Origin of the sequence: Nonomuraea angiospora, from assembly GCF_014873145.1 — a bacterium.
GTDB lineage: Bacteria > Actinomycetota > Actinomycetes > Streptosporangiales > Streptosporangiaceae > Nonomuraea > Nonomuraea angiospora.
On sequence record NZ_JADBEK010000001.1, the window covers coordinates 11,397,384 to 11,512,726 of the forward strand.

Below are 115,343 nucleotides of genomic sequence, written 5' to 3' on the forward strand. Positions count from 1 at the left end.
CCGCGGGATCGGCGCCCGCCGACCAGGTCAACCCGGTCGCGGTAGAGGCGATGCACGAGGTCGGCATCGACATCACCGCCGCCCATCCAAGGTCCTCACCGTCGATGCGGTCGAAGCCTCCGACGTGGTCATCACCATGGGCTGCGGCGACGCCTGCCCGATCTTCCCCGGCAAGCGATACGAAGACTGGAAGCTCGACGACCCCGCAGGCCAGGGCATCGAGGCGGTCCGCCCGATCCGCGACGAGATCAAGAAGCGGGTCGAGAACGACCTCGCGGACCTGCTGCCTGCCTGATGCCCGCCATAGTTGCCACTGTGCCGCCAGGGCTCCTCATGCGTGGGGACGTCGGGGTTGAGACTGGCATGAGTCGTTGATCAAGTGGTCTGTATTCGAGCCGATTCCCCTGACGTCGGCCACTCTGAATGGTCGGTCGGTGCGTAGTAGTTTCAAGCTCCGCCTGCGCCGGCGGCGACTCTGCTGATGGTCTCATCGTGGAAGCTGAAACCTCTGGCGATGACCGCTGCAGGGACCTGGAGGCGTGCGTGGAGTGCGATCTTCCCGGGGATGAGCGGGTCCCGGGTCGGGTATATGCGATCATGTCCCGAAATGGACGCTCGTTTCCTTGGTATTGCTGATCTGGTCGAAGTCCCGCCCGTGGCAATCGTTATCTTGGTTTTCAAGCGTTCTCGCTGGCCAGCTGCTTGAAAGGCTGCCAGGCATGTAAGGCAAGCAGGTGGCCGCCGCCCGGCTGCTCGCCGACCGCAGGCGCGGGCCGGTGTTCCTGGCCGACCGGCGCGCTCCCACGTCCGGACGCCGCGCGCCGAACACCTCCGCCGAGCTCGACCCGCACGCCAGGGCTGGACGCTGCACCAGCTCTGCCGCAGCGCGCTGACCCACCTGGCCGCCACCGGCCGCACCGCCCGGGAGCTCCAGGTCAAGTCCCGCCACCAGCACCGGGCCAGCCTCGGCCGCTACATCCGCTCGGCGAGGACACCTCGGCACACATCACCGCCGAGCACGACTCGGCAGCACGCCGACGCTCCCGCTAAGGACCTCTCGGTTCTGTCTGCAAACGGGACGCTAAGCAGGGCTAACTACCCTCGCGTGTACTTCATGCCACCCGCGTTAGCGGCAGGCCAGGAAATAACCATCGTCCCGATCACCGTACAAAAGGCACCTAATGCATCAATGCGCGTCGGGCATTTTTACGAAGTCCGTTATCCGGGCTTCCGCACGCGTACGCTGGCCACGACCTGAACCCGCGGTTCCCGGACCCGTCTGGAGGGGTCATGACCGTGCACGATGCGCAGTCTCCCGACCTGCGGGGCGTTCCGTCGGGCACCACCTTGCGTTTCCTCGTCCTGGTACTGGCCATGGCGGTCGCCAGCGTCCCCCTCCTCGACGCGGTCCTCTTCCCGGCCGAGCTCAGCCGCAAGCTCGCCGACTGCTGGCTGAAGAGAGGGTTCGACTTCACCGATGCCAGCGGCAACCTCATCGTTGAGGTCGCCGCGCTCTCCGACACCGGCTGCGCGACGACAGAGGCGGGGATTCCCTACTGGCGCGGCCTGCTCGCCATGGCGGCGGTGCTGCCGGCGGCGTTCGCCCTGTACTGGTGGCTGCCGCGATGGCGCAGCCGGCGCGGGCGCATGGTGGAGCTGTCGGCGGTGGACGAGAACGGCGTGATCCGGGACCGGCTGCGGCTCCTCGTGGAGCGGTCAGGGCTGTCCGCCGCGCCGGCTTTCATGGTGGACACCACGAGTTTCGGCGTGAACGCCGTCGTGATCGGGCGGCCCAAGGCGCGCATCGTCAGCCTGCACGCCGGGCTGCTGCCGCTGTGCGCGCGGGCGCCGGAGCGGTTCGACGCGGTGGTGCTGCACGAGCTGGCGCATATCAGGAGCCGCGACGCCGACATCGCCTATGCCGTCGTGGCGTTGTGGCGGACGTTCCTGGCGCTGGTCGTGGCGCCGTACCTGATCCTGGACGCGGTGCCGACGCTGGTGACGTGGCTCCGGGTGTCCGGGGAACTGGGCGAGATGCGGACCATGACGCTGTCGTGGACCGTGACGGAGGTGGCCATGGTCCTCTTCCTGGTCCTGCTGGTCCACCTGGCTCAGGCCGGCACACTGCGGCACCGCGAGCTGTCCGCCGACGCGGAGGCCGTCGCCGCCGGCGCCGAGTGCCGCGTGTGGGCGGACGCCGCTGCGGCCGAGAGCAGGACGCCGGCGCTGACCAGGCTGTGGCGGGCGCACCCCACCTGGCGGCGGCGCCACGCGGCGCTGGACCGGCCTGAAGTGCTGTTCAGGCCGAGCCCCACGCAGCTGTTCCTGCTCGGGTGGACGGCGACCGTGCTGGGGGTCCCGCTCACGCGGTTCGGGGACGGGACGCTGACGGTCTGGCTGGTTGCGGTGCCGATCGCCCTGATCATCGTCTTCGCCGTGTGGCGGTCCCTGCTCCACGCGGGTCCCGGGAAGGAGCACGGACCGGGGTGGCTGCCGTCGGGGCTGGCCTTCGGCGCGGGACTGGCGGCCGGGGACCTGCTGGCCGGCCGGCTCGGCGTGGGCGAATGGGTTCCGCCGCAGTGGCCGGTGCTGCTGGTGCTGTTGCCCGCCGCCGCGATGTATGTGCGCTGGGTCGAACTGTGCGCCACGCTCCAGCTACGGCTGGGATGGCGGAGGAGACGGGCGCTCTGGCTGCCGGCTCTGGGCGCGAGCCTGCTCGCGGTGGCGGCCGTGCGGTGGTGGACGCTCGTCGGCGCGACCTACGCGCGCGACATGGACTTCGCGTCGGGCACTCTCGCCGAGACGATGGCGGCCGACGCTCCAGAGACGTGGAGCGGGCACCGGGCCGAGCTGATGGTCCTCGCCCACACGAGGATGCTCTTCCTCTCCGCGGGGTTCACCGCCGTCGATCTCGCCGCGGCCGTGGTGTTCCTGGCGCTGCCCCTGGCGTTGTGGGCGTGGCGGCGGGGGACCGGGCGGTGGACCATCGCCGTGGCGGGGACGGCGGGCGGTCTGGCGATCGTCGCGGCGGTCCTCGGCGTGCTGGTCCACCTGCGCTCCTGGGACTGGCCGGCGAGCGAGAACGGCCTGCCTCCCATCCTGATCCATCAGTCGAGCGCCTCGCTGGTCGCCTGGGTGGGCCTCGTGGTGCTGGCGGTGGTCGTGACGGCGGCCGCCCGGACGGACCGGCTCCTCACGGTGCTGCTCGCAACCGGTCTCGCGCAGCTCGTCGTGGTCGCGGGGTATTTCGCGTTCCTGGTGGCCGGCGGCTGCTTCGGGCTGGCGGGCGGTGCCGGCGTCGGCTGCCCGCCCGGGTTCGGCTGGAGTCTGCTCGGGCAGTTCGCGCGGGCCGTCGCGCCCGCCGCGTACGGGGCCGTGATGGTGGCGGTCCTGCTGGGGCCGCTCGCCGCCCGGGTACGCCGCGCCGATCCACGGCCGTGGGCCAGCCGGATCGTCTCCGCGGCGGCCGTGGCGGCGGCCGCGGGGATGGTGGCGGTGGCGGCCAGGGCGGTGTTCGGCGGGCCGCCCGCCGGCGTGGCGGCGCCATCGGCGCCTTCACCGGCCGCGAGCGTCTCCGAGCAGGAGTTCGCCTGGTGGTCGGCCGGCGCCAAGACCGCGCATGCCGCGCTGGTGGCCGATTACCGGCGGTACTTCGCCGTGCGTCCGGCCATGGCGCGCTTCGATGAGCTGAAGCGGGCGGAGAGCGCCGAGCTGCGCTCGTTGTGCGAGTCCCTCGGGCCCGACGCGGATCGGGCCAGGAACGCCGGCCCGTACCCCGAACCGGTACTCCGGCGGTCGCTGAGCGCGGCGCTGGACCAGGCCACGGCCGCCGCGCAAGCCTGCCTGGACTGGCTGGCCGCGCCGCCGAACAGCTATGTCCTGGCCAAGCAGGCGCTCAACGCCCTCGACCAGGGCGCGCAGAGCCTGACCCCGGTCCTGACGGCGATCCTGGAACGCCAGAACGCGCCGGAGAAATCGCCGACGGGCCGCATGCCCTCGCCGTCGCCGCATTAGCCTGAAAACCATGACACCTGTCTCGCTGCGCGCGGTGGTGATGGACGTGGTAGCCGAGGTGGCGCCCGAAGAGGTGCCCGTCGTCAAGTCCCTGGAGGGGCTCGGCTACGACGAGGCGATCAAGCGGCTGCGCCGCAGGAAGGCCGGCCGGGAACCGCTGGGCTTCGGCCTGGAAGAGATCAACGTCCTGATCTCGGGCGTGGTCTGGATCGCCCTCGACGAGATGGTCCGCAACGGGGCGACCAGGGTCTCCGACGGCGTGTTCGGCCGCCTGCGCGGCCGACTGTCGAAGAAGCCCGAGATCACCGCCCCTGAACCGGTGTTCACGATGCCGGACAAGGCACAGCGGCAGGCCATCCACGAGTACGTCGAGCACTACGCCCTCGCCGAGGGCCTGCCGGCGAAGCGGGCCGCGTCCCTTGCCGACGCGGTCGTCGCACGGCTGTCCCTCGACGGCCAGGAGGCGTCGTAGCGGTCCAGCTGTCCATCCACCATTCGGTGCATTCGCCGATCCACCCCATCCACCGCACACCATGACTTAGACGCCTTGCGTGGTGTCACGGAGGTATCGACTCGTGGTTGGCGCGTCAGGCCCCGCGCCGTCACGAGCGTAGGTTTCCCGTCGGAAAACGCGAACTCTCGACGGTGTGATAGCTGCGGCGCGTGGAGTGAGGCTCAGAGGGCGCCTTCCACGCTACTGTCTCGTTAACCCGGCATGACGCCTCCCGCGCTCATTGCCCCGGCTGAGCTCGCCGCACCCGTGCCGGCCGAGTTCTTCTCCACCGCCGCCCAAGTCATCCCCGTCGTAGTGGTCCTGCTCGTGGTCGAGGAACGCCGCGGCTGGTTACGGCCGAGCACCTCGGCGCCCAGCCTGACCGGCCGGACCGTCACCCTGGTTGCCGCGTTCTTGGCCGAGAGTTGGCTCTGGCCGCTCTTGGGCTCGGCTCCGCGCCGCGGGCCTACCCAGCTTTCCCCTACGCTGCCGGCGCCATCGGCGCCCTGATGGCGTGCATGGTGTTTCCCCTGGCCTTCGCCCTGGTGCGTACGCAGTGGCAGGAGGCATCCCCGCATGCTCGACGGGTGGCGTCCATGGGCATATTCGGCACAGTGATCGGTGCGCCCTACCTCGTTGTGTTCGGGATCGCCATCGCGATCAGCGGTTCCTTGCGTGACTCCATCATTTTCGGGTGCGGCTTCCTGCTCCTTGGCGCTGCCATCGTGGCCTGGTGGCCGCCTTCGCCGCAGAAGATTTCCTCCCATGACGAGCAGCCCGAGGGGAGCCCCCCGTGCGGTCCGGGGATTGAGGAACATCGCTGCGGACTCGTGTGCTCAAGGCGAACCTTGGCTCTGGGTCTACCCACGCATGGATGACGAACGTCCGACTGGTGCGCGCATGGTCGTGGTAGGGGCCCAGAGGTTGTGACCTATGACGGCCGTTCTTCGCGACGGCGAGGGCTTGCCGGTCCTGCTCGGACAGATCCTGCAGGAGGACGGCCGCCGCTCGATCACCTCCATCGTAGCCTCGGGCGTGATGGCGTCGTTGTCGCTGAGGTCGAGTTGGATGACGACGTCGGTGAGGGCAGAGCGTGTCGCTGAACCTCGGACAGGCCCGCGGGCGCAGTGGACACGACGGCCTCCTCCTGCTCAGCCTGCTCACGGGGGTACGGCAGCGCGCCGTGACGAAGGCGCCAGATCACGGGCGGCGCTGGCGGGCGTCGCCAACGGAAGGGGCGGTGCAGGCCGTGACCCCGCTGCACCGCCCCGTCTCGTGCCGTTGGCCGTCAGGCGGCCGAAGCTAGCTCAGCGGCGTGGTCGGCCGCCCACTGCGCGAGCGTGCGGCCCCGTCGATGGGGTGCGGCGGCCCAAGGGCGACCACCAGGTGCCGGGCACTGGGCCTACCGGTCGACTCGCAAAGCGGGTACAGCTATCAAGGCGGAAGATGACCGAAGGCGAGGACCTGCGCATGCACCGTGCCGACGACGTTCCCGCCGACGACGCAGCAGCAGCGGCGGCAGCGGCTGGCAGCAGCGGCGGCAGCGGCTGAGCGCATGGACCAGGCGGCCTCTTTGCTGCCGGCCCAGACCAGCGCTGCCGTGTCGGCGCTCCACCGGCAGCTGGAGCGGCTACACCGCCTGGCGGCCGGGCAAGACCGGCGTGCTCGGGCTCACGGCGCCGAGACGGAGGCACCGGGCCGGGATACGCCCTGAGACCTGTGGCGGCGGACGCCGGCCGCGCCAGGCTTCGAGCGCCAGGAACGCGCCCGCTCGGCAAGGCAGCGTGTGAGTCGATATTTAGCCGCCGAAGAGCGGGGTAGAGGGGATCGCTGAAGTGGCTGCGGCGGCCGGGCCAGGTGTCCATCGCCGCAGCACGGGGCGGGCTTTCTGCCCCGAGTCGACCCCCATCCGAAAGGCATGACACAGTTAACGATCACTATCAAGCAGCGTCCTCGCTTCGCCCTCCTGGGGTTGGAGGGAGAGCTGGATCGCCAGACCCAGCCCGCCCTGCTGCACGCGCTGGATCCGCTGTTGACCGCTTCCCGGCCGCGCATCGTGGTCGATACCGCGCAGCTGGAGTTTTGTGACTCCCATGGTCTGTGGGTCCTCATCGACGCTCAGCGCCGGGCCGAGAAACGTGGCGGGGCGCTGCGGCTGATCGGCGTGCACGGCAGCCTGGCCCGGCTGCTCACGATCACCCAGCTGGTAAGTCTGTTTCCGCCCTACAGCGATCTGGCGCACGCCTCGGCCTGGCCGGCTCGCGATTGACACACTAGGGGCCGCGAGCTCACCCGCCGCCGACCGCAGCACCGCCCATGGCAACACCTCTGACGGCAGCGCGGCCCACGGCAGCGCGTCAGGCGATGCGGGGAAGGCGCCGGGTGAAACGCAGGCGCAGGCGGCATCCGCCCTCGGGATGGTCGATGAGGACCTGGTCGGATAACCGGGCGATCACCCACAGCCCGTAACCATGGGCGGCGATCGGTGGAGGCACCACGGTGCGCTGCTGGAAACGCTCAAGGGTCAACGTGCCGGCAGGGTCGATGACCTCAATCCAGACACCCTCGGCGTCCGCGTGGGCCACCACGATGCCAGAGCCGCCGCCGTGCTCCAGCACGTTGTCCGCCGCCTCGTTGACCGCCAGCACGACATCGCGCAACCGCATGCCGGCAAAGCCCGCCGCTGCCACGAAGGACCGCACCTGCTGCCGCAACAGCCCCAGATCCGCGGTGATCGGGCAGCGAAGCGTGGTCAACTCGCCCATGCCCGCCCTCCAGCACCTTCATCAACCGGCCACCGACTTCCCCCGGCAGGCTAGTTCACGCCTTCCGTCCCGAACCAGGACGTCACTTCCCGCAGGATCATTCTCGGCGCCAACGGCTGTTCCTGCACGTGCTGCGGCATCTTGCGCCTCCCAGCTCTATCAGCAGGGCATGGACCTCATCGCCATCCAGCAGCTGCTTGGCCACGCGTGGATCGCGACCACGATGAAGTACGTGCACGTCACTGGCACTCACATCGAGGACGCCTGGGCCGCGGGCCAGCAGCGCGCCGCCGCCCGGCTGGAAGGACTACGGCGATGAGATGGAACCTGCGGCTGGCCGCCGCTAACCGCGGCATCTGGAAAGCCTCTGAGCTGCAGCGGATGCCCGCCGAGCACGGCCTGACGATCAGTGCCGGAAAGATGTCCGGCCTGTGGCCGGGCGAGCCGGCCAGCATCAAGCTCGACGACCTCAACGTCATCTGCGCCGTGCTGGGCTGCGGGGTCGAAGAGCTCCTCATTCCCGAGCCCGACAAGGTCAGACGCGTCGATGACGGCCAGGACCAGCAGGTAACGGCAGCAGTCGCGGGTGGCCCACCCGTGGTTTCCCAAGCGGAAGAACGGTCGTTGTCTGCCGCCTGCGTGACATGCCGCCGCGACGGGTTCTGCATGGTCCACACAGCTGCATGGACTGCCTGGCCCGGGGAGTCCTCGGCGCTCGCCGATGCTCGTCCTGCACTGTGCTTCGACACTGTTACCCGGGCAGCGAGGGCGAATGCGCCGGGTGCGGGCGGACGGTCGCGCTGAAACGGGGTTACTGCAGGTTGTGCTGGCAGCAGGCCGCCTACGAGTCGAAGGCGGCAGGCGGCCTGCCCCGCGGCGCGGTCTCGGTCCTGGAGTCCGGGCAAAGACTGCCGTTCCAGCAGCTGTTCTTCGACCGGATGAAAGGACGCCGCCCCGAAAGTCCAGTCCATGAACGGGGATGGCGGTCGCGGCCCAAGCCGCCCCCGCCGCCCGCGGTCCGGCCCGCCGAGCGGTGGATCCAGCTGAGGCTGTTCGAAGCACGCCGGGACTTCCCTCGGTTCGACGAGAGCGCCGATGTCGATCGTGCCAACCCGTGGCTGATCTGGGCGCTCTATCTCGCCTATCGGCGGGGCGAGGCGCGCGGGTGGCGACGTGGTGTTCGATTCGCCGTCCGGCGCGCTCTGGTCATCGTGTTGTCCCGGCATACCTGATTCGACGTCGTCTACTACTCGGAGGTGTTCCCCGCGCTGCGCGCGCTGGGCATCACCGTCGAGCTGACCCTCGAGGTGCTCCAGGAGATGGGGGTGTTCGTCGATGACCGGCTGCCTGCCTTTGACAGGTGGTTGGAAGCCAAGCTCGAAGGGCTCGCCCCAGGCATCCGCGACGATGTCGAGGCCTGGGCGCGGGCGCTGCGCGACGGCGCCCCCCGGATCAAGCCCCGCAACATCAAGTCGGTCTGGATCCAGGTGAACCGGCTGCGTCCCACGCTGCTGCACTGGTCGGACCGATACGGACACCTGCGGGAAGTCACCCGGGAAGCCGCCACGACCCCAGCCGCCCGGCTCGTGCTCATGCTCGCCGCCGTTCACGCCGCCCGCACCGGCGCCATCCGCTCCCTGCTCCTCGATGACGTCGACCTCGGCAACCGACGGCTCACCATCGCCGGACGCACCCGCCCCATCGACGAGTTCACCGATCAGATCCTGCTCGAATGGCTCGATTACCGACGCACCCGCTCCGAACAGCCAATCCTCACCTGTTGATCAATCAGCTGAGTGCCCTCGGCGCCGATCCGGTCTCCAAGATCTACTTCGCCAAGAAGCTCCGCGGTCAGGCTGCGACGCTCGAACGCCTTCGCGTTGATCGGCAGCTTGAAGAAGCCCTCACGCACGGTCCGGACCCGCTCCACCTCGCCGCTGTGTTCGGCCTCGACCCCAAGGCCACCATCCGCTGTGCCGAGAACGCCCGCGTCCTGCTGGCCACCGCAGCCGAAGAGCAAGACCCCGCCAGTCGTGACGAACCCAAGGGTCGAAACGGTCCATGAGGGCTGAAGACCCTTCGGTTCAGTGTGATGAACCTTCAGTTCGCATGAACTCTGGGACTTCCTTGGGGTTGAGGAACCTGCGGACAGCCGTTGGCGCTGAGAAGAATCTTGCTAAGTCGGGGCACCTACCCGACACGTCGCTTGAAACACGCCCCCCCGTCTCCGGTACGGAGACGGGGGGCGTGTTTGGAACGCGCGGTGGAGTGATCGCGTCAGTTGGGCATCAGCATCTAACTCCAGACGAGGTACGACTGCGTCAACTTCCTGACAGGACCCTGCTTCCCCGAATGAATTATCGCGGTTGCGTTGGTGAAACATTCAACGTCCGAGTAGAAACTCACCGTGGCGCTTGTGTTGTTGACCACGGTCATCTCTGGTGCCCAAAGCTTGTGGCAGCCTTTCGGAGGGTTGAGGACGGAATCCTGGCCGCTGAAGTGCAGCCACCCAACGGCAGCCTGCGCTTCAACCGGGCCGCCGAACGTGATGGCCGCCGCTACGCCGGCAGCCGCTGCCCCAGCCTGGATCCGACGCCACATTGTCTGCATACTGCCTCCCTTTGCTTTGCCGTAGACCGCATGAAGCGGTGTCGGCAGAACGGCGAACACACTGCGCAGCCTGACCGGAACCGGTCATCCCGCCCCTCACTCAACGGTCACCGGGCCGGGCGCATAAGCCGCGCTGGCGGAGTTCATCCGCTCTTGTGCTGGTTGACGTGTGCCGAGGCTCCCCGTGCGGAGTCAGCACGTCCTTTCGGCAGATGACTCCGGGATGCGGGCCGTGCACCGTCTTGAGAGCCAGTAAAGCCACGTGGTGGAGGTGTCCAACAGGGCTGCGGACAGACTGGGCCAGATGCGTCCACGCGGTGGCCAAGCTCGGACGGAAAGCCGCTTGGCCCTTAGCAAGATCCCACCCGCGTTCGACCCCGCCCGCGCCGACAGCGGGCGCGGCTGGCTGGCGACGGCACGCCTCCCATGACCTCGCTGACAAACGGCGTGCCCGCCATCGAGATCGCGGCCCGGACCGGGGCCGTTCCGATGACTACCTTCCCCGGGCAACCATGGCCAGGAGGTCGAACGTGAGGCCGGCGGCGGCCAGCGCGGTGATCTGAGCGTGGTCGTAGGCGGGTGAGACCTCGACGACATCCGCACCGACGATGTCGAGGTCCGCGAGGGAGTACAGCAGCAGCTGAAGCTCCCGGGTGCTCAGCCCGCCGGGCTCAGGGGTGCCGGTCGCGGGCGCATGGGCGGGATCGAGCACGTCGATGTCGATGCTGATGTAGACCGGCCGATCAGCCACTCTCTCCCGGAGCCGGTCGGCGGCGTGCTCGATGCCGCGCCGCGCGACGTCGAGTGTGGAGATCGTCGCGAATCCCAGCTCCCTGTCGTCCTCCAGATCCTTGGCGGCCGGGGTTGTGTGGCGGATGCCCACATGGGCGCAGTGGTTCACCGCCAGCAGTCGCTCCTCGGTGGCCCGGCGGAACGGAGTGCCGTGAGTGAGCCGCGCACCGAACATGTTGTCCCAGGTGTCGAGATGGGCGTCGAAGTGGATGAGTGCCACGGGGCCGTGGTGCCGATGGGCGGCTCGCAGCATCGGGAGGGCGACGGTGTGGTCGCCGCCCAGAGTGATGATCCGGTCAGCACTTCGATAGAGCCGCTGAGCGGCCGACTCGATCTGACTCACCGCCTCGGCGATGTCGAAGGGAGTCACGCCGACGTCACCGGCGTCGGCGATCTGCAACCTCGACCACGGCTCGATCTCGAGCCCGAGGTGGTAGGGCCTCAGGAGTTTGGAGCCGGCGCGAATGGCCTCCGGGCCGAATCGTGCGCCTGGCCGGTAGGTGGTACCGGCATCGAACGGCACGCCGAAGATCGCGACGTCGGCCCGGGAGACCTCGTCGAGCCGCGGCAGGCGGGCGAACGTGGAGGGCCCCGCGAAACGCGGGAGCTGCCTGATGGAATCGGGCGGTCCGACGATCCCTGTGTCGCCGGACTCCGCGAGCTCGTCCTTCTCAACGCTCGACAACGCGATTCTCCTCCCAAGGTGACCGGCCCCCGTCTTCTGGGCCTCACAGTAGTCAGAGCTCTCTCCCGGGCATTCGGTCGATCGCACGAGGGATTCGCGCCGCTTCCGGCCTTCGGCACAATGCGCCGATACCTGGTGAGGACAATGATGCGAAGGTCGGCATAACACCCACGAGTGAGGATTCCGCTTGCCTGAGAATGCATCGGATGCGTATGCGTCCTCGACTCCAGACCTGCTCGGCGCCTTGGACGGAGAGCGCCGGCGATTGGGCATCCCGGGTGCCGTCGTCCACGTGAGCGGTCCGTCGTACGGCAGTTGGACCCGTGCGCTCGGCGTCTGCGATCTGGCCACCGGGGTGCGGCTCACCGCCGGCAGCCGCATGAGGATCGGGAGCCTCACGAAGACCATCGTGGCGCTGATCGTCCTGCGCCTGGTGGAAGCCGGAGACCTCTCCCTGGACGATGAGATACAGGCCCATCTGGCAGAGCCGCAGATCCCGCGAGGAGTCACCGTTCGCCGTCTCCTCGACATGACCTCGGGCCTGCCCGACTACACCTCGGAGGAGTTCGTCGCCGGTCTGCTCCTCGAGCCCGACCGGCTCTGGACTCCCTCCGAGCTGCTCAAAGTCGCCCTGCGGAACCCGCAACAGTTCGAGCCCGGCACCTCCTGGGCGTACTGCAACGCCGGCTACATCATGCTGGGAATGCTCATCGAGCACGTAACCGGCGCACGAGTCGAGGACGTCGCGCGCCGGCTGGTCTTCGACCCCCTCGGCATGCGGGAGACCGAGCTCCCGCCGCTGACGCACGACGCCGCCGCCCTGCCGGATCCTCGGCTGCGTGGGTACCACCGCCGGGACGGCGAACTCGTCGACGCGACGCGCGTCAACCCGTCCTGGGCGTGGACCGCCGGTAACGCGGTGTCCACCGTGGGCGACTTGAGACTGCTCGTCGAGGCGTCGGTGCACGGCGACCTCCTCCAGGAGCAGACCCGGCGTGAACTCATGCGCACCCACCCGGTGCCCGACAGCACCTTCACCTACGGCCTCGGCATCGCGAACTTCGACGGCATGTGGGGCCACAACGGCGAACTGCCCGGATTCCAATCGTTCGCCGGCCACGATCCTGCGACCGCGACGACCGTCGTCGTCCTCACCAACCTCGACGACCACTCCGCGGACCTGCTCGCCGCGTTCCTGCGCACCCGGCTCGCGAACGCTGCCGGCTCATGAGGAAAAAGCCGACACCCGAGGATTCCACCGGGCCGGAGGTGTCCGGGAACCTGTCGCTCCTCCTCGAGGATCTGAGCAGACTCGTTCGTACCGAGTCGCCGTCGACGGACCTGGACGCGGTCGGCCGCTCCGCGCGGGTGGTCGCGGACTTGGTTCATGAGCGCTTGGGGCGTCGGCCAGAGATCCTGTGCGTCGACGGAGTCGACCATGTCCTGCTGCGCGGGGCCGATCCGAAGGTCATGCTCCTCGGGCACCACGACACCGTCTGGCCGCTCGGCACGTTGGACGAGCTGCCCTACACCGAAACTGCCGGCGTCGTCAGTGGCCCGGGCTGCTTCGACATGAAACTCGGCCTCGTCCAGGCGATCCACGCTCTCGCGTGGCTGCGGCGATGCCGCGGCACCGGCGTCCTCGATCAGGTGACCCTTCTCATCACGGGCGATGAGGAGCTGGGGTCCACGACATCACGGGCACTGATCGAGCAGGAAGCAGGCCGCTGCCGGGCAGCCCTCGTGCTGGAGGCGGCCGGCCCGGGCGGCGCACTGAAGACGGGGCGCAAAGGCGTGTCCCTCTACCGTATCGAAGTGCTCGGTCGTGCCGCGCACAGCGGTCTCGATCCGGAGAAGGGCGTGAACGCGACCATCGCGATCGCCGAGGTGGTGCTGGCGATCGCCCAGCTCGCTGACCCGGCGGCCGGTACGACCGTCACCCCGACGGTGATGAGCTCGGGCACGACGCCCAACACCGTGCCCGCGACGGCCACTGTGGCTGTCGACGTCCGGGCCGGCACCGCCGAGGAGCAGCACCGCGTGGACCGGGCGATCCGCGAGGTCGCGCCGGTTCTCGTCCCGGCGGAGATCCGGGTGCGGGGCGGAATCAACCGGCCGCCCATGGAACGGAGCGCGGCGGCGGCGCTGTTCAGCCAGGCACAACGAATCGCACGCCGCCTCGGCCATCCTCCGCTGGAGGAGATGACGGTCGGCGGCGCATCGGACGGGAACTTCACCGCGGGTATGGGAGTGCCCACCCTGGACGGGCTCGGTGCCGTCGGCGGCGGCGCCCACGCCCGCGACGAGCACGCGGAGATCGCGTGGATCCTCCCGCGTACGCGACTGCTCACCACCCTCATCGAGGAACTCGCAGAGTTCTAACGGCGGGCGGAGAGCACCTGACGCGCGCGCTCGCTGCTCGCCGCGAGTTCGTACAGGACTGTGATGAATCCGAGGAGATCCGCCGACGCCGTGAGGACTGTCGACACCGTCCGGTCGGCCGTCCGGGCGCAGCCGGGGATGCAGGCGGCGAGCTCGGCGGCCACCGGCGAGGGCAAGTCGACCTCGACCTCGAACGACGGGGGCGGCGGCGGACAGCTCAGTGCCGACGCGCGGGCCACGGCATCGGCGGCCCCTTCCCGCACCAGGTTCCTCGCCACGCTCGGCGCGACGGAGTCCGTGGCCGAGAATCCGTGTGTCTTCTTCACGGTCACGATCGTGGCCTCGGGGAAGATCTCGGTCGCGATCGCGCCGATGACGTCATCCCCGGTGACCAGGCCCACCGGGACACCGAGCGATGCCGCGTACAGGGCATTGACCTCGGCCTCCGACACCGGTGATCCGTTGACTCTGACCTCACCGAAGTAGGCGGAGAAGGTGTGCGCCAAGAGCCCGGGCGTGCCGGCCGGCGCGTGGTAGCCCACGAAGAGCGCCACGGCGCAGTCCTCGGTCAGGCCCTCGGCCATGCACTGGGCCTTGGGCTGCCCGAAGACCAGCCGTGCCCTCGGGTCGAGGCGCTCGTGGATCAGGTTGTCCATCGTCCCGTGGGAGTCGTTCACGAGCACGCTCGTCGCTCCGCCGTCGAAGGCGCCCGCGATCGCGGCATTGGCCTCCTCGGTCATGAGCTCCTGGGCTCGTGGGTAGCCGTACCCGCCGCGCACGATCTGGTCGAGGGTCGCGATGCCGGCGACGCCCTCCATGTCGACGGAGATGTACGCCTTCATCGCTGAGCTGCTCCTTCGTCGGTGCCACGCGTCACTCTCATTGTTGTCGCGGCTTTCGCGCCAACAATGGGTCGATCGACCGAATCAAATCGGACACAGATGTACGATCACACAATGCAAGGCGGTACGAGCAGTCCAGCGGACCTGGGGCGAGTGGTCGAGCGGCTCGGCTCGACGCTGCTGACCATCAAGGCGGGGCCACGTCAGCCGGCTCGTGCCGTGACGACCGTCATCCTTCACGATCCTCTGGACCAACCCGACGTCCCGCCGGACGCACTGGTGCTGGGCGTCGGCGTGGCGGCTGACGACAGCTTGGTCACCCTGGTCAGAGCGCTGGGCGAAGCCGGGGCCACGGCCCTCGTGGTCCGGGAGCCGCTGGCCGTCGACGAGGAGGTCGCCCGCGAGGCGGAGCGCGGCAAGGTGTCCGTCTTCGGCCTGGTGCAGGGCGCATCGTGGATCCAGGTGGCGACGTTGCTGAGCGGCGCTCTGCATCTCGGTGCCGATGGGGCGCCCGCTGTCGGCGGCGATGCGGACCGAGACCTGTTCGCCCTGGCGAACTCGCTGTCAGCTCTCCTCGACGCCCCGGTCACGATCGAGGATCTGTCGTCGCGGGTGGTCGCCTTCTCGGCTGACCAGGCCGGCGCCGACGAGCCGCGCCGCCTGACGATCCTCGGCCTCCGGGTGCCGCAGATCTACAGCGAATACCAGAGAGAACAGGGCATGTTCCGCCGCGTGTACGCCTCGGAGCGACCGGTGTTCATGCAGAACCCCGCCCCCGGCACCCGTCCTCGGGCGGCGATGAGGGTCCAGGCGGGCAATGAGCTTCTCGGCTCCATCTGGGCCGCCGTGGCAGGGCCGCTCACCCCCGAGCGGGAGGCGGCCATGATCGAGGCAGCACGGGTGATCGCGCTCGAGATGCTGCGTGCCCGCGTCAGCGCCGATGCCTCCCAACGACTCGGAGTCGCCCTGCTGTCCATGCTCCTTGAGGGAGGGACCCGCGCGCACGAAGCCGCGCAGCAGCTGGCCTTCGGTTCGTCGCCGGCATGCGTCCTGGTCCTGGGGCCGCTGCAGTCCGACGACGAGGTCCGCACGGCGGCCGACATCCAGCGAACGGCCTCCGCATTTCGGACGCACCTCAGGCCCACCTATCCGCGGGCCATCGTCGCCCAACTCGGCGGCGCGGTCTACGCCGTCGTCCCCGTGCGTGCCGCGGCCGCCCCGGCGCTGGCCGCCATGAAGGACCTGGCCGCCGAGTTCATCGCCCGTCTGGACACCACCACCGAGTTCTGCGCCGGACTCGGCGGCATCGTCGAGGACGTCAGCGAACTCGGCTCATCCCGGCGCGATGCCGATGCGGCGATGCGGGTGCTGAGCTCCCATCCGCGCGCGGGCAGACGCGTCGCGTCACTGGCGGACGTGGCGATCGAGTTCCTCCTGCTCCGCCTCGGCGACCTGATGGCAGCCGACCGCATCGAACTGACCGGCCCGCTCGCCGACCTGGAGGACTACGACACCGAACACGACACCCAGCTGGTGCCGACACTCCAGAGCTGGCTCGAGCACTTCGGGGACGTCGCCGCCGCGGCACGAGCCGTCCACGTGCACAAGAACACGTTCCGATACCGGCTCGGCCGGATCGAGACGATCGGCGGCGTGGATCTGGCCGACCCCGACGAACGATTCGCTCTGATGCTGCAACTCCGCCTCGGCCCCGGCCGGCGATCGCCGCGGCCACCCGCGTAGCGACCGGGACCGCATCAGCCGGTCCCGGGTTGGTCGATCGTCCAAGGTCCGCGCACGCAGATCAGGCGGACGTACGATGCGCCTCTCCGACCAGGCGGGTGAGTCTTGGTGTTCGACGTCACACCCCGACTCGGACCTTAAGGCGGGCCTGCCATGAATCGACGCGCCGCTGCTTTCGCAGCCCTCCTCATCGCTCTGCCGGCTCTTGCGGCTTGCGGCGGCTCGGGCTCGGGCTCGGGCTCGGACGGGGGCCAGGCGGGCTTCGCGACGGACGGCACGTTCGCGTTCGCGATCGACTCCGACCCAGGCGACCTGAATCCGCTCGTCACCAACCTCGTCAACGCGCAGATCGTCGGAATGTACTCCTACGACACGCTGATGTTCCTCGACCCCGAGACGGCCAAGCCCGCGCCCTTCCTGGCCAAGAGCTGGACCGAAAGCCCGACCAAGGTCACCTACACCCTGAACGACGCCATCACCTGCGCCGACGGCACGCCGTTCACCGCGCAGACCGCCGCTGACAACCTCAACTGGATCGTCGACCCCGCCAACAAGTCGCCGCGCCTGGAATCCGTCGTGCCGGCAGATGCCAAGGTGAGCGCGAAGGGGAACGTTCTCACCGTCACCACCTCCAAGCCGCGGCCCTTCATGCTGTACGACATCGGCGCGCAGCAGCTGGTGTGCGAGCGCGGCCTGAAGGACCCCAAGAGCCTCTCCGCGGGGAGCGACGGCACCGGCCCGTTCGCCATCGATCGCGTCGTGGCCGGAGACTCGATCACGATGACCCGCCGAGAGGGCTACACGTGGGGCCCCAAGAACAGCACCTCGAACACGCCGGGGATGCCGAAGACCGTGACGACCAAGATCGTGCCGAGCCCGTCGACCAGAGCGAACCTGCTGCTGTCCGGTCAGCTCAACGCGGCCATAGTGAGCGGCAAGGACGAGGAACGCCTCGCCGCTCTCAAGTCGCAGCCGACGCCGACCATGTCCGGGATGATCGTCTACAACCACCATCAAGGTCTCCCGACCGCTGAGGCCGCCGTACGGCGCGCACTGACCCAGGCGATCGACCTCGACACCCTCACGAAGATTCTGACCGGCGGCAAGGGCGAACGGGCGAAATCGCTGCTCTCCGAAAACCCGAGCCTGTGCGCCTACGACACCGTCCAGGGCAACCTGCCTTCCCACGACCCGAACGCCGCCGGCCAGGCCCTGCGCGCGGTGGGCAAGCCGGTCGACATCACACTTGTCTACGACAACTCCACGGACACGGGCAGCGCCGCCGCGGAATACGTCGCGAAGCAGTGGGAGACCGCCGGCGCCGCCGTGAAGCTCGACGGTGGTGACGAGAACTACGTCATCAGCCGGACCTTCGCGGCCAAAGACCCGTCGGGCTGGACGGCATCGCTGGGGCTCAACCTCCAGACGGGCACACCGGCCATCTTCCCGCAGTACCTCTCCGGACCTGCCGCCCCTGCGGGGACGAACTTCGCCTCCATCGACAACAAGGACTACAACCGCAGCGTCGCCGCGGCCGCCGGCCGGACCGGTGACGATGCCTGCAAGGCCTGGGCCGAGGCGGAGAAGACCCTGATGACAAGCGCTGACCTCATACCGGTGTCCGTCACGCCGTACAAGATGTACTTCAATGGCGCGACGGCGCTCTACCTGCCCGTCGGCGGGCAGCTGCCCGGCTCCGCGATCCGCGTGCTGAAGTGACCACGGAACCGACCGTCACCCTGCTGACGGGAACCGGGGCGGGACCGGATTCCGCGACCGGAACGTTCCGGGGCAGAGGTGGGCGACTGGGGGCCTTCATCGTGCGGCGGCTGGTGCGGCTCGCGTATTCGCTGGTCACCCTGGTGACCGTCGTCTTCCTGATGGTCCGGCTGATCCCAGGAGACCCGGTCCGCAATGCCCTCGGAATCAACGCGACGGCCGCGGTCGTGGAGGCACAACGCGAAAGCCTGGGACTGAACGACCCGCTGTGGACGCAGTACCTGAACTTCTGGAAGGGGCTGCTCACGTGGGATCTCGGAGACTCTTTCTCCCTTCACCTGCCGGTGACCACGATCATCGAGCAGCGCCTGCCGGCGACCCTGGAACTCGCGTTCCTGTCGCTGGCGCTGGTGCTCCTGGTGTCGATCCCGCTCGGCATCGTCGTCGCCGCGCTCACCCGAGGCGGCCGCAGACCCACCGTCGACCTGGCCTACACCTCGGCGAGCGGCCTGTTCGCCGTCATCCCCGAGTTCCTCATGGGAGTCGCTCTGGTGTACTTCTTCGCCGTTCAGAGCCACCTGCTGCCCGTGGCGGGCCGAACCGATCCGAGCTCGTACGTGCTGCCCGTCCTGGCACTGTCGATCGCGGTCGCCGCGGGCGTCTCGAGGATCGTCCGGGTCGAGGCGCTCACCGTGTTCGAGCAGGACTACATCCGGACGGCGCGGGCGAAGCGCATGTCGAGGTGGCGCCTGTACTTCCGCCACGCTCTGCCGAACCTGGTGACCTCCTCGCTCACCGTCGCCGGAATCGTGCTCGGCTCCCTCGTCGCGGGCACGGTGCTGATCGAGACCATCTTTTCGTGGCCCGGACTCGGGCTCACGATCGTGGACGCGGTGCGGAGCAAGGACTTTCCACTCGCGCAGGGGATCGTCATCGTCTACGGCTTGATCGTCCTCGTTTCCAACCTCTTGATCGACATCGTCCTGGTCTGCCTTGACCCGCGTTCAGCGCTGAAAGACACGTGATGGCGGTGACAAGCATGTCCTCTCCCGACTCCGCGCTGGCGGGGCCGGCCGCCGCGACGGCGGTGGGCGAGCCGATGCCCATGGCGGTCTCGTCTCGCCGCAGGTTCCTGACTATCCTGCGTTCTCCCCTCGGCATCGGCGCGCTGGCCGCCCTGATGGTGGTCGCGTTCTTCGCGGTGTTCGGACCGGTGCTGTGGGGCGAGGCCGCGCGGCAGGCCGATCTGACCCAACTGTCCGCGAAGCCCAGCGCGGACCACCTCCTCGGCACCGACGCGGGTGGCCGGGACGTTCTCGCGCGGGTGCTGACCGCGACCCGGCTCTCGATCGTCACCGCCGTCCTGTCGGCCGCCCTCGGCGTGTTCGTCGGTGTGGTCATCGGCCTGCTGCCGACGATCGCGCCCCGGCGGCTGGGGCGGTTGGTCAACAGCGCCATCGGCGTGGCACTCGCCTTTCCGGCTCTCCTGCTCGCCATCGTCGTGTCGATCACCCTCGATGTGGGCGCCACCAGTGTCACACTGGCGATCGGCCTGGCCATGGCGCCGTCCTACGCCCGGCTCACTCAGACCCTCGGTGCGTCGGTGACCGGGCGCGACTTCGTGGCCGCCGCTCGCATCCTCGGCGTCAGCCGAGCGCGGATCCTGGTACGGCACGTCCTGCCCAACGTGCGAGACCCGCTCATCGTCAACGCCAGCATCGGCGCCGGCACCGCGCTGGTCGCGGCGACGGGACTGTCCTTCCTGGGCCTCGGCGTACAGGCGCCGGACTACGACTGGGGCCGCATGCTCAACGAGAGCATGGGAGCCATCTACGTAAACCCCGCTCCGTCTCTGGGGCTGGGCGCCGCCATCGTGTTCGCCGGCGTGACGTTCGCGCTCGCCGGCGAGGTGCTCGCCCGGGCATTCGGGCTGCACCGGCCCTCCGGCCGCCGCCGGCGGCGGAAGACCACCGGCTCGACGGCGGCGGCACCGGTCCCGCAGGTCGCGGAGGACCCCGTGCTCCGCGTACGCGGCCTGCGAGTGGAGGCGCCCCGGGGGGATGGATGGGCGACGCCGGTTCGTGGCGTCAGCTTCGACATCGATCGAGGGGAGATCGTCGGCATCGTCGGTGAGTCGGGCTCGGGGAAGTCACTGACCTGCATGGCGGTCGCGTCACTCCTGGAAGAGCCACTTCACGTGACGGCGTCATCGGTCCGGTTCGACGGCACGGAACTGGTCGTCAGGGGCAAGGTGCCCGGCAGACCGCGCTCCAAGTCGCTGGCCCAACAGCTCGGCACGCGGCTGGCATTCGTCTTCCAAGATCCCTCGACCTCGCTCAACCCCGCCCTTCACGTCGGTACGCAGGTCGCGGAGGTCGGTCTGCTGCACGGCGGCCTCAGCCGGCGCGAGGCACGCCGGCGTGCGGTCGACCGGCTTGCCGCGGTACGGCTCTCCGACCCGGCTCGCCGCGCCCGCCAGTATCCCCACGAGTTCTCGGGTGGCATGCGGCAACGAGCCACGATCGCGATGGGGCTCATGGGCGAACCGGCGCTGGTCATAGCCGACGAGCCGACGACGGCCCTCGACGTCACGGTGCAGCGGGAGGTCCTGGCGCTCTTGCGGAAGGTGAACCGTGAGCATGGGACGGCCGTCATGTTCGTCTCGCACGACATTTCGCTGGTCTCGTCATTCTGCACGCGGGTCCTGGTCATGTACCGGGGAGCCATCGTGGAGAGCCTGAGCACCGAGGATCTCGCGAGCGGACGCGCGGCGCATCCCTACACCCGGGCGCTGGTGGCGGCGGTGCCGCACATGGACGCCGCCCCGGGCACCGAGTTCGCCACGATCACCGAGGATGCCGAGTTTCCCCTCGACGCCGTAAGGGAGGGGTCGGCGTGAGCGACCTCGCCTTCGAGAACGTGGGAGTCAGGTACGGGCACGGACCCGCCGCCCACCAGGCGGTCCGTGGGGTGAGTCTCCACGTGCCGAGCGGCCGGACGGTCGGGCTGGTGGGTGAGTCAGGTTCGGGCAAGTCGACGCTGGCTCGTGCCGTCGTCGGCCTGCACGAGGCTCATACGGGCCGCATCCTGGTCGACGGCACCGATGTCGTCGGTGCCCGGGGGAGTGCCGCGTCCGTTCGCCGCACCGTGCAAATGGTTTTCCAGGACGCCAACTCCTGCCTGAACCCGAGGATGTCCATCGGCGCCTCGATCGAGGAGGCGCTCGCCGTACGTGGACGATCCGCGCGACGCGATCGCGCTCACCGGCGCGGCGAGGTGGCCGCGCTTCTCGAGATGGTCGAGCTCGACCCGGCCCGTGCCGGCGATCTGCCCATGCAGTTGTCGGGGGGTCAACGTCAACGCGTCGCGATCGCGCGGGCGCTGGCCGCCGAGCCCCGGGTGCTGCTCGCTGACGAGATCACTTCGGCGCTGGATGTCTCGGTGCAGGGGACCGTGCTGAATCTGCTGATGCGCGTCCAGCGGGACCTCGATCTGACGGTTCTCTTCATCAGCCACAACCTCGCTGTGGTCAGGCAGTTGTGCGACGACGTCGCGGTCATGAAGGACGGGCAGGTCGTCGAGGTCGGATCGGCGACCGAGGTGATCGACCACCCCGAACATCCCTACACACGTGAGCTGGTCCGTGCCGTCCCCCGGATCGGCACCCCTCTCTTCGGCAAAGGAACCACTCTATGAACTCTCGCCTGTTCAGTCTCGATGACGTCCGTCAGGTCGTCACCGTTCCCGAGACTGCGATCACGGCGGATGGAAGAACGGTCGTCTTCACGCGGCGCCAGGCGGCAGACCACCGCACGGAGACCTCGCTGTGGGCGGTTTCCCGCGACTCTCAGCCACAGCCGCTGACCCACGGGCCGACGGATCGAGCACCTCGCATCGTCCCAACGGGGATCATGTTCCTGCGCGATGTCGACGGATTCCCGCAGTTGCATCTCCTGCCGCACATGGGTGAGCCGACGCGGTTGACCGAGCTGCCGCTGGGGGCCGGGGCCGCGGCCGTCAGCCGGGACGGTCGCCGGGTCGCGTTCTCCGCACCCGTGAACCGCGCGCCCGGCGACGCCGCTGCGCCCATCGTCATCGACACGCTCGACCAGAAGGCGGACGGGATCGGCTGGATCGGCAGTGTCCGCCGCCACATCTTCGTGATGGACCTGGGATCCAGGCAGATCAGACAGGTCACCGACGGCGACTACGACGCGGACGGCCCGGCATGGTCGCCCGACGGCGACCGCCTCGCATTCACGGCCTCCATGGCCCACCGCGCGGACGTCGAGCTCGAACGCCGCGCCTACGCGGTCGAGGTCGACGACCCGCTCGCTCCGGTGCAGGTGCTCGGACAGGCCACCGGAGTGACCGGTCCGGTCATGTGGGCTCGCGACGGCGCGTCGCTGCTCGCCGTGGGATCACCCGCGATGGTGGCAGGTCATGCCCGGCTTCTCCGGCTGTACGGCGACGGCAGGCCCGACACCGACATCACGGCTGGGCTGGATCGCAATGTGCTGCCGGGCGCGACGGGCTACCCAGGTGGCCACCCGGCGCAAAGCCACGACGGCAGCGAGATCGTCTTCTGCCTGCGTGACCGTGGCTGGACCCATCTGTACGGGGTCGGTCCGGATGGCGGAGAGGGCAGGCCGATCGTCGCGGAGCCGCATCAGGTCGTCTCCGCGCTCTCGGTGGCCGCCGAGGCACCCCGTGCCGCGATCGTCCTGACCACTCCTGAGTCGTTCGCCGAGGTCGCGATCGTCGACCTCGCCACCGGCGAAGCCGAGGTCCTCACCTCGCTGATGGAAGAGAGCCTCCCCGGGGTCCAGCTCTGTCGACCGGAGCCACGAGAGTTCACGATCAGCGATGGCGTCGTCGTCCACGGGTGGCTGATGGCGGCACCGGACACGACCGGAACCGCTCCGCTCCTGCTCGACATCCACGGTGGGCCGCACAACGCCTGGGCCGGTGTGGCCGACGAGATCCATCTGTACCAACAGCTCCTCGCCGCACGCGGGTGGCGTGTCCTCACGCTCAACCCCCGTGGATCCGACGGGTACGGCGAGGAGTTCTACCGAGCCGTCGACGGCGGCTGGGGACGAGCTGATCTGGCGGACTTCATCGAGCCGATCGACCAGTTGATCGCCGAGGGGATCGCCGACCCCGAGCGACTCGCTGTCGCCGGCTACAGCTACGGCGGCGTCGCGACCTGTGCCCTCACCGCCCACACCGACCGGTTCGCGGCCGCGGTGGCCGGCGGCCTGATCTGCGACTTCGCCTCCATCGCCGGTCAGCGACTGCTGCCGGAAGGCTTCTTCGCCTCGGCGACCGCAGGTGCCGCGCCGACAGACGTGGTCCGGCTCATCGAGAGCTCTCCGATCGCACGCGTCGAGCAGGTGAAGACACCCACGCTCGTGCTGCACGGCGAGAACGACAACACCTGCCCGATCGGACAGGCGCAGCAGTGGTTCTCGGCACTGCGGATCCAGGGTGTGCCGACTCGCCTGGTGGTCTATCCAGGAGGCAGCCACCTCTTCATCGCCGACGGCGAGGTCGATCACCGCGTCGACTACCACGCCCGGGTCGTGGAATGGGTCGAGCTGCACACCCGCGCCGCCGCACGGCCGGCCGCGCTGTCGCCGGCCCCACGTGGGGAGCACTACTGGCGCCGCCGTCTGGACCTCCTCCGAGAACGGCACGGAGTCGTCGGGGCGCAACTCGGCATCGTGCAGCTCGATCGGAGCGGAACTGTCTTCGACCGCATCACGGTCAGCTCCGGGGTCCTGAACGTCTCGACCCGGGAACCCGTCATCGACGACGCCGTCTTTCAGATCGGGTCGATCACGAAGGTCTGGACGACGATGCTCGTCATGCAGCTCGTCGACGAGGGGCTGCTCGATCTCGACGCTCCCGTGCGCGAAATCCTGCCGGACTTCAGGCTGGCCGATGACGAGTCGCCCTCGGTGACGGTACGGGCGTTGCTCAACCACACCAGCGGCATCGACGGGGACGTCTTCACCGACACCGGGAGGGGAGACGACTGCGTCGCGCGGTACGTGGAGCACCTCGCCGCCGTCTCCCACATCCACCCGCTCGGAGAGAGGTTCTCCTACTGCAATGCCGGCTTCGTCGTCGCGGGCCGCATCGTCGAGGTGCTCCGCGACATGACGTGGGACGAGGCGCTGCTCCACTATTTGATCAAGCCGATGGGCCTGCGGCACACCATCACCCTGAGCGAGGACGCACCCAGGTTCGCCACGGCGACCGGCCACGTCGGCTTCGGTGACGAGTCGGCCCCGGTGCCCCAGTGGTCGATCACCCGATCCATGGGACCCGCGGGCCTGATCGTGGCGAGCGTCGGCGACCTGCTGACGTTCGCGGAGATGTCACTGCGCGGAGGGGTGACCCGGGAAGGCGTTCGTCTGCTGTCAGCCGGCAGCGCTCGCCTGATGACCATCGAGCATGTCGATCTGAGACAGAGCGTCGCCACCGTCCAAGGCTGGGGACTGGGCTGGTTTCTCGAGGACTGGCGGGGAACCTTCGTATACGGCCATGACGGCGGCACGATCGGCCAACGTTCATACCTGCGCTTGATCCCCGGTACGAACTACGCGGTGGCGTTGCTGACCAGCGGTGGTCAACCGGATGGTCTCTTCTACGAGCTGTTCGCGGACGTCACGTCGTCGATCGACGGCAGTCTGCCCCCGGTCCGGGTCCGGGCCGACATGACACGTCCGCCCGAACCGCTGGAGGGCGCCTGGGAGTGCGCGGGCTATCGCGCGGAGGTGGCCCCCGACGCGGACGGTCTCACACTGACACTGTGGGAGCGGAAGGGGCACCTGCGCGACGGCACGGCAGCAGAGCCGGAGTCCGTCGCGCTGCATGCCTCGAACATCCCGGGCGTCTACGCCTACACCCCCGCTGAGCTCGCGGGGGAGAAGCAGTTCCGGCCCGTCGCCGGCGGCGTCTACAACGGAAGCCGCTTCCTGCGGCAGGAGTGCTCATGACGACCCAGGCGCCGAGCTCGACCTCCATGGAGTTGCGGCTGCTTCACCGCCCGGAGGAGATGTCTGCCGCCTCCGAGCTCGTGGCGCAGATCTGGAAGGTCCAGAACACCCAGTCGCATGTCAGCCCGGAGCTCCTCACGGCGTTCGCGCACGCGGGCAACTACGTCGCCGGTGGTTTCCGCGGCCATGAGCTCATGGCGGTCTGCGTCGGGTTCTTCTACCCGCCCCGGGAGAATGCCCTGCACTCCCACATCGCCGGCGTGCGACCAGACGCGGCGGGCACAGGATGGGGCAGAGCCCTCAAGCACCACCAGCGCGACTGGTGCCTGGCCCGCGGTGTCACTCGCGTGACGTGGACCTATGACCCCCTGGTGGCCCGGAACGCGTACTTCAACCTCCACAAGCTCGGCTGTGAGGTCGAGGTCTACCTGCCCGACTTCTACGGACCGATGGGTGACGGGCTCAACCAGGGCCAGCACAGCGACCGGATCATGGTGGCCTGGCACATCGGGCAGGCCACGGCGCCCTCACGAGCCGAGAAGAAGCACGGCCCCGCCGTGCTGAGGTCCGTGGACCGGCGACCCCAGCTCGACCTCGGCAGGGCGGAGTCTCTGACCCGATGCGTCGTGGAGATCCCCTCGGACATCGAGGCTCTACGGCGCCACGAACCCGAGCTCGCGATCTCATGGCGGCTCGCGCTACGACGGGCGCTGGGTGGGCTGCTGGAAGAAGGCTGGGTCGTCGTCGATTTCGACCGCCGGGGTCACTACTGCCTCACGAGGAGCACCTGAGAATGCACATCGAGCGTGTCGAGCTCATCACGGTCCGGATGCCGCTGATCCACCCGTTCACCACCTCGTTCTCCACCCAGACGGAGCGCCTTCCGCTCCTGATCCGGGTCACGGCCTCAGACCACGGCGGCACCGTGACAGGGTGGGGTGAGTGCGTCGCCCTCGCCGAGCCGTTCTACTCGCCGGAATACCTTGAGGGAGCACGAGAGGTCCTGCGGCGATTCCTCGTGCCCGCGCTGTTCGAGTGGCAGGCCGCGGGTCACGCCGTGTCGGCGTCGACGGTCGGCGCGGCACTTGAGCACGTGGTCGGCCACCGCATGGCCAAGGGCGCTCTGGAGATGGCGATCCTGGATGCCCAGCTGCGGCTTCGGAACATGTCGTTCGCAGCGCAGCTCGGTGTGACCCGCGTCTCGGTGCCGTCGGGGGTCAGCGTCGGCATCGAGAAGTCGATTCCCGACCTGCTCGGCCGGGTGGGCGACTTCGTCGACCAGGGCTACGCGCGCATCAAACTCAAGATCCAGCCCGGGTGGGACCTCGAGCCGGTCAAGGCGGTGCGCGAGCGGTTCGGCGACATCGCGCTGCAGGTTGACGCGAACACCGCCTACCGGCTCTCCGACGCCCAGCGGCTGCGCGGACTCGACCCCTTCGATCTGCTGCTGATCGAACAGCCGCTGGGCGAGGAGGACCTGCGGCAACACGCTCTGCTCGCGGGCCTGCTCACCACGCCGATCTGCCTGGACGAGTCGATCGTCGACGCGCGGTCGGCCGCCGACGCGATCGCGCTGGGGGCGGCGAGTGTCATCAACATCAAGCCAGGAAGAGTGGGGGGATACCTCGAGGCGGCACGCATCCACGACCTCGCGCTGGCGCACGGCGTCGCGGTCTGGTGCGGCGGCATGCTCGAAACCGGCATCGGCCGAGCCGCCAACGCGGCGCTGGCCGGGCTCCCGGGCTTCACGCTGCCCGGCGACATCTCGGGCTCGGATCGGTTCTACGCCCAGGACATCACCGAGCCGATCGTCATGAAGGACGGCGCGGTGTCGATCCCCGGCGGACCCGGGTTCGGCGTCGAGCCCCTTCCCGCGGCACTCGGCGAGATGACCGTTCACACGCTCGACCTCACCGCCTAGCGACGAGACCAAGGATCAGGCCAGATGGGATCAGCAGGCAGCTACGACACCATCGTCGTCGGAGCGGGCTCGTCCGGCTCGGCACTCGCGGCACGGCTCACCGACGCGGGACAGCGGGTGCTGCTGCTCGAGGCCGGCCGGGACTACGCGGCCTCGCAGCTTCCGGAGGCATGGAGGTCGCCGAATCCGTTGAACGCGATCCTGAACTCCGACTACAACGCGTTCTTGTGGGACGGGCATCTGGCCACCAGGACCGAAGCCCAGGAGCCCTACCTGTACTGGCGAGGCAAGGGCCTCGGCGGAAGCTCGACGGTGAACGGGCAGATCGCGATCCGGCCGCCCATCGAGGACTTCGACGAGTGGGCGGCCTCCGGTTGCACCGGATGGTCGTCCGCGGAGGTCATGGCGGACTTCGTCGCCCTGGAGTCCGACGCCGGCTTCGGCGACGAGGACTACCACGGCACCGCCGGCCCGATCCCCGTCTACCGGGCCCCGGTCGACACGTGGGGATCGGTCGACCAGGCGCTCCGCGCGGCAGCGCTCGCCTCGGGTTTCGGGTGGGCCCCGGACGTCAACGCGCCCGGCGCGACCGGCGTCTCTCCCTACCCCATCAACTCGATCGACCGTCGACGGGTCTCGTGCCACGACGCCTACCTGGAGCCACGTCGCGACAACCCGGGCCTCACCATCCGCGGCGACAGCCTGGTCGACGTGGTTCTCTTCGAACGTGCTCGGGCAGTCGGCGTCCGGCTGGCCAACGGATCGGCCTTCCACGCGAACCAGGTCGTGCTCAGCGCGGGCGCCACGGCCTCGCCCTCGATCCTCATGCGCTCGGGCATCGGCCCCGCCGATGACCTCCGACGGCTGGGCATCGAGGTCCGTGCCGATCTGCCGGTGGGCCGTGGGCTCCAGGACCATCCGATGGCCCTGATCGGCATCCCGCTCACCGAAGCGGCCTCGGCCGGGCCCGCCGACCGGCACACGAACTGCTGCGTGCGCTACAGCAGCGGCACCGTGCCCGGCGGGAACGACATGATGCTGGCCGCCCTCAACCAGAACGCGCTGGCCATGGCGGCGGCCGAAGTGCGCGCCGGCGCCGGCGCCGTCGGGGTGTTCGTCAACCGGACCTACTCGCGCGGAACGCTGAAGCTTCGAAGCGCCGACCCGAGCACGCAGCCCCGGGTGGCGCTGAACATGTTGTCGGACGAGCGCGACATCGACCGCCTGGAAGCGGGCATCAGGCTCCTCGGCGACCTGGTGGCCCACTCCAGCTTCGCGGAGATCGCCGACGGCGATCTCTGGCGGGTCAATTCGTCGCTGCGCGATGCCCTGGACACACCAGGGCGACTGCGCGACTACCTGCGCGCCAGCGTGGTCGACACGCAGCACGCGACGAGCACGTGCCGGATGGGAGATCCGAACGCGCCGGAGACGGTCGTCGACCCCCGGTGCGAGGTCCTCGGTTTCGAGGGTCTCCGAGTCGTCGATGCCTCCGTCTTCCCCTTCGTCCCACGCGCCAACACCCATCTCACCTGCGTGATGTTCGGCGAGCACATGGCCCGCAGGCTCCACTGAAGCCGGCTTCGATCCAGAAAGAACGAGCAGATGAAGCGCCTGAGCAACATCATCGACGGCACCCCGGTCGAAGCCGCGGACCCGGAACTCCGCAGCGTCGTCAACCCGGCCACCGAACAGGTCGTCGCACTGATTCCGGCCGGATCGGCCGCCGACGCCGCGGCGGCGGTGGAGTCGGCGCAGGCCGCGCACGCGGGCTGGGCGAGGCTCGACCTCGAGGACCGCCTCGGCCGGCTGAGCCGCACCGCCGACCTCCTCGAACGGCATGTGCGCGAGCTGGCGGAACTCGAGAACCGGGAGATGGGCAAGCCTGTCCCGCTCGCCGAGCAGTTCATCGCGGGCGGAATCGCCTCGTTCCGGCTCGGCATCGAGCGGGCGCGGTCCTATCCGTTCGTCGCCGACGTCACAGCTCCGGGCGAGTCCGGACGGACAGTGGTCATCCGTGAGCCGCTGGGCGTGCTGGCACTCATCGTGCCCTGGAACTTCACGGTGACCTCGATCCTGGGAGCCCTCGGCCCCCTGCTCGCCGCCGGCAACACAGTGGTGATCAAGCCCTCGGAGAAGGCGCCGCTGTCCGCGGCCCGGCTCGTCGAGCTGTGCGACCTTCCGGCAGGCGTGGTGAACCTTCTCCTGGGCGACGCGCGCGCCGGCAAGCCCTTGGCCGAGCACGAGGCGGTCAAGCTGGTGCACTTCACCGGGTCTGTCGAGGCGGGCCGCAGCGTCGCCGTCGCCGCGGCCAAGCGCCTTCAGCGAACGATCCTGGAACTGGGAGGGAACGACCCCGTCCTCGTCGACGCCGACGTCGACGTGGCCGCCACCGCCAAGGCGGTCGCGACGTCGACGTTCCTCAACAGCGGACAGATCTGCACGTCGTCGGAGCGGATCTACGTGCACCGCGCGGTCGCGGACGAGTTCATCGCCGCCCTCGTGGCCGAAGCCGAAGGCTGGACGATGAGCGACGACCCCTACTCCCCGGGCCTGGGACCACTGGTCGACGACACCCAGAGGAGGATCGTGCACGACCACGTCCACGAAGCCGTCGACCGCGGGGCGACGCTGCTCTGCGGTGGCGGGCGACCAGACCGGCCCGGATACTTCTACCCCGCGACGGTGCTGACCGAGGTCACCTCGGACATGCGCATCATGAAAGAGGAGACCTTCGGGCCGGTCGCCCCCGTCACCGTGGTCGACTCCTTCGCCGAAGCCATCGACCTGGCCAACACCACAAGCTTCGGACTCGCGGCGACGGTCTATTCCTCGACCCCCGAGAACCTGCGGCGCTGCAGGGAGATCAACGCCGCTCTCGTGTGGATCAACGAGTGGCAACACGGTGGCGTCAACATGGTCCACGAGCCGTGGGGGGTCAGCGGGATGGGTGCGACCGGGGCAGCGGCGTCGTTCGACGCCGCCACCCGCCCGGTGTCGATGCTCTACTCGCCGTCCACGAACCACGGGTAGTACGGGGCCGTGCTCCCGGCGGGGGTCGCGCCGGTCGTGGCGGCCTGAGCAAGGGCCCACTCCGGAGAGCCGGATATGAGTAGGGGCTACTCATGTCCGGCGGTGGGCCGCGGGACAGGATGCGATCACGGGGCTGGGAGTGCCCGCCCGCGATCCGTTCCTTGATCTCTCCCGGGGGAAGAACATGCTCACACGTTCCGGCAGGCTCGCGGCGATGACCGCGTCGGGATGCCTGGCGATGTCGGTGCTCGGGGTTACGGGGGCCGGCGCCGAGACCGCGTTCGCCCCTGACACCTGCGCCAGCGGGTACGTCTGGCGCGGCGCGCGGTCCAGCGACCACGTCTGCGTGGACCCGGCCGTACGCGACCGGACGCGGTCGGAGAACGCCTCCGGGGTCTGGCACGCGTGCACGACCGGGTTCGTCTGGCGGGAGGCGTACACCGGTGACTACCGGTGCGTGGTCCCCAGCTCCCGCTCCCAGGCGCGGCAGGACAACGGCAGCGCGGCCCGCAGGCTCGCCTGGGTCGTCATGATGAAGCGCAACCACGCCGGTAACGGGCCCTCGTGCGACGGTGAAACCTGCTCCACCACCAACGAGGGGCCGTACCAGACCGTGGGCGTCCGCGGCTATTACCTGACGCCGGGCACCCAGGTCGCCGTCCAGGTCAGGCGCGCCTCGGATGACCGGGTGCTGTGGCAGGGCCGGGCCACGGCGCAGTCGGGCGGTAACGGACCGGCGGGCAGCTACTCGGTCGACACGGGGCGGGTCCTGTGCGGTGGCAGCTCGTTCGCGGCGCCGCTCACCGCGTACGTGGTGGTGCGCGGCGACGGCGGGCAGTGGTCGCCGCGCGTGCCGATCGCCTGGCGGTCCTGCGGACTGGTGTGATCAGCGTGCCGGGGGCTCCGGCCGGGGCCCGGTGAGGATCCTCGCGTTGAGCACCGTGGTGACCTTGAGGGCCCATTCGCTGCCGTAGCGCAGCCCGTTGTCGTCCGTCCAGGCGATCACCGGCCGGCCCTGGCCGTCCAGGGTCATGGCCAGGCCGGCGCCGGGGCCGTACCGGATCCTGCCCACGGCGGCGCTCTCGCACCGGCCGTCCGAGCAGGCGGCCAGCATGATCCGGTGGGCGGCGAGGTCCTGGTAGGCCACCAGCGTCCGCCCGGCCGCGTCTGTAACCACTGCGGGAAGCGTGCTGTGGGACGGGCCCGCCAGCGCGACCGGGTCGATCCGGGCGCAGCCACGGTCACGGCAGTCGAGCAGGCTGACCGAGCCGTCCCGCATGTCGCGGTGGACGATGACCGGGCGACCGTCGGCACGCATGGCCATGGACACACCCCCGCGCACGCGGCTCTCGTACGAAGGTTCCGTGTCCCGGCCGTCCCGGGCCGTCGTCACGCGCGGCGTCGTGCAGTCCGCGTCGGCGCAGGTGATCACGGACAGGGCGCCGTTCCTGGAGTTGAGCCGCGCGGCCACGGGACGGTCGTCCGCGCCGACCGCCACCGCCAGGCTGCGATAACCGCTGTCATCGAAGCGCGACTCCAGTTCGGCGGCCATCTTCCGCTCGGGCCGGGAACAGGCCGGATCGTCGCAGAACGTGAACAGGACCGTCTCCGACCCGGGCTCGGACGGAGGCCGGCCCGCCGGCCTCTCGTTCCGGCGTGTCTCCACGACGACCAGGCCGCCGTCCGGGCGTACGGCGAGGGCCACGGAGCTGCCTTCCGGGTAAAAGGTGGGCTCGGACAGCGGCTTGCCGCCCGCCGGGGGCACGCACCCTTTGCCGTCGCAGATCAGCAGGCCGAGCCGGACGGCGTTCCCCAGGCGGCCCCGAACCTGGGGGTCCGCGTTCCAGGCGGTCAGGACCAGGCGGCCGTCGGCCAGCCGGGCGCTGGCACCGACGGGTCCCGTCTTGGTGCGCTCCTGCCTGGCCCACGCGAACGAGGTGTCCCGGCAGGCGGCGTCCACGCAGGTGAGCAGCCTGGTCGAGCTGTACACGCTGTCCATGACCATGGTCAGCGGCAGGTCCGTGCCGGGGTACACGGCACGCAGGTCGACGGCGGACAGCGAGGGACCGCCGGTGCCGCCCGAGCCCCTTGACCTGAGTGTCCATCCCTCGGTCACGTTCGTCTCGGAGACCTCCACCCAGCCGAGCGGGTTGGTCAGGGCGACGCCGCCGTACAGCAGACCCGGCAGCGCCAGCGCCGCGACCACCCGGACGGGCCTGGCGGAAACGGGCGGTCCGTCGGGGAGCAGGCGCAGGACCTCCTCGGACACCCTCTTCTCCCCGCTCTCGTACGGCAGGAACAAGAACATCCTGGCCAGCACGACCCCCTGGAAGGCAGTGGCCAGCACGCCCACCAGGCCGTACCCCACACCTGTGACGGCCGCCGCGATCGAGTCGGGCAACAGCGGCATGAGCCGGACCAGCCCCTGCCAGGCCAGCGCGGGCACCCCCAGCACGCCCACGAGTAGCGCGACCCCGGCGTGCGCCAGCCGATCGCCGGCCAGGCGGTAGCCGCGGCCGAGCGCCCGCCATCCCGAACGCCCTTCCAGGATCACGGCCGGCACGGCCAGCAGGAACGGCGCCGCGAGCACCGCGAGCCCCACCATGACGAAGATCGACAGCCAGGACTGAGCGGTCGCCCACGCCACGCCGAGCCCGGCGGCCACGATCGCCGCCCATCCGAGCAGCATGATCGCACCGGCCGCGAGCATGGCGGGCGCGCGCCGCAGCGCGGTCCGCAGCGCGGCGGACGGCGACACGGAGCGGTCGAGCATCAGCCCCGCCGCCATCAGCACAGTCGCGGGCAGCACCACGGCGTGCGCGAGCATCGAGACGACCCCCATCGCGACCGTCCAGCCCACCAACGGTCCAGGGAGCGCGGACAGCAGTGCGAACTGCCCGTTGACCAGGCCGCCCGCATCCCCGACCAGCGGCATGGCCGCCAGGTACACCACGATGGCCGCCGGTAACGACGCGATGAGGGCGGGCCCCGCCAGGCGGGCCAGGTGCCGTCCCGTCCACCGGGCGCTCTGCAACAGGACACTGGTGCGCCATATATGACCGACGTTGTCGGGGATTGTCATCCTGGAGATTCTGCCACGGAGATCTTCGCCCGGCTGCGGGGCGCGTTATGCGATGCGGGCAAGGCCGCGCATGTGGATCGGGTACGCCGGAGGCAGCCCCTTGGCGTACCGCTCGAGTTCGTCGAGGGCGGTCTCGGCGAGGCGATGGACCTCCGTGCCCATGGCGCCGGCGATGTGCGGCGTGAGCTGCACGTTGGGCAGCCCGAACAGCGGTGAGTCGACCGGCAGCGGTTCGGGGTCGGTGACGTCGAGGATCGCGCTGAGCCGCCCGCTCACGCATTCGGCGGTGAGCGCGCCGGTGTCGATCAGGCTGCCTCGGGCGGTGTTGATGACCGTGGCGTGGTCGGGAAGCAGCGCGAGGCGGTCGGCGTTCAGCAGGTTCCGGGTCTCGGGCAGCGACGGCGCGTGCAGGGTCACGATGTCGCTGCGGCGCAGCAGGTCGGGCAGCGGAACGAGGGCCGTGCCGAGGGCCTGGGCGTCCGCCTCGGTGGCGTAGGGGTCGCTCGCGAGCACGGTGAGGTCGAAGGACCGCAGCAGGTGTGCCACCCGCCGGCCGGTGTGCGACAGGCCGACGATGCCGACGACGCGACCGTAGCTGGACCGACCACCCCCCACAACTGCTTGGCTGCGACGCAGGTCAGAGACGGGTTCGTTGTTTTTTCCGCGATTGCTACCGGGACCCCGATCAAGTCGGGCGTGTCCCGCCCGCCAACGCTTCCATCCAGCACTTCTCTTGGAGGTCGTGCGGGTCTGGCCTTACGGTTCGACCAAGGGTGGCCGGCACCACCTATCCGGTACGGGTGGCGGCGGCGGTCACGCTGCCGGTGAACGCCGATGTGGAGGTGACCTCCGACAACGACGCCGACTTCCCGGGTGACCCGACGGCGGCGTACATGATGGCCGGCACCAGGACCGGCGGGTTCAAGCACCGGGTGCATCTGAAGTTCGACACCCCGAACCTGACCGGCTCCACCGTCACCGACGCCAAGCTGTCGATGAACACCATCGACGCCCAGAGCTGCGGCGCCGCGCTCGCCAACGGCATCCAGGTCGCCCGCCTCACCGGCGCCTGGGACCCCGGCAACGTGTACTGGGCCAACAAGCCCGCCTTCACCACCGAGGACGCCTCGACCAACTTCAAGGGCGTCAGCATGGACTGCGCCACCTGGCCGGACAGCATGGAGTGGAACGTCACCGGCATCGCCCAGGACTGGGCCGCCGGTGCCGCCGACCACGGCCTGGTGCTCAAGTCCCCCGGCGAGGCCAACGTCAACAACTACCGCGTCTTCACCTCGGCGGAGAACACCGACGAGTTCGGCAGCCCGCCGAAGCTGACCCTCATCACCAGCGGGCCGGCGTCCGTGCCGACCGTTTCCGCCCCGGCGATCAGCCCGGCGCAGACCGTGAACGGCGCGACGGTGACGACCTCGCTCACCCCGCAACTCGCGGCGATCGTCGCCGACACCGCCGGCGGCAGCCTCACGGGCGAGTTCGAGGTCGAGCACGACCCGGCCGCGGCCGGGCAGGGCAGCGGCCAGATCTGGACCGGCGCCTCGCACGCGGTCACCTCCGGCGGCCAGGCCACCGTCGGCGTCCCCGCAGGGAAGCTGGCCGACGGCTGGAAGATCCGCTGGCGGGCCCGCGCGGCCAACGCCGCCGCCTCCACCACGTCGGCCTGGTCGGACTGGCAGACGGCCACCGTGGACGTGCCGAACCCCACGGTCGGTGCTTTCCAGGTCACCCCCTCCCAGATGGTGGACGGTGGCACCGTGGCCACCAGCCTGACCCCGGCCCTGCGCGCCACGGTCACCGACCCGGCCGCCCAGCCGCTGCGGGCCGAGTTCGAGGTCGAGCACGACCCGCCCGCGACCGGTCAGGGCACCGGACAGATCTGGACCGCCGCTCTCGACAACGTCGCCTCCGGCACCTAGGCGTCGGCCACCATCCCCGACGGGAAGCTGACCGACGGATGGAAGGTGCGCTGGCGCGTCCGTGCGGTGAATGCCGCCACCACGGTCGGCTCGCCGTGGTCGGACTGGCAGTCTCCGACCCGGCCGTCGGCGCGCTGCAGGTCACCCCGTCCGAGCAGGTGAACGGCACCACTGTCACACCTACGCGCACCCCGTCGCTGCTCGCCCAGGTGGTCGACCCCGCCGGTAAGCCGCTGCGGGCAGAGGCCGAGATCGAGCACGACCCGGCCGCACCCGAAGGCCAGGGCACCGGCCAGATCTGGTCCGGCGCCGTGGACGACGTCGCCTCCGGCACCCAGGCCGGCATCACTGTCCCGGCGGACACGCTCACTGACGGGTGGAAGGTCCGCTGGCGACTGCGCGCGGTCGCCGGCGACGCCTCCTCTGCCTGGTCGGACTGGCAGCAGGTCACCGTCGACGTCATCCACCCAGGCGAGGAGCCGCTGGCGGCGACGAGCGGGCCGGTGATCCGCACCGACCAGAGCTTCAGCGTCGCCGCCTGGCTGCGGTGGAGCGACAAGGACGGCGACTACACCGTCGTCGAGCAGAAGGGTGCCCATCAGGCGCCGTTCCGCCTCGGCAATACCGCCGACCACGGTCTGGTGCTCACCTTCACCGATGGTGACACCACTGACGCGACGTTCGAGGGCGTGCTGACCGGGGTCGAGCCGCCGGTGAACGAGTGGTTCCACCTCGCCGGTGTCTACGACGCCACGGGGAAGGTCGCGACCGTCTACCTCAACGGCAGTCCCGTGAAGTCCGCTCCCGTGAACGTGACCCCGTGGAACGCGGAAACGTCGATGACGCTGGGCACCAGCATGCTGGGCGACCTCGACGAGACGCGCGTCTACCAGCGGCCGTTGAGCGCGCAGGACGTCGCAGGGCTGCACGCGTCGGCCGGCGCCACCACCTCTGCGGTCGCGCCGGCCCGCGAGCAGACCGGCACGACCGAGGAGACCGAAGAGGGCAAGGACGGCAAGGAGGAGAAGGAGACCACGCCGGAACCGCGGACGACGGCCGGCTCCACGGTCGCCGCGGGAGAGTCCTTTCCGTACAACCGGGTGTCCACCCGGCAGTGCCAGAACCTCTGGGAAACGAAGTTCCCCAACCAGCCACAGGGCACGAAGAGCCACGTGATGGAGTACTGGCGGGTGCACACCTACTGCACCAGCCGTCACCACCATTGGCAGATCTACTCCGACAGCAAGAAAACGAAGGTCGGCGCCGTCATCATCTCCGCGACTGCGGTGATGAAGGCCTACGTCGGCGGCTGGAAGACCAACGGGGAACATGCGCGGGAAGACGCGAGCAACCCCGGCACCGCCCACCATCCGAGGGACATCGACGTCTGGGTCAGGATCGACGACGTCGTCTACACCGAGTCGAAGTTCATGGCGCCCATCATGGAGACGGACGACCATGACGTCACGCTCGAAATCAAGGCGAAGTCGAGCACCCCGAACGGCGCCACCTGCAACCTGACGAACAGCAAGGTTAAGGACGGGGCTGGCCGGCCCGTCAGTACGATCACCAAGGACGCCGAGGACTGGAAGGCAGACTCTCAGGTCACGGGGAAGGACGAATACTGGTTCACCTTCCGCAGCACGGCCACCAAGGACAAGTCGGATGTGGAGAAGGAGGCATATCACGGCATCTCCTACTGCACCATCCGGCCATACATCAGCATCGAGGACAAGGGCTGGCTTCCCGACATCAGGAACACGGTCTACTCCTGGATCGGTCTGCACGCCCCGACGGTCCCGATGTGGGACAGGCCCAGGGACGCCACGGAGGCGACGGACAACGCTCCCACCCTCCGCTGCGACCTGTCCGACAACTACACGGCCTACTACGGAGGCTGCATCTTCAACAAGGTCAGCAGGATCTACCGGATGTCCCGGGTGGATCCGCCGGGCGCGAAAGCCGTCTCGCTCGTGGCCGAGCACCTCTGGCACACGCGCGAACTGCCCGACCAGACCGTCCCGGACGAGACCACGACGGACTCCCCACGCAAGCCGATCACCGGCAAGAAGTTCCCTGGGCACTGGCCTGGCACGGCCCTGCACAATGTGGACAAGAAAGCCAAGACGGCCGACGGCGTGTACGTGAGGGGCCGCAACAAGACCATGAAGACCAAAATCTGCAACCTCGACTACACCGCCGCCGAAAGGGCGGGCAAGGAATGTGACGAGTATCCGTTCAACAACACCAAGGAGGGGCCGGGATATCGTGCGGACGACCACGATCCCCACTCGCAGAGCTGGAACTTCTCCATCAGGCCCGTGCTGATCGAGCACAACAAGAACGCCGGAAACCATAAACAGCTCTTCGAAGTCCAGAACCGCGTCTTCCACAAGGACGCCTTCTGGGTGAGCGTGATCTGAGATAGCCCGTCTGGTGTGCCGCTCCCCGCGACCGGGGAGCGGCACACCAGATTCGATCGGATGGACATGCCGAACCCCACCCACCTGTACGACCTGCTCGAGTCCCGCTGGGAGAACATCGCGGACGGCTTCGCCGCTGTCTGGGCCGAAGGACTGACGGTGGAGGAGACCGCCCGGCGGCTCGGCGCCGACCCAGCCGGCGCGACGGAGCTCACGCTGGAGGACATCGGACTTGGCTTCGAGGGTGATGAGATGCCCGGTGACGAGGATGGGATCATCCTCGTCGGCCCCTGTGACGCCTGGACCCTGGCGGTGCAGGTCCAGTGGATGGACGTCACAGAAGAACCTCGGTTGTCGGAACTCTCACGCGACGGCGGCAGGGCCATCGCGATCGGCTGGCACGGTGATGGCGCGCACCGCGTGGAGTACGCGATCGATGGCCGGCTCACCTTTTCCGCGCCGTTGGAGGAGATCCTGGACCCGCTGCACGAGTACGCCGAGGGTCTGCGGATGCCCACCGATTGGGACGTTCCCGTGGACGTGGGATCGCCCACCGAGGAGATGATCACGACGGCCCTCACGGCCATCGGCCGGCTCACCGGCAGGGAACTCGACGAGGAGTGGCTGGAAACGCCCCACGTCCGCTACCTCATCCGCCGAACCCGATGATCCAGCGCGATGATGGGGCGTCCTGCGGGACCGCGTCGCGAGATGATCTTGCCCAGGCGCGTAAGGCATGATGGCCAGCGCTGACGGCACGGCGGGCTGCGGTGGCGGACGGTCGCGCTGGCCCCTTCATGACGCGCATGAACCTCGCTTCAACCTTGCAGGACATGCTGTCCGCATCGGTCGCCGGCACCCTGGCCCGCGCCGCCGCGCTCTGAGAAGGCGTCCAGGGCCGACGCCCTCGAACGGGCTGGCGTCACGGTGTCCGACTGCTGGGCCGTCCCCAACGAGCCCCGGGAACTGACCATCCGACCGGAGCGCGCGCGCCCGGCGACTACTACGAAGTGCACGTCGTGGCGGGAAGACCCAAGCGGGCTGAGTTCCGTGGTTCGGCGTGCCCAACGACGGGGTGACGGCGATTCGGATCGCCGTCACCCCGTCGGGACGTTACGCGGGGGGCTGGGAGACGACGACCACGTGGGTGGTCTTCGCCGGCTCGATTGTCGAGTTCCCCACCAGCTGGATGACGTACGTGTGCTTTCCGGCCGTCGTCGGCGTGTCAGCGAAGCTGAACGACCCGTCGGCAGCGGCAGTCATCTTGGCCAGGGCTTTCGAGGTAGTGCCATCGGGGTTGGAGACGTTACGTACGACGGTGACAATGGTGAGCGGGAAGGTGATGCCGTCGGCGGCGAACGTTCCGTCGAATTCGAGTCGCTCGCCGACGACGCCGGTGGTCGGGCCGGTCACCGTGAGCACCGGCTGGTACAGGCCCACCTCGACGATGGCCGAGGCGCCGCTGCCCCTGAACCATGAGTTGCCCGGCCAGTACAACCGATATTCGTACGACCCCCATTTCGGTGCGGTATCGGTGAACTGGTACGTGCCGTCCGCCTCCGTGGTGACTTCCTGGAAGGGCCGGGAGGTGCCGTCGGGGAGCCAGCGGTACAGCTCGAGCGTCTGCACGCCGGGCGGCGCGCCGGTGCTCAGCGTGAGCCGCCCACTGAAGGTCAGCTGCTTGAGCGCGGTCGCCTCGGAGGGAGCCGTCATGGTCAGGGTGGAGGCGTGGTAAGGCGAATGCGGCAGCCGCCAGAGGTGCATCCGCCCGGTGTCAGGCTCCTTCAGCACCGCATAGGTGAGTACGCCGTAGAAGGCGATGCTGCCCGCCACCAGCGCCTTGCCCTGGTGGTCGGCCGAGTAGATCACCTCCGCCGTGGCCGGGTCGTACACCACGATCTCCGCCGCGTCGCCCGCGGAGGAGTTCCAGCCGCCCACGACGTAGGCGCCGTTCGGGCTGGCCGCGACGGCGGTGGGGAGGCCGTGCTCGCTCAGCTCGCCGCTGTCGTAGGCGCGTGTCTTGGCGTTGGTCATCGTGTCCCAGGCGTCGAACCGGTGGGTGTCGGCCAGCGCCGACAGCGCCGCTGACCCGTAGTCGGCGAGAGCGAGGTCCCGCAGGGACGTGTCAGCGCGGATCTCACCGCGCGAAGTGGCCGGGGTGGTGCTGACGTCGTACACCCTGATCGAGGCGGGGTCGGCTCCCGGCTCTCCCGCCACCAGTGTGCTCCCGGCGACAGCGACCAGCGGAGGCTGCGTCGTGCCTGGCCAGACCGGGACGAGGGTGGGTGTCGGCCTCCACAGCTCGAGGGCGACGACGCCTCCTTCCCCCGCTTGGCCGCACCCGTATCCGACCCACAGCCGCTCGTACGACTGGGCCAGCGTGGACGGGCACGGGTAGGCGGTGAGGTCGATCCGCTTGGTGATGGCGAGCGTTGCGATGTCGATCTCGATCACTTCATGCGAATCGCGCAGCGCCGCGTACACCTTCCTGCCGTTGTCCGCCACGGACAGAGCCACGGCACCGGACAGGCCGCTGATCGTGTCGATGAGCGCGCCGTCGCTCTTGGTGACCACGATCCGATCGTCGGCGGCGACGAAGATTTTGCCGCTCTGTCCCACCACGTCGCCGCCCCTGTCGGCGGCGACGCCGAGGTCGATGACGGTGTCGGCGGCCGAGGCGGCGGGTGCCTGAGCGACCAGCAGGAACGCTGCCAGGAACAGGGACCCAGCCAGGGCGACTAATCGGCGGGAAAGAGGAGCACGGCCAGAGCTTGAGAGGCGCACATGCACTCCATTCTAAAGGGCAATTGTCGAACATATGTTCGCACATTGGATCATCGTCGTCCAGAACGGCCTCGGAGAAGGTGGTCCCATCGCCCGCCGCCCCAGGCGGACCCCGTATGGGGCGTCGCCGACAAGGTCCTGACCACAATGGGCACGGTGTGGGTGCGCCGTGAGAGGTGCATCCATCGCCTTCTCGGCCACCCATCCAACGAGTTGCCCCTCTCGGCAGGGATCGGGTGCCACCCGTGGTCCATCGTTATCGTCGGCGTGGTGTCGCCTCCGGAGCACATGCCTGAAAGGCCAGCCAACATGCCTTACATGGCTACTTTGGCCTGCTGGGAGGCCCGGCGCAGGCGCCCGAGGTCCTGGCGGCGCCGTGCTGCAGTGGCCCGCCCGGGCCACAGCTGATCGGCTCGGGCATGGACCCCAGCGACGGCGGCGCAGATCAGGCCGACTACCACATCTGGAACCTTCGCCGCGGGCGGGCTCGCGGGCAGTTGCGTATCTTGGGTATGAGACGGCGCGACGACGACGCCGTGGTTCGAGTACTGGCTCGCGACGCCGGACGAACTCGCGGCCGCCGTCGCCGAGTCGGCGTGGACCCTGGAGGATCTGGAACGCGACCCGGCAGGCCCCGGCTACATCGCCCGCCTGCGCTGCTGAATGCCCCCGCAGACGCCAAGGTGCCGCCCCCGCACCGCAGGTGCTTCACGCGGGTGGGCCCGCCTTCACGCGCTGCACCAGCCGTTCCACCGACCCCCGGTAGCCGTGGAGGTGCTCCAGCCACCACGTGGCGCCCGCCTCGGCGTAGGCCCGCACCGGCGAGCCCGGCCCGCTCACTCCGATGACCGCCACGTCGAGATCGCCTGCGGTGGCCCGGTGCCGGCGCAGCTCGCTGACCTGAGCGGCCAGGGAGTCGGGCGAGAGCGTCATGCGGCCCTCCTGGTCGTCGCCGGCGACGATCCAGCCATCCCAGCGGGCGGCCCGCCGAAGGGCGCCTGCGGCCGTGCCGCCGACCCACACCGGGACCCGAGGGCGCTGGAACGGCAACGGCGCGAGCCGCACCCCGTCCACGGTGTAATGAGCGCCCCGGTGATGGACCTCGTCACCGGACCAGAGCGAGGTCATTACGTCGAGTGCCTCATCAAGCACCGCCCCGCCCGGACGCGCTGAGCCGAAGGCGGTGAACTCCTCCCTCACGCCGCCCAGCCCGGCTCCCAAGATCACGCGGCCCCCGCTCAGCCTGTCGAGCGTCGCCACGGTCTGGGCCAGGATCTCCGGGCGATGCCGGGCCACGGCCGTCACCGCCGTGCCCAGCCTGATACGCGAGGTCGCCTGGGCCGCAGCGGCCAGCGCCACCCACGGGTCCGCCGACGGTGTGCCCCAGGCGAAGGCCACATGGTCCCACACCAGCACGGCGTCCCATCCGGCCGCCTCGGCCTCCCGGGCGAGAGTGACCAGGCGCGCTGGCTCCGCGAGCTCACCGAGGATCGCGACGTCGATGCCGTAACGCATGCCCACACTCAAGCACCTGGCACCGACACTTCCGTCATCAGACTTGACCTCAGCGATGACACCGCCATCACGCCCGCGGCCTATCTCGGCGACACCGAAGAGGTGGCTCGGCAGTATGCAGCACGGGGGACGCACGAGGACGGATATTATGAGTACACAATGCGACCGGGATTCCTCAAGGCGTTTCCTCCTAGCAAATATATGACTACGCACGACAACAAGCCAGGTCAGCATCAGTGGCTTATTCCGCGCGGTGAGATCGCTCGATTTAACTCCTATATCGCAGGCATGCGATGGATCAACTACTACCAGGATGACCTGGGGAACGGATATACGTGGTAGCAGTACCAAGGGGCCGACACATCAACTTTGTGCCGGTACTCTGAGATAAGTAGAACCTCCTCGTATGCCAGCCTGGATGCTGTCCATTCCGGGCTGGCATACGGCACAGTGGCCTCCACGCCCGTTACGCACACCAAAAACTCCTGCAGAGGGGTCAGGAGGAATATGGGGAACTATCAAAATTGACATCCCGCCAAGCTCTGTAATATCAATATACGATGAAAGGAATGCTGTCATGGGCCGCGCCGGAGAAGGCGAGGCATATCGAAGCGTATTGGCCGCCCTAGAGATTGGCCAGGTTTGCAATGGGGTAATTACGCATATCAGGGACTTCGGCGTTTTTGTTGATCTCGGCGATATGGAGGGCGTGATAACTAGCATCAACCTATCCTGGGGTAACTTCAATCACCCGTCTGAAGTTGTCTCTGTCGGACAAAGTGTGGCAGTCGTTGTTCTGGCGGTCGATCTGCAACGAATGCAGATATCGCTATCCCTTAAAGAGTTGCAGCCGAGGCCGCTGTTGAAATTTGCGCGCGATTGCCTTGGAAAGACTCTTCGGGCTAAAGTTAGTAAAGTTGTACCATTCGGGGTATTCGTGCGTCCGGAGGACGGTATAGAGGGCTTGATCCCCGTGGCCGAATTCGAGCGAAAGGGCATAGAAGTATTGCCGTCGCCTGGCGACGAAATCCCCGTTCGGGTTGAAGCAATCAATATCGTCAGCAATAAAATTAAACTTTCGCTCCCATGATGCTGTCGTGTAAGCATTCACCTCGTGCGCATTGGGTGACGACGGAACCGCTGGTGTGACCGTCCGTGAGTTTGATCAATCCCCCCGAGGGTAATTCGATCTTCGGGTTCCGGCCTGGAGGAGATGTCTCGCGAGGAGCTGATTGCTCTGACGCGTGCCCTCGTGGCCGAGAATGCCGCTTCGGGCGGAGGTGGCCGAAGTTCGGGCCGAGAACGCCGCGCTGCGGGGGCGGGTGGCCAGGTCGGAGCGGTTGCTCTCGCGCAACAGCGGCAATTCGGGGTGAAGGACCTTGCTGGTTAACTCATTTCAGGCGGTCAGGGCGGTTCGAGTCGGGCCAGGTGACTGGTGCGTTTGCGCTGCAGAGGGCGGCCGTTCCGCCAGGCGTCCAGGCGGATCAGGTTGACCGCGATCGCGGAGACGATGTGTTCGGGGTGGACTTTCTTGATGCCGCGGTAGCGGGCGCGGCGCAGGCCGGTGACGGTGACGGTTTGGTGGATGGTGGCTTCGATGTCGCACCGGAGGGCGTATCGGTCGTGCCAGGCGGGCGTGGTTTGTTCGGTGCGGGCGGCGTCGAGGGTTTCCTGGATCGCTCGTGGGTGCAGGGTGAGGTGGCGGCCGCTGTGCTGGGCGCTGGTGCATGAGGTCCGCACCGGGCAGGGGCAGCAGGTGTTGAGGGGGAAGGCGGCCACGATCATCGGGCGGTCTTTTTGTCGGCAGGGTGTCCAGGAGGTGCTGGTCTGTCCTTGCGGGCAGGTGACCTGCCGACGTTCCCAGTCGATGGTGAAGGCGGTGCGGTCGTAGCCGTTTCGGTGCGAGCCTGGAGGGAGTTGTCGGGCCGCAAGGGCGTGACCACCGTCATCTGGTGTTGCTCACGGGCGGCGACAACGAGTTCGGCAGAGGAGTACCCGGCGTCCAGGTAATGCTCGGCGGGCAGCAGGCCGCGCCGGGCCAGGTGCTGGTGGATGGTCTCGGTCATCGCCGTGTCGGGCACGGTGGCGTCGGTGGTGGCCACGTTCGTGATCAGATTCGGCGGTCTTGTGCCGAGGTTGGTGCCGAGGCCGGTGTCGGGGCCGGTGGTGCCGGTGCCATCGGCTCCATCGTGGGCATCGGCGCTGCGGTGGCAGGTTTCGGTGATGTGCACCTTGTAGCCGTTCCGCAGCAGCTCGCTGCCTTTGGCCGCCCAACGGGTATCCAGGTCATACGGCGAGGCCAGCCGGTATCTGCCCGGCGGCAGGCCCTCGCCACCCGTGTGACATGTAGGAAGAGTCGGCGTGGGACGGAGCGGGACGGAACGTTCTCTATCGCTATTGACGGTTCCACCGATCCTGGCCTGAGCGTTTTGGCCGTTGCGGGATCAGCTGTCGCCATGGGCGACGCTCTTGATGGTGTCGAGCCAGTTCGCCATAAAGTGCTCGGCTTGTACCGCTTCATAACTCATGGGCTGGTGCCTGATCTGTGGCTTTGGCCTTCAGAGGCCCTCGCGGGCAAGATCGCGATCTGTGTCGGTTCGTCTGCTGTATCTGACCTCGATTCGAGTGTTCGGCTGGCTGGTGTTGCTGGGGCGTGGTCAGGCGTCCACAGATGCCGAGATCATGGTGCTCCGGCATGAGGTTGCCGTGTTGAAACGGCAGATCGTCCGGCCGAAGCCGGACTGGGCCGATCGAGCGGTCCTGGCGGCTTTGGCCCGTTTCCTGCCGACAGCGCTGCGAGCTCACCGGCTGGTCACCCCAAGCACCCTATTGGCCTGGCATCGGCGTTTGATCAAACGCGCATGGACCTACCCCCACCGTGCTGACCGTCCTGGAACAAGCAAGGAGATCCAGGATCTGGTCCTCCGTCTGGCCCGCGAGAACCCCACGTGGGGGTATCGGCGAGTACACGGCGAACTGGTTCACCTCGGCGTGCAGGTTAGCGAAGCGATCGTGCGACGGATCCTGCGTTCACGCCGACACCGGGCCAGCGCCACGAAGCCCCGACAGCTCTTGGCGGACGTTTCTACGGCTGCAAGCGAAAGGGCTGCTCGCCTGCGACTTCTTCCACATCGACACGATCTTCTTGAAACGCCTGTATGTATTTCGTCATGGAGGTAGAAACACGACGCGTTCACATCCTGGGCGTTACCGCCCATCCCACCGGCGCCTGGATGGCCCAACAGGCCCGCAACCTGCTCATGGACCTCGGGCACAGGGCCACCTCGTTCCGGTTCCTCATCCGTGACCGGGATACCAAGTTCACTGCCGTCTTCGATGAGATCTTTGCCGGGGCTGGTGTCACGGCGATGAAGACTCCGCCGCAGACGCCCCGAGCCAACTGCTACGCCGAACGCTGGATCCGCACCGTCCGAGCCGAATGCACCGACCAGATGCTGATCTACGACGAACGACACCTTCGATCGGCCCTGAACGAGTACGCCGTGCACTACAACGCGCACCGCCCGCACCAGTCCCGCCAACAACGCCCACCCGATCAAGACGAGGACGTCGTGGTGCCGCTGGAAGGCCGGATTCAGCGCCGAAAGGTGCTCAGCGGAGCCATCAACGAGTACCACCGGGCCGCATAACAGACCCGACGAAACACCAGCTCAAACCACGTGTACGAGTTTTGAAGCGGTACACGCTCCGCTGCGGGTCCTTCCCGACCCGGTCGAGGACGATATCAAGGTCATCCGACTTGACCGCCTCGGCGGGCTGATCCACGAATACGCGCAGGTCGCATAGGGTGGCCGAGTTCTTGGCACCCACACGCTCACCCGACCGCGAGCTGGGTGCTCCAGGCGATGAAGAATCTCATGATGGATCTGGACGACGCGGGTTGCCGGGCGCGCTATCTGATTCGCGACCGGGATGGGAAGTTCCCCGCTCGCATGGAGGAGATCCTCGCCGGGGCCGGCATCCAGACCGTGCTCACCGGTATCCGGATGCCGCGGATGAACACGGTCATGGAGCGGTGGGTGCAATCGTGCCGCCGTGAGCTCCTCGACCGCTGCCTATTGTGGAACGAACGCCACCTGCGGCACGCCCTGCGCGAGTACGAACGGTTCTACAACCGGCACCGCGCCCATCAAACCCTGGCCCAGGCGGCCCCACTGCGCGCCGTCCCGGATCCGATCACTGATCCAGAGGATATCGCCAACTTGAACATACGCCGTCGAGACCGGCTCGGTGGAGTCCTCCACGAGTACTCGCATGCCGCTTGAACTGCATGGATGGAGTTTTCGGCAGGCGCAATCTTTTCCATATGTCCACTCGCTTCCTGGAGAACCGGTTTGATGAAAGCCATGATGACCAACCGGCCGCACGCGTCCCCTGTTCGCCCGCTGGTGCTGCTCGACGTGGACGGCGTGCTCAACCCGGAGGTACGACCCGGCCCTGGCTGGCAGCCGCATCGAGCGCAGTCGCCGATCGGCACCTTCGACGTCATCCTCAACCCCGGCCACGGACGGCTGTTGCTGGAGTTCGCCGACAGAGCCGGTGCTGATCTGGTCTGGGCCACGAGTTGGGAGCATTACGCCAACCATGAGATCGCACCGAGGATCGGTCTGCCGGAACTGCCGGTGATCGAGGTCAACGCCCATACGGGCGCAGCTGGCATCCACCCGAAGACACCACCGGTCGCCGAGTACGTGGCCGGTCGGCCGTTCGTGTGGTTTGACGACGACCTCGACCCGGCTGACACGACCTTCCTTGAGCGGCACGGCAGCGTGGGCCATTTTCGCATCATCCACGTGGGCCCGCACCACGGACTGGACGAGCATCACCTCCGCCAGGCCGCCGCCTGGCTCGCGTCCCTCCCTTCCTCGCACGAGAACAGGGAATAGCGTCATTCCTCCGCAGGGGCGGTTCTACCGATGCGCTGCCCAGCGTGCTGAGTGGAGGCAGGATGAACTGATTGGCGCGTGAACGCTGGTCGAGAGGATTGAGGCTTGGTCGGCGGGTGCCGGCAAGTGGACCCGCGGCAGAGCGTGCCGCCGCACTGGCGCAGGCGCACCGGAACGCAGAGCCAGCAGGTCAACACCGAGCCGTGAACCGCCACGCAGAGCCATCACGGCCATGGCCCGTCAGCTCATCTTCACGTTCCCACACGATAGTCACCACGCGGGAGAACGATATTCTGGCGCGGGTGAACATCTGGAACGAGGACGTCAAGCCGTTCGTTTGGATCAAAACCGACCGAAGAGATCCTTGAATCCCTAGAGTTACCTCACTCGCCGTACTCATGAGCAACTCATGGGCACACGCAAGCGTACCCAGGCTGGCCGTCAACGTCGTCGCGACGCCTTGCGAAGTCGGCGTCGTTCCTCGGAGTTGTGGAAATAGGCGTCGTTGCCCCGCAGGTACAGCAGCAGGAGTCCAGCGCAGGAGGCGGCTATCGCGAGGATGTTCACCACTGCGGTGTCCTGGCCTACCGACGACGGGGTCGAGCTGGTGAAGCCCCACCAGGCAAAAGGAAGCAATTGCACCATGAGCAGGGTGGCCGCGATGGTGACGATAGACCTGGCCTTGCGCCGGCCGCCGATGGCAAGCAACGCGAAGACAACATAGACCAGCAGCAACAAGCCCATGACCTGGAGCAGGAACTCGTTGACCAGCGGAGCCCAGGCCAGAGCCGAAAGCACGAGCAGGAACCCGGCAGCGGTGATGGAGCCGGGCTGGGCGGTTCCGGCGGGTACAGCACTCGCGCGATCTCCCCGTCCTTCAGCGGGTAGTTGATGGTGGGACCGAGGCGGAGGAGCGACTTGACGGCGTAGTCGTCGTCGAGAGGCGAGGCTTTGAAAAGTTCCTCGAACGCCTCCACGAGCGCGACCATGGCCGCCATCTGCCTGCCGTCCGCGCTTGCGGTCTCCGCCTGGTGAACCAGGTCGCGCACCGGCTGTTGAGGGATCATGTCGGCCATGGACACAGCTTCGTAGTCCAGCTGGAAGACCAGGGGCGTGCTGGCCTCGAGGAAGGTGGTGGTGTCGGCAGCGGCGAGGTTGATGGTGGGCTGGTCGGGATGGCCGCCGTTGTGCTTGAGGGTGTTGCGGATCTTGTTCAGTCGCTTCATGCCTTGCGCAACCGGGAGATCAGTGCCGAGTGCGAGCTTGAGAACCAGGAGAGCGGCTCGGGCAGGCGGGCCTGTTCGACTCCGTGATTGTGGAGGTATCTGATGTAGGCCAGACGGCGCCTGATCTCGTCGGGGGGCAGCGGCATGGGGAGGCGCCTTTCGCTCGCGATTTCGCTCGCGAGAAGGAACGTTATCAGGAGTAAAACACGGGTCCGCGCCGCCCGGGCTGTCCGGTAGGCCGCGGTCGCACCCCCGGCACGGAGGGACGGGTTTCGGGACAATCGTTCCTGCGGAAATGCCGATCAGGGCGCGGCCCCCGTCACCGTCCCGTAAACGACCGATTCGCAGAGGCGGGGGAACCGGTAACGCCTTCGCTACTTTCAGTCTGCTCGCGCCGGTTCGGGGGCACGCTGGAGGCATGTCGAAGACGTCGTCTGCGGCTGGACGTCGGCCGGGTTTGCGGTTATGGCGGGTCGTGGTGATCGCTGCGGTCGTCGTGCTGGTGCTCCGTCTGGCGGCCGGGTTGCTGTGGTTCTTCGCCGATCCGCTGCACCTGCCCGACTATGTGCTTCAGGTGCTGGATCAGCGAGCCAGCGTGGTCAGCATGTTCACCGGCATGGCGCTGGGTGCGGCCGCCCTGGTGGTCGCTGTGGTGGCGTTGCGGGCGCAACTGCGGGCCGAACACACCCCGACAGCGGCCGGGCAGAGCACGCCGCCTGCGGTGTCGGCGTCCGGCGAGCGTGCGGTCGCCGGAGGCGGCGACAACTCCGGCGTCATCTCGACCGGTGACGGCGCCCGGAACGTGCAGATGCGGGCGCACGCCTCAGACCAGGGCCGGGTGTACCAAGCAGGCGGCGACCAGACCATCAACGAACGATGACTCTCCTGCCAGACGGCCCCCAAGAGCGGCTGAACATCCAGACAAAGGGCGTCGCTCGTGAGCATGGCCGGGTCTACCAGGCGGCTCGCGACCAGAGCATCACCCAGATCACCCAGCAGGGCCCACGGCGGCCACTGCCCCCGGCCGGTACCGTGCCGGTCCCGGCCGGGCTGTCGGGCCTGCCGCGCCGCCCCGCGGGGGCCTTCGTCGGCCGGGAGGCAGCCATGACGGCTCTGCGCCAGACGCTGCGGGACACGACGGGACCGGGGGTGATCAGTCAGGCCGTACTCGGGCTGGGTGGCGTCGGCAAGAGTGAGCTGGCCCTGCAGTATGCCCACCACCATCGCCAGGACTACGGCCTGGTGTGGTGGATCGACGCCGACAGCCCCGACCAGATTCGCGTCGAGCTGGCCGCCCTGGCTCGGGCGCTGGCATGCGGCATCGACTCGGTGGCCGCCGAGCAGGCCACCGTGGAGGAAGCCGCCGCCTGGGCACTGAGCTGGCTGGCCACCCACCCCGGCTGGCTGGTCATCTTCGACAATGTCGAGGAGGTCGCCGATGTCGAGCCGTACCTGGCCCGTCTCGCCCACGGTCACGTACTGATCACCACCCGCCGCGACATCGGCTGGCAGCACCTGAACATCACCCCGCTCCGGCTGGAGCTGTTGCCCCGCCCAGCCGCGATCGCCCTGCTGGCCGGCCTGATCGGCCCTCCGGACTCCGCCAACAGCGACGGGCTAGGGGAGCTGGCCGAACATCTGGGGGATCTGCCTCTGGCCCTGGCCCAGGCCGGCACCTACATCGCCCGCACCCCCCGCATGAACCTGTCTGCGTACCTGCAGTTGCTCAAGGACATCCCCGCCCGCATGTATGCCGCCGCAACAGCCGGAGGCGACGCCGAGCGCGTAGTAGCCAAAGTGCTGACCATCAGCCACGCTCGCATCCAGGCCATCAACCCGCTGGCCATCGACTTGTTGAACCTGCTGGCCTGTTTTGCCCCCGACAATCTGCCCTGCTCCGTGCTGGACGGCCTTCCGGAGACCGACCTCTTGCAGGTCGACGAGGCGCTGGCACTGCTGGAGTCCTATAGCCTGATCACCCTCACCCCCAGCCTTGTCGAGCTTGTCCCTGGCCAGCCGGAGGACCTGGTCAGCGTGCACCGTCTCGTCCAGGCCGTCACCTTGCATCGGCTCGCGCCCGACCAACGCGATCAGATCCGCGACAGCGCGGCTGAGTTGGTCCAGGCCGCGCTCCCTGACAATCCGAGGACGATCAGTACCTGGCCTGGCTATCAAGCACTCCTGCCACACGCTCGCGCCGTGTTGCCGGCAGACTCCCCTGGCCTGCATCGCCTGGTCGACTTTCTCGATGCCAGCGGGGACTACACCACCGCCGTCCAGCTCCAGCAAGACATCTATACCCACGCTCTGGCAACGCTGGGCGCCGAACATCCCGACACCCTGACCGCCCGGCACAACCTCGCCTGGTGGACGGGGGAGGCGGGGGACGTGGCCACCGCACGCGACCAGCACATGGCCCTGCTCCCCGTACTCGAACGCGTCCTGGGCGCCGAGCACCCCACGACCCTGGCCGCCCGGAACAACCTCGCCATCTGGACGGGGGAGGTGGGGGAGGCGATCACCGCACGCGACCAGTGCACAGCCCTGCTGCCCGCCCTCGAGCGCGTTCTGGGCGCCGAGCACCCCAACACCCTGGCCGCCCGGAACAACCTAGCTTCCTGGACGGGGGAGGCGGGGGACGCAGCTACCGCCCGCGACCAATACACCGCCCTGCTCCCCGTACTCGAACGCGTCCTGGGCGCTGAACACCCCAACACCCTGACCATCCGGCACAACCTCGCCCGGTGGACGGGGGAGGCGGGGGACGCAGTCACCGCACGCGACCAGTACACGGTCCTACTGCCCATCCTCGAACGTGTCCTGGGCGCTGAACACCCCAACACCCTGACCATCCGGCACAACCTCGCCCGGTGGACGGGGGAGGCGGGGGACGCAGCTACCGCACGCGACCAATACACCGCCCTGCTCCCCGTACTCGAACGCGTCGAAGGCGCCGAGCATCCCGACACCCTGGCCGCCCGGCACAACCTCGCCCGGTGGACGGCAGGCACGGGGGACGCAGCCACCGCACGCGACCAGTTCGCCACCCTGCTCCCCGTACGCGAACGCGTTCTAGGCGCCGAGCACCCCGCCACCCTGGCCACCCGACACAACCTCGCCTGGTGGACGGGGGAGGCGGGGAACGCGGCCACCGCACTCGACCAGCACACGGTCCTGCTGCCCATCCTCGAACGCGTCCTGGGCGCCGAGCACCCCACGACCCTGGCCACCCGGAACAACCTCGCCCGATGGACGGGGGAGGCAGGGGAGGCGGCCACCGCCCGTAACCAGTACACGGTCCTGCTGCCCATCCTCGAACGCGTCCTGGGCGCCGAGCACCCCAACACCCTGGCCGCCCGGAACAACCTAGCTTCCTGGACGGGGGAGGCCGGTGACGCGGCCACCGCCCGCGATCAGTTCGCCGCCCTGCTCCCCGTACGCGAACGCGTTCAGGGCACCGAACACCCCGACACCCTGGCCACCCGGAATCAGCTTGCTTACTGGACGGGGCAGGCGGCGGAGACGGAGTCGAGTGGTGGATAATGGTTCTTCATTTAACGATCATTTTCTGCTGACTGGTCGAAGCTGTCCGACAGGCCGCGCTGGAAGCCTTCAAGAAGCTGTTCAACAACCTTCCGTGTTCAACAACCTCGGATCACCGTTTGCTGTTGTGACCATGAAGGCGCGGCCCGGCCTCCTGCAGCCGCTCATCGGCCTTCGGCTGGCGAGACTGCGCGATCTTCCTGGTCTGGCTGGAGGTCCGTTCGGGACGGCTGCTGCCCCGGTATCCGGATGCTGGTCGTCCGGCTCTGGCCACATGAAAACTGCTGTGTCCGTCCCGGGTGGCGACGCGCCTGTTCTACGGTGAGGACCCCAACGGCAGCGGACAAAGATGTGCGAGAGCCCCGCTCGGGGGACGGGCGGCGAAACGGGAGCGGGTGGACATCGAGTTGGCTCAGGCGGTGGAGGGGCTGCGTGATGAGCTGCTGGCGGCGGCGGTGGCCGGGGCGGGCAGCCAGATCGCTTTTGCGGTGGGGCCGATCGAGCTGGAGTTCGCCGTGGAGTTGAAGGCGGACGCCAAGGCCAAGGCGGGGTTCAAGGCGTGGGTGGTCACCGCCGACGTGGAGGCCGGGGTCAGTCGCGGCCGTACGCACAAGGTGAAGCTGACGCTGACGCCCAAGCACCCCGACGGCGGGGACGTGCTGATCGCCGGGCCGCCCGTCCGGGCCGGGCGATGTGTCCGATCACCTTGAGCCCTGACCCGGGCCCCCGGTTGTGAGCATCAAAGACGGCTGCGGAACTGAGCGGATACGACGTACCAGGCCAGGGACGGCAGGCAGAGACAAACGGGCGGACGGTGGATGCGATGCAGCGGCAGCGGGTGGTGGGCGTGCAGGGGGCCGCGCCAGGCTCGGGGTATGTGATCGGGCCGGTCCTTGGCCTACACCTCGGAGTTCACCTTCTGCTGGAGCGACAAGGACACCGGATGTGGCCGCGACAGCAGCTACTGGCATCCCGTGGGGTGTTCACGAACAGGGCCGGCCTGGGGAGCAAGAGGGGGCGAGGAGATCGCCTCCCAGGATCGCTGTGATCGTTTCCCAGCAACACGGCTTCGGGGAGGCTGGCTGCCATCTCGAAGTGGAACAGCCAGACGAGGCAGGACACGCAGAACCGCAATGGTCAGCACCAGAAACAGCGTCAACGACGACGCACACTGAACGATCAGAGTGATGACAAGCGGTTGCACGGGGCCTTCGACACGATCAAGAAGAGGCCGGACGCGGCCGTCCTACCGACGCGCTGCGGAACTGTTCGAGACCCTCACCCGGCCGCTGGCCCGCCCCAGCATCACCGGCGCCGCCGGACTCCTGCAGTGGGGCGGCTGGACACCGCACCAGCTACGGCACTCCGCGCTGCCCCACGATGCCGAGGACGGCAGCAACACCCCCACTCTGCTGGCTCGCTCCCGGCACGCGGACGAGCTGCGGTGGTTGGCCCAGCACCTGTCCGAACCGCTCCGCCGGCTCGCGGGCTCTATGCCCCGCGGGTCTGGAAGGCAACCTGAACCCTGAGTTCCGCAATGCGGTCGAACCCGCGGTGTGCTCGGTCGGATCGCTTGACCTTAAGCACGATTGAGGTCGCAGACTGCTGCCATGATTTTCACTGACTCAGAGCACGCATACCTGTCGGAGCAGGAACTCGGCCGCCTGGCCACCCTCGGCCCCGACGGGTCTCCCCACTCTCAACCGGTCGTGATCTGGTTCGACCCCGCAACCGAGACCGTCCAGATCGGCGGCCCGGAGCTGAGCAAGAGCCGCAAATATAAGAACGTCCTAGCCGATCCCCGGGTCTCCCTCGTCATTGACGACCAGTCACCGACGCCCAACGCCCTCGGCCAGACCGGCCGCGGCATCGAACTGCGTGGTCACGCCGAGATCGTCTTCCTGGACCCACCGCTCCACCCGGCCTTCGACCACGAGACCCTGCGCATCCGACCGCACCGCATCGTCGCCTGGAATCTCGAGCCGATCACCAATCCGTCCTTCGGTAGCGGCTCCCACCTCCAGGGCTACAACTCCCGCGACGTCTGACCACGATCGACAAGACGACGGCCAGCGCGGCGATCTGCGCTTGGTTGGTCTGGGTGGTGAGACTACGGTCGTGGGCGCCGAGCAGAACCTGCGCCGCCGCCGCACGCCACCGACTCGGCCTGCCCGACATCAACCCCGAAGACATCCACCAGGTGCTCGCCTCCTCCCGCCGCTTCTACCGAGCCTTCGACCGGCTGACCACCCTGCTGGATCCAGCCCGCCACGATCGGCGCGCCCGCCTGCCCCAGCATCAAGCCGACGCGCTGGCCACCGTCTGGGAGGACGACGACCCAGCACACTCGCATAAACGGGGAACTGCTGCAAGACATCGTCACCGCGCTGGTGCTCACCCCAGTGCGCTGGCCCAAAGGCCGGGGCTACCTCCGCCACTTCCGCGGCGATGTCGGCATCGACACCACCGCCACCCCGGTCCTCGCCCGCCCACCCCGCGCCCACCGCTCCACCGGCGAACTGATCGCCTCCACCGAGATCACCGCGGGCTGGCACCACTCGGCCGGAAACGGCCCACCCGAGTACGGCTACAGCGCCACCCTCACCGTCGCCGCCCGCACCCGCCCGGCACTTGGCTCCTTCCCACAACTGGCGCTCGGCCTGGTCCTCGACACCCCACACAAACGCATCGGCGCCAACGCCATCACCACCCTCAAACCCCTGCCCACCCTCGGCTTGCCCGCAGCCTTCGCCGTCGTCGACCGCGCCTACACCGACCAGCAACCCGCCCACTTCGCCCAACCCGCACGCGAACTCGGCTACCAACTCGCACTCGACTACAAAGTGGATCAACGAGGGGTGCAGGGCAGCGCCCACGGCGCCCTGCTCATCGACGGCTCCCTGGCCTGCCCGCTCATCCCCGACAGGCTCGCACAGGCCACCACCGGCCTGGACGACGCCGCCATCCGCACACCATCGCAAGAGCTCACCGCGTTGATCGCCGCGCGAGAGCCGTACTTGCTGCGTCTCAAACAGAGCGCGAACGCAGACGGCAATATCCGCTACCAGTGCCCAGCGGCAGGCACCTCCCCGTCGGTCACCTGCCCCCGCTTCGACCGCCTCCACCAGCGCGGGCCCAGCCGCCCCTCTACGGTCGACCTGACCGACGCTCGGCAGCGAGCCGCCCACCCCGCGGCCAAACCCCGCGTCTTGCCCCCGACCCCTGACCACAAGACCGGCGAACTGCCGAAGAATCATGCGCCAGGTATCGGCCGCGGGGCGGCGGAACGCTGTATCAGGTGAAGGCCCGGCGCGGCACGATCGCCCCGAGTCACTGACGGCGGGATCACCCGAAGGCCAGTGCCAGCGCCAGTGATCCTGAACGAAGCGTTCATCGCCACGCGCCCCGAGTTGCGTCACGTGCGCGCCCGTCTCCGCACGCCCGGACAGAGCGGATCACGCGAGCGCGGTTTCGGGACGATGAAGTGGCCAGGTCAGAGCCAGTCGTGTTCGCGGGCGTAGCGGGCGGCGTCGTGGCGGGTCGCGGCTTGGGTTTTCTGCATAGCGTTGGAGAGGTAGTTGCGGACGGTGCCGTGCGCGAGGTGTAGTCGGCGTGCGATGTCGGTGACGGCGTAGCCTTCGCTTGTTTCACGGAGCACATCGAGTTCGCGTTCGGTGAGTGGGCAGTCGTCGGTCATGGCGAGGGCGGCGATACCGGGGTCGATCCATCGTTGTCGTCTGGCGACGGTGTGGATGATCTCGGCGATGAACTCGGGGTCGGCTGCTTTGCTGAGGAAGCCGAGGACTCCGGCCTTCAGCGCTCTTCGTAGGACGCCGGGCCGGGCATGACGGGTGAGGAGGACGATGATCTGGTCCGGGTCGTTGTCGCGGATCTCTGCGACGGCGTGGAGCCCGTCCATGGTGGGCATGTCGAGGTCCATGACGACGACGTCGGGCCGGTGCTCCCGTGTCAGTCTGACCGCTTCGGCGCCGTCGGCGGCTTCCGCGATGACCGCGATGTTTCCGTTGAGCGGCAGAAGAGCGGCGAGGGCAGACCGGATGAGCCGTTCGTCGTCGGCGAGGAGGACGGTCACGGGCTGGGGGCTCATCGGTCGTGCTCGCTCGTGGATGCGACCGGCGCCGGTGCGGGGACCGTTGCCGTGGTGCGGAAGCTTCCGGATTCGCGGGCGAGGTCGAGCGTTCCCCCGCTCTCCTCCAGCCGACGGCGGAGGGTGCCCAGGCCGCCCAGCGGGGGCAGCGGGCCTGTATCGGCGCCGTCGTTGACGATCTCGATGCGGTGGGTGTCGATCGTGATCGTCGTGCGCGTGCTGTTCGAGTGGCGCAGGATGTTCGTCGTGGTCTCGCGCAGCGCCTGCGCGAGCAGGGCACTCTCGGAACCTCCCACCGGGTTGATCGTGGCGATCGTCACGGCGATTCCGGCGGCCTCGAGGAGGTTCTTGGCGTTCTCCGCCTCCGAGGCGACGTTGAGGCGGCGCTGCGCGTGGACGAGGTCCTGTGTGCGGGCGATGGTGTCGGCGATGAGACGCTGCACCTCGTCGAGTTCACGCTTCGCTGCGACCGGGTCGGAGTCGGTGATCTGCTTGGCCAGGGCGGTCTTGAGTTTGATCACGTGGAGTGTGTGCCCTTGGATGTCGTGCAGGTCGCTCGCGAAGCGGATGCGCTCCCGCGCGACGGCGAGCTCGGCCTCGGTCTGTTTCGCGCGTTCCAGGGCGAGGAGGATGTCGGAGTAGCGTTCGACCAGGGCCATGACGATGCAGATGAACAGCGTCGTGCCGGCCGGTATGAGGAGGTAGTTCGCCGCGGTGAGAAGAGTGAACGGCCGCGTGATGAAGACCATGGCGCCGAGCGCCGCCGAGGCCGCGCAGAAGCCGAGTATGGCGATGAAGCGATGACGAGGCAACCGGGTCAGGATCATCGCGCCGGCCAGGGAGAGCGCGAACACGCCCAGCGGGCTGCCGCCGAGCGCCGCGCTGAACGCCCAGCTCGCGGCGGAGAGAACCAGGACCAGGATGCTGCCGTTCGGGAAACCGTCGGGAGCCCACTGCCGGAGCAGAAGCAGCGGCACGAGAAGACCTATGGCGACGAGGATTCCGTCCCACCACGAGGTGGAGGTCACGGCCACGGCCAGCATCCCGATGGGGACGACCGCGACCGTGATCGTGAGAATCGTCGCGTGCCGGATCCGCTGACGGGTACCGGAGCCCGTCAGCGGACGGCCCGCCTTCGCGAATGGTTCGATCCCCCCATTTTAGGCGGCGTTCTCGCGCTTCTTGATGAGCGATCCGAGCCCGGTGGCGCCGAGCGCAGCCAGCACCTCGATGCCGAGGACGAGGTACCCGATCCAATCGTTCTGGATGATGAACGACTCCCAGTCCTCCGGCAGGAACCCGATGAGGTCGGGGTTGCTCCGGCTGAGGAGCAGAATGAACGCACTGGGGATGCCGACGACGACGATCGCGATGAGAAGACCTCTGAGCAGTTTCATGCCTCGAGCCTCTCCGGTGTTCGAACACCGCCGATAGTGACACTGTGTCACCTGTTCCGATGACATGACGGCAGTACCGTCCGACTGCACGCCCGTATGGGATGGATGGCATGCATAGCCAATCCAGTGCACCGCCCTCCACGGACTCTCCGGCGAGGACGTCCCCGTTCGCGCCTCGTCCGATTCCGCCCGGAGTGGAGTATCAGCGCGTCCTCGCGGGCGACAGACGTCGCGTCGGCCGGGGCGTCCTGGCGATCATCCTGCTCGTCGGCGGAATGTTCGGTCTCACGTTCGGAGCGGTCCAGGTCGCGTTCCGTATCGACGCCGCGCTGGGGCTGAGCGGGTATACCGCGAGCATCCATGTCGCAGCGATGCTCCCTATCGCCCTCCTGATTCCGTGGAGCATGCTGATCCAAAGATGGTTGTACGGAGTCCGGGCCGCCTCGTTGACCTCGGTACGGAGTGTCTTCCGCACCGCTGTCTTCGGTAAGGCGATGCTGGTCGTCCTCCCGCTGTGGGCGATCAACCTGGTCGTCTCCAACTTGGTGATGGGCAACACGACGACCACCTGGTCGACTGTCGGACTGGCCTCCGTCTTCCTCGTCACCCTCCTCTTGACGCCTCTGCAGGCTGCCGGAGAGGAGTACGGATTCCGCGGCCTCGTGTTCCGGGTCGCCGCGAGCTGGGCCAAGAGCCCGCGCGTAGCGCTGCTGCTCGGCGTCGCCGTATCCAGCGTCCTCTTTGCCGTGGTGCACTTCTCGACCGACCCCTGGGTGAACCTCTACTACCTCGTCTTCGCATCCACTCTCGCGATCATCACCTGGAGAAGTGGTGGACTCGAGATCGGCATCGTCATCCACGCGGTGAACAACACGATCGGCTTCCTCGTCCTGCTCGTCCTGCACGCGGACTTCACCGCGGCGAACGACCGGTCCGATGGCGTCGGATCAGCCATCATGCTCCTTCCCTGTGCGTTGCACATCGCAATCACCGCATCGGTCTGGTGGCAGACCCGGAACTCCGGGCCCGCCCTCACCCCAGGTGAAGGACAGATCGTCGAGGCGGCGCGGGTCGTGTCGCGGAAACATGCGGGAGACACCCGCGTGGAATAGAGACCGACGCAGCGGGTCGACTGGGCCCGCGCTGGTGGAGGCGGTCGAAACGGGGACAGGTGACCGGGTCGACCTGACCGATGCCCGGCAGCGAGCCGCTCACCCCGCGGCCAAACCCCGCGTCTTGCCCCCGAATCCCGACCACAAGACCGGCGAACTGCCGAAGATCTGCCACCAGCACACCGTCACCCTGCACGCCGGCGACCTCGGTCACCTCGACAAGTTCCGCCAGGATCTGCCTTACCTCAGCCCCTTGTGGCGGGGGACGTACTCCACTGTCAGGGCGATGACGGAGGGGCTGAACGGCCGTCTCAAGGGCCACGACCTCGACCTGAGTGATCCGAAGAACCGACTCGTCCACGGCCGCCTCGCCCAGACCATCCTGGTCGCGCTGCTCGTCACCGTTGCCAACGATCACTTCCTCGACCAGTGGCGCCACACCCACCAGCCCCCAGACGAGCCCGACGCATCCGCCGGCATCCACGAGATCCCGGCAGAGCGCCTCGACCGCTCGCCGCTCACGGGCCGGAGCAGGCCACCACCCGTCCCATAACCCGCACTTCAGATCACCTTGTCGCAGCACCCGGCCCAGAGCCGGCATCGCCATGCCCAGCGACGCGAACTCCGACCTCCACCAGCGCCCTGACACCACCAATCGGCGTCAGGTGCCACACAGTCAGGGGAAATCGCTGGTGGGCGAGGTACGGCCAAGCCCCCGTGCGATGAAGTCGATGTCCGCTGGTGCCGCCGGTACTGCCGAAGGCCCTGATCGGTACCGGAACCATACCCCGCGATGTCGAGCAGCGAAACCCGCTGCACGGGCAGCACACCTTGTGGATTGTCAGCATGACGGTCCGGCGCCGACACCAGACTGAGATTCGTACCAGAGGACCGAGCGCTTCTTGCCGTTCTCTGGACCTCGCTGCCGCTCGAGGTCCTGCGCCGCCGCGGTTCCTCGTCCGCTCGGATACCCGCTCCCCGAGCCGCCCTGAGCCCGTGGCCAGCTCAGGGCCAAACACCGCCCCAACGCCAAGGGACGTCATCGCACGATGAGGTCGCAGACTTCCCAGGGGTTGAGGAACCGGCGGACAGCCGCTTGATCGAGAGTATCGAAGGCCAGGGAAACGCCTTGAGCACGACCACGCCGAGGGCTACTTCTGTTCCCTGGACGCTCTCAAGACCGCGTTGGAGGAGTGGATCGAGACCTGGAACGACAACGCCAGGCCCTTCAGGTGGACCAAAACCGCGGATCAGATCATCGATCGTATCTGCCGCTACTGCGACCGCATCTCAAGACCAGCTCACTAGACCGCGAACACCACCGCATTCATTCCGCCCATCACCAGGAGGAATATGCACTTACGACTTGATCGCTCAGGTCAGTGAGATCTAGCTACACCCGTCTAGAAGACGTGCGGAGAAGCGTTCTGTGAGCGGCTTGTAGTCGTGCTCGGGGAACAGGACCGGCAATGCGTCGAGCATGTTCTCAATGCGATCGCGCACGCGCTCGAACTCTTCATTACTCAGCGGCGCCCGGGTGAACAAGAACTGCCAGGAGGAGGCGCCCTTGGTCAGCTGAAGCATCTCCAGGTACTCGCGGTAGCCAACGTCCATCTTCCAGGCGCCATAGTAAGGCTCGGCCACCCACCAGATTTCGGGTTCGCCCTTACCTGGAAGCAGCCGCAGTGCGACATAGTGACCCGTACCCGTGAAGGGATGGCAATCGATGACCCGCAGCTGCGACGCCCGGAAAAGCTCCTTGCCCGTCCACGACTCAATCCACTCCTCCTCCAGCCCTGGGCTTCCCGCCCGCGCGATGTGGGTGAGGTAGAACTCACCGTTGACGTACGGCCCTTCACCCATCCACTGGCGCCCCAGGCCCCGAAAGCGCAGACCACACTGCTCCAGCGCGGCAGGCGCCTTGACCTCCTGCTCGCCCACAAGAGCCGCCCACGAGGCGGCGACATCGGTGAAACCCGTGTCGAGCTCACCCTGCGAGGCGTGAAGGATCTTGATCCGGGGATGGTTGTCCAGGTCGCTGCAGACCTTGCGCCAGCCGGCCTCGTACGCCGTCAGTTCCGTCACCACGCACCGTCCAACACTCGTTGATCACCCAGCCGCCCGAAACGGTACAAGGCGGCAAACACCACTGCGACCTGATCCACAACCTTCCGGCCAGCCGGTGTCGGGTAGCGGCGGCACGTTGCCGTGCCGTCGCCCCCTCGGAACCGGGCGAGCGGGCTTTCCCCGCACCACGGCTCAAGCAAGCCCCGAGGGCTCGGCGGGTGAGAATGTGGCCGGTCTCCTGCGGTTACGTGCCCGGAGGCTGCGATAGCAGGAGGTGTGCACCATGCGTGTTCGCTTGCCGTCCGGCGTGCCGGGCTGCCGGGCTGCCCCGCAGTGGACCTGCCGCTGGCCGGTCCAGCCTTTCGCCGCGACACCTGCCTCAACCCCCGCGCCCACGCCGACGGCGGCTGCGAACACGAAGGGAAGATCGTGCCCTTCCACATCAAGGGCCCGGCCGATAAGGGTGGCCAGTAAGAAACGTGTCAATGCGCCATGGAAAGCGCTGTTTGTCCGAACGGAGGTGAAAGTCCACCGTCGCCCAGCCGTCGTAGCGGTGGGGTGAAGCAGGAGGCAGCCTGATCCGGGGGATCACCGGGAACGAGCGCCGTCCATGGAGAAAAGCCCATGCAGAGGCACGCCTAGTTTCGCGTGAGAGGAAGCCCTCTGCTGGACTTGGAGATCCACCATCCCCGCCGCAGGCCCTGGTCTCACCTTCTTTCGGTAACGGATTCATAGCTTCGGTCGCCTCGGGCGCCGGCCGGAAGGGGCCGCGTCGATCGACGCGGCCCCGGTGCTGTTCCTAGTTGCCGCCGCGGTTCAGCCAGGCGCGGACGGCGCCACCGTCGTAGACGACCAGGTAGTCGGCTTTGCCGTCACCGCTGATGTCGGCGAACTGGACGTACGGGCGGGGGTAGCCGGACGAGTGGGCCCAGTCGTAGCGCGCCTCGAAGCTGCCGTTGCCCCCACCGCCACGGTTGAGGAAGGCGTGTACCGAGCCATCCACGCCAACCTGCAGGTAGTCGGCCCGGCCGTCACCGTCGCCGTCGGCGAACCGGACGGCTTCCAGCGACGAGCCCCGGGTGCCGCCGGCCCAGTTGAGCCACAGTCCCCAGTCCGGGGGCTGTGACTCGCTACTGATCGGCGGGCTGTTGGGGTCCCACATGTTCTGGTAGACGTGGACCGCGCCCTCCGCGCCGACCCGCAGGATGTCGTCGCGCCGGTCCCCGGTGACGTCCGCGAATCGCAGATTGTCCCGGCTGAACGACTCCTCGTCGAAGACGGTCCCCCAGCGGACGAATCTGAGCTGGTCGCCCGACCCGGGGAAGTTGATGTAGGCCTCTACCTTGCTGTCGGAACCGGCCAGGAGGTAGTCGTCGCGTCCGTCCCCGTTGAGGTCGGCGAACCGCACCTCGTCCCCGTTGACATCGATCGGTGTGGAGGCGTCGCTGGCTGCCGGAGCGTACGTGCCCACGTCCACCCAGTCGGGTTGCCCGGGGGTGCCGACGGTGTTCACCGATGCCCGGAAGTGACCGTCCGCGGCGACCTGGAGGTAGTCGGCCCGCTGGTCACCGTTGAGCTCGGCGATGATCGTGCGACCTACCCTGGTGCCGTATCCGGACGCGATCACGCCGAGCGCGCGCCATCCCTCGCCGAGAGCCGTCTCGCCGGACCCGATGGGGGAGTCCGTCCCCGGGTCGTCGTCGATGGGAGACTCCGTCGGGTTGCAGCCGGCGTCCGCCTGCTCGGGCAGCGGGCTCTGGAGCCAGCCCTTGGCGTTCGCCTGTAGCACGGCGCCGTACCAGGCGTCGGCCATCTTGGCGTAGCCCGCGTCCGTCGGGTGCGCGTCGTTCTCCAGCCCGTCGCTGACCAGCACGCGCCTCATGTCGACCAGAAGGACGTGCTTGCCCTCGCTCTGCAGGTCCTCCACGATGCCGGGCAGCGCCGCGTTGTAGGCGTCGATACGCGGCTGGAGCCCGTCCTTACCGGTCGGGATGAGCTTGGCGACCAGCACCGCGGCACGTGGCGAGTGCGTCAGCGCCTGGTTGACCAGTTTCTTGAGCCGGGTGGGAGCCTGCGACAGGTTGTAGTTCTGGTTGATGTCGTTGGTGCCGGCGTGCAGGGTGATCACGTTCGGCTGGTAGCGCGGCACGGTGCAGTAGGCGAAGGCCGCGATCTCGCCGATCCGGTCGCCCGGGTGACCCTCGTTGTCGCGGTCGCTCATCGAGCCGGCCTTCACCGACCCGACGAAGTCGACGTCGGGCGCGCTGGCTTTCAGGTAGTCGTACAACTCGTCGCGGTAGCCGTTGCCGTCGGAACTCTCCACGCCGTAGGTGATCGAGTCGCCGAGGGGCATCACGCGCAGCGACGTACGCAGCCCGCCCCAGTCACGCATCGCCTCGTTGAGGAGGTCCTCCAGTTCCTCTAGCTGTTCGCCGAGTGCGTCCGCCCCCTCGGCGGCGCCGCTTCCGAGCCAGGAGTTGACCCAGGGCACCCTGGACCTGATCCAGGTGCCGACCTTCCTCATGGCCGCGGCGAGATTCTCCTTCGCCCACGGAGCGAGGTACTTCTCCCACAGGAAGCCACCGGCCAGTCCGAGCAGCCCGGCGATGATGATGTCCCTGGTCGCCGCGGGCGTGCCGAGGGTTCTGTTGAACGTGTGCGTCATCAGCGCCGTCATGATGCCGGTGACGGTGGTCTGGAGGGGGGTGCAGACCAGCGGAATGGTCGCCACCCCCACCCCGGTGGAGGTCAGGCCCGAGATGCACAGCACCCTGAGCCCGTATCCGGTGGTCCAGCCGATCACCGTGGCGGCGAACCCCGTCCACCAGCCGGCGGTGGAGACCTCCCCGGCCGGGATGGTGACGGCCAGGCCGGCGCCGCCGGAGGTCACGTCCACCGTGCCGTCGACGTTCGACCACTCCGTGGTGTCGACGGTGGTGCTCACCTCGCTGTCCGCGAGTGCCTGCTTGAGCGCCTTGCCGAGCCCGCCGTGCTCCCTGATGTCCGCCTGCATCTCCGGCACGATGTCCCGCAGGCCGGCGGGGTCCATGCCGAGGTCCGAGGCGTTGAGGGTGAGGACGAAGTCCTGCACGGCCGCTGTCGCGGAAGGGGTCAGGCCGCCCAGTAACAGGGCCACCACGGTAAAGATGGTCAAGGCCGCACGGCCGGTCGTTCTGCGCGTGTTCACGCATGTGATCGTCTCCGGTGCGGACGAGAAGGGTGTGAACACCCTGTGAACACTCACGGGCCAGCCGGCCGATCAGGACGCGGTCGACCTCCTCAAGTCTCACAGCGGTGCGCTGGACGAGCCCGGCTTCGGCACGCATCTGGGCGACGGCGGCGCGGAATATCTGATGGTCGTCGCCTCCCGCATCGGCAAACAGGAATCGGGCCCATCAGCACATGCAGCGCCGTTCGGTGCCCTGCTGGCTCCCGCCACGGCCTCGCGCTGTTGCCGAACGACATCGAACTCCGTCGGAAGCCATCGAACGCTGTTGGAGAGTCCCGGCCGGTTGCGAATGGATGACGCGGCCAGGTGCCGGTGCCTACGCTGGGCCGGCACTACTTCCCCCAGGAGTCACCATGGCCGATCAGCCATCGGGCGACGCGCCTGCCCAGCGCCGCCTCACCGTCGTACCGCCTCGTCCCGACGACCCAGCGCCACCGCCTGCGCCAGCGGACGTCGAGGGCATCGATGCTGGGAACAAGGTGGCCCTCGGGCACGCCGCGTACGCCGCCGGCGATCTGACCGCCGAGCAGGCCGCCGTGATGATCGCGTGCTCCCCGGCCGCGAGGAGACTGCGGTCGAGTACGGCTGGCGTGCCGACCTGGTCCTCGCAGGACTGGTGACGCGCCGCGGCTGCGGTGGCGACCTGACCCCCGACATGACCGTCGGCGTCATCACCTTCGCTTGTCCGGCCGACGGCTGCGGCCGGGTGCGCATCGCGGCGCGCGTGCTGGTGCCGGCAGTGGTGGAGCAGGTGCTGGAGCAGCTGCGGACCGCCGCGGCGCCCGATCTGCTGCTGGCGCTTGCGCATCGCCGCGGAGCCGAGCTCGTGCCGCCCGACACGACGAGCGTGGAGAGCTGGTGGGCGAGCGCGGACCCGGCCGCGCAGAGGGAGTTGCTCGCTCTGCTCATTGATCACGTCATTGTCAAGCCGATCGATGGGGCGGGGCTTGATGTCGCGGCCCGGTTGTCGCTGGCGTGGCACTCGGCCTGACGTAGGGCGGAGCCGGGGTTCGCGATGCTTCCCGCGCGCACCCCGGCTCGAACGCAATGTCGATACTTTGGCGCAGCGTCGTTAGTTCAGGGCCGCTGATCGGGAGCGTGGTCGGCCAGGCGCCGGTGATGGTGGGTCGTTAGCCGATGCAGTGTCCGGACGGCGCGGGGGTACACGCCCTGCAACGGCCACCACCGTCCAGGTTCTGATCAGACCCCACTACGGGGGCGCTCAGGGATGGGATGACTAGGCCACCGTGGCGGTAGAGCTGGGGAGCGCCCGCAGCTCGGCAAGCGGGTCCCTGTCTCGCCGGCTTCACCCACGCACCGAGGTTGACCCGGTGCCCGGCCACGGTGGCCTCCCCTGCTGCTTCCCTTGTGGTCTTTCACGTTCGTCGCCTTGGATGAGGTGCTGTTTACGCGGCCCATCAGGTAGAGGCGGATCCCTTAAAGGATCTACGTGCGGGTTCGACTCCCGTCGGAGGTACCCTTGCCGGACGGACTGGCCGACATGCTGACCGGCGCGAATCCGTCAGGAAGCTGTGCGTCCGGCATGACGTGGATGCCTTGGCGCCGGAAGGGACGGCATCGAGGCGACCGTGATGGCCCGGGCTGGGACGCTCAGATAGATCAGCAGGCCCCGATCATCACGCCCTGGCCGCCTTTGGCGCGTGTGCGGCCAGGCCGCGACCTCGCCATCCGGGTACTGCCCCTACTCCCTGGTTGAAAGGGGCGAACAGGAACGTGGCGCGCGATCCGATGACGCCCTTCGCGGCTTGAATCTGGAGGCCACCCAGGAACAGGACGTCGGCCCGAGGCATGGCGCACATCCGGGATCGGGCTCGCCACGGAGTTGTCAAGACCCAGGGGAGGAGAGCCAGCCGGGGTCGCACAGAAGAAGGCCGTCGTCGGGGGCAATGGGCAGCGCGTCGCCGGTAAAAACCGTCTCAGCGAGGCGGGCGGGCAGGTCCGCGCAGGGCAGGTCGAAGAAGGAGTTCGGTGTGCTCGGCCGGGGAGGGCGGGCGGCGGGGGCGGTGCGCAGGGCGTCGAGCGTCAGCAGGTGGGCCGCTTCTTTACGCGCCTCGTCGGTGAGCACGCTGAAGATCCGTACCGGTTTGCCGAGGTTCTCCCAGCTGACCAGGTCCAGGAGTTCGGGCGTGACCTGTAGCGCGGGTGTCTCATCGACCTGCGGACGCAGGGCGATCAACCGCCAGGGCCCGTGCGGGAAGGCGACCAGGATCAGGGAACGCTCGCACACCGTCTCGAGCAGTCGCAGGGCTTCCTCGGAGCGGTCCTGGATCATCACATGCGCGCTCGATGGGTATTTGGCAGCGCCGTTGGCGACGAGGGCGTGCACAAGGTGCGGCTCGACGAGACGCAGCGCCAGGTCACGGCCGAGAGTGACGGTGCCAGGGTCGGCGTCGTCCTCGGCGCGGTCCAGCAGCCGGCCGATCACCAGGCGCGCCCGGGCGCTGTAGTCCACGGAGCGGTGCAGGAAGTCGTCACGCAACGGGCCGGTGGTCCAGCGAGAGAGGAGCCTCGCTGCGAGGTTGACCCGTGGCCTGGCGTTGGTGCCCTGGACGGGTTCGGGCTCACGGGCTCCGCCCAGGAGCGCGTCGATCCGCGACTGGAACGCCTGATATGCGCCGAGCCACGGGATCACGGGCCAGGAGTTGTCCATGCGGGCGAAAGTCTCGATGCTGGTGAACACGCCGCTGTAAAGGTCGTTGAGGTCGCTGTTCCGCGTCTGGCTGTCGTCCGCGCGGAAGCAGGGCCGCAGCGAGGGAGGGAGCACCGGCAGCCGTTGGAGCAAGATCGTGTCGCGGGAGGGGGTAGCCGCGTCGGTGACGGCCGCCCGGTCCAGGAGGAAGCGCATGGCCGCAGCGCCTGTCACGGCCGTGGCCGCGTGCGGGCGGATCGGGTTGAAAGGCCAGTCCTCGGGATCCACCAACTGCCCTGGATACAGCGTCGTGGTATCGGGGTCTGTGACGAGCGCAAGCTCACAGCCCGCGATCCGCCGCAGTTCCTCCTCGCTCATGCGCAGCGAACGAGCGAGCCGGGCGCCGGCAGCGCCGGTGACGTACCAGGGGTGAACCACCGGCACGGGCAGCTCGATGTGGCCGAAGCGGCGCTCGCGCTCCTGGCGCGGGACCGGCATGCAGCGTCCGCACCGGCCGCAGACCTGCCCCGCCTCCTGAGAGCTGTGGTGTTCCGAGGAGGTGCACGCGTCGTCACGGTCCGGGCCGAAGATCTCGGGGCACAGCAGCCCGCCAGGCACTGGGCGCCCGGTCCGCCGGTCGAGGGTGGCCGCCTTCACTACTTCGCCGCTCCGTCGGGCAGGTCGGTGCGGGCGGCGGAGTTCACGATCAGTGACCCGCCGGTGAACACCCCGACCTCCCGGCCGCCGTCCAGCAGCACGAAGGAGAGGTGTTCGTCGGTGTGGCCGGGCGTGGCCAGCGCCCGCAGCCGCAACCCGCCCAGATCGACCTCGTCGCCGTCGGCCAGGCCGCGGTGCGGGAAAGCCCGGTGCCCCGCGGCCGAGGCCAGCACGGTGGCGCCGTGGTCGTGGGCGAGCTGGACGGCGCCGGACAGGAAGTCGGCATGCAGGTGCGTGTCGGCCGCATACGCGACCGTCAGGCCACGCCGGCGTGCCGTGCTCTTCAGCGCCCGCAGGTCACGGGCGGCGTCCACGGCCAGCGCCCGGCCATCGCCCAGATCGAGCAGGTACGAGCTGTTGCCCAGCCCTTCGTCCACCAGCGGCATCAGGTGGTCGTCGGCGAATCCCACGATGGTCCTGTGGGTGCCCGAAACACGGCCGTCGGAGCTGACCTGGGGTTTGGCGTTCCCATTCTTGCGGGCATGATCGCTGTTTATGGCGTTGCGGATGCTTTATCTGATCTTCGCCCAACTCGCGGGGTGGGTGGTGCTATTGGTCCGCTCACAGAGGTCGAAGGACGCGGAGATCCTCGTCTTGCGTCATCAACTCGCAGTGCTGCGTCGGCAAGTGGCAAGGCCTCGGCCGTCGTGGGCGGATCGGACAGTGATCAGCGCGCTGGCACGGCTGCTGTCCCCGGCCGGTCGTCGGCGGTTGATCGTGATGCCGGGCACGCTGCTGCGCTGGCACGCGGATCTGGTGCGGCGGCGGACGTTTAAGCGCCGTAGCCTTGGCCGGCCTCCTACCCGCGCCTCCATCCGGACCCTGGCAATTCGTCTGGCGAGGGAGGCCTCCACGGTGTGGCTGATCTTGAAGAAGGCCGGCATCGTCCCAGCGCCGCGACGCGCGGGACCGTCCTGGAGTGAGTTCCTGCGTGCTCAAGCCACGGGAATCCTGGCATGCGACTTCTTCCACTGCGACACCGTGCTGTTCAGACGCCTATATGGCCGGGTCGTCATGGAGATCAGGACTCGCCGTGTGCACGTCCTCGGTGTTACCGGGCATCCGACCGGGCCGTGGGTTGCGCAGCAGGCCAAGAACCCTGGTGATCGAGCTGGGGGACAGGGTGGAGGGGTTCAGGTTCCTGGCCCGAAAACACGGCGTTAGCCAACGCGTGGCAACATCTCAGCGGTGTTCACGCCGCTGAGATCGGGGTCTGGCTCTTCGGTTGAAGTGCTGTGGGTGTCATGCAGCCGCTCCGCCGGTGTCGAGGGGTTCGAGGGTGACGCGGTAGCCCAGGCGTTGCAGCCCGCGGATATGGCTGGATATCTGCCGTTTGTGGTGTACGCGGGTGTCGTAGTAGTCGACGCCCAGTTCCTCGTAGTCGAGGGCAGGATCGGATAGGAGGGTGTGTGCGATGCTCTGGATGGTGTTGCCGCAGGCGCTCCCTGGGCCAGGCTGCTCCGCTGAGGGCCCTTCCCGACACGGTCGAGGATAACGTCACGGTCATTCGACGTGACCGCCTCGGCGGGCTGATCCACGAATACGCGCAGGTCGCATAGGGCGGCCGAGTTCTTGGCACCCACAGGCTCGGATTTGCGGGCAAGTGGTGCCATGATCTCTGTCTCACGTTCCGACAAGGGGAATTCATGGTCAAGCCAAGCGGGATGCCGTTGCAGGTTCGTCACGTTGCGGATGCGCTGCACAAGGAGTTCGACGGCCTGATCCACATGGCCGATGCGACGAAGATGTCGCCGGAGGAGTTCGAGCGGAAGTTCCTCAGCCGAGCGTTGGCTGCCTTCGTGGCCCGGCGGCTTGCCAATCTCACTCCGGAGCAAGCCGGCGATGCCGTCATCGACGGTGCGAACGACGTCGGCATCGATGCGATCGCCTTCGCCGACAACGGTCTCCACCTGCTCTTGATTCAGAGCAAATGGAAGGACAGGGGAACTGCCGGCTTCGGCATCGACGATGCTCGCGCATTCTGGGATGGGCTGACCTCCATCGACCAGCAGAAGTTCGAACGGTTCAACGAGCGGTTCGAGGCCCACGCTGAGCAGGTCAAGGCTGTACTTACCGATCCCCGCGGCCGCATCACTCTTGTCGTCGTGCTGATGGGTGGGGGGACACTTTCGTCGGCGGTGTTGGAACGGTTCGACGCCCTGAAGAGCGAGTTCAACACCGGCTTCGATAAGAAGCTCGACCACGACGTATGGTCCTTGCAGCGGATTTGGGAAGCGGTACGAGACGGGCTCGCCGAGCCACCGATCCAGTTAAGCGCCCACATAGATGAATGGATCCGCATAGGCGAGCCCTACGACGCCTATCATCTCGACCGCTGTCTGATCTGGAACGAACACCACCTGCGGCACGCCCTGCGCGAATATGAACACTTCTACAACCAGCACCGAGCACATCAAGCCCTGAACCAAGCAGCCCCGCTGCGCACCGTCCCCGATCCGATCACGGACCCAGAGCGAATCATCGACCTGAATGTCCGCCGACGAGACCGGCTCGGCGGCGTCCTCCATGAGTACTCACAAGCGGCGTGACCTGCGTGGATGGAATTGTCGGCAGGCGCAGAGTCACCGATTTGAAGATACGCCGACGAGCCCGGCGTGGCGGTGTCCTCCACGAGTACTCACATGCCGCTTGAGCTGCATGGATGGAATTGTCGGCAGGCGCAGGGTCGGGTGGGTTCAGAAACCGATGGCTTCGCGGAGCAGCAGGACGGTGGCGCGTCCGGGGTGGGGTTCGGCGTTGAGGATGAGAAGGCGGTTGATGGCGCTGGGCACCCCGTACACCTCCTGGCTCCGGACGTTCTCCAGCGGGAAGGCGTGCTCTTCCACGCGGCGCAGCGCGGTGCTCAGGTCGGGGACCACCTTCTGCGCCCCGACGATCCAGATGGCGTGGCCGGCGCCACCGGCGTACCCGGGCAGCTGGCTGCCGCTGCCCGAGGCGATCACGATGGAGCCGGTTTCTGTGACAGCGGCGACGCTGCCCACCTCGACGTCGGGGCTGGCCTGCAGCCGCCGTATCTCGTCGGCCTCGGTGGCGCGGTCCATGGCCAGCAGCCGCGGCTTGACGGCCTGGTACTGTCCGCCGGTGTTGATGTCGTCGTCGATGCCGGACAGGCGCAGGGTCTCGCTGGCCGCGGTGAACACGCCGGCGCCCGCGGGGATCAGGGCTTTGAGGTGGGTACGCGCGGCGGCGACGTCGTCGAGGATCTCGACGGCGAAATTGTGCGCCCTCAGCGCGGCGGCCGCTCGCTCCAGGCGCTCTTCCGACGCCGGTTCTGTGAACTGTGCCGCCGTCACCTGGGCCGAGCCCGGCAGCGGGGTGGTGTCGTAATACCTGACCTCGAAGACGCGTTCGGTGAACTTCCAGCCCTCGGGGGTGCGCCGGTAGCGGTCGTGGAAGAGGGCGTAGTTGAGCATCGAGCCGCCGTCGCGCAGGCGTCCGAGTTCGCAGACGTAGGCGCGGCCGGACGCGGTGTCGCCGTCGAGCAGGATCGCACCCGGGTGCGTGGTCTGCACGAAGTAGTCCCACGCCTGCGACAGTTGCCCGGTGCCGGCGCGGATCGCCTCCCGGCCGGCGTGCTCGATGCCGGCGTCGGGGATGCGGTACACGGCGTCGTGGGTGAACAGGGACGCGAAGCGGTCATGGTCGCCCATCATCGCCGCGTCGGTGAACTCGCCGCGCAGCGCCTCGATCTCGACGCGGTCCGCGGCCGCCTGAAAGTCGTTCATCGTTGCCTCCTGGTTCTCCGTCTTCTGGATGGCGGATTCGCCGCTATGACGACGCAGTGCCGCGGATTGTGAAGTGACGTGCCACTTCACAATCGGGGGCGCTGCGTCGTCTGACCGGTGAGGAAGACGCGACCAAGGGAGTCCTTCACACCATGACCACCCCATTCGATCCCGGGCTGAGCGCGATCACGAGGGAGCGGCGCCGGCTGATCAACGTCGCCTACCGTCTCCTCGGCTCACTGGCCGACGCCGAGGACGCCGTGCAGGAGACCTACGCCCGCTGGTACGCCCTGTCCCCGCGGCAGCGGGAGGACATCGAGTCCCCGAGCGCGTGGCTGACCAGGGTCGCCGGCCGGATCTGCCTGGACCTGCTCGGCTCGGCACGGGTGCGGCGGGAACGGTACACGGGCCAGTGGATCCCCGAGCCGCTGCCCGAACCCGCGGAGTGGAACAGCGCGCGGCCGGCCGACCCGGCCGACCGGGTCACCCTGGACGAGTCGGTCGGCATGGCCTTCCTGGTCGTGCTCGAAGCGATGACGCCGGCCGAGCGCGTCGCGTTCATCCTGCACGACGTCTTCCGCTACCCCTTCGCCGAGGTGGCCGAGATCGTCGGGCGTACCCCGGAGTCATGCCGCAAGCTGGCCTCCTCGGCCCGCCGCCGCGTCCACGCCGCCCAGCTCTCCGCGACTCCGAACGCCCGCAAGGCCGGCATCGTCAGGGAGTTCAAGCAGGCGTGGGAGGCCAGGGACATCGGCGCCCTCATCGCTCTGCTCGACCCGCACGCCACGTCGATCGCCGACGGAGGCGGCCTGGTCAGCGCGCTGCTTCAGCCCATCGAAGGCGGCGAGCGGATCGCGCACGCCTGGATCGGCATTCTCGGCGGGGCGCCCGGCCTGACGCTGGTGGAGCACACGGTCAACGGCCAGCCCGGTCTGGTGGCCCGGCAGGACGGCGTCACCGCGACGGTGTTCGCCTTCGACATTGCGGGCGACCGGATCAAGCGCATCTGGGCGGTACGCAACCCCGACAAGCTCCGGTCCTGGACGTTCACCGCTCGGGAGCCGGCCGGCCGTGCAGCATCGCGGTCCAGGCGCTGGTGAGGATGTCGATGAGGACCTGCTCGTCGTCGAAGGGCGGCACCCCGCTCGCGGCGAGGTAGTAGAGCCGTTCCCCCAGCCAGGTCAGCGAGGCGGCTACGGTGCGCACGTCGGCGCCCGCGCGGCCGGAGCCGGGCGTCCACGCCCAGCGCGCCGTCCGTCCCGATCGGCCTTGCTGAGCGCCATCTCTGCACCGGTCAGGCGCGCGTTCAGGTCGAGCACGGCGGCGGATTCGGGATGCGTTGCCAAGCTCCGCAGCGCGGCGGCCTCCGCCTGGGCCTGCTCAACTCCCCAGCCGCCGCGTACGCCCGACCCGTGCGAGCCCGGACGACGACCTCTTCGAGAATGTCGGAGGCCAGGGCCAGCAGGGCGGGCTCGGCGGGGACGTCACCACCGCGCATCAGCGTCACCTCGTGCTGAACGTCCCGGGTGACCTCCTTGCGGTGCTCGTGCACCATGACCCGGGCCCCGATGGTGGCGCTGTCGTCGTTGGCGGCGTGCTCGACCAGGGCCCTGGCCCGCCGCCAGCGCCGTATCAGGCGGGCGTGCGTCGGCTCGACCGGGTCGGCCAGCAGCGGCGGCGTCTCCTCCAGGACCTCCATGAGCGTCACCGCGTCGCCTGGGACGAAGCCCATCAGGTCCACGTCGAGGTTCGTAGTCCACTTGGTCATGTCGATCGGGCAGCCCTTGTGTCCGGTCGGGCACAGGTCGAGTAGCGGCCCGCGCGGTGATGGGCCGGCTCTGTGCACGGGCTGCCCTTGGCCACGTCAGTGACCAGGCGTACCAAGGCGTGCCGCCACCAGTCGCGTTCGCGCCGATCGCCTTCGAGCACCGATCCAGATCGGTACGCGCGCTGCTCCACCAAGGTCCAGGAACTCGACGGAACGGAGCACTAGATAGTGCCCCGCTGGATCCCTGCTGCGATGAGATCGAGCATGTCATCGACGCCGCGCCGGGACGCGTCCTGGTCGGTGGGTCCGGGCCAGGAGACGAATTCGTAGGTGAGGTCGACCCCGTCGGGGGCGTCGGACAGTGTCACGGTGACCAGCTCTTGCGGCTCCTGGAACCGGAGGGCCACCCGGCGCGGCGGGTCCACTTCAGCGTAGGCGAAGCCGAAGGGGATCTCCGAGCCGTTCGCGTCCGAGATCATGACTGCATCAAGCCGCCCGCTCGGCCGGGCGTCGACGCGCATCCGATCAGCGGGCGTGTGATAGCCGGGCACGACGAACCATTGTTCGAGCTTGCTCGGCTCGACGAAGGCCGCGAAGACCCGCTCGGCGCTGGCGTGCAGGCGGCGATGCACGGTGAATCCGCCGCTTGCGTCCCGTGGCGGCGTTTCAGACATGTAGTGGTGCTCCTTTCGGCCTAACTTTGCCCGGGATGGTCGTGGCGGTCATCGGCCGCCCCGCTCGGTCACGCGTCGGGGTTGTGAAGGGTGAGGACGACGACCCCGGAGCCGAGCGTGCGGGTCCCGGTCAGTTCGAGCTTCTTGGTGAGGCCGGGGTGGATGAGGAGGTCGCCCGCGTCGCCGACTCCGGCCAGGTGCGGGTGTACCCACAGGTGGAGCTCGTCGAGGAGGTCCGCCTGCAAAAGGGCCTTGGCCACCGGGCCGTAGCCGTGCATCAGGATCGACGTGCCGTCCTTGGCGCGCAGCGCCCGGACCGCCTCGATCAGGTCGCCGTCGAGCACGCTGGTGTTGTGCCAGACCGGCTCGCTGAGGGTGGTGGAGGCGACGTACTTGGAGATGGCGTTGATCGCGTCCGCGTACTTGCCGTCCCTTCCCGGCCAGGCGCCGGCATACACCTCGTAGGTCTTGCGGCCCATCAGCATCGCGTCCGCGGCCCGGAGCTGCTCCAGCGCCAGCTCGTTGGACTCGTCGTCGACGTAGTCGAAGTGCCACTTGTCCATGTGATTGACCACGCCGTCCAAGCTGACGAACGTGGAGTTGCTGATCGTTCCCATGTGAGTTCCCGTCTCGACCATCGCGCCGAATTGCCGCGGTTCAAGCGCGGCATCACTCATCGGCCGGCCGGCCCCATCCGTAGCCAGAGCATCAGCCCGTCCGAACGTGAACCTGCAACGCCCGATCGTCCTCAAGTGGCGGACGGGATGGGGTCGCGGCAAGGCACTTAATTCTCTGCAATCGAAATACGTCCGACCAGGCCATCCACTGGGCATTCTCAGGGCATTGGCGGCAATCACGGCAGTAGCGTTGTGTGCGTTGAGCGGGCAGGTCAGTCCCGCCACGACCTTGGTGGTTGCTTCGCGATCAGGGAGCCAGGCCGCAGACAAGGGCGGGACGGTGATTCACCTGCCTACCAGCTAGTTACAGGCGAGGTTCGCAGGAGGCGGGTCAGCAGCACGCAGACCTGCCTCCTGCTTGTCCGGCACCATCCACCTGGCAGGGGCGACCTACCCGCCACCGCGGTGATCATCTCTGGTCACAGCGCCAAGAGACTCTGCGCCGCTCGATTCTGGGCAACGACGTTGGCCATCGCCTAAGCGTTGAAGATCTTGCCCAGCAGGGCAGCGCCGTCCCGGTCAGCGGAGTAATACCGGCGGCGTCGTCCACGCTCGTCGTACATGGCAACCTCGGGCTCGGCCGAATGCGGTCTCCCTCAGGCGACGCGGGAATGCTTCGTTCACGGTCGGGCCATCAGGGCTCACTCAGACGTGGACACCTCACGCACGCATGGGGTGGGGCGGGAGGACCTGCGCAGCGCTTACCGCACGCCAACGGCGTGGTGCACGTTCTTAACGGTGTCCGCGGCGAGTCTCACCAAGGGGACCTTCCAGGGGTACCTATGAGGCGGGACCGATACCCCAAGACCGATCAAATCGGAACGGTCAAGGCCACGCAATCCCACCGCCGGTTGCTCGATGGTTGCTCTTCGGCTAACATGTGGGTGCCCGAAACTCGGCCGTTGGAGCTGACCTGAGGTTTGGCGTTCCCGTTCTGGCGGGCATGATCGCTGTTCATGGCGCTGCGGTTCCTTTACCTGATCTTCATCCGGCTCGCGGGTTGGTTGGTTGGTGTTGCTGGCTCGCTCGCGACAGTCGAAGGACGCGGAGATCCTCGTGTTGCGGCATCAGCTCGCGGTGTTGCGTCGGCAGGTGGCCAGGCCTCGGCCGTCGTGGGCGGATCGGGCAGTGATCAGCGCGCTGGCGCGGCTGCTGTCTCCGGCCGGTTGTCGGCGGTTGTTCGTGACGCCGGGCACGCTGCTGCACTGGCACGCCGATCTGATGCGGCGGCGCTGGACCTTCAAGCGCCGCAGCCAGGGGCGACCTCCCACCCGCGCCTCCATCCGGGCCTTGATACTTCGTCTGGCCTGGGAGAATCCGCTGTGGGGTTACCGGCGGATCGCCGGGGAACTCGCCGCTCTGGGCTACCGGGTCGGGGCCTCCACCGTGTGGCTCATCCTGAAGAAGGCCGGCATCAACCCCGCGCCACGACGCGCGGGACCAACCTGGAGTGAGTTCCTGCGTGCTCAAGCTGAGGGGATCTTGGCATGCGACTACTTCCACTGCGACACCGTGCTGTTCAAACGCCTGTATTGCCTGGTCGTCATGGAGATCAGCACTCGCCGGGTGCATGTGCTCGGCGTCACCGAGCATCCGACCGGGCCGTGGGTTGCCCAGCAGGCCAGGAACCTGATGATCGAGCTGGGGGACAGAGCGGAGGGGTTCAGATTCCTCATCCGCGATCGAGATACGAAGTTCATCACGGCGTTCGACGACGTCTTCACGGCCGCAGGCATCCGCATCCTCAAGACGGCACCTCGCGCTCCGCGGGCCAACGCGCTTGTCGAACGCTGGATCGGCGGCCTGCGCCGAGAACTCCTCGATCGAATTCTCATCGTCAACGCCCGCCATCTACGACGCGTGCTGGCCGCCTACGAGACCCACTTCAATGAGCATCGCCCGCATCGCTCCCTGGGCCAGGCCGCCCCGCTGCGAGCCCTTCCCGACCCGGTCGAGGACGATAGCAAGGTTATCCGACGTGACCGCCTCGGCGGGCTGATCCATGAATATGTACAGGTCGCATAGGGTGTCTGAGTTCTTGGCACCCACACGTTCGAAGGACGTCGCATCACGCTCGGCATCCGCCCCGAGTCGCTCACACGAGGCGACGCCGGACCAGACACCCTCACCGTGACAGGCCGCGTCACGCTCAGCGAGATGCTCGGCCACGATCACATGATCCACATCGGCGGGCTCTCCGCACCGCTCCGCGTACGAGAGCGATATAGCCCCGGCGCGGGTGAGACCGCCACTGTCCACGCCCACCCAGACGACATCCACGTCTTCCTCCCCGACGGCGACGGCAACCGAGCAGACCTCCCATGACCGCGCCCACTCGTGTCACCGTCCTCGGCGCCGGCATCCTCGGAGCCGCCACCGCACACCATCTCGCTCGCCGGGGCGCGCACGTCACCGTCATCGACGCGGACACGCGCAATGCCCGGTCGACGACGGCGTCCTTCGCGTGTGTGAACGGCAGCGCGAAGACCGACCCCGGCCTCTCCGCCCTCAACGACCGCGCCGTCGAAGAGTACCGCCGCATCACCCACACCCTCGGAGAAGCCGCAGTCCGATTCACCGGCCAGCACTTCGTCGCCACCGACCCGGACTCCCTACGCATCGCCGAGCAGCGAGTCAACGCCGCCCGTTCCCGCGGATACGGCGGCGAGATCCTCCCCGTGGACGCGCTCCGCGAACGCGAACCCCACCTGCGCCTGGACACACCGCCACTCGCGGTCGCGTGGTTCCCCTCCGACGGATGGGCCGACCCGGAAGCACTCCGGGCGCACTTCCTCACCGGCCTCATCACGCACCACCGCAAAGCCACCGCGATCAGCCCAACCAGATCAGGCCGCCTCCAGATCACCTTCGCCGACGGTGACCGAACCGAGACCGACCGCGTCGTAAACGCCACGGGCGCCGGAGCCGCCGACATCGAACTCCCCGTCTCGCGTCCGCCACTTCACGTCACGCCCGGGTTCGTCGTGGCAACGGACACCGCCACAGACCTCGTGACCACCGTCGTTCGCACCCGACAGCTCGGCATCCGCCCTGACGGGTCTCGTCGTGCCCTTCTGCACAGCCACGACATCGACCGCCTCTTCGACCACGACCAGACCACAGCCGAACGCGCCGCCGAAACCCTCCTCAACCGAGCCCGACGGATGTTCCCGGACGCAGGCCACATCACTCCACGACGGATCACCCGAGGCTCACGACCGACACCCGCCGACGGCAAGCCGGCCATCGGCGAAAGCGCAAACCTCCCCGGCTACTACGAACTCTCCGCACACAGCGGGATCACCCTCGCACCACTCCTGGGCCGACTGCTCGCGACGGAGATCCTCACCGAGAGTCGTGACCCCATTCTCTCTCCCTTCCGACCAGACCGTCATTGAAGGCACTCAATTTCCACGAGCATGTGAACTGCTGACCGCCTTCAGTCGGGAAGGGTGGATCGCGCTCGCCCGATCGTGCGGCACCTGGCCTCCGCACTCCCGTGGCGCTGCTGCACCGCCACGAACGAGCCCACAAGCTGGTCCTGGCCAGCGGTCTTCCCCTCTGCGGCTACATGGCCTGAGGCATGGTGCGGCGACGCCGGCCCTGGCGACTCGACTACGGAATCGCGGGAAACCGCAGGTGGAAGTGGTAGGGCGCCCGGGCCACCAACTCCGAACCTACGGATTGAAAGGTCGGGCGACTCCGGTTCGGGGGACGCCCGCGATGGCGTCCAGCCGCAGCGGCCTGCCGGAGTCTTTCAGCTCGTGCAGTGTCGGGCAGATCCAACCCCCCTCGAGGTACTCGTTCCAGGCGTAGATGAGGACCGCGTTGGCCGGGGTGCTCCCCGGGTGGGTGTTGCTCCAGCGAATCGCCCCGCCCAGGTGGGTCGCGATCTGTGCGGCCGTCGCCTGCTGGGTCCAGATGTCCTTGTGTCTGAGGTAGTCATCGGACGGCTGCGACCCCCAGGGCACCGGATAGTCGTATTGGGGGCGCGAGTCCCAGCCTGTCGACACTGTCGGAATGACCTGCCCTGCCGCGGTCGCGTACTCAGACCACAGACGGGTCTCAAGGTCGGTGAGCGACGAATACGGCGCCCCATTGGTCTGCCCTGTCGAGTAGCGGCTCACCGCGTCGGCGCCCATCGCGGTCTTCGTCTCCGCCGCGTCCTTCGCGGTCCACCTCATGACCACGACGTACGGATCGGCCAGTCCTGCCTCGGCCGTCCTGGCTCGCATCTTGGCGACCCGGTCAGCGGTGGTGGGCCCCAAGAAGTAGATCAGCGGGCGTCCTCCCAGCACCTTCTGGTAGTTCGATTCGCCGAATCGCGTGACCAGTTCCGGCAGATACGTGTCCCAGTTCCATTCCGTTATGAGGGCGCACCAGTTGACCTGATTCTTGTACGCGCTCGACAGATACAGGTCCCTGGCTTGCCTCAGCTCCGGGTGGGAGTAGTAGTCGATGGCCCAGTAGTCGATACCGGCCGCGTGAGCGTACCGGATCTGCTGATCCATGATCGCCTGGCTGGTCTCGTCGCAGTTGACCGACTCGGTCACCTCGACGTTGACGTTGTCGACATACAGATCGGAGGTCTGGCTCGGGTTGGTCTGGAAGTGGAGTCTGTCGAGCGTCGCGGGGGAGCCGAGCAACGGGGTGTGGTAGACCTTGCGCACCCCGTCGACGAAGATGTCCACCCACGGCGTGGCCCCCACGGGCGGGGCCGGATCGACGATGACCCTGATCGAGTACCAGGTGTCGTCGGCGATGGCCTGGACGACCTGCCAGGTTCCTGAAGGGGTACGGCACACCAGCTGCTTGCCGCCGCCTTCCCGCCGGGTGGCAATGTCGACGACTGTGGTCGATCCACCGCCCACCAACGCTCGGGACCAGCCGCCTGCGGCCGTCTCCCTCCAGTCCCACCGTACGGTGACGGCTCGATCCTGGCCGGCGAACGTGCGAGACATCGCCGCCATTCCCGCGGTGGACGTGTCGTGCAGGTGCACGCTCTTGCCCTCGCGATCAGGGCTCTGCACGACCGACACCTCGGTGCCGGTCCCCGCCGACACGGTCCAGCCGGACGGGGCACCTCCCGTCGCCTCCGCATCGAAGCCTTGGTTGACCAGCACCGGCTCGGGCACGGTGATCTCCGAGTAGTACGGCATCCGGAAGTGATACTTCTCCGGCGACAGGAGGCGGTTCACGCCCATGCCATGCCTCGTGTCCAGGCCCGTATAGGCATCCCAGCGGATCGCCCCGACCAGCGTACGGTCGGCGCGCGGCACCTGTTCACCCGCTGCCGCGGCTGGGCCGGCACCCGGCAGGCCCAGCGCGGCCCCGCCCGTCACTGCCGCTGCCACCTTGAGGACGTCCCGCCGGCTCGGCCCGTCACCGAAACCAGAATCCGACCTGCGAACAGGCATAACTGACCTCCATCGATCCGATTTGGGGTGGCACGCTGATCGCCACCGCTCAGCCCAGCGGAACCGGCTCTCGACCACGCTGCACAGCACCACGACAGGCCCGTGGAGCGCGTGGGAATTCGTGTCTCGGACACTAACCGCGTACCACCGCCACCGCTAGCACCAGGTTGAGCGATATTGGGACTAAAGTGACCCGACAGCGACACCGAAACGGGCGCCACGGGCCGGCAGAAGTCCTGGGACGGCACTGCCGCGTTTGGCGAGCGGTTGCATTCGCGGTGAGCTTTCGCGCCGGCCTTCCTCGCTGGTGTTGCCGTCGCTCAAGCCGGGCTCGAGGCACATAGGCAGCGCTCTGCGATCCGGAGAGTGATCGTCTAAATGCACGCCTCCCGGTGCGCCACCTTGCCCTGGCGAGCGATCGGTCAACTGTGTCCTACTTTTCCTCAATCCACGCCAAGGTGTATGAAGTTCCACCTCAATAGCATCAAAGTCATGCCAGAGAAGCGATATACAGCGGCTGACCATGGGCGCGGTGCGCGGCGGTGGACGGGGGGCGCATGACCGAGCAGGCCGTGACGATCGCGGCGTACTACTTCCCGAACTACCACATCGATCCTCGCAACGAGCAGTGGCATGGCGAGGGGTGGACCGAGTGGGAGTTGATGAAGCGGGCGACCGCGCGGTTCGAAGGGCACCAGCAGCCCCGTGTCCCGCTCCATGGCTACCAGGATGAGGCCGATCCGGCCGTGATGGCGGCCAAGATGGCGATGGCCACCGAGCACGGTGTCGACGCCTTCCTCTTCGACTGGTACTGGTACAGCGACCGTCCTTACCTGGAGCGGCCACTGGAGTCGGCCTTCTTGCGGAACGCAACGGCCTACGACATGAAGTTCGCGGTGATGTGGGCGAGGTCGTGGGCCGCATGCCGCCTTTTGCGGCAGGCATGGACGGAGACGACTCCGTGATCACCGAGCTGGTCGCCCATCCGTGTCTCGAACGTGTGACGGACGCCGAGTCCGCCGCCAAGGCCGTGGCCGGCCTCACCGGCTACGCCACGGGCGACGTGCCCCTCCTCGTCCGCCGCAGCGGAGCCGAGGCCGTCGCCCTGGTGACGGGAGCCTTTCCCAACGCAAGTGCCTACCCTCTGCGTGACGCTCCCCAAGGGATGTGGGCGGATCACGACTTCGACCCCGGGCGCTACGCTCCGGTCTCGACTGTCCGGGTCAACGCCGTCGTCGCGGAGGCCGAGGTCTGGAACCCCGCCACCGGCACACGCCAGGCCGCAGCCATCACGGTCAAGGGTCAGCAGTCCACGATCAAGGTGTTGTTGGACGGCGCACCAGCCGCGATCGTGGTCTGGCGGGAAGGCGAAGCACCTCTCACGGCACCCGAGGCACCCTCGCCTGCCACTGTCGAGACGGACCTTTCAAGCGGCTGGTACGGCCGGCTCGTACCCACTATGGACAATACGTGGGGCGACCTGGCACCACCCGCAGCGACACCGGTCGACCAACTCCAGATCTGGAGCTTCACCTGGCAGAACGGAGACGCCGAGCAGGCAGCGAGGGCGACCTACGGCAACCGCGTCCGCGTGCTCGGACCCGTTCCGACCGAGCGGGCGCCGGCCGCGCTGGACCGCGACGCCGTCGGCCGCATCCTTGCCGGCGAATGGCCGCTGGTGGACGACGATGCGGGATGGGGGGTCTCGCTCTACTCCTCCAGCCGCGGCGCGGCTGATCCCGGGCCCGGCACTCTCGGCCACAAGGGGCTGGTCAACGAGGAGTTCATCCGTGTCGGAAGGCCGGAAACAGGCACGATTTCGCGGGTACGAGCCGTCGTCGAGACTGACCGGCTCGGTGCCGCCGAGCTGATCGTCGGGGCCGCGGCCGGCAAACGTCTGTGGTGGAACGGCGTGGAGCTCCCGACAGGCAACGGCTATCTAGCATCCGCCCGGATCGATATCGATCAACGCCTGAACGTCATCGAGTACGAGCTGTCCGACGCCGAAATCCACGTCGGCCTCGGGACACCTGCCGAGACCGACGCCCTCGGCAGCTTCTTCTGCCTGACTCGTCCCGGTGAGTTCTCGCCCAGACCACAGTTCATGCGACTACCACCAGCGGTGCGTCCCGACGGCCAGGTCACCTACCGCGCCCGCGTACACCTCCGGCAAGACGCCACCGAAGGCGTCCTCATTGTCGGCGCCGCCACCGGCGTCACCGCATTTCTGGACGGCGCCGTGGTCGCCCGGCAGGAGAGGGTCGAGTACTACGGTTCCGCCTGGGCCGCGACGCCCGACTATTTCCGTCACGACCTCAGTCTGGAGGCAGGCGAGCACCTGCTCGAGATCGTCGCCGACAGCACGCAGGCTGGGGACGTGGTCTACGTCGACCTCGTCGCCCGTACGAACTCCTCGGTCGTCACTCTGGTCAGCGGCTCCGGATGGGAGGCCGAGACCGGCGGCTGGAGAGGGCGCAGCATTGAACACCGCGGTCGCTGGGCCGAGTTGCAGCCCTGTCACGCGGCCGTACGACCGCACCCGCTGCACGGAACGCCATGGCTGCATGGTGCACCGGCCCTTGGCACGACGGTGGACGCGATACACGTCACGGACGACATCACGCCAGCGCCGCAACAACTGCGCACCATTCTGCCGGCCGGAGCGATCTCGGTACATTTGCCCCTCCGCCTCGGTGCCCGGGTCCTGCTGGACTGCGTCGAACAGCGGCTCGACGGAACCACGCTCGACCTCGGCCGCCCCCTGCAGGCACCGACCGCGCTGGAGATCGTCACCGAACCGACCGTCGTCCTGCGCGGCGGTGGAGTGCTCTCCGGCCCCGTGACCGTCCGCACCGAGAAGGTGCCTGTCCCGCTGGGCAACTGGCACGCGATGGGTCTTGCTGGATGGAGCGGCGGAATGCGCTATTCCCGCACGGTGTCGGTTCCGTCCGGATCCGACTCGGCCGGGGTCCCGGTGCTCGATCTCGGCCGGGTACGCGGCACCGTCGAGGTAGCGGTCGACGGCGAGAAAGCAGGGGAAGCCTTCTGCGGCCCGTACCGGTTCGCCCTGCCTGGCACCGCGGGCCGCACGGTACGGATCGACATAACGGTGTACAACACATTGGCGCCGTTTCTCCACGAGTCCACCCCCACGGCCTGGACGTTCCCCTCCCAGCTGGCCTCGGGTCTGCTTGGCCCCGTCACCCTGCTCACCCCGCAGGCGGTTCTCGCGGACTCATGAGAGCCCGCTTCGGCACTCGCGCCCGCGCGAGCTCTTCCAGCCGCCACGGATGGGCAGGCGCCTCCTCGAGTCGGGCGATGGTGGCGGCGACCGCAGGATGGATGGCGGATTCGAGCGTCTCTTGTTCGGTGTCACCTCCGTCGGCCAGGGCGCCGAGCACCGTGACCAGCCGGCCCAGCACGCGGCCCGGCCGGCTCTGATCGGCTCCGAGGTCCCGTTCGAGGAGGGCGATCTCCGCGATGGCTCGTCGGCAATGGCCGGATCGATGGCGTGACCGCCACGCTCTGCGTGCCGGATGCCAGCGGATCGGTCCACGGCATCCGACGCGTCATCGGGATGTCGTACAGCACCGCCGGCTAGGCCCGGAGCGCCTGGGCGGACAGGCAACAGTTGGCCACGGTCAGATCGACGCAGTCCCGGAACCCGTGCCAGCACCGGGGCGGAGCACCATGACCTGCCCGCGCCGCAGCCGACGTTCGCCCGCGCAGGTCACGTGCCGGCCGTGACCGGTTCCGATCGCGGCGATCTCGAGGAAGTCGTGGGCGTGCGGCTCGAGATCGAGATCCAAGAAGTGGACGCCCGCCAGGACCGGCCCCCGGCGAACAGCGTATGCCTGTGCAGTGTGGCAGGCATGTCTACACCTACGACCGGGTGGTCCAGCAGCGACGTCGGCGCCGACGGCCAGGTGCCGGACGAGCTTGTGGCGGCGTACCGCGAAGACGGCCGGATCACCCTGCCCGCTCCGCGCCGGCGACCGCGCCTTCCACAGCGGCTACACCGGCCACATGGCGCTGCCCAACCGCACCGACCAGGCCCGCCTCGCGCACGTCGTCATCTACATGGACGAGGCCACCCGCTACAGCGGAACCAAGCACATCGTGACCGACACCCCTCGGACTCATCGCAGGCGACCGGCTGGACAGCGGCACCTTCCCCCGCCCCTGGACTTAGGGCGCCGGTGGTGCCCGTGCTCTGGGTTTATCAGCACGTGACGTCTTTGCCTTCACTCCCGAAGATCTCAAGCCGACGCTCTTGCGGGATGTCCCGCGTACCAGCCGGCAGATAGTGCAGTTGAACAGCGCGCCGGCGAGTGTCAGTACGGTTGGCCGGGGTCCCGTGGTGCAGCAGGCCGTGAAAGAAGAGAACTCCGCCCGGCGGGAGCGGAACGACTGTGTCACGGGTCACCTCGACCTCGTCGTCACACAGTTGCCAGTCGCGACGCCTGAAGTGCACGACGGGGCCTTCGGTGTGACTGCCTGGGATCACATGCATGCAGCCGTTCTCGGGCGTGGCAGGATCCAGGGCAATCCATACCCCGACGATCGGCGTCCCGGGCTCGTAGGGGAAGAAGGCATTGTCCTGATGCCACGGCTTCTCCCGCCCACCCCCAGGCGGCTTCAGCAGCGCCATGTCCTGGAACATCGTGAGATCCTCGCTGCCTGCCAACTGCCGGACGACTCGCAGCATCCGCTCATCGGTCGCCAGTTCGCGCAGGCGAGAATCCTCCTTGACGAACCACATGAACCTCCGCACGAGGTCCATGCGTTCGATTCCGGTCGCGGTGTCCAGGCGATCTGCGGCCCATGACTCGTACTGGATGTCCGCCTGTCCCGGACTGGTCAAGACGTGGGACAGGCCGTCCAGGACGTCGTTGACCTCGCGCGGTTCCAGCACGTTGCGCACGGCGAGGTAACCCTCCACCGCGAACCTCGCGACATCGGCTTCGCCGACCTCATCGATCGACTCCACGAATGTGGCTGGCTTGTCGAACCGGTACAGAGCGCCGGGATAGCCGAACTCGGTAGTCGTATCCGCGTGCGTGGCCATGTCATGCCCCTTGCTTGCCAAGTGCGTGATCGATCCTTTCCAAGTGGAACGGCTGCAATCGACCGTAGATCAAGGGGCACCTGGGCTACGACGGCGCGAGCCGGGGGTTGTGTGGGCTCAACCGGGGTTTGAACCACGCCAGCGACTTGGTGGGCAGCCTTGATTGTGTTGTGCGAATTGACGGGCGAAAAGGCGATAGTCGGTGTATCCCAACACCTGGGCAACCTCCGTGACGTTCAGGGCGGTCTCGGAAAGAAGCTCTCGAGCACGCTCGATCCGCACCGCGACGCAGTACGCACGAAACGTCCGACCCGTCGCGGCGTGAAACAGCCGCGAGAACGTGTCCGGAGCGAGTTTCGCGACCGCCGCGGCCTCGGCCAATGTCGTGCGCTGGTCGAGCCGCGAGCGGAGCATGTTGGTGGCAAGCTGCACTCGTGGGTCCAGCGGAGGCGGCAGGGCGCCCGCTGACCGGGCCGCCTGGATGTGCACCTCCATCAACAGCGCGGCCAGGTCTGCCGAGGCCTGAACCGGCCCCGAACTGTCGCGGCGGTGGATGGCACTGATCACTGTGCGGAGCCGCTGCCAGACCGCCGATGGTTCTGTCAGACTCACAACGCGCGGTGCCAGCAGTCGTGCGGCAGGTGGAGTCGGATAGTCGTAATGACAGTAGCCAACGTGTAGTCGATCGTCCTCGTCTTGGTCGACGTCGACCTCGTCGCCGGGCCGAAGCATCAATATCGTCCCGGCTGACAGGTGGATCGACCCGCCGGCCAATCTCGCCACGCCCTTCCCCGAGGTGACCGCCCAAAGGTCGAAGTCCGGGATTCTGTAACGCCATGCCCACCCCGGCTCACACCGCACCCAACTGGCAAACCGACCGGCCCGTGGCAGGTGCGTAGCTGCAGCGGCCGCCAACCTCCGCCAGATGTCCGGATCGGCGTAGTCGGCCGACGATTCGGCATCCACGGTCCAATCATGCCCTCTGCGTCAAGGTTGCCTGGAGCAAGGCTTGACCGGGCCAGGCGGCGCATCTCTGCCTCGACCTCAGCTCGGCTTCACCTCCGAGCGGCGCTGGCTGCGCTACGCCCGCGTCCACTTGGCCGGCCTGTTCCCCTACCTGCCTGGCCAGTCCGGCTACAACAAGCGCCTACGCGCCACCACCGGCCTCATCCTGCACCTGATTCGCATCCTGGGCCGCGACACCAGCCTATGGAGTGACGACGTCTGGGTAGCCGACTCCACCCCCATCGAGTGCGGCCGCTCCCGCCAGACCACCCAGCGCTCAGACCTGGCCGGCTGGGCCGAATACGGCTACTGCCCCTCCCACTCCCGCTTCTTCTGGGGCCTGCGCCTGCACCTGCTGTGCACCCTGGGCGGGCTGCCCGTCGCCTTCGCCCTGACCGGCGCCAAAGCCGACGAACGCCTCACCCTGCTGAGCATGCTTCAAGCCGACCCCGACCTGCTGGAGCGCCATCGCGGCCAGGACCTGATCGCCGACATGCAGTACTACGGCCGCGACTTCGAGCACACCCTGGCAACCGAAGGCATCCACCTGCTCCGCAAAGCCCGCAAAGGCGAACTCCCACGACCTGGCGCGCACCTGTTCAAACTCCTACGCCAGACCATCGAGTCCATCAACCAGACCCTCAAAGGCCAGCTCGACCTCGAACGTCACGGCGGACGCACCCCAGCGGGCGTCACCATCCGCGTGATCACCCGCATCCTGGCCCTGACCACCGTGATCTGGCACAACGACAACACCGGCCAGCCCACCGCCCGATCACTCACCGCCTACGACCACTGATCCCACAGCACCCCTTGGAATCACCCATCTAGCCGTCGCTAGGCTGGCCGTTGCCGCATGCGGGCGCCGGCGCTCGCGGTCGGCGACGGCGCGCTCGGCTTCTGGTCCGCGCTGTCCGAGGTATTTCCACAGGCCAGAGCACAGCGCTGCTGGTTTCACAGAAGCCGTTAAGAATCAACACGGCGAGATGGAGGCGAGGAGAGCGGCTGCGGTTCAGTGGCGGGTTGGAGCGGGTGCGGGGTTATAGCCGTCGTGTTCCAGGAGTGGGCGGGTCTCGATGAGAGTGTTGCCGATCGTGCGGGGCTGACTTCGAACAGTTCGCTGAGGGCTTGCCGTGTGCAGGCTTTCCGCTGGTAGAGGATGGCGGCGAGGATCCGCTCGGCGTCGGTGATCTTCTGTTGGAAGATGCCGCCTCGGGCTCCGGGGAGTCGTTCACCACCGCGTCGCTGGTAGCGGAGGCGTTCAAGGCGGGCGGCTTGGAGCGGCGTGAGTCGCTCGATCATCTGGCGGAGTTCTTCGCGGCTCATCCCGGTCAGAGCGGGGTGCGAGAGCGTTTCAGAGATCCGGGGCCGCTGGGCTGGGGCGTCGTCGTTGTCCAGGAAATCGCGCAGCTGTGCGGCGGTGGTGAACCGCATGGTGGTGGCGGGGACCGTGACCTGCTGCTCGGTAAGCAGCTTGCGAGTCTCGGCGATCCAATAGCCGATCGTGAAGTCGCTGACCTCGAGCATGTCCGAAAGGACCTTCTGGGAGCAGATCTGGCGGAGGTAGACGACTGTGATCAGCACTCGGTCCGCGTTGGAGAGCAGGCTGTGGGACCCGGCGCCCTTGGCGCGGCGGCGTTCGCCGCCGCCCAACGGCGTTGGCGTGCGGTCAACGGCGCCCACCTGGTCGCCCTGGTCCGCGCCGGCGCCACCTTCATCGACGGCAAGCTCGTCGAACGCCCGACAGAATCACCCGTCCCCACAGCCGCCTAGGAACTCATGATCCACAGGTCTTGACTATTGCTCCCGGTGCCGAGATACGCTCCATCAAGAGCGGTGTACGTATGCTGCGGATGAACTCCGTCATGGAGCGATGGGTTCAGACCTATCGACGCGAGCTGCTGGATCGAACCTTGATCTGAAATCAGCGCCACCTTCTGTCTGCGCTGCGCGAGTTCGAGACTTTCTGTAACGAACACCGGCCTCATCGGGCTCTCCGGCAGGCTTCTCCGCTTCGACCACTCGTTGATCCCGGCATCGACTCGGCCTCGATCGCCTCGTTGGGCATCCGCCGACGTGATCGGCTCGGAGGTGTACTGAAGGACTACCGACACGCGGCTTGACCTGGCCGGATGACTAATCGGCACCCGCAGATCAGCCGGTCAGGCCGGACAGCGGGGGCAACCTCAACGACAGTAAGCACATCGACCTCGGGGATCTCAAGGGCAATGAGGGCAACCAGAACTACGCGATCCCTCGGGGCACCGACATGGACAAGTTCTCCACGGTGACGATCCGGTGCGAGCGCTTCAGCGTCTCCTTCGGCGCGGTCGAGCTGAAGCAGGCTGTCTGTCTGGCCGGCCCAGGCGCGTAGAGGCCGCGGGCAGGCTGGAGCGGGTGGCGTCGCCACCCGCTCCACTGCTTGGTAGGGCACGAGCAGTGTCTCGCCCGGTGATCAGGCTCCACAGTGCGGGGCCGCGCCCAGCGTCTGCTCGCGACGCGCCCGTCTGGCTGCCGGTCAGACGGTGGCGCGTTCCTGGACCCGCGTCGCCGCAAACGGGATGATCCTGTGATGGACTTCCGGCAGCTCGAGCGCTTTCTCGCAGTCGTGGACCACGGTGGATTCCACCGCGCGGCGGAGGTGCTCTATGTCGCGCAACCCTCGTTGTCGCAGTCAATCAAGCAGCTGGAGCGCGAGCTGGGCGACGCTCTGTTCCACCGGGTCGGCCGCGGGGTGGTGCTGACCGAGGCGGGCCGGGAACTGGTCGGGCCCGCGCGGATGGCCGTCCACGCGCTGGGTCTGGCCGTCGAGTCTGTCGAGGCGGTGCGCGGGCTGCGGACCGGCCGGCTGCAGATTACGGCGATGCCGTCACAGGCCATTGCTCCGCTCGCCGAGGTGATCACCCGCTTCACCGCGCAGTACCCGGGCGTTCGGGTGGTGGTCCGCGCTGGTGCCACCGTGGATGAGGTGGTGGAGGCCGTGCGTACCGGCCGGACGGAGCTGGGCCTGCTGGCCGGTGTAGAACTCCCGGAGCGGCCCGGGGTAGGGCTGCATCCGGTCGCTCGGCAGCGCTTCGTTGTCGTGACGCCGGCCGCCGAGCCGTTCCAGACGGGTGCGCGGGTGGCGACGAGCGACCTGTCCGGCCTGCGCGTGATCGCCGGGCAGACCGGTACGGGGATGCGCGCGGTCGTCGACGCGCTGATCGAATCCGGCGTCGAGCTGACGATCGCGGTGGAGACTGAACACCGTGAGGCGATCCTGCCGTTGGTGCTCGCAGGCAGCGGCATCGCCGTTCTGGCCGAGTCGTGGCGGGAGATCGCCGAGCGGGCGGGCGCCGTCGTCGCAGACCTCGATCCTGCTTTCTACCTTGAAGTCGCCTACGTCAGCCACGAGGGCGGGCTCGGCCCCGCATCGCGCGCGTTCCTGGATATGGCCACCGAAAGGCAGTGACGATCGGTCAGATAGGTAGCAGATATTGGACGCGACCTGGCGGGGCTGCTCGAATCGGTGCCATGCACTCTCACCGCATCGCTGTGATCCCCGGGGATGGAATCGGTGTCGAGGTGTGCGGCGCGACCCGTGCCGTCCTCGACGCCGTCGGCCGCAGGCACGCCATCGCCCTCACCTACGACGAGTTCGACTGGTCCTGCGCGCGATATTTGGCCGAGGGCGCGATGATGCCCGCCAACGGGCTCGATCTCATACGTCACCATGACGCGATCTTCCTGGGCGCGGTGGGCGGGCCCGGTGTGCCCGATCATGTGTCGCTGTGGGGGTTGCTGATCCCGATCCGTCGGGGGTTCCAGCAGTTCGTGAACCTGCGGCCGATCCGGGGGCTCGACGGGCGGCAGGCCATCGATCTGGTGGTGGTACGAGAGAACGTCGAGGGCGAGTACAGCGAGATCGGCGGGCGCCTGTATCAGGGGACTCCGGCCGAGATGGCGGTGCAGGAGTCGGTGTTCACCAGGCCGGGGGTGACCCGCATTGTTGACTACGCCCTGGACCTGGCCGAGCGGCGCGGCGGGCGGCTGACGTCCGCGACGAAGTCGAACGGGATCATCCACACGATGCCGTTCTGGGATGAGATCGTCGCCGAACGGGTCGCCGAGCGCCCCGCAGTGACGCTGCGCTCGGAGCACATCGACGCGCTGTGCGCCAAACTGGTGCTCGATCCGGCTCAGTTCGACGTGATTGTCGCGTCCAACCTGTTCGGCGACATCCTGTCCGACCTCGCCGCCGCCGTCGCGGGGAGCATCGGCCTCGCGCCCGCCGCGAACATCGACCCGACGCATGCCTACCCGTCGATGTTCGAGCCGGTCCACGGGTCGGCGCCGGACATCGCGGGCCGGGGGATCGCCAACCCGGTCGGCGCGATCTGGACGGCCACGATGATGCTCGACCATCTGGGGCACCCCGAGGCGTCGGCGAATCTCATGGCGGCCATCGAGAGCGTGTTCACCACGACCGACGTGCGCACCCCCGACCTCGGCGGCAAGGCCGGCACCGAGGACATGACCCGCGCGATCATCGAAGCCCTTTGAAGGAAAGCATGAGTGCCCCGCTGCCCAGCACGTTCCAGTCACGCGCCGTCGACGTGGACGGCCTCGCCATTCACACGCTCGTCGGAGGCGACGGGCCGCCCGTGCTGCTCCTGCACGGCTACCCGCAGACGCACCTCATTTGGCACCACGTCGCCCCGGCGCTGGCTTCCCGGCACACGGTCGTGCTGACCGATCTGCGCGGATACGGCGACAGCGGCAAGCCAAAGCCGGTCACCGACGACGTCTACTCCAAGCGAGTGATGGCCCGCGACCAGGTCGGCGTGATGCGGGAGCTGGGATTCGACCGCTTCGCCGTGGTCGGCCATGACCGAGGAGCGAGGGTGGGCCACCGGATGGCCCTCGACCACCCCGGCGCCGTCCGGGCGTTGGCCGTCCTGGACGTCGTGCCGACCCGGCACACGTTCGCGCACGCCGACGCCGCGTTCGGCCTCGGCTACTACCACTGGTTCTTCCTCGCCGCCGGCAACGGCATCCCCGAGCGGCTGATCGGCAACGATCCCGAGTTCTGGATCCGCAGCCGGATGACGGCACGGCACTCCGGCGGCACTGCCTACGACGAGGCCGCGGTCCGGGAGTATGTCCGCTGCTTCTCCGACCCCGCCGCGATCGCCGCGTCGTGCGCCGACTACCGGGCGGCGGCCGGCGTCGATCTGGAGCACGACGACGCCGACGCGGCGGCGGGCCGGCGCCTGCGCTGCCCGGTGCTGGCGCTGTGGGGCGAGCACAGCTTCGTCGGCCGACACTACGATGTCCTGAAGGTCTGGCACGAATACGCCGAGCACGTCAGCGGTACGGCGCTGCCGAGCGACCACTACCTGCCGGAGGAAGTCCCGGCTCTCGTCACCGCAGAGCTGGAGGCTTTCCTGGCCAGGACCTGAGACCGGGGCCCTGGCCAGGGGGCCTTCAGGACCAGCGTTCCCCGCGCAGCGCCTTGCGGGCCAGCTCAAGCTCCAGCTCGATCTTGCCCGCCACCCCGTCGTTGCCGACGGGTTCGTGCCCGCCCTCGAAGAAGCGCAGCAGCACGTCACCGCCGGCGGCACGCAGCCGCCGCGCGTACTCCTCGGCCTGCCGGGCCGGTGTGCGGGTGTCGTGACGCCCCTGATTGATCAGCACGGGCGCCCGCACGGCCTCGACGTAGGTCATGGGGGAGCTCAGCCGGAACCGCTCTTCGGCGAGCTCAGGCCGGCCGCCCAAGAACCCGCGCCAGGCCGCCTGCAGGGCGGGGTGCATGTCCTCGTAGGCGAGCTTCCAGTCGGCGAGCGCGACGAAGGCGAACCCGCCTGCGAACAGGTCCGGGAGCCGGCCGAGCGAGAGCAGCGTCAGGAAGCCGCCGTAGGAGGAACCGGTCATGAACACGGCCGAAGGGTCGGCGATGCCCTCGTCGACCAGCCACCGCCAGGCCGCCTCGACGTCCTCCAGCTCGCGGTCACCGACGGCTCCCCAGAACCCTTCGCGGAACGTCCTGCCGAAGGTGACGGAACCCCGGTAGTTCAGCGACGCATAGGCGAAGCCCTCGGCCAGCCACGCCTGCGCGGCGGGATGGTACCCGCCCACGTCGGCGAGGTTCGGGCCGCCGTGCACCCGCAGGATCAGCGGCACCGGCCCGCTCGCGCCCTCCGGCGCCGCGACCCACAACTGCAGCGCCGTCCCGTCCTTGGAGGTGACGGTGACCGAACGCAGCGGGATCCCTGGCACGACGTTCTGCGGGGCGAGGACGCTGCGCGGCTCGCCCTCGCCACGGTCCAGGGCGAGCATCTCGAAGGGCAGGTCGGCGCGCTGGCGCAGCAGCCGGATCTGACCACCGGGCCCGTAATGTGAGCCCCACTGGTTGGTCACCGCGCACGCCACCTCAGGGAAGAAGTAGGCGCCGTCAGGATGGGACACGCGCAGCAGCCGACCGGCCTGAAGGTCGTATTCGTACACGCGGTGGATGCCGCCGTCGACGTGGACGAGCAGCAGCCGGGCGCCGTCGTCGGACCAGTCGAGCGGGACGAGTTCACCCGTCAGCTCGGGCGCCTCGACGTCGGTCCGCGCACCGGTGAGGGGGTTCCACACCGCGGGCCGCGCGAACCCGGTCCGTTCCGTGCTCAGCAGCAGCCGGGGGTCTCCCGCGACCGGTGAGAACCGGACCCCGCGCAGGGGCGCGAGCGGCCCGTCCGAGACCGACGCCAGCACCGCGCCGTCGGAGGTGTCGAGCACCGTGACGGCGAAGCGGCGGATGCCGGGGTTGTGGTCCGTGGTGTCGATGCTCGCCAGCGCTCCGTCAGCGGAGACCAGGCTGTTCCATGCCTCGTTCCTGCTGCGGTACAGCCGGTGGGCGGCTGCGCCGGTCAGGTGGTAGAGCGTGAATCCCTCGTCGGTGACCGTCGCGATGACGACCGCCGAGCCGTCGCGTGCGACGTCGATGCCGCGAAGCGTGTAAGGGGGCAGCTCGGGTGTGAGGTCGACGGGTTCGCCGTCGACCGGGTAGGACCACAGATGGCCGACCTCGCCGCCGTCCTCGTCGTGCAGCACCAGTACGGACCGTCCGTCCGCGGCGGGCAGCGGGTTCGCGACGTGCGGCGGCAGGTCCGGCACCTGCAGAGTCTCGCCGGTGGCCGGATTCCAGATGGACACCTCGGCGTCGCTGAGGCCCGCCGCGTAGATCATTTCAAGGTTGATGTCGCCGGGACAAGGACGGATGTCCTGGATGATCGGAGTGTTGAAGCGGTCGCGCCAAGCGTCAGAGGACATTGATCAACTCCGGTTTGTGACAGGCGACGCCGTGGCCCCGCGCGTCGGTGACGAGCGGGGGGACCTCGGCGGCGCAGATCGAGCTTGCCTTCGGGCAGAGGGTCCGGAAGCGGCAGCCCGAAGGGGGGTCGGTCGGGCTCGGGACGTCGCCGGTCAGGATGATCCGGCGGCGGGCGCGCTCGGCCCGCGGGTCGGGGATCGGCACCGCCGACAGCAGTGCCTGAGTGTAGGGGTGGCGGGGACGCTGGTAGAGCTCGTCCGGCGGTCCCTGCTCGACGATCCGGCCGAGATACATGACGGCTACCTCGTCGCTGGCATGCCGTACCACCGACAGGTCGTGCGCGATCAGGAGGTAGGTCAGCCCGAGCTGGTCCTGGAGGTCCTCCAGGAGGTTGATGACGCCGGCCTGGATACTGACGTCCAGCGCGCTGACCGGCTCGTCCAGCACGATCACGTCGGGCTCGATGGCGAGCGCGCGGGCGATGCCGACGCGCTGGCGCTGCCCTCCGGAGAACTCGTGCGGGAACCGTCCGGCGTACCGGGGGTCGAGTCCCACGAGGTCCAGCAGTTCGGGGACGCGCCCGGTGTCGAGGCCGTGGGTCTCAAGCGCCTCGGTGAGGATCGCCCGGACGGTCATGCGGGGGTTGAGCGAGGCGTACGGATCCTGGAAGACCATCTGGATGCGCCGCCGTGACTGACGCAACCGGGCGGGCGGCAGCGCCGTGAAGTCGGTGCCGTCGAGAAGCACTTGGCCCGAGGTCGGTTCGACGAGCCGTACCAGGCACGCGGCAAGCGTGGACTTCCCGCAGCCGCTCTCCCCGACGAGCCCGAGCGTCTTGCCCCGCTCGATCCGCAGCGACACCCCGGAGACGGCCTGCACGGTGCCGGACCGGCGGCGGAACATGCCATTGCGTACCGGATAGGTCTTGACGAGGTCCGTGACCTGCAGCGCCGTCATCGCGGCCGCACCTCCTCCAGCTCAGCCGTACGCAGGCAGGACGCCGTGTGTCCATCGCCGATCCGGACCGGCGCCGGGACCGTCGTGTCGCACAGACCGGCGCGGGCGTGCTCGCAGCGCGGATGGAACGGGCAGCCCGGCGCCCGCGAGGGCTGGCCCGGGATCTGGTAGAGCCGTTCGCCGTGGCGGGCGTCGAGCCGGGGGAGCGAGGCCAGCAAACCCCTGGTGTAGGGGTGGGCGGGCGCGTAGAAGATCGGTTCGACGGCTGCCTCCTCGGCCTTCGTGCCCGCGTACATCACCAGCACCCGGTCGGCGACGCCGGCCACCACGCCCAGGTCGTGGGTGATCAGCATGAGCGCGGTCGCCGTACGCTGCTGGATCCGTCTGATCACGTCAAGGATCTGCGCCTGCACGGTCACGTCGAGGGCGGTCGTCGGTTCGTCGGCGATGAGCAGATCCGGTTCGTTGGCGATGCTCATCGCGATCATGATGCGCTGCCGCATGCCGCCGGACAGCTCGTGCGGGTACTGGTTCGCGCGCTTGGCGGGCGAGGGGATGCCGACCAGGTCGAGGAGCTCGACGACCCGCTCACGCAGCGCGGAGCGGGTGACCGAGGGGTCGTGCACGCTGATGGCCTCGGCGATCTGCGCGCCGACGGTGTGCACCGGCGTGAGCGCGGTCAGCGCGTCCTGGAAGATCATCGCGATGCGGCGGCCCCGCAGTGTGCGAAGTTCGGACTCGGAGCGGCCCAAGAGCTCCTCGCCGCGGAACCGGATCGACCCCGTGACCCGGGCGCGGCCGGGGAGGATTCCGAGCACCGCCATGGACGTGACGCTCTTGCCTGAGCCCGACTCGCCGACGATTCCGAGCGTCTCGCCGGGCGCGACGGAGAACGAGAGCCTGGTGACGGCCGCGACGGTGCCGCTGTCCGTGGGGAGCTGAACGGTGAGGTCGTCGACCTCCAGCAGGGCATTCACGGGCGTGCTCCCTTCGGGTCGAAGGCGTCCCTGAGGCCGTCGCCGAGGAAGTTGATGGCCAGCGCCGTCAGGAGGATGAACAGGCCGGGGAAGTACAGCAGGTAGACCTTGCCGGTGCCGATCAGCCCGGATGCCTGGCTCAGCAGGTTGCCCCAACTGGACTCCGGAGGCTGCACACCGTACCCCAGGAAGGAGAGCGTCGATTCGACGATCACCGCGCTCGCCGCGCCGAGCGAGGTGCTCACGGCGATGACGCCGGTGAGATTGGGCAGGATGTGTCGCACGATGATGCGCGGCCGGGTCACGCCGAGCACGGTCGCCGCGGCGATGTACTCCTTCTCCCGCAGCGACAACACCTGGCCGCGCACGATCCTGGCCACCGTGGTCCAGCCGATGGCCGCCAGCACCGGGACGATCACGACCGGGGAACGGCCGGCGCTCTGGAGCACGACCGCCAGGACCACGATCGCGGGCAGGACGATGAACAGGTCCGTGATCCGCATGATGATCTCGTCTGCCCAGCCGCCGAAGAAGCCCGCCGCAGCGCCCAGCGCGGTGCCCACAATGGTCGCGAGCACGGCGACGGACAGGCCGATCGCCAGCGAGATCCGCCCGGCGTAGAGGAGCTCGGTGAGGTAGTCGCGGCCCAGTTCGTCGGTGCCGAACCAGTGCGCCGCCGACGGTGGCATGGGCCCGAGCGCCAGGTTCTGGGCGCCGCGCTCGTAGGGGGCGATCAGGTCCGCCCCGAAGCAGCCGAGCAGCAGGAGCACGAGGACCGTGAGCCCGGCCACGGCCAGACGGTGGCGCAGGAACCGCCGGCGGGCCAGCTGCCACGGGGTGCGTTCTGACGAAGACGCCGCGGTCATCGGAGTCTCACTCTCGGATCGAGTACGGCGTAGGCGAGGTCGGCGAGCAGGTTGAACACGATCACGACCACCGCGATCACCAGCGTCCACGGCACGAGGACGAACACGTCGCCCGCGAGCAGGGAGTCGAGGAACAACCGGCCCATGCCCTGGATGGCGAAGATCTGCTCGGTGACGACGAGCCCGCCGAACAGCAGGCCGGCGTCCACGGCGGTGACGCTGACGAAGGGGCCGAGCGCGGTGCGCAGGGCGTGCCGCGTGACGATCCGGCGCTTCGGCACTCCCTTGGCCCGCGCGGTCCGCACGTACTCGCTGGTGAGGGCGTCGAGCATCGTCGCCCGAGTGAACCTGCTCCAGCTCGCCACCAGGCCCACGGTCAGCGTCAGCACGGGCAGCACGAGATGGCGCGCGTAGTCGAGCGGGCCGCCGCCGTCCGGGGAGTGCAGGCCCACGAAGTAGAGCGGGGGATCGGTCAGGCCGAGCAGTTCCTGCGGCCAGGCCGCGAGGATCTGGATGAGGATCAGCCCGAGCCAGAACGGCGGCATCGCGACGCCGAGGTAGGACAGCCCGGTGAAGGCCAGGTCGCCTGCGGAGTACTGCCGCACCGCCGAGTAGACGCCGACGGCCAGCGCGATCACCGCGGCGACGAGCACACCCCAGACGATCAGCTGCAGGGTGGTGCCGAGCGCGGGCAGGATCAGGCCGTGAACCGGGCCCGCCGTACGCGAGCTGACTCCCCAGTCGCCGGTGACGAACCGCGTGAGCCAGTGCCAGTACTGCACGGGGATCGACTGGTCGAGGCCGAGGCGCTCCGCCGCGCGGGCGAGCGCGCCGGGGTCGCGCCCGCCGCGCAGTTTGGCCAGCGGGTCGAAAGCGATCCTGACCGCCCAGAAGAGCAGGAAGGAGGCGATGAGTACGACGGGGACGGAGTAGAGCAGCCGCCGTGCGAGGTAGGCGAACATCGGCTTCTCAGCTCGCCAGGCCCCACTGGGCGAGGTTCCAGAACGGACCGCGCGCGGGGTCGATGGCCAGCGGACCACCGATCTTGTTGTTCCACAGCAGGATGTTGGGGATCACGTCGAGCGGCAGGAGGGCGGCGGAGTCGGCGAGAAGCTTGTCCGCCTGGCGGGAGACGTCGACGCGCCTGGCCTCGTCGAGTGACGACGCGGCCGTGTCCAGCACCTTGTCGAGGCCGGGCAGGTCGATACGTGACATGTTGAGCCCGGAGTAGCCGTTGTCTTCGGTGGGAACCGCGCTCGATGAGAAGGACGCTTCGAGCGAGGGCTGGGGGAAGGTGTCGACGAGGGTCCACAGGCCCATCTGGAAGTCGCCCTTGGGGAGCTTGCTCGCGAACAGGTCCGTGGCCGAAGTGTTGTCGATCTTCACCTCGAAGCCGGCGGCGCGCATTTGCTCCTGCAGGATCTGCTCGGTCAGCTCGCGGCGCTTGTTGCCGGTCATCGTGCTGACGGAGAACGTCGCCCGGTTTCCCGCCTTGGCCCAGATGCCGTCGGATCCCTTGGCCCATCCGTCGCCCCGCATCAGGGAGTCGACCTTGGCGAGGTCGGGGATGTACTGGGCGAAGTCGGTGCCCCCGTAGCGGCCGACGAGCGGGGTGTGCGCACTCTGGGCGGGCTCGTTGACGCCGAGCGCGCCGTACAGGCGAGTGACGACCGCTTTGCGGTCGATCGCGTGCGAGACGGCCTGGCGGAACGTCACGGAGTCGAAGGGCGCTTTGGCGTTGTTGAACCAGATCGCTTCAAGGTTGCCCGACTCGGGATCGATGATCGAGCTCGCGTTGGGCAGCCCGCTCTTGATCTGGTCGATCGAATCGAGCTGCGGTGTGGGGTAGAGCGCGTCGAGCTGGCCGGTCTTGAACGCCTGGAACGCCGCGGCGGTGTCCGCCGTGAACTGGAAGGTGACCTTGTCGAGCTTGGGCTTGTCGCCCCAGTAGTTCGCGTTGGGCACGAGGACGACCGAGACGCCCTTCGTCCAGGACTCGATCTTCCACGGGCCTCCGCTCCAGGTGTAGCCGTCCTTCATCAGGGCACTGCGGTCCTTGCCCTTGAGCAGGTGGCTGGGGAGCAGGCCACTGCTGTCGCTGAACAGGCCCTTCCAGTTCGCGTACGAAGCGTCGAACGTGAAGACCGCCGTCTTGGGATCAGGCGTGTCGATCTTGGTGACGTGGCTGTACCCGGTCCGGTTCAGGACGTCCTTGCCGTCCCGGATCGCCAGTGCCGTATAGGCGAAGTCCTCCGACGTGATCGGCTCGCCGTCCGACCATACGGCCGCCGGGTTGATCCGGTAGGTGACCTTCTGCGGGGGTCCTGCGGCGACCTCGGGTTCTGACGCCATGACGTTCGTGGCCGCCAGCCCCCACGTGCCGTCGACCTTCCTGGGTTCGAACACCCGTGGAATCGTCGGGATGTCCATGATCCAGGTGCCCCAGATCGAGGTGGCACAGCTCGCGATCCAGTCGGTGCAGTCCGGTTCCTGCTCGGCGCCGATGACGATGCTTCCCCCCTGACGCACCGGCGCGGCCGCCGCAGGGCGGGCATCGGACTTCAGGGCCGTGCCGGTGCCTCCGCTCGTGCACGAGGCCGCGAGGAGGGCGAGGGCGGCGAGCCCAATTGCTCCGAGTCTGAACCTGGTGCTCATGCTCTGACCTTTCTGGGGGTGATGAGAGGGAGAGTATTGGCAAGTCAGAAGCCAGGCAAGGGTAGTAGGCATGTTTCTAGTCAGTCACGTTGACTATGCTCTAGTCCGGTGCTCCGATCAGGTGGTGCGAAAATGCGTGAACCGGCGGTGGCTCATCGGTCGACGAGGGAGGCTTTGGTGGCATCAGCACGCCAGTCGAAGGAGAAGCGTTCCAAGGCGGAGGCGCGGCCACGGCGCGCGCGTGACAGCCTCAACCGGGAGGTGATCCTCGCGGCAGCCGAGAAGATCGCTTTGCGCGACGGCCTGGACGCGCTGACCTTCCAGGAGCTCGGAAGCGAGCTCGAGGCCCACCCGACCTCGCTGTACCGCCATTTCAAGGACAAGGATGAGCTGCTTCTCGAACTGGTCGACAGCCTGAGAGGCCGTTCCTACGGCGGCACCGTCACGCCCACCGACGACTGGCGCGCCGACCTGCGCAACATCGCCCAGCGGGTACGCGAGCACTACCTCCGCTATGCGCCGTTCGCCCAGCAGATGGTCATGCGCACCACGCGACGGCCCACGGAATTCTCCAGCGTCGACTTCACCCTGGACGCTGTACGGCGGGCCGGAGTCGATGACGAGGAGGTGGCGCTCGTGCAGCGCGCGTTCGGCAGTTTCGTGCGTTCCGTGGCGAGCCTGGAGGCGGCCGTCCATGCGCTCGACCCAGAGGTGTGGCGCAGGGACGAACTCGCCTGGCAGGTGGAGTACCGGCAGCTCGACGCCGACACGTACCCCGCTATCGCCCACTATGCTGACCGGCTCCCTAGCCTCGGCGGCCCGTCCGCCTTCGACGTCGGCCTGGAGATGATGCTCGACGCGATCGAGGTGCGCGCCGAACGGTCACGAGCGCGTCAGCGTGTCGATCAGAGCGGCGACGAGTCGCGCCCGGTCGGCGAGTGAGGCCAGGTCGACCCACTCGTGCTCCGCGTGGGCGCCGTCCCCCAGCGGGCCGAGGCCGTCGAGCGTGGGGATTCCCAGCGCGCCGGTGAAGTTGGCGTCGGATGCTCCCCCCACCGCGACCTCTTCGGGATCTGGCAGTCCGAGGCGCGCCGCGGCCTTGCGGGCCGCCGCGTACAGTTCCCGGGAGCTCGCGGGCTCCAGCGGCGGACGGTTGACCTCGCCGTCGACCCGGACCACCGCTCCCGGGACGGTCGGGGCGAGCGCATGCATGTGCTCGTCAACGCGCGCCAACTCCGCCAGCTCCCAAGCGCGGACGTCCACGCGCAGGTGCGCGTGCGCGGGCACGGTGTTCGTGGCAGTGCCCGCGCGCGCGACCGTCGGGGTGACCGTCGTACCACGCTCGGGGTCAGCCAGCTCCGACACGGCCACTACCTGCGCGGCGAGTTCGAGCAGCGCGTTGACCCCGCGCTCCGGCTCCAGTCCCGCGTGGGCCGCCTTGCCGGTGATGTCTACACTGTAGAACGACCCGCCCTTGCGGGCCGTCTTGAGCGCTCCTGCCTGGCTGGGCTCCAGTACGAGTACGGCGCCGCAGGCACCGGCCATGTCTTCGACCAGCGCCCGCGAGGTCGCGGAGCCGATCTCCTCGTCGCCGGTGATCAGGATGCTCACTATGGCGGGGTCGCGGCACTCGGCTAGCGCGGCGAACGCCGTGACCAGCCCTGCCTTCATGTCGAAAACACCCGGACCATACGCGCGACCGCCTTCGGCGCGGAACGGACGGCGGATGATCGTGCCGAGCGGCCACACCGTATCGGCATGACCGAGCAGCAGCACCCCGCCCTCTGCGGGCGCACGCCACAGCATGTGCGGAGTCCCGCCTACCGCGACGATCTCCGCCGGCCTGCCGAGCAGCGGCTCCCCCCAAGATCGCATCAGGGCATAACACCGCTCCAGCCCCTCGGTGTGACCGGATGGCGACTCAACGGCCACCAGGGCGGAGAGGCGCTCGCACAGCAAGGCATGATCCATGGCCAGAACTGTAGTCATGGACATTGACTATCTCAAGGGCTAAGGGCATGACTTTCTGAGGCGCGGGGCAGACCGGCATGACAGCCAGGTGTCATGTGGTGAGAGGTCGGCAGCCGCGCTTGTCTCGTCCCAGTTGGCCGGACCCAGTCTCAGTAGACTTGGCGCATCCGCTCATTTGTGCCATCTTCGGCGAGACGAAGACGCTATGACCTGGACCAACGCGACGAGCGTTCTGGCGAGTTGCGCGAAGTTCACTGGCACGGCCGCGGATCAGGAGGTCTCAGCCGATCTGTCGCACCGCAGGTCACCGAGGTCATGGGTTCGCGATCTGTGCGAGCTCAGCTGGGACGGGACAGTGGGAATTCGATCCTGGGCCCGCCAGCGGGTTCACCAGCCTGGAGCGCTGCCTCGCTGTCTGTGCCCAGGATGCCTGGAGTGCCTGGGCCTCGGCGAGTTCGTTCCGCTGCTGGGAGAATCAGGTGATGACTGTCCTGAAGGTGGCTACGTGCCAGTTCCCGGTGAGCTCGGACATCGAGCAGAACGCTAGCGGCTCGTCTCTGAATGTTGACCCGGTAATTGATCTCGGACGGTGAACCCGTCAGGCTCGCTGCCTCTCCCTCCCTGTCAAAATAGACAGAGGTAACAAACGGGCAGCCGAAATGATTATCAATCTCCAATTGGGCGGGCGTGTGAAGTCCTGTCCGGTGCCAGAACTGATGCAGGGGCCTGACCTGGTCTTCTAGGCTTAGTTCTCGTGCTGTTTCGACTTCTGTATCTGCTGGTGGTCAGGGTGTTCGGCTGGCTCGTGCTGCTCACTCGGGGCAGCGCTGCCAAAGAGGTGGAGATCTTGATATTGCGGCATGAGGTCGCTGTGCTGCGTCGCCAGGTCGCCCGGTCCAGGCCGGGCTGGGCCGATCGGGCGCTGCTGGCTGCACTGGCGAGGCTGTTACCCGCTCGCCTTCGACTGCATCGCATCGTGACGCCCGGCACGCTGCTCGCCTGGCACCGCAGGCTGGCCAAGAAGAAGTGGACCTACCCCGCCAAGCAGGGCCGACCCCCACTCTCCGAAGAGACCCGCGATCTGATCGTCCGGTTGGCGCGGGAGAATCCCCGATGGGGGCATCGACGCATCCAGGGCGAACTCCTCGGTCTTGGATACAGGTTGGGGGAGGGGACCATCCGCCGGGTCCTGGCGGCGGCGGGGTTTGGGCCAGCGCCGCGCCGGGCTTCACCGACCTGGCGCCAGTTCCTCAGCTCTCAAGCCTCCGGCATCCTGGCATGCGACTTTCTCCACGTCGACACGGTGTTCCTCAAACGCCTGTACGTATTGTTCGTCATGGAGATCGAAACACGGCGCGTGCATATCCTCGGTGTCACAGCTCATCCGACGGGTGCTTGGACGGCGCAGCAGGCGCGCAATCTGCTGATGGAACTGGGCGAGCGAGCCGACGGGTTCCGGTTCCTGATCCGGGACAGGGATGGCAAGTTCGGCGGAGAATTCGACGAGGTGCTCACCGGCGCGGACGTGCACGCCCTCAAGATTCCGCCGCGCTCGCCGCGGGCGAACGCGTTCGCCGAGCGGTTCGTCGGCACGCTCCGGCGCGAATGCCTCGATCACCTTCTGGTCCTTGGTGAGCGCCACCTTCGGCAGGTCCTGGCCGAATACGAGCGCCACTACAACGAGCACCGTCCGCATCAGGCACTGTCACTACGCCAACCCCTTCACGATCCAGCCGGGGTAGTCGAGCTCACGGCTCGAATAGAGCGACGAGGCGCCGTCTGCGGCCTGATCCACGAGTATCGCAGAGTCGCTTGACGACGCACGAAACCGCAGGCCAGCGCTACGAGCGAGTTTTGGCACCGGACAGGGCAGGACGAGCCGGCTTGGACAACTCTTGACCATCCGTAAGGCGACCGCTGACCGGCGACGCTGCGCAGACCTTCTGGCTTGATCTTCTGATGGTCATCTCTGGGGTCTGAGTTGACGGTGACGCCCTAAATGATCTACCGCGATACACGGTCCGTACACAAGAGCAACCAGCGAGCAACCAACCATGATCAACAACGAAGTCCGAGGCTGGCGAGAACCGAGAAACCCCAGGTCGAACGCGGTATTGAAGAGTAGGGCGGGTGGGACTTGAACCCACGACCCACGGATTATGAGTCCGATGCTCTGACCGGCTGAGCTACCGCCCCTGGATTAAGTTGTGTGGCGTGCGGTGGGACGTCGGAAGACCGTGCCGAGCCCCTGCGCATGCTAAGGCTAGAGCATCGGATGCGGTTGTGGCGTCCGGCCGAACGGGAGACGGGTCTCCGCGGATATCATTCCATGCCCGGCAGTGTTGTTGGAGCCTCGGTCGATCATATTCGAGGGCTTCGCTTCAAGCGGAGTCGTAAGGGATTGATGGGGCGGTAGCGCGTGGCCGTGACGCTGGTTTACGAGACGCACTCCGTCACCGTGGACAACGAGACGGGCATCGCCACCGGGTGGTTACCTGGGGAGCTGTCCGCGCGGGGGCGGGACCTGGCTGTGGAGCTGGGGGAGCGGCGGAAGGCGGTGGACGTTGTTTACGCCTCCGGCCTGCGGCGGGTCGTGCAGACGGCGGAGATCTCTTTTGCGGGCAGCGGCAAGGAGATCAGGCTCGGTCGGCGGCTCAGGGAGTGCGACTACGGCATCTACAACGGACGGCCGGTGAGTGAGGTGGCGGCGTTGCGGAGCAGGCACATCGATACGCCGTGGCCGGGTGGGCAGAGTTATCGGCAGGTCGTGGCGGAGGTGGCGGGGTTTCTGCGGGAGGTGATGGAGGAGTGGCAGGGGGGTCTGGTGCTCGTGGTGTCGCATTCCGCCAATCGGTGGGCGTTGCAGAATCTGCTGGACGGGGCTCCGTTGGAGGAGTTGGTTGACGCGCCGTTCGAGTGGCGGCCGGGGTGGGAGTACGGCATCGCCTGAGGCGGGGAGGGTGGGGTGCCCTCCCCGGGGTGTGGGCTGCCCCTCGGGGTGGTGCCGGATGGCCAAGGGGTGGTGTGGGTGCCTCCGGATGCTGTGGGTCCCCGGGTGATGTGGATCCCTGGGTGATGTGGGCCCCCCGGGGTGGTGTGGGTCCTCCCGGGTGGTGGGGGTGCCCCCGGGATGGTGTGGGCCCCGGTGTGGTGTTTTGGGTCCCAAGCCCAGGTAGTGGTCTTCGGGGCGGGCACTATGGCGGGGGAGGGGCTTACGGGGCGGTGCCGTAGCCGGGGTTGCGTACCAGCCAGTCGTGGTAGACCGGGCTGCGGCGTACGGCGTCCAGGTGGGCCTGCTTGGCCTGTGCCACCACCCAGTCGGCCTCGCGGGCGGTGGGGTGGTGGCCGAGGAGTTGGCGCCAGCGCAGTGGCGCGCCGGCGAACGGCACCATGGTCAGGCCCTGGGCGGCCTGGTGGGTGGCCTGGCAGAGCACGACCGCGCGGCCGACCTGGGCGAGGTGGGTGCAGGTGGACACGTCGGTCTCGTAGATCGTGCCTGGGGTGAAGCCCGCCCGCGCGCACGCCGTGGCGAAGCAGTCGGCGAAGCAGCCGTCGCCGGGCGTCACCGCCCACTGTTCGCCGGCGAGGTCGGCGAGCTCCACCTCCTTCTCCTTGGCGGCCGGATGGTCCTCGCCGACCAGGCAGAACACGGGGTCGAGGCTGATCGTCTCCCATACGAGCGCGCCGGTGAGGGTGCCGGAGTCGCCGCAGGCGCCGGTCAGCACGTAGTCGAGGCGGCCGAGCTCGACCATGCTGGTCAGCTCGTGGGCCGACCAGGAGGTGTACGTGCTGACGGCCCCTTCCGCGGCGAGCCGGTCGACCAGGCCGCCCAGTATGGGGCCGTTGGTGGCGCCGATGCGGAATCCGGGGGAGGGGGCGGCGGCGAAACGTACGGCCTCTTCCTGCAGCTCCTGCGCCGCGGGAAGCAGTACTCGTGCCCTGGAGAGCACCAGCTCGCCCAGCCTGGTGGGTCGCGCGCCATGCCTGTCGCGCTCGAACAGCGTGCCGCCGAGCACCCGCTCGATGCGCTTGAGCTGGGCGGTCAGGGCCGGCTGGGCCAGCCCGAGCTGGGATGCGGCCTTGCTCACACTTCCCGCGTCCGCGACCGCACGGACGATCCTGAGGTGCCTGAGCTCGAGGTCCATAAGGGGACGGTAAGGCGGCGATCTCTTACAAACAATGCCCATATGTCAGGAAATGTGACAGATATTGTCGGGGGTCTCTGGGGTAGGGGGAGCCCATGACGACGATGGGAATAGATCCGGCGCAGCTCAGCGACGAGGATCTGGTCCGCGAGCTGCGGCAATTGCACACCACCCGGAGCGACACCTTCTTCCACGGGTCCGACGACGCTCTGGCGGTGCACACGTCCCGCATGAACGAACTGGAGTCCGAGTACCTTCGCCGCAACCCGGACCGCGAGGTCGACCCGAACCGGCTGAGGGAGGGGGCGAGACAGCGATCATGACCGACGGCCACGATGTACAGGCTCTGTCGGACATCGACGTCTACGTCTACGAGGCGGTGGCGTCCCTGGCGGTGGAGCACGGTGTGGCGGTACCGGCCGCGTTGGTGCGGGCGTCCGGGCTGAGCGAGGAGCAGGTGCGCGAGAGCCTCAAGCACCTGATCGAGCATGGGTACGTGGTGCCCAAGCAGGACGGCTACGCCCTCGGGGCCCACACGTTCGAGGTCGAGTACTGAGGGTGGTGCTGAGTCCCGCCCTTGTCCTGTGGCCATCGCGGGCATGATCTGCGGCTTGTGAACTGCAGGGTTCAGGGCCAGATGGCACGCGCCGGTGGTGGACTGGGGCCGCGTGGTTGAGTACCCGCTGCCCGGATGAGGTCTCGGCGGTGTGCGCGCTGCTCGCAGGGCCGGGCCGACGACGAGGACGAACGGGCGAAGGAGCCGGTCAGGGCGGGTGGATGCTCTGGCCTCGGGCCGGTCCCGCGAAGGACCGAGCCGGTCCCGCGAAGGACCGAGCCGTCCCGCGAAGGACCGGTCAAGATGGGCCGGGCCAGGGCCGCGCAAGGTGGTGGTCAGGGCCCGGCCGGCCCGGGCCGCGAGGGGGCGGTCAGGGCCGGTTGCCGGGCCAGGGAGGGGGCGGTCAGAGGCGTTTGGCTCGGGCCCAGGCCACGAAGGCGCCGCCGAAGACGGCCATGGCGAGGCCGGTCCACAGGTTGATCGCGCTTCCGAGCGCCCCGGCGACGACGAGGATCACGCCGTACACCAGGAACAACCCGCCGATCACCATCCGAATGTCGCTCACAGGATCACCCCGTACATCACAGCGGCCAGGACGAGGGCGCCCGTGCCGAGCAGCACCGGCGAGCGGTACCAGCGCGCGTCGCCCGCCAGCGCGTCGTCCTCCAGGTCGGTGGCGTTGAGCCCGTACACGAGCCCGCGCAGCTCCTCGGCGGGCTTGGGCGTGGTGACCAGCGTGACCGCCACGGACACGATCACGTCCACGACGAACGCCACGCCCGCGCCCCAGAAGCTGGCGTTCAATTCGGTGCCGAAGTCCACGATCCCGGCCTTGAACGCGATGTACGACGCGAAGGCCGCCAGCGTGCCGGCGAGCAGCCCCCAGAAGCCGGCCCACGGCGTCATCCGCCGCCAGAAGAGCCCGACGATGAACGTCGCGAAGAGCGGCGCGTTGAAGAACGAGAAGAGGGCCTGCAGGTAGTTCATGATGTTGGAGTAGCCGGCCGCGATGAACGCCGTCCCGACGCCCAGCGCCACGCCCGCCACGGTCGCGATCCGGCCCACCCGCAGGTAGTAGCCGTCGTCGCGGTCCGGCCGCAGGTGCGACTGCCAGATGTCGTTGGTGAACACCGTGTTGAACCCGCTGATGTTGGCCGCCATCCCCGCCATGAACGAGGCCAGCAGCCCGGTCACCGCGACCCCGAGCACGCCGTTCGGCAGCAGGTCCCGCATGAGCAGCGGGATCGCGTTGTTGTACTCCTGCTCCTGCCCCCAGCCGCTGAACAGCACCAGCGCGATCATCCCCGGCAGCACCGTCACCAGCGGGATGAACAGCTTCGGGAACGCGGCGATGATCGGCGTGAGCCGGGCCGCGTTCGTGTTCCTGGCCGACAGCGCCCGCTGCACCTCGGCGAAGTTCGTGGTCCAGTAGCCGAAGGACAGCACGAACCCGAGGCCGAACACGATCCCGATCCAGTGCGCGTGCATCGGGTTGTCACCCGCCGTGCCCGCCCACGTGTGCAGGCCGCCCTCGCCGAGAGTGCTCTGCCGTACCTTGTCCGCCAGCCCCGAGAAGCCGCCCACCTTGATCAGCCCGAGCACGGTCAGCGGGATCAGCCCGGCGAGGATCACGAAGAACTGCAGCACCTCGTTGTAGATCGCCGAGGAGAGCCCGCCGAGCGTGATGTACGCCAGCACGATCAACGCGGAGACCACCACCGAGACCGGCAGCGGCCAGCCCAGCAGGGCCTCCATGACCAGGGCGAGGGCGTAGAGGTTCACGCCCGCGATGAGGATCTGCGCGACCGCGAACGTGATCGCGTTCAGCAGCTGCGTGGCGCCGTTGAAGCGCCTGCGCAGGAACTCGGGGACGCTGCGGACCTTGGAGCGGTAATAGAAGGGCATCATCACGATGCCCAGGAACACCATGGCGGGCACGGCGCCGATCCAGTAATAGTGCACGGTCATGGCGCCGTACTGCACGCCGTTGGCCGCCATGCCGAGGATCTCGATCGCGCCCAGGTTGGCCGAGACGAACGCGAGCCCGGTGATCCACGCGGGCAGGCCGCGGCCGGCCAGGAAGAAGTCGAGGCTGGAGCTGATCCGCTTGCGGGCGGCTAACCCGATGGCCAACACGGTGGCGAAGTAGATCGCGATGAGAACGTAGTCGAGGAGGTTCACGTCGAGACGCACGGCGAGCCCGCTACCCCGGAAACCCGCGATATCACGCGGGCCGCGCCGCCTGGGGCGCGGCGCTGAACGCGGATACTGTCAGGGAGTGAACGTCGCCGATCTCAGCCCGGCACAGGCGCGGGAGCGCTTCCGCGCCGGCGAGCGCGTGCCCACGGCGGGGTGGTGCCGGGGGTGGACGCAGGCCAACCTGATCGCGGTGCCGCGGCGGCTGCGCTACGAGCTGCTGCTGTTCGCCCACCTCAACCCGCGGGCGTGCCCCGTGCTGGACGTGGGGGAGCCGGGCGCCTGGTCCACGCCGCTGTTCCCCGGCGACCTCCGTACCGACCTGCCCGGATACCGGCTCTACCGCGACGGCGAGCCGGTCGCGGACCTCGGCGACGTGGTCGAGCAGTGGCGGGACGACCTGGTGCCGTTCCTCATCGGGTGCAGCTTCACCTTCGAGCGGGCGCTGCTCGCGGCCGGGGTGCCGGTGCGGCACCTGGAGCTGGGGACGAACGTGCCGATGTACGTCACGGACGTGGCCTGCGAGACCGCCGGGAGCCTGTCGGGGCCGCTGGTCGTGTCGATGCGGCCGGTGCCGGACGAGCTGGTGAAGACGGCGATCGAGGTGAGCGGCCGGTATCCGCTGGTGCACGGGGCGCCGGTGCACGTCGGCGACCCGGCGGGGATCGGGATCCGCGACCTGGGGCGGCCGGACTTCGGCGATCCGGTCGAGGTGCGGGAGGGGGAGGTGCCGCTGTTCTGGGCGTGCGGGGTGACGCCGCAGGCGGCGGTCATGGCCAGCGGCGTCGAGTACGCGATCGGCCACCTGCCGGGGCACATGGCGATCCTGGACGCCCGCGACGACGACTACCGCGTGCCGTCCTGACCGCGTGGCGTCGTGACCGCGTGCCGTCCTGACCGCGTGCCGTTGTGACGGTGTGCGGCCGGGCGGCGTCGCTGTCGGGGCGGCGTGCTGTCCTGATGGCGTGCTGGACTGATGCTCGTGTACGCGGATTTGCGTACGCGGGTGCCTCGTCTCGGCGGACGACGCCGGGCGCCGCCCAGGTCAGACTCCTTGACCATGCTGACCGTCTTTACCAGGGCGTTCCGGGTGCCGGAGCTGCGTAAGAAGCTGCTGTTCACGCTGGGACTCATCGCGTTGTTCCGCCTCGGGCAGCTCATGCCCTCCCCGGGGGTGGACGTGGTGGCCGTGCGGGAGTGCGTGGGGTCGGCCAGGGGCGGCCTGTTCGACATGGTGCAGATGCTCAGCGGGGGCGCGATGCTGCAGCTGTCGGTGTTCGCGCTGGGCGTCATGCCGTACATCACGGCCAGCATCATCATGCAGCTCTTCGCCGTGCTGGTGCCCCGGCTGGAGGCCCTCAGGAAGGAAGGGCAGCGGGGCCAGGCGAAGATCACCCAGTACACGCGGTACCTGACCGTCGGGCTCGCCGTGCTGAACGCCGGGACGATCGTCGCGCTCGCCCGCTCCGGGCAGCTGCTGCCCGGGTGCTCGAAGCCGCTGCTGCGTGACGAAGGGCTGCTGCCCGTGGCCGTGATCGTGCTGACCATGGTGGCCGGGGCCTGCGTGGTGATGTGGCTCGGCGAGCTGGTCACGGACCGGGGCATCGGGAACGGCATGTCCATCCTGATGTTCACGCAGGTCGTGGCCGTCTTCCCGGGATACATGGCGAAGATCTTCGTGATGAGCCCGGTGAGCTTCGTGGTGATGACGGCGGCCGGGCTGTGCCTGGTGGCGGCCGTGGTGTTCGTGGAGCAGGCGCAGCGGCGGATCCCCGTGCAGTACGCGAAGCGGATGGTGGGTCGGCGGATGTACGGGGGCGGCAACACCTACATCCCGCTGAAGGTGAACCAGGCGGGGATCGTGCCGGTGATCTTCACCTCCTCGCTGCTGTACCTGCCGACGCTGGCGGCGCCGATGCTGGGGGACTCGGCCCGGACGTGGGTGGAGCTCAACCTGACCTCGGGGACGCATCCTCTCTACATGAGCGTGTACGTGCTGCTCATCGTCGCCTTCGCCTACTTCTACGTGTCGATCACCTTCAACCCCGTGGAGGTGGCGGACAACATGCGGCGCTACGGGGGATTCGTTCCCGGGATCCGGCCGGGCGGGCCCACGGCGCGCTACCTGGCGTACGTGCTGTCCCGGCTGACCGCGCCCGGGGCGCTCTACCTGGGGGTGCTGGCGCTGCTGCCGCTGGTGGCGTTCGCGATCCTCCGGGATCCGGGTACGCAGCAGAACTTCCCGTTCGGCGGGACGAGCGTGCTGATCATGGTGGGGGTCGGGCTGGACACCGTCAAGCAGATCGAGTCCCAGCTCCAGCAGCGCAACTACGAAGGGTTCCTGCGCTGAGTCACACGCTGAGCCCGGCTCGGATGGCGAAGACCACGAGCTGGGCCCGGTCCCGGGCGCGCAGCTTGAGCATGGCGCGGCTGACGTGGGTGCGTACGGTGTCGGGGCTGATCACCAGCTCCCTGGCGATCTCCTCGTTCGACCGGCCCGTGGCCACCCACGCCACCAGCTCCCGTTCGCGGGGTGTGAGCGTCTCCAGCCCTTCGACCGGCTCGGTGCCGTGCCGCCCGAACATCCCGATGACCTTCTTGGTGATCGCCGGTGACAGCAGCGCCTCGCCGGCCGCCACCACGCGTACGGCGTTGACCAGCTCCTCAGGGGCGCTGTCCTTGAGCAGGAAGCCGCTGGCGCCGGCCTGGAGGGCGGCGAAGACGTACTCGTCGACGGCGAAGGTCGTCACCACGACGATCCGGGTGGCGCGCAGCCCGGGGTCGTCGGCGATGGCCCGCAGCACGGCCAGGCCGTCCATGCCGGGCATGCGGATGTCGAGCAGCAGGACGTCGGGGCGGGTGCGGCGGATCAGCGCGAGCGCGGCGGCGCCGTCGGCGGCCTCGCCCACGTACTCCATCCCGGGCGCGCGCTCCAGCAGGGCCCGCAGCCCCATCCGCACGACCGCCTGATCGTCGGCGACTGCCACCCTGACCACGCCGTCCGGGACGGTCGCGCCGCCGAGGGACGTGGTGCCATCCGGGACGGTTGCGCCGCCGAGGGAGGTAGCGCCGTCCGAGGTGGCCGCGCCGTCCAGGGGAGTCGGGCCGTACGGGGCAGTCACGCCGTCCGGGACGGTTGTGCCGCCCGGGGTGGCTGCGCCGTTCAAGGGGGTCACGCCGCCCGGGGAGGGCACCCGGTTCTGGGCCGAGGCGCCGTCCGGGGAGGGCACGCGGTCCGGGGTGGGGGCGCGGTCCGGGGTGGTCACGCGGAGGTCCGGGGGAACCGGGCGGTCACCTGGAAACCGCCGCCCTCGCGCGGCCCGGCGGCGAGGTGGCCGCCCGCTTCGGTGACCCTGGCGCGCATCCCGGCCAGCCCGCGCCCCTCGCCCGAGCCCGAACCCGAACCCGAGCTCGTACGGCCCGCGCCCCGATCGGCCACCTCCACCACGAACTCGCCCGGAGCGCCGCCCACTCGCACGAGCGCCCTGGTGGGCCCCGCGTGCCGCAGCACGTTGGTCAGCGACTCGCGCACCACCCCGTAGACGGCGGTCCGGAGATGGGCGGGCACGGTGAGATTCGCGGGCTCGACGTCCACCGGCAGGCCCGCCGCCCGCACGCCGTCGATCAGCCCGGCGAGGTCGGCCCCCGGCGGGTCGATGCCGTCGAGCGCCGCCCGCAGCTGGGCGAGCGCCGTCGTGCTGGTCTCCCTGATCGCCCGCAGCGAGGCGCGCGCCTGCTCGGGGTCGTCGTCGAGGGTGACGAGGGCGATCCCGGCCTGCATGGCGATGGCGGCCAGGCCGTGCCCGGCCGCGTCGTGCACCTCGCCGGCGATCCTGGCCCGCTCCGCCGCCAGCAGGTCGGGCCCGGCGCCGTCGGCAGAACGCTCCGCCGCCGGCAGGTCGGGCCCGGCGCCGTCGCCGGAACGCACCGTCGTGAGCCGGTGGGGCTGTGCGGCGGGGATGCCCCACGCCACCGGCTCGGCGGCGCCGGTCTCGGCGACAAGCGCCGGGGACTCAGCGCGTACGGGCTGGGCGAAAAGCGGCTCGGCAAGAAATGGCTCGGCGAGAAGCGGCTCGGTGAGAAGTGGTTCGGCGAGAAGTGGTTCGGCGAAAAGCGGTTCGGAGAGCACGGACTCGGCGGAGAACGGCGGTGACTCGGCGTCCGCGGCGGCGGCAGCGGCCGCGGCGCGGGCCTGGGCGAGGCCGCTGAACGACCACGGGACGGCCAGCCAGCCCGCCCACGCCAGCATGATCACGACGGGGACGTCGCCGAACCGGGGCAGGCGTGACAGGGCCGCGAACGACCGGCGCAGGCGGCCGGCCCTGTGCGTCTGCTCCGTCACCATCCCCACCCGGCCAAGGCTCGTGTTGCCCCGATCCTAGCGAGCTTTCACAGGTTCCGGGTCTGGCGCGGGCCCTCCAGCCCCCACGAGGTGATCTTCTTCGGGGTGATCCTGATGATCTCTCTCGAGAAGTACGGCACGGGCGGGTCGACGTCGCTCAGCGCCTCCGCCGTGCCCCTGATCTCGATGCCGCGCACGACCCACGGATCGACCGAGGCCAGGTCATCGACGACGAGGGCCACGGTGCTGCCCTTCTCGACGTTCCTGAACTTCTTGGACGCGCCCATGGCGTGCCCGCCGATCGTGATCGTGCCGGTCGCGGCGTCGACGAAGAAGCCGACCGGGTTGTTCTGCACCTGGCCGCCGGGCGAGACGGAGGCCAGCCGGCCGAGGTGCTGCGAGGACAGGTAGTCAAGTTCCGCTGGTGTGAAGGTCATGCAGGCGAGTCTGCAACCTTGACATTGGTTGGGGTCAAGCCATTCCGGCTGTGAGCCAGCGCACCGGGTTCGCGGTGGTGATGAGGCCGATCGTGTCCTCGCCGACGCCCGCCTCGCGCAGGCGCGGCAGCAGGGCGTGGAAGAGGTGCGCGTAGCCCGGCCCGTCGTACTTGCGCAGCTGCGCCACCCGGCTCAGCCCCGTGCTGATCAGCAGGCGTTCCGCGTGGCCGTCCTCGATGAGGCCGAGCGCGATCCTGGCCGCCTGGTCGGCGCCCAGGCCGAGCACGCCCAGGCTCACGTACGCGCCCGCCTCGGCGATCTTCCTGGCCGCGCCCAGGTCGGTGCCCGCGTAGCCGACGGCCACCCGGGAGCCCGGCAGGCCCTGGCCGAGCAGGATCTCCAGGAGCGCGGGGGCATGCGCGCCGTGCGTGGCGACGGGCAGGCGCGACTTCAGCGAGGCGCGGGCGGCGGCGACCAGGCAGCGCTCCTCGCGCGGCGTCGGCTCGGCGCCCCAGGTGCCGACCTCGCCGATCACGCCGGGGAAGACGCCCATGTCGTCCACGCCGCTGAGGATCTCGTCCATGAGCCGGGCGGTGAGCGTGTCCACGTCCGCGTCGCCGACGTTCGTGAACGGCTCGGCGAACAGGCCGGTCGAGGCGATCACCGGCACCCGGCTGCCGGCCGCCATGCGGGCCAGGGCGGCGGCGTCGCGGCCCATGCCCACGCAGGTCAGGTCGACCACCAGGCCCAGGCCGTCAGCCTGGCGAAGCTCGCGGAGCTCGGCGGTGACGGCCGACTCCTCGTCGAGCCACCGGTGCGGGTCCGAGTCGATGCCGACGGCCCAGCGCATGTCGGTGCGCAGGTGCTCATGGGGGAGTACGGGGCCGGTGATGGCCGCGGCGCGTACGGGACCGGTGACGGTGCGAAGCAAGACCTCGGGCATAGCAGACATTAACCGATGTTTGCCGGAAGTAGCCTCTTCTGGCGGGAAATTTTGCCGTCAGCAGGGTTTTCGCCATTGCTAGTCGCCTGCAAGTGGGCACCCAGTAGCGGCCCGTATCCTGGGTGACATACCGACTGCCGGGGGGAATTGTGCAGGTTCAGAACTCCGACACCGGCGACGCCGACCTGCTCAAGGGTGAGGCCGCCGAGCATTCCAGCATGCCCGAACGCCGTACGGGCCTTCACGGGTGGCTGGACGGGATCAGGTCCACCCGCACGGGCGCGCTCACGCTGAAGATCGTGTTCGGCGTGATCGGGACCGTCATGGTGGTGGCCGGGCTGATCATGGTGCCCTTCCCCGGACCGGGGTGGGCGGTCGTGTTCGCCGGGCTGGCGGTGCTGGCCGTGGAGTTCCACTGGGCGCGCAGGGTGCTGGAGTTCGGCAAGCGCACGCTGCACGCCTGGATGGAGTGGTACAAGCGGCAGGGCTGGCTCGTGCGCGTCGTCGTGCTCGTCGTGACGGTGGCCGCGGCCGCGGTGATCGTCTACTTCGGCCTGCGCACGCTCGGCTTCGACGCGATCGCGTTCGTCCGGGGTCACATATAGATCGGTCCGGTATACCGGACCGATATTCCGCGCTTTACTGCCTATTCTGCGGGCGTGATCGCCAAAATCGCCATCGCGCTGTCCTTAACGCTTTCCGGCCACGTGACCGCGGGGTTCACGGGGCCCGCCGCCCAGGCGGACCTCGTCCTCCCCGGCACGGGGGGTGTGAAATATCGCGAAACGACGGGTGATCCGGTACGCCTGACCGCCTACGGCCTCGGCACCAAGCGCACCTACCTCAGGTCCACGGCCAAGAGCACGTTCACCTGGGAGCAGGCGCTGTCCGAAGTGTCCGTCGCGCCCGGTGGCCGGCTGACGGCAGGCGTGCCCAGGGCGTACCGGTCGGGCTTCGACTCCCTGATCGTCACCGACCGCACCACGGGCGCCGCCAACCGGATCCGGACCGTCAAGAAGCCCCTGACGGCTTCCTACGCCTCCTGGTCCCGCGACGGGAAACAGGTCGCGCTCACCGTCGAGCAGAAGACCGGCGGCACGTGGCGCGTGATCGGCTACACCGTCGTGGACGTGGCCGCCAGGACCGCGCGCACGATCAGGGTCACCGGCCTGAGCGCGAAAGCGGGCTTCTGGTGGAGCCCCGACGGCAACCTCGTCTCCAGGTACGGCACCGGGCTGCGTATCTACCGGGCCCTGGACGGCGCGGTCCTGCGCACCTACGCCGGAGCCGGCCTGCCGACCGGCCCCGAGGACTCGTTCTCGCCGTCGGGCACCCGCCTGACGACCTGGTGCCCGTCGCGCTTCAAGGAACAGCTCTGCCTGGTCGACCCGGCCACCGGCAAGATCGCCCAGCGGGTGAACGCCCGGCCGGAGGCGCTGTTCGGCTGGTGGGACGACAGCCACGTCATCGCCGTCGTGGCGCGCGGCACGGCCTACCGGCTGGTGGTGCTGGATCTGACCGGCAAGGCGACGCGCGTGCTCGCGGAGCTGCCCCGTACGACGTGGGACGCGGACCTCTGGCTCTCCTTCACCCGCGGGTCATAGATAGAGGCCGGTGCCGTGGTCGGTCTCCTGGGTGGCCACGGCGTGCAGGTCGCGCTCGCGCATCACCAGATAGACCTGCGCGTGCACCTCGACCTCGGACTGCTCGTCCGGGTTGAAGAGCACCTTGTCGCCCACCTTGACCGAGCGCACGTTAGTGCCGACGCCGCACACCTCGCCCCAGGCCAGCCGGTTGGCCATCTTGACCGTCGCGGGGATGACGATCCCGGAGCCGCTGCGCCGCTCCTCGGCCTCCGGCTCCAGCTTGATCATGACCCGGTCGTGCAGCATCTGAATCTCGAACTTGGGCTCTACCACAGCCCACAGTTTACGAGCCACGACACCCGCGAGACTCCGGAAGTCGCGATCACGGCAGCCTGAGCTCGGCGAACACGGGCCGGTGGTCGGTCCCCTTCAACGGCAGCACCCGGAACTCCCGCACCGCCATCCGCGAGTCCGCCAGCACATGGTCGATCGCCACGCCGGGCAGGTCCACCCGCGACCCCTCCTGCGGCCAGGTCGCCACGAACCCCCGCCCCATGACGTCGGCCGCGTCCCGGTAGCCGCTCGCCAGCAGGGCGCGTACCGGCATGTGGTCGAGCGTGGCGTTGAAGTCGCCCGCCAGCACCCGCGGCTCCTTGCCCGCGGGCGGCAGCGCCTCCAGGCCGGACTGCCAGCACGGCTGCCGGCCGATCCGCTTGGGCGCGCACGGGTGCACCGACACGATCTCTACGCGGGCCCCGCCGGGATGCCTGAGCCAGGCCCTGGCCTGCCCGAAGCCGCCGTAGTTGATGGCCTGCCCGGCCGTGAGCGGGTGGCGCGCGTACACGGCCGACCCGCCGACCCCCTCCCTCGGGCGCGTGACGGCGTACGGCAACCTCGCGCGCACCCCGGCCCGGTCCAGCCGCCGCATGGCGTCCGGCGTGAACTCCTGCAACGTCAGCACGTCCGGCCGCAACCTGCTGATCAGCGCCATCAGCTCGGCCGTGTCAGCCCGCCCCACCAGCAGGTTCGCCGCCAGCACCCGCAGCACCGGCCCGCCGGCGTCGGGGTTGCCGTCCGCCAGGGCCCGGGGGAGCACGGCCGGCACCAGCGCCAGCACCGTGACCAGCGCGACCGTGCCCGCCGCCCACCGCCGCAGCAGGCAGGCCAGCGCCAGGCTCACCACCGCCGCGCACACCGCGTACGGCGTGTACGCCACCACCGGCACCCACGGCCAGTCCGGCTCGAACCCGCTCAACCGCACCGCCGCCCACCCCGCGAACGGCACCACCACGATCCAGCTCACCCATGTCCGCACGTCCTGTATCGCCACGAAACGCGATCCGGGTTCATGAGTAAGGTGTGC

104 protein-coding genes, 1 tRNA gene and 5 pseudogenes (1 of these 110 only partly in view) are annotated in these 115,343 nt (G+C 68.5%); 64 read left to right on the forward strand and 46 right to left on the reverse strand.

The genetic code is table 11. The features are described 5' to 3' along the window. The 5 genes and pseudogenes from H4W80_RS52230 to H4W80_RS52250 form a co-directional block, all read left to right on the forward strand. Window positions 1-295, forward strand: a pseudogene (locus H4W80_RS52230) (arsenate reductase ArsC) (it extends 52 nt beyond the left edge of the window). A 439-nt stretch (window positions 296-734) separates the two neighbouring features. After that, a complete protein-coding gene (locus H4W80_RS52235) occupies window positions 735-893 on the forward strand; it encodes a hypothetical protein (RefSeq protein WP_192791867.1) in 159 nt (52 codons plus the stop codon). A 397-nt stretch (window positions 894-1,290) separates the two neighbouring features. Then, a complete protein-coding gene (locus H4W80_RS52240; protein WP_192791868.1) occupies window positions 1,291-4,014 on the forward strand; it encodes a M48 family metalloprotease in 2,724 nt (907 codons plus the stop codon). A gap of 10 nt (window positions 4,015-4,024) precedes the next feature. Continuing rightward, entirely contained in the window at window positions 4,025-4,486 is a 462-nt protein-coding gene (locus H4W80_RS52245; protein ID WP_192791869.1) for a hypothetical protein, read from the forward strand. A gap of 1,939 nt (window positions 4,487-6,425) precedes the next feature. Then, window positions 6,426-6,776 (forward strand): STAS domain-containing protein, encoded by a 351-nt coding sequence (locus H4W80_RS52250; RefSeq protein WP_192791870.1) that lies wholly within the window; start codon window positions 6,426-6,428, stop codon window positions 6,774-6,776. Window positions 6,777-6,864: 88 nt separating this feature from the next. On the opposite strand, the gene H4W80_RS52255 is transcribed toward H4W80_RS52250, so the two are convergent. Continuing rightward, entirely contained in the window at window positions 6,865-7,272 is a 408-nt protein-coding gene (locus H4W80_RS52255; protein ID WP_192791871.1) for an ATP-binding protein, read from the reverse strand. Here H4W80_RS52255 and H4W80_RS62060 point away from each other — a divergent pair. From H4W80_RS62060 to H4W80_RS52280, 5 genes are read left to right on the forward strand one after another with little or no spacing between them, the layout of a single operon-like run. Further along, window positions 7,271-7,591: a tyrosine-type recombinase/integrase gene (locus tag H4W80_RS62060; protein WP_225964153.1), complete on the forward strand. Its 321-nt coding sequence runs from the start codon at window positions 7,271-7,273 to the stop codon at window positions 7,589-7,591. The two genes, H4W80_RS52255 and H4W80_RS62060, sit on opposite strands and share 2 nt — an antisense overlap. After that, the gene (locus tag H4W80_RS52265) at window positions 7,588-8,076 is read left to right on the forward strand and encodes a helix-turn-helix domain-containing protein (protein ID WP_225964154.1); all 489 of its coding nucleotides are present in this window, start codon (window positions 7,588-7,590) and stop codon (window positions 8,074-8,076) included. Before H4W80_RS62060 ends, H4W80_RS52265 begins: the two co-directional genes overlap by 4 nt. Before the next feature lie 17 nt (window positions 8,077-8,093). Further along, on the forward strand, window positions 8,094-8,504 hold the full coding sequence (locus tag H4W80_RS52270) for a hypothetical protein (RefSeq protein WP_192791873.1): 411 nt from the start codon (window positions 8,094-8,096) through the stop codon (window positions 8,502-8,504). A gap of 24 nt (window positions 8,505-8,528) precedes the next feature. Next, on the forward strand, window positions 8,529-9,056 hold the full coding sequence (locus H4W80_RS52275) for a site-specific integrase (RefSeq protein WP_192791874.1): 528 nt from the start codon (window positions 8,529-8,531) through the stop codon (window positions 9,054-9,056). Further along, window positions 9,053-9,337, forward strand: coding sequence for a hypothetical protein (locus H4W80_RS52280; protein ID WP_192791875.1), 285 nt, complete (start codon window positions 9,053-9,055; stop codon window positions 9,335-9,337). The genes H4W80_RS52275 and H4W80_RS52280 overlap by 4 nt, the downstream gene beginning before the upstream one ends. A 230-nt stretch (window positions 9,338-9,567) precedes the next feature. On the opposite strand, the gene H4W80_RS52285 is transcribed toward H4W80_RS52280, so the two are convergent. Then, window positions 9,568-9,942 (reverse strand): hypothetical protein, encoded by a 375-nt coding sequence (locus tag H4W80_RS52285; RefSeq protein ID WP_192791876.1) that lies wholly within the window; start codon window positions 9,940-9,942, stop codon window positions 9,568-9,570. 433 nt (window positions 9,943-10,375) lie between these two features. After that, window positions 10,376-11,359 carry an agmatinase gene (speB, locus tag H4W80_RS52290; protein ID WP_225301984.1) on the reverse strand — a complete coding sequence of 328 codons (984 nt, stop codon included), beginning with the start codon at window positions 11,357-11,359 and terminating at the stop codon, window positions 10,376-10,378. Window positions 11,360-11,624: 265 nt separating this feature from the next. On the opposite strand from speB, the gene H4W80_RS52295 reads away from it, so the two are divergent. Together H4W80_RS52295 and H4W80_RS52300 are read left to right on the forward strand one after the other, a co-directional pair. Continuing rightward, window positions 11,625-12,590 (forward strand): serine hydrolase domain-containing protein, encoded by a 966-nt coding sequence (locus tag H4W80_RS52295; protein ID WP_225964155.1) that lies wholly within the window; start codon window positions 11,625-11,627, stop codon window positions 12,588-12,590. Between the two features lie 38 nt (window positions 12,591-12,628). Then, window positions 12,629-13,741, forward strand: a complete 1,113-nt coding sequence (locus H4W80_RS52300; protein WP_318787478.1) for a M20 family metallopeptidase — start codon at window positions 12,629-12,631, stop codon at window positions 13,739-13,741. Here H4W80_RS52300 and H4W80_RS52305 read toward each other — a convergent pair. Beyond that, window positions 13,738-14,583 (reverse strand): M55 family metallopeptidase, encoded by an 846-nt coding sequence (locus H4W80_RS52305; protein WP_192791880.1) that lies wholly within the window; start codon window positions 14,581-14,583, stop codon window positions 13,738-13,740. The two genes, H4W80_RS52300 and H4W80_RS52305, sit on opposite strands and share 4 nt — an antisense overlap. 21 nt (window positions 14,584-14,604) lie before the next feature. Between H4W80_RS52305 and H4W80_RS64135 the strand changes: the two genes are divergently transcribed. The 11 genes from H4W80_RS64135 to H4W80_RS52360 all read left to right on the forward strand — a co-directional run bounded on the left by H4W80_RS64135 (window position 14,605) and on the right by H4W80_RS52360 (window position 30,892). After that, the gene (locus tag H4W80_RS64135) at window positions 14,605-16,326 is read left to right on the forward strand and encodes a PucR family transcriptional regulator (protein ID WP_192791881.1); all 1,722 of its coding nucleotides are present in this window, start codon (window positions 14,605-14,607) and stop codon (window positions 16,324-16,326) included. 153 nt (window positions 16,327-16,479) lie between these two features. Beyond that, entirely contained in the window at window positions 16,480-18,045 is a 1,566-nt protein-coding gene (locus H4W80_RS52315; protein WP_192791882.1) for an ABC transporter substrate-binding protein, read from the forward strand. Continuing rightward, window positions 18,042-19,070, forward strand: a complete 1,029-nt coding sequence (locus tag H4W80_RS52320) for an ABC transporter permease (RefSeq protein WP_318787479.1) — start codon at window positions 18,042-18,044, stop codon at window positions 19,068-19,070. Before H4W80_RS52315 ends, H4W80_RS52320 begins: the two co-directional genes overlap by 4 nt. Window positions 19,071-19,084: 14 nt before the next feature. Beyond that, the gene (locus H4W80_RS52325) at window positions 19,085-20,944 is read left to right on the forward strand and encodes a dipeptide/oligopeptide/nickel ABC transporter permease/ATP-binding protein (protein WP_192791883.1); all 1,860 of its coding nucleotides are present in this window, start codon (window positions 19,085-19,087) and stop codon (window positions 20,942-20,944) included. Beyond that, the gene (locus H4W80_RS64140) at window positions 20,941-21,741 is read left to right on the forward strand and encodes an ABC transporter ATP-binding protein (protein ID WP_192791884.1); all 801 of its coding nucleotides are present in this window, start codon (window positions 20,941-20,943) and stop codon (window positions 21,739-21,741) included. The genes H4W80_RS52325 and H4W80_RS64140 overlap by 4 nt, the downstream gene beginning before the upstream one ends. Window positions 21,742-21,956: 215 nt before the next feature. Then, complete coding sequence (locus H4W80_RS52335) at window positions 21,957-25,052, forward strand: serine hydrolase (protein ID WP_192791885.1); 3,096 nt, start codon at window positions 21,957-21,959, stop codon at window positions 25,050-25,052. Then, window positions 25,049-25,843, forward strand: a complete 795-nt coding sequence (locus tag H4W80_RS52340; RefSeq protein WP_192791886.1) for a GNAT family N-acetyltransferase — start codon at window positions 25,049-25,051, stop codon at window positions 25,841-25,843. Before H4W80_RS52335 ends, H4W80_RS52340 begins: the two co-directional genes overlap by 4 nt. A 2-nt stretch (window positions 25,844-25,845) precedes the next feature. Further along, the gene (gene menC, locus H4W80_RS52345; RefSeq protein WP_192791887.1) at window positions 25,846-26,973 is read left to right on the forward strand and encodes an o-succinylbenzoate synthase; all 1,128 of its coding nucleotides are present in this window, start codon (window positions 25,846-25,848) and stop codon (window positions 26,971-26,973) included. A gap of 24 nt (window positions 26,974-26,997) precedes the next feature. Then, on the forward strand, window positions 26,998-28,548 hold the full coding sequence (locus H4W80_RS52350; RefSeq protein ID WP_192791888.1) for a GMC family oxidoreductase: 1,551 nt from the start codon (window positions 26,998-27,000) through the stop codon (window positions 28,546-28,548). A gap of 30 nt (window positions 28,549-28,578) precedes the next feature. Beyond that, window positions 28,579-30,006 (forward strand): aldehyde dehydrogenase family protein, encoded by a 1,428-nt coding sequence (locus H4W80_RS52355; protein ID WP_192791889.1) that lies wholly within the window; start codon window positions 28,579-28,581, stop codon window positions 30,004-30,006. 184 nt (window positions 30,007-30,190) lie between these two features. Beyond that, a complete protein-coding gene (locus H4W80_RS52360; protein WP_192791890.1) occupies window positions 30,191-30,892 on the forward strand; it encodes a hypothetical protein in 702 nt (233 codons plus the stop codon). Here H4W80_RS52360 and H4W80_RS52365 read toward each other — a convergent pair whose 3' ends face one another. Together H4W80_RS52365 and H4W80_RS52370 are read right to left on the reverse strand one after the other, a co-directional pair. Continuing rightward, window positions 30,893-33,088: a hypothetical protein gene (locus tag H4W80_RS52365; RefSeq protein ID WP_192791891.1), complete on the reverse strand. Its 2,196-nt coding sequence runs from the start codon at window positions 33,086-33,088 to the stop codon at window positions 30,893-30,895. Window positions 33,089-33,133: 45 nt separating this feature from the next. Beyond that, window positions 33,134-33,703, reverse strand: coding sequence for an NAD(P)-dependent oxidoreductase (locus tag H4W80_RS52370; protein ID WP_318787480.1), 570 nt, complete (start codon window positions 33,701-33,703; stop codon window positions 33,134-33,136). Between the two features lie 158 nt (window positions 33,704-33,861). Between H4W80_RS52370 and H4W80_RS52375 the strand changes: the two genes are divergently transcribed. The 3 genes from H4W80_RS52375 (at window position 33,862) to H4W80_RS52385 (ending at window position 38,111) form a co-directional block, all read left to right on the forward strand. After that, window positions 33,862-35,019, forward strand: coding sequence for a DNRLRE domain-containing protein (locus tag H4W80_RS52375; RefSeq protein WP_192791892.1), 1,158 nt, complete (start codon window positions 33,862-33,864; stop codon window positions 35,017-35,019). Window positions 35,020-35,114: 95 nt separating this feature from the next. Further along, the gene (locus tag H4W80_RS52380) at window positions 35,115-37,442 is read left to right on the forward strand and encodes a LamG domain-containing protein (RefSeq protein WP_192791893.1); all 2,328 of its coding nucleotides are present in this window, start codon (window positions 35,115-35,117) and stop codon (window positions 37,440-37,442) included. Between the two features lie 60 nt (window positions 37,443-37,502). Further along, window positions 37,503-38,111, forward strand: coding sequence for a hypothetical protein (locus tag H4W80_RS52385; protein ID WP_192791894.1), 609 nt, complete (start codon window positions 37,503-37,505; stop codon window positions 38,109-38,111). A gap of 444 nt (window positions 38,112-38,555) precedes the next feature. Here H4W80_RS52385 and H4W80_RS52390 read toward each other — a convergent pair whose 3' ends face one another. Next, complete coding sequence (locus H4W80_RS52390) at window positions 38,556-40,226, reverse strand: YncE family protein (RefSeq protein ID WP_192791895.1); 1,671 nt, start codon at window positions 40,224-40,226, stop codon at window positions 38,556-38,558. Window positions 40,227-40,934: 708 nt separating this feature from the next. Further along, the gene (locus tag H4W80_RS52395; RefSeq protein WP_192791896.1) at window positions 40,935-41,741 is read right to left on the reverse strand and encodes a TIGR03619 family F420-dependent LLM class oxidoreductase; all 807 of its coding nucleotides are present in this window, start codon (window positions 41,739-41,741) and stop codon (window positions 40,935-40,937) included. A 577-nt stretch (window positions 41,742-42,318) separates the two neighbouring features. On the opposite strand from H4W80_RS52395, the gene H4W80_RS52400 reads away from it, so the two are divergent. Continuing rightward, window positions 42,319-42,831, forward strand: coding sequence for a S1 RNA-binding domain-containing protein (locus tag H4W80_RS52400; RefSeq protein WP_192791897.1), 513 nt, complete (start codon window positions 42,319-42,321; stop codon window positions 42,829-42,831). 314 nt (window positions 42,832-43,145) lie between these two features. On the opposite strand, the gene H4W80_RS52405 is transcribed toward H4W80_RS52400, so the two are convergent. Together H4W80_RS52405 and H4W80_RS52410 are read right to left on the reverse strand one after the other, a co-directional pair. Next, entirely contained in the window at window positions 43,146-43,526 is a 381-nt protein-coding gene (locus tag H4W80_RS52405; RefSeq protein ID WP_225964156.1) for a transposase, read from the reverse strand. Continuing rightward, the gene (locus H4W80_RS52410; protein ID WP_192791898.1) at window positions 43,523-43,972 is read right to left on the reverse strand and encodes a hypothetical protein; all 450 of its coding nucleotides are present in this window, start codon (window positions 43,970-43,972) and stop codon (window positions 43,523-43,525) included. Before H4W80_RS52410 ends, H4W80_RS52405 begins: the two co-directional genes overlap by 4 nt. A 358-nt stretch (window positions 43,973-44,330) precedes the next feature. On the opposite strand from H4W80_RS52410, the gene H4W80_RS62070 reads away from it, so the two are divergent. The 4 genes from H4W80_RS62070 to H4W80_RS52425 all read left to right on the forward strand — a co-directional run bounded on the left by H4W80_RS62070 (window position 44,331) and on the right by H4W80_RS52425 (window position 46,648). After that, a complete protein-coding gene (locus H4W80_RS62070) occupies window positions 44,331-44,921 on the forward strand; it encodes a hypothetical protein (RefSeq protein WP_225964157.1) in 591 nt (196 codons plus the stop codon). Further along, the gene (locus H4W80_RS62075; protein ID WP_225964158.1) at window positions 44,900-45,391 is read left to right on the forward strand and encodes a transposase; all 492 of its coding nucleotides are present in this window, start codon (window positions 44,900-44,902) and stop codon (window positions 45,389-45,391) included. Before H4W80_RS62070 ends, H4W80_RS62075 begins: the two co-directional genes overlap by 22 nt. Before the next feature lie 216 nt (window positions 45,392-45,607). Next, a complete protein-coding gene (locus H4W80_RS52420; RefSeq protein ID WP_225964159.1) occupies window positions 45,608-46,027 on the forward strand; it encodes an integrase core domain-containing protein in 420 nt (139 codons plus the stop codon). A gap of 81 nt (window positions 46,028-46,108) precedes the next feature. Continuing rightward, window positions 46,109-46,648 carry an HAD domain-containing protein gene (locus tag H4W80_RS52425; RefSeq protein WP_192791899.1) on the forward strand — a complete coding sequence of 180 codons (540 nt, stop codon included), beginning with the start codon at window positions 46,109-46,111 and terminating at the stop codon, window positions 46,646-46,648. A gap of 441 nt (window positions 46,649-47,089) precedes the next feature. Here the strand turns inward: H4W80_RS52425 and H4W80_RS52430 are convergent, their stop codons facing one another. Then, window positions 47,090-47,446 (reverse strand): hypothetical protein, encoded by a 357-nt coding sequence (locus H4W80_RS52430; RefSeq protein WP_192791900.1) that lies wholly within the window; start codon window positions 47,444-47,446, stop codon window positions 47,090-47,092. 233 nt (window positions 47,447-47,679) lie between these two features. On the opposite strand from H4W80_RS52430, the gene H4W80_RS52435 reads away from it, so the two are divergent. The 6 genes from H4W80_RS52435 to H4W80_RS52460 all read left to right on the forward strand — a co-directional run bounded on the left by H4W80_RS52435 (window position 47,680) and on the right by H4W80_RS52460 (window position 54,719). Then, complete coding sequence (locus H4W80_RS52435; RefSeq protein WP_192791901.1) at window positions 47,680-47,961, forward strand: hypothetical protein; 282 nt, start codon at window positions 47,680-47,682, stop codon at window positions 47,959-47,961. 331 nt (window positions 47,962-48,292) lie between these two features. After that, window positions 48,293-48,754 carry a hypothetical protein gene (locus H4W80_RS52440; RefSeq protein ID WP_192791902.1) on the forward strand — a complete coding sequence of 154 codons (462 nt, stop codon included), beginning with the start codon at window positions 48,293-48,295 and terminating at the stop codon, window positions 48,752-48,754. Continuing rightward, a complete protein-coding gene (locus H4W80_RS52445) occupies window positions 48,751-51,417 on the forward strand; it encodes a tetratricopeptide repeat protein (RefSeq protein ID WP_192791903.1) in 2,667 nt (888 codons plus the stop codon). Before H4W80_RS52440 ends, H4W80_RS52445 begins: the two co-directional genes overlap by 4 nt. A gap of 395 nt (window positions 51,418-51,812) precedes the next feature. Continuing rightward, window positions 51,813-52,127, forward strand: a complete 315-nt coding sequence (locus H4W80_RS52450) for a trypco2 family protein (protein ID WP_192791904.1) — start codon at window positions 51,813-51,815, stop codon at window positions 52,125-52,127. 900 nt (window positions 52,128-53,027) lie between these two features. Beyond that, window positions 53,028-53,465 (forward strand): PPOX class F420-dependent oxidoreductase, encoded by a 438-nt coding sequence (locus H4W80_RS52455; protein ID WP_192791905.1) that lies wholly within the window; start codon window positions 53,028-53,030, stop codon window positions 53,463-53,465. Window positions 53,466-53,807: 342 nt separating this feature from the next. After that, on the forward strand, window positions 53,808-54,719 hold the full coding sequence (locus tag H4W80_RS52460) for a hypothetical protein (RefSeq protein ID WP_192791906.1): 912 nt from the start codon (window positions 53,808-53,810) through the stop codon (window positions 54,717-54,719). Window positions 54,720-54,910: 191 nt separating this feature from the next. On the opposite strand, the gene H4W80_RS52465 is transcribed toward H4W80_RS52460, so the two are convergent. The 3 genes from H4W80_RS52465 to H4W80_RS52475 all read right to left on the reverse strand — a co-directional run bounded on the left by H4W80_RS52465 (window position 54,911) and on the right by H4W80_RS52475 (window position 56,922). Further along, a complete protein-coding gene (locus tag H4W80_RS52465; protein ID WP_318787481.1) occupies window positions 54,911-55,510 on the reverse strand; it encodes a response regulator transcription factor in 600 nt (199 codons plus the stop codon). Between the two features lie 11 nt (window positions 55,511-55,521). Next, the gene (locus H4W80_RS52470) at window positions 55,522-56,502 is read right to left on the reverse strand and encodes a sensor histidine kinase (protein WP_192791908.1); all 981 of its coding nucleotides are present in this window, start codon (window positions 56,500-56,502) and stop codon (window positions 55,522-55,524) included. Window positions 56,503-56,685: 183 nt separating this feature from the next. Further along, a complete protein-coding gene (locus H4W80_RS52475; RefSeq protein ID WP_192791909.1) occupies window positions 56,686-56,922 on the reverse strand; it encodes a hypothetical protein in 237 nt (78 codons plus the stop codon). Window positions 56,923-57,116: 194 nt separating this feature from the next. Between H4W80_RS52475 and H4W80_RS52480 the strand changes: the two genes are divergently transcribed. Both H4W80_RS52480 and H4W80_RS52485 read left to right on the forward strand, forming a co-directional pair. Next, entirely contained in the window at window positions 57,117-58,034 is a 918-nt protein-coding gene (locus tag H4W80_RS52480; protein WP_318787482.1) for a CPBP family intramembrane glutamic endopeptidase, read from the forward strand. Window positions 58,035-58,158: 124 nt separating this feature from the next. Next, complete coding sequence (locus H4W80_RS52485) at window positions 58,159-58,587, forward strand: hypothetical protein (RefSeq protein ID WP_192791911.1); 429 nt, start codon at window positions 58,159-58,161, stop codon at window positions 58,585-58,587. Between the two features lie 836 nt (window positions 58,588-59,423). Here the strand turns inward: H4W80_RS52485 and H4W80_RS52490 are convergent. Together H4W80_RS52490 and H4W80_RS52495 are read right to left on the reverse strand one after the other, a co-directional pair. Further along, on the reverse strand, window positions 59,424-60,122 hold the full coding sequence (locus H4W80_RS52490; protein ID WP_192791912.1) for a hypothetical protein: 699 nt from the start codon (window positions 60,120-60,122) through the stop codon (window positions 59,424-59,426). A 778-nt stretch (window positions 60,123-60,900) separates the two neighbouring features. Then, window positions 60,901-63,237, reverse strand: a complete 2,337-nt coding sequence (locus H4W80_RS52495) for a GDSL-type esterase/lipase family protein (protein ID WP_192791913.1) — start codon at window positions 63,235-63,237, stop codon at window positions 60,901-60,903. A gap of 640 nt (window positions 63,238-63,877) precedes the next feature. Here H4W80_RS52495 and H4W80_RS52500 point away from each other — a divergent pair. Further along, window positions 63,878-64,321: a hypothetical protein gene (locus H4W80_RS52500; RefSeq protein WP_192791914.1), complete on the forward strand. Its 444-nt coding sequence runs from the start codon at window positions 63,878-63,880 to the stop codon at window positions 64,319-64,321. An 855-nt stretch (window positions 64,322-65,176) separates the two neighbouring features. Here the strand turns inward: H4W80_RS52500 and H4W80_RS52505 are convergent. Both H4W80_RS52505 and H4W80_RS52510 read right to left on the reverse strand, forming a co-directional pair. Continuing rightward, entirely contained in the window at window positions 65,177-66,637 is a 1,461-nt protein-coding gene (locus H4W80_RS52505) for a hypothetical protein (RefSeq protein ID WP_192791915.1), read from the reverse strand. Beyond that, complete coding sequence (locus H4W80_RS52510) at window positions 66,637-67,107, reverse strand: MBL fold metallo-hydrolase (RefSeq protein WP_225964160.1); 471 nt, start codon at window positions 67,105-67,107, stop codon at window positions 66,637-66,639. Before H4W80_RS52510 ends, H4W80_RS52505 begins: the two co-directional genes overlap by 1 nt. A 1,236-nt stretch (window positions 67,108-68,343) precedes the next feature. Here H4W80_RS52510 and H4W80_RS62080 point away from each other — a divergent pair. Next, window positions 68,344-69,246 carry a hypothetical protein gene (locus H4W80_RS62080; protein WP_225964161.1) on the forward strand — a complete coding sequence of 301 codons (903 nt, stop codon included), beginning with the start codon at window positions 68,344-68,346 and terminating at the stop codon, window positions 69,244-69,246. A gap of 147 nt (window positions 69,247-69,393) precedes the next feature. On the opposite strand, the gene H4W80_RS52520 is transcribed toward H4W80_RS62080, so the two are convergent. Further along, window positions 69,394-70,443, reverse strand: coding sequence for a nuclear transport factor 2 family protein (locus H4W80_RS52520; RefSeq protein ID WP_192791916.1), 1,050 nt, complete (start codon window positions 70,441-70,443; stop codon window positions 69,394-69,396). 152 nt (window positions 70,444-70,595) lie between these two features. On the opposite strand from H4W80_RS52520, the gene sigJ reads away from it, so the two are divergent. Then, on the forward strand, window positions 70,596-71,543 hold the full coding sequence (sigJ, locus tag H4W80_RS52525; RefSeq protein ID WP_192791917.1) for an RNA polymerase sigma factor SigJ: 948 nt from the start codon (window positions 70,596-70,598) through the stop codon (window positions 71,541-71,543). On the opposite strand, the gene H4W80_RS52530 is transcribed toward sigJ, so the two are convergent. From H4W80_RS52530 to H4W80_RS52545, 4 genes are all read right to left on the reverse strand, one after another. Further along, window positions 71,491-71,649, reverse strand: coding sequence for a hypothetical protein (locus tag H4W80_RS52530; protein ID WP_192791918.1), 159 nt, complete (start codon window positions 71,647-71,649; stop codon window positions 71,491-71,493). The genes sigJ and H4W80_RS52530 overlap by 53 nt on opposite strands. Before the next feature lie 100 nt (window positions 71,650-71,749). Then, window positions 71,750-72,211: a hypothetical protein gene (locus H4W80_RS52535; RefSeq protein WP_192791919.1), complete on the reverse strand. Its 462-nt coding sequence runs from the start codon at window positions 72,209-72,211 to the stop codon at window positions 71,750-71,752. A 221-nt stretch (window positions 72,212-72,432) separates the two neighbouring features. Then, entirely contained in the window at window positions 72,433-72,885 is a 453-nt protein-coding gene (locus H4W80_RS52540) for an SRPBCC family protein (RefSeq protein ID WP_192791920.1), read from the reverse strand. 68 nt (window positions 72,886-72,953) lie between these two features. Then, a complete protein-coding gene (locus H4W80_RS52545; RefSeq protein WP_192791921.1) occupies window positions 72,954-73,502 on the reverse strand; it encodes a dihydrofolate reductase family protein in 549 nt (182 codons plus the stop codon). Window positions 73,503-74,690: 1,188 nt separating this feature from the next. Here H4W80_RS52545 and H4W80_RS64145 point away from each other — a divergent pair. From H4W80_RS64145 to H4W80_RS52560, 3 genes are read left to right on the forward strand one after another with little or no spacing between them, the layout of a single operon-like run. Next, window positions 74,691-75,587, forward strand: a complete 897-nt coding sequence (locus H4W80_RS64145) for an integrase core domain-containing protein (RefSeq protein ID WP_318787483.1) — start codon at window positions 74,691-74,693, stop codon at window positions 75,585-75,587. Window positions 75,588-75,641: 54 nt separating this feature from the next. Beyond that, window positions 75,642-75,887 (forward strand): TOBE domain-containing protein, encoded by a 246-nt coding sequence (locus H4W80_RS52555; protein WP_318787652.1) that lies wholly within the window; start codon window positions 75,642-75,644, stop codon window positions 75,885-75,887. Further along, window positions 75,884-76,960, forward strand: a complete 1,077-nt coding sequence (locus tag H4W80_RS52560; protein ID WP_192791923.1) for an NAD(P)/FAD-dependent oxidoreductase — start codon at window positions 75,884-75,886, stop codon at window positions 76,958-76,960. The genes H4W80_RS52555 and H4W80_RS52560 overlap by 4 nt, the downstream gene beginning before the upstream one ends. A 279-nt stretch (window positions 76,961-77,239) precedes the next feature. On the opposite strand, the gene H4W80_RS52565 is transcribed toward H4W80_RS52560, so the two are convergent. After that, window positions 77,240-79,072 carry a twin-arginine translocation signal domain-containing protein gene (locus H4W80_RS52565; RefSeq protein WP_192791924.1) on the reverse strand — a complete coding sequence of 611 codons (1,833 nt, stop codon included), beginning with the start codon at window positions 79,070-79,072 and terminating at the stop codon, window positions 77,240-77,242. Window positions 79,073-79,536: 464 nt separating this feature from the next. Here H4W80_RS52565 and H4W80_RS52570 point away from each other — a divergent pair, with 464 nt between their 5' ends. Genes H4W80_RS52570 through H4W80_RS52580 form a run of 3 tightly spaced genes read left to right on the forward strand, consistent with a single transcriptional unit; the run spans window position 79,537 to window position 82,494 of the window. After that, a complete protein-coding gene (locus H4W80_RS52570; protein ID WP_192791925.1) occupies window positions 79,537-79,944 on the forward strand; it encodes a glycoside hydrolase family 99-like domain-containing protein in 408 nt (135 codons plus the stop codon). Continuing rightward, window positions 79,941-82,220 carry a hypothetical protein gene (locus H4W80_RS52575; RefSeq protein WP_192791926.1) on the forward strand — a complete coding sequence of 760 codons (2,280 nt, stop codon included), beginning with the start codon at window positions 79,941-79,943 and terminating at the stop codon, window positions 82,218-82,220. The genes H4W80_RS52570 and H4W80_RS52575 overlap by 4 nt, the downstream gene beginning before the upstream one ends. Window positions 82,221-82,269: 49 nt before the next feature. Further along, the gene (locus H4W80_RS52580) at window positions 82,270-82,494 is read left to right on the forward strand and encodes a hypothetical protein (RefSeq protein WP_192791927.1); all 225 of its coding nucleotides are present in this window, start codon (window positions 82,270-82,272) and stop codon (window positions 82,492-82,494) included. Window positions 82,495-82,620: 126 nt separating this feature from the next. Here H4W80_RS52580 and H4W80_RS52585 read toward each other — a convergent pair whose 3' ends face one another. The 3 genes from H4W80_RS52585 to H4W80_RS52595 all read right to left on the reverse strand — a co-directional run bounded on the left by H4W80_RS52585 (window position 82,621) and on the right by H4W80_RS52595 (window position 85,013). Beyond that, window positions 82,621-82,788, reverse strand: coding sequence for an AraC family ligand binding domain-containing protein (locus H4W80_RS52585; RefSeq protein ID WP_192791928.1), 168 nt, complete (start codon window positions 82,786-82,788; stop codon window positions 82,621-82,623). 413 nt (window positions 82,789-83,201) lie between these two features. Beyond that, window positions 83,202-84,047, reverse strand: a complete 846-nt coding sequence (locus H4W80_RS52590; protein ID WP_192791929.1) for a phytanoyl-CoA dioxygenase family protein — start codon at window positions 84,045-84,047, stop codon at window positions 83,202-83,204. 117 nt (window positions 84,048-84,164) lie between these two features. Further along, on the reverse strand, window positions 84,165-85,013 hold the full coding sequence (locus H4W80_RS52595) for an AraC family transcriptional regulator (RefSeq protein WP_192791930.1): 849 nt from the start codon (window positions 85,011-85,013) through the stop codon (window positions 84,165-84,167). Window positions 85,014-85,095: 82 nt separating this feature from the next. Between H4W80_RS52595 and H4W80_RS52600 the strand changes: the two are divergent. Together H4W80_RS52600 and H4W80_RS64865 are read left to right on the forward strand one after the other, a co-directional pair. Further along, window positions 85,096-85,851 (forward strand): annotated as a pseudogene (locus H4W80_RS52600) (IS982 family transposase); the annotation flags it as partial. A 57-nt stretch (window positions 85,852-85,908) separates the two neighbouring features. Continuing rightward, window positions 85,909-86,013: pseudogene (locus H4W80_RS64865) on the forward strand (transposase); the annotation flags it as partial. 51 nt (window positions 86,014-86,064) lie between these two features. On the opposite strand, the pseudogene H4W80_RS52605 reads toward H4W80_RS64865, so the two are convergent. Next, window positions 86,065-86,699 (reverse strand): annotated as a pseudogene (locus tag H4W80_RS52605) (PLC family EF-hand domain-containing protein); the annotation flags it as partial. Here H4W80_RS52605 and H4W80_RS52610 point away from each other — a divergent pair. After that, entirely contained in the window at window positions 86,661-86,825 is a 165-nt protein-coding gene (locus H4W80_RS52610) for a hypothetical protein (RefSeq protein ID WP_192794459.1), read from the forward strand. The pseudogene H4W80_RS52605 and the gene H4W80_RS52610 sit on opposite strands and share 39 nt — an antisense overlap. On the opposite strand, the gene H4W80_RS52615 is transcribed toward H4W80_RS52610, so the two are convergent. Then, on the reverse strand, window positions 86,822-87,166 hold the full coding sequence (locus H4W80_RS52615) for a hypothetical protein (RefSeq protein ID WP_192791932.1): 345 nt from the start codon (window positions 87,164-87,166) through the stop codon (window positions 86,822-86,824). The two genes, H4W80_RS52610 and H4W80_RS52615, sit on opposite strands and share 4 nt — an antisense overlap. Before the next feature lie 68 nt (window positions 87,167-87,234). On the opposite strand from H4W80_RS52615, the pseudogene H4W80_RS52620 reads away from it, so the two are divergent. The 4 genes and pseudogenes from H4W80_RS52620 to H4W80_RS52635 form a co-directional block, all read left to right on the forward strand. Beyond that, window positions 87,235-87,426, forward strand: a pseudogene (locus tag H4W80_RS52620) (DM13 domain-containing protein); the annotation flags it as partial. A 198-nt stretch (window positions 87,427-87,624) separates the two neighbouring features. Further along, window positions 87,625-88,503 (forward strand): LysR family transcriptional regulator, encoded by an 879-nt coding sequence (locus tag H4W80_RS52625; protein ID WP_192791933.1) that lies wholly within the window; start codon window positions 87,625-87,627, stop codon window positions 88,501-88,503. A 62-nt stretch (window positions 88,504-88,565) separates the two neighbouring features. Then, window positions 88,566-89,594 carry a tartrate dehydrogenase gene (locus tag H4W80_RS52630; protein WP_192791934.1) on the forward strand — a complete coding sequence of 343 codons (1,029 nt, stop codon included), beginning with the start codon at window positions 88,566-88,568 and terminating at the stop codon, window positions 89,592-89,594. Window positions 89,595-89,602: 8 nt separating this feature from the next. Next, a complete protein-coding gene (locus tag H4W80_RS52635) occupies window positions 89,603-90,493 on the forward strand; it encodes an alpha/beta fold hydrolase (protein ID WP_192791935.1) in 891 nt (296 codons plus the stop codon). Between the two features lie 25 nt (window positions 90,494-90,518). On the opposite strand, the gene H4W80_RS52640 is transcribed toward H4W80_RS52635, so the two are convergent. The 6 genes from H4W80_RS52640 to H4W80_RS52665 are packed head-to-tail and all read right to left on the reverse strand — an operon-like array spanning window position 90,519 to window position 97,804. Then, window positions 90,519-92,348, reverse strand: a complete 1,830-nt coding sequence (locus H4W80_RS52640; protein WP_192791936.1) for a S9 family peptidase — start codon at window positions 92,346-92,348, stop codon at window positions 90,519-90,521. Next, complete coding sequence (locus H4W80_RS52645) at window positions 92,338-93,306, reverse strand: ABC transporter ATP-binding protein (RefSeq protein WP_192791937.1); 969 nt, start codon at window positions 93,304-93,306, stop codon at window positions 92,338-92,340. Before H4W80_RS52645 ends, H4W80_RS52640 begins: the two co-directional genes overlap by 11 nt. Beyond that, window positions 93,303-94,283: an ABC transporter ATP-binding protein gene (locus H4W80_RS52650; RefSeq protein ID WP_192791938.1), complete on the reverse strand. Its 981-nt coding sequence runs from the start codon at window positions 94,281-94,283 to the stop codon at window positions 93,303-93,305. Before H4W80_RS52650 ends, H4W80_RS52645 begins: the two co-directional genes overlap by 4 nt. Beyond that, window positions 94,280-95,149, reverse strand: a complete 870-nt coding sequence (locus tag H4W80_RS52655) for an ABC transporter permease (protein WP_192791939.1) — start codon at window positions 95,147-95,149, stop codon at window positions 94,280-94,282. Before H4W80_RS52655 ends, H4W80_RS52650 begins: the two co-directional genes overlap by 4 nt. Further along, window positions 95,146-96,111 (reverse strand): ABC transporter permease, encoded by a 966-nt coding sequence (locus H4W80_RS52660; RefSeq protein ID WP_192791940.1) that lies wholly within the window; start codon window positions 96,109-96,111, stop codon window positions 95,146-95,148. The genes H4W80_RS52655 and H4W80_RS52660 overlap by 4 nt, the downstream gene beginning before the upstream one ends. A 7-nt stretch (window positions 96,112-96,118) precedes the next feature. Next, window positions 96,119-97,804 carry a peptide ABC transporter substrate-binding protein gene (locus tag H4W80_RS52665; RefSeq protein WP_192791941.1) on the reverse strand — a complete coding sequence of 562 codons (1,686 nt, stop codon included), beginning with the start codon at window positions 97,802-97,804 and terminating at the stop codon, window positions 96,119-96,121. A 132-nt stretch (window positions 97,805-97,936) separates the two neighbouring features. Here H4W80_RS52665 and H4W80_RS52670 point away from each other — a divergent pair, with 132 nt between their 5' ends. Beyond that, entirely contained in the window at window positions 97,937-98,746 is an 810-nt protein-coding gene (locus tag H4W80_RS52670; protein ID WP_192791942.1) for a TetR/AcrR family transcriptional regulator, read from the forward strand. Here H4W80_RS52670 and H4W80_RS52675 read toward each other — a convergent pair. Then, window positions 98,687-99,775 (reverse strand): M20 family metallopeptidase, encoded by a 1,089-nt coding sequence (locus H4W80_RS52675; protein ID WP_192791943.1) that lies wholly within the window; start codon window positions 99,773-99,775, stop codon window positions 98,687-98,689. The genes H4W80_RS52670 and H4W80_RS52675 overlap by 60 nt on opposite strands. Window positions 99,776-100,529: 754 nt before the next feature. Between H4W80_RS52675 and H4W80_RS52680 the strand changes: the two genes are divergently transcribed. Then, entirely contained in the window at window positions 100,530-101,591 is a 1,062-nt protein-coding gene (locus H4W80_RS52680) for an integrase core domain-containing protein (protein ID WP_192791944.1), read from the forward strand. Between the two features lie 306 nt (window positions 101,592-101,897). On the opposite strand, the gene H4W80_RS52685 is transcribed toward H4W80_RS52680, so the two are convergent. Next, window positions 101,898-101,971 (reverse strand) — tRNA-Ile (locus tag H4W80_RS52685). A 229-nt stretch (window positions 101,972-102,200) separates the two neighbouring features. On the opposite strand from H4W80_RS52685, the gene H4W80_RS52690 reads away from it, so the two are divergent. Further along, window positions 102,201-102,725, forward strand: coding sequence for a histidine phosphatase family protein (locus H4W80_RS52690; protein WP_318787484.1), 525 nt, complete (start codon window positions 102,201-102,203; stop codon window positions 102,723-102,725). A gap of 262 nt (window positions 102,726-102,987) precedes the next feature. On the opposite strand, the gene H4W80_RS52695 is transcribed toward H4W80_RS52690, so the two are convergent. Further along, the gene (locus H4W80_RS52695; protein WP_192791946.1) at window positions 102,988-103,920 is read right to left on the reverse strand and encodes a LysR family transcriptional regulator; all 933 of its coding nucleotides are present in this window, start codon (window positions 103,918-103,920) and stop codon (window positions 102,988-102,990) included. A 95-nt stretch (window positions 103,921-104,015) separates the two neighbouring features. Here H4W80_RS52695 and H4W80_RS52700 point away from each other — a divergent pair, with 95 nt between their 5' ends. Then, on the forward strand, window positions 104,016-104,243 hold the full coding sequence (locus tag H4W80_RS52700) for a DUF6158 family protein (protein WP_192791947.1): 228 nt from the start codon (window positions 104,016-104,018) through the stop codon (window positions 104,241-104,243). Beyond that, window positions 104,240-104,476 (forward strand): helix-turn-helix domain-containing protein, encoded by a 237-nt coding sequence (locus H4W80_RS52705; RefSeq protein ID WP_192791948.1) that lies wholly within the window; start codon window positions 104,240-104,242, stop codon window positions 104,474-104,476. Before H4W80_RS52700 ends, H4W80_RS52705 begins: the two co-directional genes overlap by 4 nt. A gap of 403 nt (window positions 104,477-104,879) precedes the next feature. On the opposite strand, the gene H4W80_RS52710 is transcribed toward H4W80_RS52705, so the two are convergent. Together H4W80_RS52710 and H4W80_RS52715 are read right to left on the reverse strand one after the other, a co-directional pair. After that, on the reverse strand, window positions 104,880-105,041 hold the full coding sequence (locus H4W80_RS52710) for a hypothetical protein (protein WP_192791949.1): 162 nt from the start codon (window positions 105,039-105,041) through the stop codon (window positions 104,880-104,882). Next, window positions 105,038-106,669 (reverse strand): sodium:solute symporter family protein, encoded by a 1,632-nt coding sequence (locus tag H4W80_RS52715; RefSeq protein ID WP_318787485.1) that lies wholly within the window; start codon window positions 106,667-106,669, stop codon window positions 105,038-105,040. Before H4W80_RS52715 ends, H4W80_RS52710 begins: the two co-directional genes overlap by 4 nt. Window positions 106,670-106,754: 85 nt before the next feature. Here H4W80_RS52715 and H4W80_RS52720 point away from each other — a divergent pair, with 85 nt between their 5' ends. Together H4W80_RS52720 and secY are read left to right on the forward strand one after the other, a co-directional pair. Further along, window positions 106,755-107,537, forward strand: a complete 783-nt coding sequence (locus H4W80_RS52720) for a putative hydro-lyase (RefSeq protein ID WP_192791950.1) — start codon at window positions 106,755-106,757, stop codon at window positions 107,535-107,537. Between the two features lie 195 nt (window positions 107,538-107,732). Then, on the forward strand, window positions 107,733-109,022 hold the full coding sequence (secY, locus tag H4W80_RS52725) for a preprotein translocase subunit SecY (protein WP_192791951.1): 1,290 nt from the start codon (window positions 107,733-107,735) through the stop codon (window positions 109,020-109,022). 1 nt (window position 109,023) lies between these two features. On the opposite strand, the gene H4W80_RS52730 is transcribed toward secY, so the two are convergent. The 4 genes from H4W80_RS52730 to H4W80_RS52745 all read right to left on the reverse strand — a co-directional run bounded on the left by H4W80_RS52730 (window position 109,024) and on the right by H4W80_RS52745 (window position 112,394). Then, the gene (locus H4W80_RS52730) at window positions 109,024-109,668 is read right to left on the reverse strand and encodes a response regulator (RefSeq protein WP_192794275.1); all 645 of its coding nucleotides are present in this window, start codon (window positions 109,666-109,668) and stop codon (window positions 109,024-109,026) included. A 266-nt stretch (window positions 109,669-109,934) separates the two neighbouring features. Continuing rightward, complete coding sequence (locus H4W80_RS52735; protein WP_225966223.1) at window positions 109,935-111,017, reverse strand: sensor histidine kinase; 1,083 nt, start codon at window positions 111,015-111,017, stop codon at window positions 109,935-109,937. 44 nt (window positions 111,018-111,061) lie between these two features. Next, complete coding sequence (locus H4W80_RS52740) at window positions 111,062-111,451, reverse strand: PPOX class F420-dependent oxidoreductase (protein ID WP_192791953.1); 390 nt, start codon at window positions 111,449-111,451, stop codon at window positions 111,062-111,064. Window positions 111,452-111,485: 34 nt separating this feature from the next. Next, window positions 111,486-112,394, reverse strand: a complete 909-nt coding sequence (locus tag H4W80_RS52745) for a phosphotriesterase family protein (protein WP_192791954.1) — start codon at window positions 112,392-112,394, stop codon at window positions 111,486-111,488. Between the two features lie 149 nt (window positions 112,395-112,543). On the opposite strand from H4W80_RS52745, the gene H4W80_RS52750 reads away from it, so the two are divergent. Next, the gene (locus tag H4W80_RS52750; protein WP_192791955.1) at window positions 112,544-112,999 is read left to right on the forward strand and encodes a TIGR02611 family protein; all 456 of its coding nucleotides are present in this window, start codon (window positions 112,544-112,546) and stop codon (window positions 112,997-112,999) included. Window positions 113,000-113,053: 54 nt separating this feature from the next. Then, window positions 113,054-113,998, forward strand: a complete 945-nt coding sequence (locus H4W80_RS52755) for a TolB family protein (RefSeq protein ID WP_192791956.1) — start codon at window positions 113,054-113,056, stop codon at window positions 113,996-113,998. Here H4W80_RS52755 and H4W80_RS52760 read toward each other — a convergent pair. Both H4W80_RS52760 and H4W80_RS52765 read right to left on the reverse strand, forming a co-directional pair. Further along, on the reverse strand, window positions 113,993-114,313 hold the full coding sequence (locus tag H4W80_RS52760) for a GroES family chaperonin (protein ID WP_192791957.1): 321 nt from the start codon (window positions 114,311-114,313) through the stop codon (window positions 113,993-113,995). The two genes, H4W80_RS52755 and H4W80_RS52760, sit on opposite strands and share 6 nt — an antisense overlap. Window positions 114,314-114,362: 49 nt before the next feature. Beyond that, a complete protein-coding gene (locus H4W80_RS52765) occupies window positions 114,363-115,295 on the reverse strand; it encodes an endonuclease/exonuclease/phosphatase family protein (RefSeq protein ID WP_318787486.1) in 933 nt (310 codons plus the stop codon). Window positions 115,296-115,343: the final 48 nt, after the last annotated feature.

Bases quoted from the DNA above. Each gene is read 5' to 3' on its own strand.
- H4W80_RS52240 (WP_192791868.1), top strand. From the start codon at position 1,291: ATGACCGTGCACGATGCGCAGTCTCCCGACCTGCGGGGCGTTCCGTCG.
- H4W80_RS52245 (WP_192791869.1), top strand. From the start codon at position 4,025: ATGACACCTGTCTCGCTGCGCGCGGTGGTGATGGACGTGGTAGCCGAG.
- H4W80_RS52250 (WP_192791870.1), top strand. From the start codon at position 6,426: ATGACACAGTTAACGATCACTATCAAGCAGCGTCCTCGCTTCGCCCTC.
- H4W80_RS62060 (WP_225964153.1), top strand. From the start codon at position 7,271: ATGCCCGCCCTCCAGCACCTTCATCAACCGGCCACCGACTTCCCCCGG.
- H4W80_RS52255 (WP_192791871.1), bottom strand. From the start codon at position 7,272: ATGGGCGAGTTGACCACGCTTCGCTGCCCGATCACCGCGGATCTGGGG.
- H4W80_RS52265 (WP_225964154.1), top strand. From the start codon at position 7,588: ATGAGATGGAACCTGCGGCTGGCCGCCGCTAACCGCGGCATCTGGAAA.
- H4W80_RS52305 (WP_192791880.1), bottom strand. From the start codon at position 14,583: ATGAAGGCGTACATCTCCGTCGACATGGAGGGCGTCGCCGGCATCGCG.
- H4W80_RS52315 (WP_192791882.1), top strand. From the start codon at position 16,480: ATGAATCGACGCGCCGCTGCTTTCGCAGCCCTCCTCATCGCTCTGCCG.
- H4W80_RS52325 (WP_192791883.1), top strand. From the start codon at position 19,085: ATGTCCTCTCCCGACTCCGCGCTGGCGGGGCCGGCCGCCGCGACGGCG.
- H4W80_RS52335 (WP_192791885.1), top strand. From the start codon at position 21,957: ATGTTCCTGCGCGATGTCGACGGATTCCCGCAGTTGCATCTCCTGCCG.
- H4W80_RS52340 (WP_192791886.1), top strand. From the start codon at position 25,049: ATGACGACCCAGGCGCCGAGCTCGACCTCCATGGAGTTGCGGCTGCTT.
- menC (WP_192791887.1), top strand. From the start codon at position 25,846: ATGCACATCGAGCGTGTCGAGCTCATCACGGTCCGGATGCCGCTGATC.
- H4W80_RS52350 (WP_192791888.1), top strand. From the start codon at position 26,998: ATGGGATCAGCAGGCAGCTACGACACCATCGTCGTCGGAGCGGGCTCG.
- H4W80_RS52355 (WP_192791889.1), top strand. From the start codon at position 28,579: ATGAAGCGCCTGAGCAACATCATCGACGGCACCCCGGTCGAAGCCGCG.
- H4W80_RS52360 (WP_192791890.1), top strand. From the start codon at position 30,191: ATGCTCACACGTTCCGGCAGGCTCGCGGCGATGACCGCGTCGGGATGC.
- H4W80_RS52365 (WP_192791891.1), bottom strand. From the start codon at position 33,088: ATGACAATCCCCGACAACGTCGGTCATATATGGCGCACCAGTGTCCTG.
- H4W80_RS52385 (WP_192791894.1), top strand. From the start codon at position 37,503: ATGGACATGCCGAACCCCACCCACCTGTACGACCTGCTCGAGTCCCGC.
- H4W80_RS52395 (WP_192791896.1), bottom strand. From the start codon at position 41,741: ATGCGTTACGGCATCGACGTCGCGATCCTCGGTGAGCTCGCGGAGCCA.
- H4W80_RS52400 (WP_192791897.1), top strand. From the start codon at position 42,319: ATGGGCCGCGCCGGAGAAGGCGAGGCATATCGAAGCGTATTGGCCGCC.
- H4W80_RS52405 (WP_225964156.1), bottom strand. From the start codon at position 43,526: ATGATCGTGGCCGCCTTCCCCCTCAACACCTGCTGCCCCTGCCCGGTG.
- H4W80_RS62075 (WP_225964158.1), top strand. From the start codon at position 44,900: ATGTATTTCGTCATGGAGGTAGAAACACGACGCGTTCACATCCTGGGC.
- H4W80_RS52420 (WP_225964159.1), top strand. From the start codon at position 45,608: ATGAAGAATCTCATGATGGATCTGGACGACGCGGGTTGCCGGGCGCGC.
- H4W80_RS52425 (WP_192791899.1), top strand. From the start codon at position 46,109: ATGATGACCAACCGGCCGCACGCGTCCCCTGTTCGCCCGCTGGTGCTG.
- H4W80_RS52440 (WP_192791902.1), top strand. From the start codon at position 48,293: ATGTCGAAGACGTCGTCTGCGGCTGGACGTCGGCCGGGTTTGCGGTTA.
- H4W80_RS52445 (WP_192791903.1), top strand. From the start codon at position 48,751: ATGACTCTCCTGCCAGACGGCCCCCAAGAGCGGCTGAACATCCAGACA.
- H4W80_RS52455 (WP_192791905.1), top strand. From the start codon at position 53,028: ATGATTTTCACTGACTCAGAGCACGCATACCTGTCGGAGCAGGAACTC.
- H4W80_RS52475 (WP_192791909.1), bottom strand. From the start codon at position 56,922: ATGAAACTGCTCAGAGGTCTTCTCATCGCGATCGTCGTCGTCGGCATC.
- H4W80_RS62080 (WP_225964161.1), top strand. From the start codon at position 68,344: ATGGTCAAGCCAAGCGGGATGCCGTTGCAGGTTCGTCACGTTGCGGAT.
- H4W80_RS52520 (WP_192791916.1), bottom strand. From the start codon at position 70,443: ATGAACGACTTTCAGGCGGCCGCGGACCGCGTCGAGATCGAGGCGCTG.
- sigJ (WP_192791917.1), top strand. From the start codon at position 70,596: ATGACCACCCCATTCGATCCCGGGCTGAGCGCGATCACGAGGGAGCGG.
- H4W80_RS52535 (WP_192791919.1), bottom strand. From the start codon at position 72,211: ATGACCAAGTGGACTACGAACCTCGACGTGGACCTGATGGGCTTCGTC.
- H4W80_RS52540 (WP_192791920.1), bottom strand. From the start codon at position 72,885: ATGTCTGAAACGCCGCCACGGGACGCAAGCGGCGGATTCACCGTGCAT.
- H4W80_RS52545 (WP_192791921.1), bottom strand. From the start codon at position 73,502: ATGGGAACGATCAGCAACTCCACGTTCGTCAGCTTGGACGGCGTGGTC.
- H4W80_RS52560 (WP_192791923.1), top strand. From the start codon at position 75,884: ATGACCGCGCCCACTCGTGTCACCGTCCTCGGCGCCGGCATCCTCGGA.
- H4W80_RS52570 (WP_192791925.1), top strand. From the start codon at position 79,537: ATGACCGAGCAGGCCGTGACGATCGCGGCGTACTACTTCCCGAACTAC.
- H4W80_RS52580 (WP_192791927.1), top strand. From the start codon at position 82,270: ATGGGCAGGCGCCTCCTCGAGTCGGGCGATGGTGGCGGCGACCGCAGG.
- H4W80_RS52590 (WP_192791929.1), bottom strand. From the start codon at position 84,047: ATGGCCACGCACGCGGATACGACTACCGAGTTCGGCTATCCCGGCGCT.
- H4W80_RS52625 (WP_192791933.1), top strand. From the start codon at position 87,625: ATGGACTTCCGGCAGCTCGAGCGCTTTCTCGCAGTCGTGGACCACGGT.
- H4W80_RS52630 (WP_192791934.1), top strand. From the start codon at position 88,566: ATGCACTCTCACCGCATCGCTGTGATCCCCGGGGATGGAATCGGTGTC.
- H4W80_RS52635 (WP_192791935.1), top strand. From the start codon at position 89,603: ATGAGTGCCCCGCTGCCCAGCACGTTCCAGTCACGCGCCGTCGACGTG.
- H4W80_RS52640 (WP_192791936.1), bottom strand. From the start codon at position 92,348: ATGTCCTCTGACGCTTGGCGCGACCGCTTCAACACTCCGATCATCCAG.
- H4W80_RS52645 (WP_192791937.1), bottom strand. From the start codon at position 93,306: ATGACGGCGCTGCAGGTCACGGACCTCGTCAAGACCTATCCGGTACGC.
- H4W80_RS52655 (WP_192791939.1), bottom strand. From the start codon at position 95,149: ATGACCGCGGCGTCTTCGTCAGAACGCACCCCGTGGCAGCTGGCCCGC.
- H4W80_RS52660 (WP_192791940.1), bottom strand. From the start codon at position 96,111: ATGTTCGCCTACCTCGCACGGCGGCTGCTCTACTCCGTCCCCGTCGTA.
- H4W80_RS52665 (WP_192791941.1), bottom strand. From the start codon at position 97,804: ATGAGCACCAGGTTCAGACTCGGAGCAATTGGGCTCGCCGCCCTCGCC.
- H4W80_RS52670 (WP_192791942.1), top strand. From the start codon at position 97,937: ATGCGTGAACCGGCGGTGGCTCATCGGTCGACGAGGGAGGCTTTGGTG.
- H4W80_RS52675 (WP_192791943.1), bottom strand. From the start codon at position 99,775: ATGGATCATGCCTTGCTGTGCGAGCGCCTCTCCGCCCTGGTGGCCGTT.
- H4W80_RS52695 (WP_192791946.1), bottom strand. From the start codon at position 103,920: ATGGACCTCGAGCTCAGGCACCTCAGGATCGTCCGTGCGGTCGCGGAC.
- H4W80_RS52700 (WP_192791947.1), top strand. From the start codon at position 104,016: ATGACGACGATGGGAATAGATCCGGCGCAGCTCAGCGACGAGGATCTG.
- H4W80_RS52705 (WP_192791948.1), top strand. From the start codon at position 104,240: ATGACCGACGGCCACGATGTACAGGCTCTGTCGGACATCGACGTCTAC.
- secY (WP_192791951.1), top strand. From the start codon at position 107,733: ATGCTGACCGTCTTTACCAGGGCGTTCCGGGTGCCGGAGCTGCGTAAG.
- H4W80_RS52735 (WP_225966223.1), bottom strand. From the start codon at position 111,017: ATGGTGACGGAGCAGACGCACAGGGCCGGCCGCCTGCGCCGGTCGTTC.
- H4W80_RS52740 (WP_192791953.1), bottom strand. From the start codon at position 111,451: ATGACCTTCACACCAGCGGAACTTGACTACCTGTCCTCGCAGCACCTC.
- H4W80_RS52745 (WP_192791954.1), bottom strand. From the start codon at position 112,394: ATGCCCGAGGTCTTGCTTCGCACCGTCACCGGTCCCGTACGCGCCGCG.